The organism is Nonomuraea sp. NPDC046570, from assembly GCF_040645915.1.
Classification (GTDB): Bacteria; Actinomycetota; Actinomycetes; order Streptosporangiales; family Streptosporangiaceae; genus Nonomuraea.
Map to the genome: position 1 here is coordinate 55,314 of NZ_JBEYZF010000016.1, position 109,485 is coordinate 164,798.

Sequence of the window (109,485 nt, forward strand, 5' to 3'; positions counted from 1 at the left end):
GAAGGTATGGTCTCTGGCCAGATCTGCCCGGAGCGTCTTGATCGCGACGATGCGGTCCAGCCGGATGTCTCGGGCGCGATACACCTCGGCCATGCCGCCGCGCCCGACGACACCGTCGAGCTCGTAACGACCTCCGAGTAGCCGAGGCTGAGTCATTTCCTGCACTGTCCCTTACCGTTCATCTTGGGTACCGGTCGGCTCTTGGGCCGACGGTGTCCATCATCAACCCCGCGACGCATCACGTCTCCTCCTTCGGCGGGTTCGTGTCACCCGGGTCCGGTGAGGTGCTCGGTGTCGGAGTGGGCGTCGGGGTGGTGGGGGTGGGGGTTGGTGTCGGAGTCGGAGTCGGAGTGGTCGGGGTCGGTTCTGGCGTCGGCTCCTGCTTGGTGGGCGTGGCCGATGTGCTTACCGTAGCCGAACGCGAGGGTACCGGCCGCGCCGTCCTGGTCTGAACCGAGGGGGTGGGCCGCCGTGGCGGCTTCTTGGTCCGCGTGGGCTTGTGCGACGACGGCGCTGGCGTGAGCGTCTCGGTGGGCTCGGCCACCTGGGGCCGCTGCGGCCGATCCAGCCCGCTGACCGCGAACGTCCCGAGGCCGACCGCCGCCACACACCCCGCGGTCGCGACGAGCACGGTGGTGCGCCGCCGCCTCCTGCGTGGCGCGGACGCCTCCTGGAACGCGGTGGGTTCGGGCGCCACCACCCCGCTGTCGGTGGTTCGGTCCGCCATGCCGTACGGCCCGCTGGGCTCGCCTGGCTGGTAGGCCTCACGCACCCGGAAGCCCGACGGGTCGGTCAGCATGCTGAGATCGGTGCCCGAGTCGGCCGCGGCCAGCGACTCGCGCAGCACGTAGGCCCGGTCGGCCAGCGCCAGCGCGCCCGCGGGACGCCGCTCGGCGTCCTTCGACAGCAGCGCAATCACCAGCCCGCGCACGGACGCCGGAATGTGCTCCGGCAGCGGCGGCGGCGGCTCGTTGAGGTGCTGCAGCGCGATCGCCACCTGGGTGTCGGCCCGGAAGGGCGTGTGCCCGGTCAGGCACTCGTAGGCGACGACGCCGAGGGAGTACAGGTCGGTGGCGGGGGTCAGCGGGGAGCCCTGGGCCTGCTCGGGGCTGACGTACTGGGCGGTGCCGAGCACGGTGCCGGTCTGGGTGACCGGCGCGGCCTCCAGGGCGCGGGCGATGCCGAAGTCGGTCACCTTGATCGTGCCCTCGCGGGTGACCAGCAGGTTGCCCGGCTTGATGTCGCGGTGGATCACCCCGGCGGAGTGGGCCGCGTGCAGCGCCTTGGCGGTCTGGTGCATCACGTCGAGCGCGACTTCGGGCCCGAGCGCGCCGTTGCGGCCCAGGATCGCCGACAGCGGCTCGCCGTGGACCAGTTCCATCACCAGGTAGGCCAGGTCGTTCTGCTCGCCGTAGTCGAAGACCTGGGCGATGCCGGGGTCGGCCAGGCCGGCGGTGATGCGCGCCTCGTTGCGGAAGCGGCTGCGGAAGGTCGGGTCGGCGGCCACATGGCTGCGCAGCAGCTTGACCGCGACCTCGCGGCCGAGCAGCTCGTCGCGCGCCCGCCAGACCTCGCCCATGCCGCCGGTCGCGATGCGGGCCAGCAGTTGGTAGCGGTTGCCGAGCATGGCGTGGGGGGAGGTCATGAGACCTCCTGCGCCGTGCGGGGCTGTTCGCTCACTACCGCAGCACCGCTTCCATGACCTTCTGGGCGATGGGCGCGGCGGTGCCGCCGCCGGTCGCCTCGTCGCCGACCCTGGCGCTGCCGGACTCCACGATGACCGCGATCGCGATCTTCGGGTCCTTGGCGGGGGCGAAGGAGATGAACCAGGCGTGCGGCGCCTGGCCTTGAACGGTCTCGGCGGTGCCGGTCTTTCCGGCCACCTCGACGCCGGGCACCTGCGCTTTGTTGGCGGTGCCGTTCGCGACGACGCTGACCATCATGTCGCGCATCTTGGCGGCCGCGTCGGGGCTGATCGCCTCGGTCAGCTCGTCCGGGTCCGCCTCCTTGATCACGTCGTTCTTGGAGTCGGTGACCTTCTTGACGAGGTACGGCTTCATCACCGTGCCCTCGTTGGCGATGCCTGCCGCGATCATGGCCATCTGCAGCGGCGTCATCTGGTTGCTGCGCTGGCCGATGGAGGCCTGGGCGACCGCCGCCTGGTCCTCCTGCGGGCCGAAGTCGCTCTTGGCCACCGCCATCGGGATCGACAGCGGCTCACCCATGCCGAACTTCTCGGTCGCCTCGCGCATCTTGTCGTAGCCCAGCTCCATACCGATCTTGCCGAACGGCGTGTTGCAGGACTTCTCCAGCGCGAACACCAGCGGCACCTGGCCCGCGCCACATGCCGCGCCGCCGTAGTTGGGCAGGCCCGCGGTCGTGTTGGGCAGGTCGAGCACCTGGGGCGCGGCCACCACGGTCTGGCCGTCGCGCGAGTCGTCGTCCTCCAGGAACGCCGCCGCCGTCACCACCTTGAACGTCGAGCCCGGCGGGTAGGTGCGGTCGATGTTGCGGTTCAGCAGCGGCTGCGACTTGTCCGCCGCCAGCTTGTCGTAGGCCGCGAAGACCTTGCCCTTGTCCGTGCCGGACAGCACGGCCGGGTCGTAGGTCGGCAGCGAGACCATGGCCAGGATCGCGCCGGTCTTCGGCTCGATGGCGACCAGCGCGCCGCGCTTGCCGCTCTGCCGCAGCGCTTCGTAGGCGGCCTTCTGCGCCTTGGGCAGGATCGTCAGGTCGACGTTCGCACCCTTGGACGGCTCGCCGGTGAACAGGTCGATGCCGCGCCTGATCAGCAGGTCGGAGCTGGTGCCGTCGAGCAGGCTGTTCTCCGAGCGCTCGATCTGCGACTCGCTCTCGGGCGAGAAGAAACCGGTGACGTGCGCGTACAGCTCTCCCTGTGGGTACTCCCTGAGGTACTTGAAGTTGCCGCTTTTGCTCTCGACCGACTGGGCGAGGATCTCATTGCCCGCGGTGATCCGCCCGCGCTGCACCGCATAGCGCTCGAAGTAGTTGCGCTGGTTGCGCGCGTCTTCCCGAAGCTCGTCGGCGCGGACGGCCTGGAGGTAGTTCACGTTCAGCATGAGCAGCCCGAACATCACCAGACAGGCGACCGCCGCGCGCTTGAGTGGGCCGTTCATCGCTGGAACACCTGCGTCAGTCCTTCGTCCTGGATCGCCTGGGGCGGGGGGCGTCGGGCGGCATCAGACATGCGTACCAGCAACGCGATAAGAATCCAGTTAGCCAGCAGCGCCGAACCGCCCTGCGACATGAACGGGGTCACCAGGCCGGTCAGCGGGATGAGGTTGGTCACGCCGCCCACGATGATGAACAGCTGCCAGGCCAGGATGAACGACAGGCCGCCCGCCAGCAGCTTGGAGAACGGGTCACGGGCGGCGATCGCGGTGCGCAGGCCGCGCTCCACGATCAGCGCGTAGATCAGCAGCAGCGCCATCAGGCCGGTCAGGCCGAGTTCCTCGCCGGCGGCGGCGAAGATGAAGTCGGAGAACGACAGCGGGATCTTCTCGGGGTGGCCCTGGCCCAGGCCGGTGCCGAGGATGCCGCCCGAGCCGAACCCGAACAGCCCCTGCATGAGCTGGAAGCTGCCGCCGAACTCGCGCTCGTAGAAGACGGGGTTCTCGGGGTCCAGCCAGATCTCGAACCGGTCGCCGACGTGGCTGAAGATCTGCCCGGCGATGAAGGCGCCGCCGACGAAGAGCAGGATGCCGATCAGCACCCACGAGGTGCGCTGGGTCGCCACGTAGAGCATCACGATGAAGGTGCCGAACAGCAGCAGCGACGAGCCGAGGTCCTTCTGCAGGATCAGCACGCCCAGACTGACCGCCCAGGTGATGAGCACCGGGCCGAGGTCACGGGCCCGCGGCAGGTCGATGAAGAGCAGCCGCCGTCCCGCCAGCGCCAGCACGTCCCGCTTGGCCACCAGGTACCCGGCGAAGAAGACCACCAGGGCGATCTTGGTGAACTCGGCGGGCTGGATGGTGGCGGGGCCGAAGCCGATCCAGATCCGCGCGCCGCCCAGTTCCTTGCCCAGGCCGGGGACCAGCGGCGAGATGAGCAGCGCCAGTCCGGCGAAGCCCGCGGTGTAGGTGAGGCGCTGCAGGGCACGATGGTCGCGCAGCACGATCAGCGTCACGGTGAACAGCACCACGCCGATGCCCGTCATGATCAACTGGTTGGTGGCGGAGGCGAGCTCCTCGCCCGCCAGCTCGATCCGGTAGATCAGCACCAGGCCCAGCCCGTTGACCAGCGTCACGAGCGGCAGGATCAGCGGGTCCGCCCACGGGGCGAACTTGGCCAGGACCAGGTAGGCGGCCAGCATGAGGCCGCCGAGGCTCAGGCCGTACGTCAGCATGCCCGCGGGGATCTCACCGTTGAGGGCCAGGCCGACGTTGGCGTAGGCGCCCATGACGATCAGCACCGCGGCCGCGAGCATGAACAGCTGAGCCCCTCGCCGCTTCGCGGGCAAGGGGACGGGGGTCGCGACCACTTCGCTCACCTACTGCGACTTCGTCACTGTGGGGGTCGGCGACGCCTTGGACTCCGGCGTCTTCTGCTCCGTCGTGAACTTCAACGTGTTTATCTTCTGGATGCCCTCGGTCAGGCTGGTGACCTCGATGCCGTCCTCGACCAGCGCGCGGTCGGGGGCCGAGAGTCCGGACAGGGACTTGCCGGTGGCGCCGATCACCTCGAAGAACTGGATCGGTCCCACCGTCTGCTGGATCCCTCGGTAGACGACCACCTCGTCGCCCCTGGCGCCGACGAAGTACTGGCCCTGGACCCACTGCCAGCCGAAATAGCCGCCGACGCCGGCGGCGACGGCGGCGACTCCGAGCACGGAGACCAGCACGGGCCACACCCGGCGACGCCGGCCTCGACGCCCCGGCGCTGTCGCGACCGGGTCATCGGGGTCGTCGTCGTCGGAGATCACCGGCTGGGGTGCGGTCACCGCGCCGCCTCGCCCCGCCGAGGAGTCCGGAGGGTGCGCGCGCAGCCTGGTCATGCCCGCCGCCCCGACCACGGCGGCCTCGCCGGGCAGTGGCTGGGCGTCGCCGACGTCGAGCACGTCGGCCAGCACGCAGGTGATGTTGTCGGGACCACCGCCCCGGTTGGCCAGGTCGATGAGCTGCCGGACGACCTCGTCGGGGTCGTCGATGTTGGTCAGCGTGGCGTGCAGCGTCTCCGCGCTCACCACCCCGGACAGCCCGTCGGAGCACAGCAGGTACCGGTCGCCGACCTGGGCCTCACGCAGGGTGAGATCCGGATCGACCTCGCCGCTGCCGTCGAGCGCCCGCAGCAGGATCGACCGCTGCGGATGCGTCGCGGCCTCCTCCGCCGTGATCCGGCCGTCGTCGACCAGCTGCTGAACCAGCGTGTGGTCGTGGGTGATCTGGTACAGCTCCCCGCGCCTGAGCAGGTAGGCGCGCGAGTCGCCGACGTGCACCAGGGCGACCTGGGTGCCGTTCCAGAGCATGGCGGTGAGGGTGGTGCCCATCCCCTTGAGGCTGGGATCCCGCCCGACCATCTCGTGCAGCTTGCGATTGGCGTCGCGGACTGCGGCCTCGATGGCGTTGAGCAGGTCACCCCCCTGTTGGCTCTCTTCGAGAGAGGCCATTGCGGCGATGGCGACGGAGCTCGCCACCTCGCCGTGTGCGTGCCCGCCCATGCCGTCGGCGACGGCGAGCAGGCGGCCGCTGGCGTACGCCGAGTCCTCGTTTCCTTCACGGAGGAGGCCGACGTCCGACCGGGCTGCGTAGCGGAGTGCGATGGTCATTTGCGCAATTCAATGACTGTCTTGCCGACGCGGATCGGAACACCGAGCGGCACCGGGGTCGGGCGGGTGACTTTTGAGCGGTCGAGATACGTGCCGTTGGTGGAGCCGAGATCTTCCACGATCCACTGACCGTCCTGAGGAAAGAGCCGGGCGTGCCGGCTGGAAGCGTAGTCGTCGCTGACAACCAGCGTGGCGTCATTCGCCCGGCCGATGGTGATGGGCGTCTCCGTGAGGTTGATGGTGGTGCCTTGCAGGGGACCACCGGTCACGATCAGCTGGCGCGGCTCCCCCTTCTTGCTCTTGGGTTTGGCCACCGGTTTCGCCGGTTTGCCGCCCTTACGTGGGGCCGCGGGAGTCGTACGGGACCCGAACAAGTCTGTCCGGATCACGCCGACTGCGGCAATGACGAAGAACCACAGCAACGCCAGAAAGGCGAGCCGGATCAGCAGCAGCGTGAGCTCGGACATGGACCGTTTGTCTACCCCTAATCGCGCCGGAACACCAGAGTCGTGCGCCCCAGGGTGACACGAGTGCCGTTCTGAAGCTCGATTCTGCGGACCGGCTGGCCGTTGACGAAGGTGCCGTTCGTGGATCCCAGGTCCACCAGCATGACCTGCTGACCCTCGACCCGCAGCTCCGCGTGGTGACGCGAGACCCCCGGGTCGACAAGACGAAGATCGCAGTCGGTGCCCCTTCCTAGCAAGGTCACCGGAGTGGTGAGCTCGTAGGAGCGGTCGCCCTGCGGGTCGTCCTGCGTGGAGACGAGCAACCTGGGCCGCCCGCCGAACGCTCCCGGCCGGGAAGCCGGCAGGTCGCTCTTCGGCTGGCGGATCTCGTCCTGCTCGACGGTGGCGCCACGGATGACGCCCGAGCGGATGCGGAACAGGCCGACCGCCAGGTCAGCGGCCGTCTCGAATCTAACCCGGACCGGTCCCACAAAGGAGTAGCCCTGCTCCTTGGCGTACTCCCTGGCGAGGTTGGCCAGCTCGTGGCTGATGCTGTCGGCGTAGACCTCAAGCCGTTCGCTGTCGGTCGTGGACAGTTCAACCACGAAGTCGTTGGGTACGAGCGTGCGACCCTGAGCGACGATCGCCGCGCGCTCATCCATCTCCCGCTGCACCGCGCTGGCGACCTCGACCGGCTGAAGGTCAGATTTGAACGCCCGCGCAAAGGCCCCCTCAACCATGCCTTCGAGCCTTCGCTCGAAGCGCTGAAGGACTCCCACCGGGTACCTCCCTTCCTCCGTGCATCTGGTCGCGGCCGCTCGGGTGCTGCTCAGCTCCTGCGTCGCTCCGTGGCACCCAGCTTCTCTCCGCGTCTGATGCGATCGTATCCGGGTTCAGTACCAGCGTCTGATCCGTGCTACTGTTTCTCAGCACCCACAAGGGCGGGTGGCGGAACGGCAGACGCGCACGGTTCAGGTCCGTGTGTCCGAAAGGACGTGAGGGTTCAAATCCCTCCTCGCCCACTCAGGTTCGCCGATGAATTCGGCAGACCCACAGTGTCGAACGACAGCCTCGGTTCGCAAGAGCCGGGGCTTTTTCTTTTCATCAATCTCTTCAGTACGGCGCGCGCCCACTCCGAGAACGCTAGTCGCGAGCGCTTGCAGATCACTTTATGGGGGCTTGCGCGCCGCCGTGTGGTTACGCCCAGAGCTGAGAGGATCGTGACCTATCGCACACGGCGGGCGCGGTCCCACCCGGGAACCGCGCCCGCGGGTGCGTCAGGCCGCCCGGGTGTCGAGCAGCTCGCCCAGCAGGTCGCTGAGGCTCACCATGCCGATGACCGACTGGTCGGCGGCGCTGACCAGCCCCAGGTGCGCCCTGGCCTCCTGCAGGGCCGTCACGGCCTCGGGCACCTGCGTGACGCAGGGCAGCCGGGGCAGTGGCCTGGCCAGCTGGCCGGCCGTGCGCTCGGGGCTCAGCAGCGCGTCGCGGGCGTGCAGCACGCCCAGGACGTCGTCCGGCGTGCCGACGAGCAGCCGCAGGTGGCCGCTGGCGGCCGCGGCCGCCTTGATCCGCCTGGAGTCCGCGTCGGCGGGCACCATCACGACCTTGGCGAGCGGGACCATCAGCCGCTCGATGCCCTCGGCCTGCAGCCGCAGCGCCCGGGTGAGCAGGTCGTGCTCCTCGCGGTCGAGCAGGCCCATCCGGCCCGACTCGCCCACCAGCATGGCGAGCTGGCGCGGCGTCCTGGTCGTCGCCAGCTCGTCCCGCGCCTGTACGCCGAAGGCCCGCAGGATCAGGTTCGTCAGCCCGTTGAGCGCCCCCAGCAGCGGCCGCATCAGCCAGGTGAAGCCCCTGAACGGCACCGTCAGCACCATCGCGGCCAGCTCCGGATGGGTCAGCGCCCACGACTTGGGCGCCATCTCACCGACGACCATGTGCAGGAACGTCACCAGCGCGAGCGCGATGGCCAGCGAGATCGGCACCTGCAGCGAGTCCGGCACGCCCAAGGCACCGAAGAGCGGCGCCAGCGAGTGCTCGATCGCGGGTTCCGTCACCATGCCCAGGCCGAGCGTGCACAGCGTGATGCCGAGCTGCGCGCCGGCCAGCATCAGGGAGAGCTGCCGGCTGCCGCCGACGGCCGACTTGACCACGAACCTGGTCAGCCTGCCGCCGCCGGTCGCGAGCTCTTCGAGTCGGTGCCGTTTGGCCGAGACGAAGGCGAACTCCGCGGCCACGAACAGCGCGTTGAAGCCCAGCAGCGCGAGGCTGAGGGCGAGCAGGGCCATCGGGCTCATCGGGACGCTCCCACGGTCTGGGCGGCCGGGGCGAGCCGTACCCACTCGGGGACGCGGCGGTGCAGGGACAGGACCGTGAGCACCGCCTGGCGCTCCTGCTCGTCGTCGGCGAAGGGGTTGGCGTCGGGGGTCAGCTCCACGGTGACCGTGTCGCCCGGTTCCGGCATCCGGCCCAGCCTGGCCAGGACCAGCCCGGCCAGCGTGTCGTAGTCGTCGCTCTCCGGGAGGGAGATGCCGGTGGCCCGCTCGACCTCGTCGAGCCTGAGCGCGCCGGGGACGTCCCAGACGCCGTCGGGGTGCCTCAGCGGGCCGTCGGGCTCGGGGTCGTTCTCGTCGATGAGCTCGCCGACCAGTTCCTCAGCCAGGTCCTCGACGGTGATCACACCGGCTAGCCCGCCGTACTCGTCGATCACGCAGACGATGTCGTCCTTGGTCGCCCGCATCCGCTCCAGCACCAGCGGCAGCGGCAGCGAGTCGGGGACGAGCAGCGCAGGTCGGGTGATCGGGCCGATCGAGCCGTCGTCGACACCGGCGGTGAGCAGCTCGCGCACCCCGGTCACGCCCACGACGTCGCCGTCCGCGGCCAGCACGGGGTAGCGGGAGTGGCCGCACGCGCGAATCGTCTCGATGAGGGCGGACACCGGCTGGTCCTCGCGGAGCGCGACCACGCGCGGTCGCGGTACCATGATCTCCTCCGCGTTGCGGTCGCCGAACTCCAGCGCCCGCTCCAGCAATTCTGACAGTCGTGGCGGCAGTTCGCCCGCCTCGGTCGACTCGGCGATGATCCGGGAGAGTTCCTCGGGGGTGGCGCCGTGCTCGACCTCCTCGACGGGCTCGACGCCGATCTTGCGCAGCAGGCCGGTGGCGGCCGCGTCGAACAGCCTGATGACGGGCCCGGCGACGGCCAGGTACACCAGCGTCGAGCGGGCCAGGAATTTGGCCACCACCTCGGGCCTGGCGATGCCGAGGTTCTTGGGGGCCAGTTCGCCGAAGACCATCTGGATGACGGTCGCGACGATCACTCCGATGGCGATGGACACACCGGTGATGAGCCCGCCGGACAATCCGGCGGCTTCGAGCCAGGGACGCACAAGGGTCGCGATCGCCGGTTCGGCGATGAAGCCGACGAGCAGTGCCGTGACAGTGATGCCGAGCTGGGCCCCGGAGAGCATGAACGAGAGCCTGGAGGTGACTTGCAATGCCTTCTCGGCTGCCATGTCGCCGGCGGCGGCCTGCTCGCGCAGAATTCCCCGGTCGACGGCGACGAAAGCGAACTCCTGGGCGACGAAGTATCCCGTCGCCACGGTGAGGAGTATGAGGGCCAGGAGGCCGAGATAAGCGCTCACCGCGATGTGCTCCCGCGGCGGTCAGAGATACCCGTGCGCACGCACGGGCGGCTACTCCATGGGTCCGGAGTGGACACTGTCGTCCCTTCTATCGAAAGTGGTTCCTAGAACCGTAACGACCCAGGTGGCATCAGATGTTTCCGAAGAGCCTGGGAACCCGCTGTGAGTACTTTTCCGTGGGAATTCCTTGATGAGTTGTCTGCACTGATGAGGGGTTGGACGTAGCGTCTATGGCAACCGAGGGGGACAGGAACAGTGTCTGAGGACGAACGCACCAGGGCCATGCGCTCGCCTGGCGACGGGCGTCCGCTGCCCGGGAGACCGGACGACGGGCCGCGCTCGGGCGGCGCGCCCGCCCACCAGATCCCCGGCACGGCCAAGTACGAACAGCCGCGCCCACCCCAGGAACCCCAGGCCAGATCCAAGGTGTACGGCAAGGCCAGGTCAGGCAAGAGCCCGGTCCGGCCGCTGGGCGGAGGCGGACCGCCCGCCCAGGGAGGCGAGCGCCGCCCGCGATTCGGCGGCGGCGGCCCGCGCAAGCGGCCCTCGTGGCGCACCATCCTCAAGATCGTCGCCGGGCTGCTGATCGCCCTGCTCGTCCTCAGCGTGGCCGGGTTCTTCTGGATCGACTCGCGCATCCAGGGCATCGACGGCGTCCTCGACGACTACGAGGGCAGGCCCGACGACACCCCCGGCACCAACTGGCTGCTCGTCGGCTCCGACAGCCGCAAGGGCCTGTCCGCGGCCCAGCGCCGCAAGCTCGCCACCGGCAAGGCCGTCGGCCAGCGCACCGACTCGATGATGCTGCTGCACATCCCCTCCGGCGGCGACAGGCCGACGCTGGTCAGCCTGCCCCGCGACTCCGCCGTCACCATCCCCGGCCAGGGCCGCAACAAGCTCAACGCCGCGTACGCCATCGGTGGCCCCAGGCTGCTGGCCCGTACCGTCGAGAACGTCACCGGCATCCGCGTCGACAACTACATGGAGATCGGGTTCGCCGGGTTCGTCGACATCGTGGACGCGGTCGGCGGGGTCGAGATCAACGTCTCGCAGAACATCAACGACCCCAAGGCCGGGCTCAAGCTCAAGAAGGGGCGCCAGATCCTCACCGGCGGGCAGGCACTCGGCTATGTGCGTACCCGCAAGGGCGGCGCGCTGCCCGACTTCGAGCGCACCAAGCGGCAGCGGCAGTTCCTCGGCGCGGTCGTGAAAAAGGCGGCCAGTCCCGGGGTGCTGATCAACCCGTTCACGTCGATCCCGCTGGCGATGAGCGCCACCGACTCGGTCACCACCGACACCTCGACCGGCGCGTTCGACCTGCTCTCGCTCGGCCTGGCGATGGGCGGCAGCCCGGTCACCACGGTCGTGCCGTTCGGCGGGAACGAGATCGCGGGCGGCGGGACGGCGGTCAAGTGGGACACCGCGAAGGCGACCCGGCTGTTCAACGCGCTCAAGGAGGACAAGCCGGTGCCCCAGGACGTGCTGGACAAGGGTTAGCTGGATCCGGCGACGGCTCCGCTGATCGCCGCGGTGGTGGCGGCGGTCATGATGACGGCGTTGATCGAGGCGATGGTCTTGGCCACCGCCTCGCCCGCCCAGGCGCCCTCGGTGATCTCCTTGACGCGTTCCTTGCTCGCGCCGGGAAAGGCCTTGCGGTCGAGCTTGGCGGCGTGCAGGACGGCGATGAGCACCGCCGTGCGCTCGTCGGGGTCGGCGCCGCCGAGCGCGCTCGCCACTCGCTCGCGCACCTCGGCCTCCACCTGGCCGTCGGCCTCCGGCCAGCGGTTGACGGGGAAGATGCCCATGACCTTGCCGCGCTCGTGGGTGAGCACCCCGCTCTCGGCGAGTCTGGTGAGCAGGCGGTCGCGCAGCTTGCTCGAGTGGAGTTTGTAGACCCACCATTCGGGCTTGCGGTCCCTGCCCTGGTCGGCGATGCGGGCGAGGGTCGCGTCCAGCTCCGGGTCGCCGAGCGGGGCCGGGTCGGTGACGACGACCTTCTTCGCGGACAGTTCGAGCCTGCCGCTCAGCGCCAGTTCGGCGAGGACGGCGCCGCCGAGCGCCGCGTTCAGCTCGTTGGAGCCGATGAGCTGCTTGCCTTCGTCCTCGCTGTGCGCGAGCAGGAGTACCTCTTCGGCGATCGTCACGGTCATGCCCCGACCCTACGTCGTCAAGGCTTCGTCAGCACGCCTCCCTGAAGTAGGTGCCCGACACTCTCCCTGGCCTGGGAGAATGGAGGCATGACGGTTCCTGAGATCGAGGCCCACGACGTCCCCGCCGACGGCTACCTGCTCGACGTGCGCGAGCAGGACGAATGGGTGGCGGGCCACGCCCCCGAGGCCGTGCACATCCCGCTGGGCCAGCTCCAGGCGCGAGTCGACGAGGTTCCGGCCGAGCAGACCGTCTACGTGGTCTGCCGGGTCGGCGGCCGGTCCGCGCAGGCGGCCGCCTGGCTCAACCACATCGGCCGCACCGCGGTGAACGTCGGCGGCGGCATGCAGTCCTGGCAGTTCGCCCAGCGGCCCATGGTGAGCGAGTCCGGGCAGCCCCCGTTCGTGGCCTGAGCCCTATTTGAGCAGTTTGGACAGGCGGCGGTCGGCCAGCGGTTTGCCGCCGGTCTGACAGGTCGGGCAGTACTGCAGGGAGGAATCGGCGAACGACACCTCCCTGATCGTGTCCCCGCACACGTCGCACGGCTGCCCCGCGCGGTTGTGCACCCGAAGGCCCGACTTCTTCTCCGACTTCAGATCCTTGGCCGCCACCCCGCGGGCCCGCTCGACCGCGTCCCGCAGCGTGCCGACGATCGCCTCGTGCAGGTCGGCGACCTGCGCGTCGGTCAACGAGGAAGCGATCTTGAACGGCGACATCCGCGCCGCGTGCAGCACCTCGTCCGAGTAGGCGTTCCCGATCCCGGCGATGACCTTCTGGTCCCGCAGCAGCCCCTTGATCTGGCTACGGCTCCCGCCCACGATCGCCTTCAGCGCGTCCACGGTGAAGGAGTCGGCGAGCGGGTCGGGCCCGAGGGCGGCGATGCCCGGGAGCTGGGCGGGATCCCGGGTGACGTAGACGGCCAGGCGCTTCTGGGTGCCCGCCTCGGTCAGCTCGAAGCCCGGGGCCAGGCCGTCGTCGTCGGGCGCCAGCCGTACCCGGACTGCGAGGGGGCCCTTGCCGGGGCGGACCGGTTTGGCGGTGGACAGGTCGTCGCGCCAGCGCAGCCAGCCCGCCCTGGCGAGGTGGGTGACGAAGTGCAGGCCGTCGCAGTCGAGGTCGAGGAACTTGCCGTGCCTCGACACGGCGGTCACGGTCAGCCCGGCGAGGGCGGTGGCGGGCGGGTCGAACGTCTTCAGCGCCTGGAAGGCGACCACGTCGACGCCCGCGATCGTACGGCCCACCGCCCGCTCACGCAGGAACTCGGCGAGCGACTCCACTTCGGGAAGCTCCGGCATGCCACCAGCGTACGGTCACAAAAGTTGTCCACAGGCTGTGGACAACTTTCAGGGGACGTCCCAGAACGCGAGCTCGTGTGCCATCCCCTCGGTGAACAGCGCCTTGGCCCGGTCCGGGTCGGGTGCCGCCTCGTCGATCATCTCGGCGATCCGTTCGGTGAGCGCGGCGAATCCGGGATCGGCGTAGGTGTCGACCCAGGCCCGGTACCTCGGCTCGGCGGGCGGGTCGGCGGCCAGCATCGCGCCCAGCCTGGAGTAGCCCCACATGCAGGGGTACAACGCCGCGAGCCCCTCGGCGTACGAGGCCGCCGAGGAGAGCAGGAACCCGGTGTACGCCTCGCAGGCCGGCCCCTTCTTCGCCCCCTCCAGGTCCGCCCCGAACTCGGCGGACAGGGTCCGGTGCAGGTCCAGTTCGTCGTGGAAGGTCGTGTGGGCCAGATCGACGAGGTCGCCCAGATGCTTCGCCGGCGCCTGCCACGCCAACCTGGCGAAGACTCGCACGTAGTCGTGCAGGAACAGGTAGTCCTGCTCCAGCCACGACCTGAACACCGGCTCGGCCAGGTCCCCCCTGCCGATCCCCGCCACCGTGGGGTGGGCGAGCTGCGCCTCCACCAGAGGCAGCCCGATCGCATGCAGTTCCGCAGATATCGCCATGACACCCAACCCTGGCATCTCACCCCTGTGGGTTGCGGACGGGGGGCTTGATGACATAATCCGGGACGAAAACTACACAACCCGCGGGAGCTCGGGCGAAGACCGGGCTGAGAGGGCGGATCCACGCCGAGGGAGACCTCGAACGCGCCGCCGACCGCATGAACCTGTCCGGGTAATGCCGGCGTAGGGAGCGTGTGATGACGCCTGTCGTCGATGAGACCAAACGTGCGGAAGCCCCCCTCACCCTTGACGAGCCGGCGCCCAGAACGCTGGGCGTCCTCGACCAGGGGGCCTTCTGGGCCAACCTCGCGGTCAGCCTGCTCGGTTTCTCCTTCGCGCTGTTTCTGATCAACCCCCTTCTCGACGACGACCCGCTGTCCATGACCGCCGCTGTCACCGCCACGGTCGTCGGCAGCCTCATCGGCACCGCCATGGTCGGCCTGGCCGCCATCCCCGGCGCCCAGACGGGGCAGCCCGCGATGGTGCTGCTGCGCGGCCTGTTCGGGGCGAAACTGTCGTACGTCCCGACCGTGCTGAACATCATCCAGATGGTCGGCTGGGGCGCGTTCGAGCTCTGGGTGATCGCCAGTGGCGCCCAGGCCATCTTCGGCACGGCGGTGCCGTACGCGGTCTGGGTGATCGTCGCGGGGGTGATCACCATGGCGTTCACGATCTACCCGCTCGGGGCGATCCGGCTGATCCGCAGGGTCGTCACGGTCGGTGTGATCATCTCCACGATCTGGTTCGCGGTGGTGCTCCTGCGGGAGGCGCCCGCGCAGACGGGCGGGACCTGGCACGCCTTCGCGCCCGCCGTCGACTTCGTGATCGCCCTGTCGGTGTCGTGGGTGCCGATGGCCGCCGACTTCGCCAGGCACTCGCGCTCCAGCAAGGCGGCCTTCGCCGGCGTCGTCGGCGGGTACACGATCGCCCAGGTGGCCTGCCTGGCGATCGGCGTGTACGCGGTGGCCATCGCCGGTCACCAGGCGGTGCTGGCGGACCCGACCGCGGTCTTCGCGCCGTTCGTGGCGGCGCCGCTCGGCGCGCTGTTCTTCGGCATCCTGGTGCTCAGGGAGACCGACCAGTCGTTCGCGAACGTGTACTCGGTCACCATGTCCCTGCAGAACCTGATGCCCCGGGTGGACCGGCGGATCTTCTCGGTCGCCATCAGCGTGCTCATCACGGCCGTCGCGCTGGTCGTGGACGTCAACTCCTACAGCGCCTTCCTCAGCATCATCGGCGCGGTGTTCGTCCCGATGCTGGGCGTCCTGGCCGTGGACTACTTCCTGCTCGGCCGGGGCGCGAACTGGAACACCGCGCGCGACGCCCCCTCCCGCTGGCTGATGACCGTGCCGTGGGCGCTGGGCTTCGTCACCTGGTGGCTGCTGGCCGCACCCTCGACGGTGTCGTGGTGGGCCGCGATCTGGAACGGCGTGCGCGAGGCCGTCGGCTTCACCCCGCAGCCGTGGATGAGCGCCGCGCTGGGCGCCTTCCTGGTTTCGGGCCTGCTCACCCTGGCCATCGGCACCCTCAAGCGCCGCACCGCGTAGCGGAGGGTCAGCGAGCGCCCTCGACGCGCAGCAGGCGTTCCTTGGCGGCCGCGCCACCCGCGTAGCCGCCGAGGCCGCCGTCCTCCTGCGCGATGCGGTGACAGGGCACGAACACGCAGACGGGGTTCTCGCTCAGCGCGTTGCCCACGGCACGCAACGCCTGCGGCCGGCCGATGCGCTCGGCGAGCTCGCGGTAGGTGGTGGCCTGGCCGTACGGCACGGCCATCATCATCTGCAGCACTGTGCGCCCGAACGATGTGGTGAGCTGCAGGTCGACCGGCGTGGTGAAGGCGCGCAGGCGGCGCGAGAAGTAGGCGTCGAGCTCCCGGCGGACCGGGTCGAGCCGCCGCGAGTCGGGGCCGATGGAGCTGCCCACCCGCTCGGCGATCCGCTCGAACACGGTGTGCTCGTCGTCGAAGCTGCAGGCCAGCACACCTCGGCCGGTGACCGCGAGGACGAGCGTGCCGAGGGCTCCCTCGTAGGTGCCGAAGGCGATGTCGGGCGGCCCCTCACCCCGGTAATGGGGTGACGTCACCCGCAGCAGGGCATCGAGGTCGCCGGTTGACATAACCTCACCCTTTTCGCGTACGGGGATCCCTGTGTTCGCAGCGTATCGGACGGATCGGCCTGCGGAGGGAGCACACCACCGGCACTATGGAGGTGTGGGTGACGAGAGGGCCGGCATGGACGACGGGATGGCCCGTGCCGTGCTGGACAGCTCACCCAACGCCGTCATCGCCCTCGACCGGGACCAGACGGTGCTCGTCTGGAACCCGGCGGCCGAGCGCCTGTTCGGCTGGACCGCCGCCGAGCTCGTGGGCCGCCGGGCGCCGATCGTGCCGGGCGAGCTGACCGCCGAGCACAACGCGGTGCTGGAGCGGGTGCGCACCGGCGGGCAGGTCTCGCTGAACACCAAACGGTTCCGCCGGGACGGCACGGTCCTCGACGTCAGGGTGGACACCAGCGCGCTGATCCAGGGCTCGTCGGTGACCGGGTACGTCCAGGTGCACCACCTCATCCAGGACGACCAGGCGGCCAGGGATCGGGGGGCGCGCCGGGCGCGTCTGGTGCGGCGGCTCACCGACGTGGTCGGCGACATCAACGCCGAGTTGGAGCTGCACACGGTGCTGGACCGCATCGCGGCCAGTCTCACCGAGCTGACCGGCGCCGACGCGGGCGGGTTCGTGCTCATCGAGGGCGAGCGGCTGCGGCTGGTCGGCGCGCACCAGCTACCGGAGTCCCTGCGCGAGGCGACCGCCGACCTGCGGACCAGCCTGGTGGGCAAGCTGCTGCGGACGGGCAAGACGGTGATGCTGGAGTCGCACGGGCTCGGCGACCTGATCTGGGCCGAACTGCCGGGGTTGCACACGATCGCGCTGGGCCTGGCGGCGGTGGGCGGCCGGCCGTACGGCGCGCTCTACGCGCTGTTCGCCAAGCGCAAGCCCGGACATGTCGAGCTGGAGCTGCTGGAGCTGCTGGCGGGGCATGCGGGGATCGCGGCCGGGAACGCCGTGGCGTACCAGGACGTGCTGCGTCAGCGGACGCACGAGCGGGCGGTGTTCGACGCCAGCGCGGACGGCATCGCGGTGCTCGACGGGCCCGGCAGGGTCATCCAGTGGAACCCGGCGGCGGGCGAGCTCACCGGGTTCGGCGCCGACGACGTGATCGGCCGGCCGCCGCCGTTCCCGCTGCCGCCGCCGGGCGAGAAGCTCACCTTCCAACTGGAGACGGGCCGGTGGCTCGACGTGGTCAGCGCCGAGATCAGGCAGACCGGCGAGGTGGTCGTCGACTTCCGCGACGTCACCACGGCCAAGGAGCTGGAGGAGGCCAAGGATCTCTTCCTGGCCACCACCAGCCACGAGCTGCGCACCCCGATCACGGTGGTGCGCGGGTTCGCCAGCACGCTGGACGCCCGCTGGGACAGCCTGGCCGACGACGAGCGGCGCTCCGCGGTGCACACGATCGCCGAGCGGGCCAGGTCGCTGGGCCTGCTGATGGATCACCTGTTACTCGGCGCACGGGCGGGAGCGGACGAGCTGGCCGTGCGGATCGAGTCGTTCGACCTGGCCGACCGCGTCCGCGCCGCGACGCTCGGCCTGCCGGAGCTGTCCGACAGGCACCAGGTCGAGGTGGTGATCCCCAAGGGCCTCCCGCACGTGCTGGGTGACGCGCTGGCCACCGACATCGTGCTCGGCCAGCTTCTGGAGAACGCGTTCAAGTACTCGCCCGACGGTGGCCTGATCAGTGTCGAGGCGTGGGCCGAGGAGAACAAGGTGGTCGTGGTGGTCGACGACGAGGGGCTGGGCATCGCCCCCTCCGACCGTGATCGTGTCTTCGAGCGGTTCGTCCAGGTGGACAGCGGCGACCGCCGCAGATTCGGCGGTGTGGGGCTCGGTCTCTACATCGTCCGCAGCCTCGCGAGGGCCCAGGGCGGCGAGGTGAGCGCGCATCCGAGGCCCGGTGGCGGGACCCGGATGAGGCTCGCGCTGGAAGCTGTCTCCACTATCGAATCCGACACACCGACGCGGTAACGAGGGAGTCACGGATGAGCTGATCTATCGTCCAATGTGTACAAGCTGTGATCGTGCCCCGGTTTCTGGGACTGAGTAACGGGGCATTTCGGTCGTACCGGGGTGTGTTCCCTCGGGGGGAACTGGGAGCGGGGAGGTGGGTGTGTCGAGCGTGGTGCTGTTGCCGTACGCACCGTCCAGCGTCGCCGTCGCACGCCAGCGTCTCTGCACTGACCTGCAGAAGTCGGGGGTCTACGACGGCGCGATCGACGATGCTGTCCTGGTGGTGAGCGAGCTGTTGAGCAACGCCTTGCGACACGCCCATCCGCTGCCGTCCGGCATGGTCAGGGTCGCCTGGATGTGGAGCGACGACCATGTGGAGGTGGCGGTGAGTGACGGCGGAGCGGCTACCGAGCCGCGCGCCGGGCGTCCCACCCTGTCCTCGCTCGGCGGGCGTGGGCTCGGCATCGTCGAGTACGTCGCGGAGAGCTGGGGAGTCCGGCACGACGGGGAGCAGACCACGGTGTGGGCTGTGCTCCCCGCCCCGCACGGATCAGTCAATGGCCAAGTTGCGGCCCTCAGAGAGGCTGGATAGCGACGGGCCGAAACAACAGGGCCCGTTCGACCAGGGTCCAGGTCGTCGATACCAGCAGGTAGAGTCCGGCCGCCAACGGCAGCACCAAGGCGGCCGCGACCGCCCCGAACGACATCAGCGGAAGGATCTTCCGCATCAGCTCCGGCTGTTCGGCCGGCATCGTCTTCCTGGTCCGGTGCCACGACAGCAGCGCGACGACCGCGATCGCCGCGACGAGCACCACGAACACCAGCATCGGACCGCTGATCAGCCCATACTTGGCGATCATGCCCGCCATCTGCTGCCCGAGCGGCGCGCCGAACAGATCATGGCCCACCAGCGCGGTCGGATGCGTGGCCACCTGGTACATCAGCCACATGAACGGCACCTGCGCCAACCCCGGCAGGACGCCCGCGAACTGCGAACTGCCCTCCTTGGCGTACAGCGCGCCGACCTCCTTGTGCAGCCGCTGCGGATCGCGCTTGTGCCGCTTCTGCAACTGGCGCACCTTCGGCGCGAGCCGCTCGCGCACCTTCGCGCTGCGCGCCTGCCGCAACACGAACGGCAGCAGCAGCGTGCGTACCGCGAGCGTGAACAGGACGATGGCCACCGCGGTCCCCCCGCTGCCCAGCGGGTCGGCCAGACCGGTGATGAACGTCACCAGAGAATCGATCATTGAGCCCTTCAATCGAGACGACGGGATCAGGGCTCGCCTCGACGAGCCCCGCCTAACCGGAGGCGGGGCTCAGGGATGGGGCACGTGGACGCGGCCTCCCGGCGGCGTCCGGATCACGCTGGCGCTGGAAGGCCGTCCTGCGCGCGTAGACCAGCGGGTACCGCGGCGCCTCGCCCTCGACGGCGAGACTCAACCGGCAGGCCCAGGCGGCGAGCAGCAGCACGCCGAGCCCGGTCATGGCGGTCACCGCGACGACCCCCGCGGGGTTGGCCAGCATGGCCAGCGCGAACTCGAACATCAGTGGGAGGACGTCTTACCCACCACGGTGACCACGACGAAGACCACCACGGCGATGACGCCGATGAGCAGCGCCAGCTTCAGCAGCCCGAACACCATCGGGATGATGAACGTGAACAGCACGAAGAGCGCCAGCAAGGCACCCGCGACGAGCATCACCATACGACCCATAGGGCCCACGCTACGTCCTGCGGGCGCCCGCCGCGATGTTTCCGGGCGAATCGGTCTTACGAAGCGATGACGCGGGGTGCCGGATCACCGGGGCCGCGCCGTACCGTGAGCGAATGAGCACCCGCATCCTGGTGGTCGAGGACGATCCGACCGTCGCCGAGGTCGTGGCGCGCTATCTGGAGCGCGACGGGCACCAGGTCGAGTGCGTCGGCGACGGCGCCGAGGCGCTGCGCAGGGCGCTGGCGAACCCGCCCGACCTGATGATCCTCGACCTGATGCTGCCCAAGATCGACGGGCTGCAGGTGTGCCGGAAGCTGCGCGAGCGCTGGCCGGTCCCGGTGATCATGCTGACCGCGCTCGGCGAGGAGATCGACCGGGTCGTCGGGCTGGAGACCGGCGCCGACGACTACGTGACCAAGCCGTTCAGCCCCAGGGAACTGGCCCTGCGGGTGCGGTCCGTGCTGCGCCGGGCCGGCGGCGCGTCCGTCGTCGCGGGCACCGGCGTGCTGCGCGACGGCGACCTGGTGGTGGACGTCGGCGCGCACGAGGTACGGCGGCGCGGCGAGGAGATCATGCTCACCGCGCGCGAGTTCGACCTGCTCGCCTACCTCATGCGCAACCCCCGGCAGGCCTTCAGCCGCACCGCGCTGCTCGACCAGGTCTGGGGCTGGTCCTTCGGCGACTCCTCGACCGTCACCGTGCACGTACGGCGGCTGCGCGAGAAGGTCGAACCCGACCCGACCGAGCCGCGCAGGATCGTCACCGTCTGGGGTGTCGGCTACCGCTACGAGCCGCTGGCGTGAACCTGCTCAAGATCATCGCTGTCACGGCCGGGCTCGGCACCCTGGTCGCGGCGGCGGGCCTCGCGATCATGTGGCGGCTGCGCGGCAGGTCCATCGGCGTGATGATGGCCGTCGTGGCGGCCGTCGCGGTGGTGGCCACGCTGGCCGGGGTCGTCGCGATCACCCTCCGCATGCTCATCGAGGGCGAGGCCAGGGACCTCGTGCTCAGCGTCGTCGCGGTGGGCGGGCTGGTCGGCCTCGGGGTCGCGTTCATCCTCGGCCGCCGGGTCGTGGCCGCGAGCAGGCGCCTGGTCGACGCGGTACGCACGCCAGGGGATTTCACCGCGCCCCAGGGACTGCCCGCCGAGCTCCAGACCATCGCCAACACCCTGGAGGAGTCGTTCGCCAGGGAACGGGCGCTGGAGGGCGCGCGGCGCGAACTCGTCGCCTGGGTGAGCCACGACCTGCGCACCCCGCTGGCCGGCATGCGGGCCATGGCCGAGGCGCTGGAGGACGGCGTGGTCACCGACCGCGAGACCGTGCTGCGCTATCACACCCAGATCCGGCTGGAGGTCGAACGCCTGTCCGGCCTGGTCGACGACCTCTTCGAGCTGTCCCGCATCCACGCGGGCGCGCTCCGGCTGTCGCGCTCCAGGATCGGCCTGGCCGACCTGGTCGCCGACACCATGGCCGGAGCCGAAGCACTGGCCAGAGCCAAAGGGGTACGGCTGAGCGCCGAGGCGGGCGAGGTCGTGCCCGTCGAAGCCGACGCGGGCGCGCTCGGCAGGGCGTTGCGCAACCTCGTGGTCAACGCCATCAGGCACACGCCAACCGATGGCACGGTGCTGCTGCGCGCCGCCGTACACGTAGGCATGGCCTGTCTGTCGGTCGCCGACTGCTGCGGCGGCATACCGGAGGCGGACCTGCCACGGGTCTTCGAGGTGGCGTTCACCGGTGAGTCGGCGCGCACCCCGACCGGGGAAGGGGGAGCCGGACTCGGGCTGGCCATCGCGCAGGGCATCGTCGAAGCGCACCAGGGCCTGATCGGCGTGGTCAACGAAGGCCCCGGCTGCCGCTTCGAGATCCGGCTCCCGCTGTCCTAACCCGTCATGTCACGCACCATGTGCAGCGGCGGCTCCGCCCGGCCCATGCCGAACGAGTCCGTCATCGCCCGGAACGTGGGACACGGCCAGCGCCACATGCAGCTCCGGCAGCGCAGGATCGGATGCGCGGTGTCGCTCGTGATCCCTCCCGCGTCGCGCGGCTGGTGCAGATCGAGCAGCCTCAGCCCGAGCTCGGTGAAGGTGAGCAACTGGTCGCGAGCGCCCTCCAGGAAGTCGAGGTCCTCGCCCGCGAGCCTGGTACGCACGGGGACATAACCCTCGTGGTTCATCAGGCCGCGCAGGCGGCCCGCCTCGTCCTGCCATGAGGCCGCCTTCTGGGTGCGGATCAGCATGGCTTCCAGCCGCTCGCGCAACTGTTGCCGCTGAGGGTCGTCATGTTCCTTGGTCATCTTTGCTCGGGCCCGATGGTCTCGCCGCCCGCCCTCCGTTCACGAAGTGGGGACCGGACGAGGAGCTGTCGGGCCACCGCCGGTGTCACACTGTCAAGCTTCGCGTACTCTGCGTTTTCATGGAGCCCAAACGGGGGACAAAAACCTGACCTTCGCCTATCGGCGTGAGAACGTGACCCGGAGGCTTCGCGACGCTAGCCTGCCCTCTGTGGAGCTCAAGGTCTCGACTCGATCACATGCCGGCCACGCCCTTGTGGAAATCGCCGGTGAAATCGACCTATATACGGCGCCCCGCCTGCAAGCCGAGTTCACTCGGCTGCTGCAGGACGGGCCTAACCGCGTGGTCATCGACATGTCCGCCGTGGAGTTCTGCGACTCCACGGGGATGAACGTGCTGCTGTCGGCGCTCAAGCGGGTCAAAGAGCAGGGAGGCGCGCTCGATGTGGCCGCGCCGCGGCCTGCCGTACGCAAGATCCTGCAGGTCACCGGACTCGACTCGGTCTTCACCGTGCATGAGGAAGTGCCGGAGGAGTTCCTGATCTCCGAGGGTTCGTGACCGCCGACACCGCCGTCGTCATCCCCGCCAAGAACGAGGGAGAACGCATCGGCGCGACCGTGACGACCGCCTTAACGTTGCCCGGCGTCGACCTCGTCGTGGTCGTCGACGACGGGTCGGGCGACCAGACCGGGCGGGTGGCCCGGGCGGCAGGAGCGCGCGTGGTGCGGCACAGCCGCAACCGGGGCAAGGCGGCGGCCATGGAGAGCGGGGCGGAAGCCGTCCGCCTGCTCGACGGCGACGTGCCCCGGCACCTGCTGTTCCTCGACGCGGACCTGGGGCAGACGGCCGCGGCGGCCGAACGGCTCATCACTCCCGTGCGGTCCGGGGAGGCGGACATGAGCATCGCGGTGTTCGCCACCCGGGTGAAGCTCGGCGGGCACGGGCTGGTGGTCCGGGTGGCCCGCGACGGCATCCGGCGCGCCACCGGCTTCGTGGCCGCCCAGCCCTTGAACGGGCAGCGGTGCCTCACCCGGGACGCCTTCGAGGCCGCCCGGCCGTTGGCGCACGGGTTCGGGGTGGAGACCGGGCTGACCATCGATCTGCTGCGCAAGGGGTACCGCGTGGTGGAGGTGCCGGTGGAGATGACCCACCGGGCCACGGGCACGGACTGGCACGCCCAACTGCACCGCGCCAAACAACTCCGCGACGTCGCCCGCGCCCTGGCCACCCGCGAACCACTCATCCACGACAACCTGCCCAAATTCCGCCGCTAACCTCGGCTCTCGCCTGCCAGGGCCCCGGCCTGCGGCGTAGCGTGTGAGGTCTCTGTGGCGTGCCGAACGGGTGTTGGCGCGCCGTGCGTATGAGGTCTCTGCGGTGTGCCAACGCGTGTTGGCGCGCCGCCTCGCGTCGGCCCGTGCTTTCGGCTACCGCGCGCCGCCCTCGCGCCGGCCTGTGCCTTCGGCTACGGCACGCCAACGAGACCGCCTCCGCAGGCGCGTGGTCCTCTCCGTCCAAGGGACGCTCCTCGGGAGCGTCTGGCGGGCCGCCGCAACGGCGCCTGTGGATAACTAGTGGAGGTTATCCATAGAGGCCTTGGGGCTCGGCCTGACTGCTGTGGATGATGTGCTGGAATTTGCGGGTGACTTCGGAGACGTCCACCAGGACTGACCACCGGCACCACCTCCTGGCCAAGGGGGCCGTGGCGGCGATCGTTCTGTCCGTGCTTCTCACGATCGCCATCGGTCTCATGGGCCCGTCGGCGATGGTCCCCGCCCTTGACGGCCCATCGTGGCAACCCCCCTATTCGCTGGCCCTCCATCCGGCCCCTCACCTGGTCATCGCCCTGGCGGCGGCAGCCATTGTGTTCGGCGGCCTGGGGCTCCTCGGCGGTCTGCTCGCCTGGCACACGACCTGGTCGTCCACAGCGTCTTCAGGAACCGCACCGAGTCGGGGCGAGACCCAGGCGGCGGGCGTTTCGGTGTCCTCGCTGGCGAGGGTTCTCGTGCTGGTGGGGTGTGTCGCGGCCGGGGTGCTGGCGTTCCTGCCACCGTCAGGGTCGGCCGACCACCTCAACTACGCCGCATACGGCCGCATGGTCATGCTCGACGTCGACCCGTACGCGCATGGCGCCGTCGACCTCCCCGGCGATCCCGTCGCGGATGCAGTCGAGGTTCCGTGGCGGGAGGAGCCGAGCGTCTACGGTCCGGTCGCGACGGCCGTGCAGGCGCTGGCCGCCTGGATCGGCGGCGACTCCGTCCGCCTGACGATCTTCGTGCTGGCGTTGGTCAACTCCGCCGCCTTCATCCTCACCGCCCTATTGCTCGATCGGCTCACCCGGGACAGTCCCGCTCTGCGCCTCCGCGCCGCGCTGCTGTGGACGGCCAACCCGCTGCTGCTCTACCAACTGGTCGCCGGCATGCACGTGGACACGCTGGCGATCGCCTGCATGGTCGCCGCCCTGCTGGCCCGTGGACGCCCGGCCGGGTCCGGGCTCCTGCTCGGGCTCGGCGTCGCGATCAAAGTCAACGCGGGCCTGGTGGCCCTCGGCCACGCCTGGGAACTACGCCGCAAGCCTGCCCGCCTCGCCGTCACGGCGGGGGTCGCGCTGGCCGTCGTGGCTGTGGGGTACGTCCTGGCCGGGCCCAACGTCTTCGACCAAGTGAGCCGCGCCAGCAAGTCGATCTCGTTCGCCTCGTTCTGGAAGCTCGTGCAGGGGTGGTTCCAGTCGATCATCGGCTCGGGAGCCTACCGGGGTGAGATCCAGATCGGCGCCCTGCTGGTGATCGTGCTCCTGGCCTGGGGGTTGTTCCGCCTCGCGTCGAGAACGGCTTGGGCCCAGCGGAGACCCGGGAAGGGGGATCAGGTTTTCGATCCCGAGGTGGGGGCGTCCGGGTTGGGGGCGCCTGGGGTGAAGGTGTCCGGGTTGGGGGCGCCTGAGGTAGGGGCCGTGGTCGTGGTCGCTTATCTGTTCGCTACGCCGTACATCCTGCCTTGGTATGACGGGCTGGCCTTCGCGTTGCTGGCGATGGTTGCGGCCAGCGGTGTTGATCTCTTCCTGGCTGGGCATCTGATCGTGTTGTCGCTGGCCTACCTGCCCGCCAGGGTCGCCGATCAGCCCGAGGATCTCGGCTGGATGCTGGACGTGGTCAGGAAGCAGGTGGCTCCGTGGGCGTTGCTGCTGCTGACTGCGGCTCTGTGGTGGTGGGCCTGGAGAGCTGGAGGGCGCGGACGCACGCGGCCAGGGTGAGCGGTACGGCGACGGTGAGCGCCATGGCGGGGATGGCGATGCCGGAGTCGTTCACGAGGAACCCGACGAAGGCGCACGTCAGCGCGCCGAACAGGCCTGCGCGCAGGGGAGGGGCGAAGGTGTAGGCGCGGCCGAGTGCCGAGGCTCCCCACCGTGACGGGCGGTCCAGCACCAGGAACAGGAAGGCCAGGGCGACCAGGGAGAGCAGGGTGAGTTGCCAGTTCCCCACGGTGATGCCGATCATGGAGCTGAACTTGCGGCCGATCACGGTCCACGCCTGGCCGTCGATGATCTGCTGGACGAACGTGCCGAGATGGGTGCGCTGTGCTGCCGGGCGCAGCCAGTCGAACACGGCGATGGCGCCGATGAGGGCCGCACCTGCCAGGCCGACCAGGAGGAGCTTGACCACCGAGACCTTGCGGCCCGACAGCAGGATGAGGAACACCGCCAGGCCGATCACGAACGCGGGGACGCCACCGAAGTCGGCTCCCCAGGCGGGCCAGCCGTCGGCGAAGACCGCGAACCCGCCGTACACCGCGCACGCCGCCACCGCCACGATTCGCGGCGTACCCCGGCCGAGCAACCAGTGGGCGACTCCGGCCAGGGCCAGGATGGTGCCCGTGGCGTACACGGCGAAGGCGATGTTGCTGAAGCCGTAGAAGCGGCCGCCGGTGACGGGCTCGTAGCCGGTGACCGCGTTCACCTGCAGGGTCGAGCCGGTCATCACGTCGATGAGCAGCGCGACCGAGGTGACGCCCGCGACGACGGTGAGTGGTCCGAGCACGTGCGCGCGCCACGGCCCCGCGAACGCGAGCCCCGTGATCAGTCCGGCGAAGCCGACGATGGTGCCGATCAGCGCGAACATCGGCGCGGGCAGGCTCCACCAGGGCACGAGCTGCGCCAGGAAGGTGGACACGGCGATCGCCCCACTGAGCACGGCCACGGCCTGCACCGCCATGAGCACCCGCGACGTCGCCGCGTCGCTTCCCGCCTCCCCGCGACCATGCCGCCGACCTACGGCCGACGTGGCGTCTGCGATGGTGGTGTCTTTCTTGAGTCCTGTGCCGTCGTCAGCGGGTGCTGGGTGCCGTGAGGCGTCTGTGGTCGCGGCGTCGCTCTTGAGCTTTGTGCCGTCGTCTGAGGGTGAGGTCTGCCCTGCGGCTGAGGTGTTGTCGCCGAGCGCGGGGGTGCCTGGGACGTTCATCTCGTCTGTGGGGGAGGTGGTGCCGGAGACGGTGGGGGAGCGGCGGCGGCGGCGGAGGGCTAGGGCGGCTAGGGCGTAGAAGAGGACCTGGACTGCGACGAACACGGCGAAGAAGGGGCCGCGGACCTCGCGTAGGACCTGGCTGGCGAGGTCCTCGTCGGCGAGTTCGTTCACCAGGTCCGTGGTGGAGGGAGGGGCCTGGCCGCCGCTTTGCCAGGGGCGGCCGACTACGCCGTTGGGGGCGTCCAGGCCGAGGAGGCTGATCGCTGTGGCGGTGAGGTCGGTGATGGTGACCAGGGCGTCCTGGCGGGTGGAGGTCGCGGTGAGAAAGCCGTGCCGGTACGGCTCGCCGGTGGTGGAGGGGCCGTCGGCGATCGCCACGTGGAGGTGGGCGGCGATGCTGGTGTCCGACACGCCTCCGAGCAGGACGGTCGTGTCAGCGGGGAGGCGGTTCAGCAAGGCGCCGATGCGCTGGTCGGCCTGGGTGACGGCGGTCTGCCGGGCCTCGGTCGTGAGGGGGATCGGGAACCCGTCGCCGGAGAGGGGCGCACTGGTCCAGGCGGTCGCCAACTGGTCGGCTTCGAGGACGATGAGGTGGTACGAGGCCAGGTCGGCTACAGACTCCGGCGCGTCTGCGTATGTGGTGATATTTCCGGACTTGTTGGCCGCGGCGAGGGCTGCTCCAGGGCCGATCGCCGCTACCTTTCCGCCTGCGTCGGTGACGAGCTGGCCCAGGGTGCCGATTTGCGCGCCGTACCCGGTGGTGGTTTGGAAGGTCACGAGGTCGGACCAGCCGGGGACGGTGGCGCCCGTGCCGGAGGTCTGCGGGGCCGGGGGGAGGGCGCAGCCCGTGCCCGCGGTGCCGGCGCGTTGGCCGGCCGAGACGGTGAGCCAGCCGGCGATCGGGCAGGTGATCCCGCGGTCCGGGGGCGGCACCGCTCGGGTGGACAGCGACGCGGACGCGCCTCGGCCGACGAGTTTCCACAGGTTGGGGGTGCGGGCCTGGTCGAGGTCGCTCCACTCCAGACCGGGAACTCCGATGATTGCCACCCGCTGGGCCGGCCGCGTCGCAGGGAGGTCACCGCTTCGCCGCCCGGCCTTGTATGACGCGAGGCGCGGATCTAGGACGCCCGCGTGCGCGGCAGGGACGTCGGCTTGTGGGGAGAGTGCCCGGGGGGCGGCAGGGGTGAGGCTGGCTTGCGGCGGGCGTACCTGGGAGGTGGCTGTGGCTGTGCCGGTGAGGGTGGTTAGGAGGGTGGTGAGGGTGAGGAGGGCTGTGGTGCGGATGCGGTGGTGTGGGGGCTTTCGTGCAGGGGGCATGGGTGTGGTGTGCGGCATAGTGGAACCCCCGGTGTCAGCGCCCTCGAACGACTGGAGCCACGGTAACGTGCCTCACCGTGACAGGTGGTGAGGTGTCCTCGATCAGGCGTCATTGGTGGGTGTGGCCGGTTGCGGTGCTGGTCGTGGTGGTGGCGGCGGTCCCGCTGGTGCGGTACTGGCTGACGAATCCCGACGATCAGCGGCTCGTCGACCTCGACGTCTACCGCACCGGCGGGCGGATGGTGCTCGACGGCGCTCCGGTCTACGACTTCTTCACCCCGGCCCCCCAACTGCTCCCCTTCACCTACCCGCCGATCGCGGCGCTGCTGGCCGTACCTCTGGCGTGGTTGTCGTGGGAGGGGGCGCAGTGGGTGTGGACGGTGGGGATCTTCGCGGCGCTCGCGGTCACCGTCGGGTACTCGTTCCGTGCGGCGCTGGGGCGGGCGGGGCAGTGGATGCCGCTGGTGTTCGCGGTCGCCATGGTGGCGTGTACGTACCTGATGCCGATTCGCGACCAGGTGAGGTTCGGTCAGGTCGACATCCTGCTGGTCGCGCTCTGCCTGGCCGACTGCGTGGCGAAGAAGCCGTGGTGGCCGCGCGGTTTCCTGATCGGCCTGGCCACGGCGGTCAAGCTCACGCCGGGCGTCTTCCTCATCTACCTGCTGATCACCGCTCGTGACGACGTACGGCAGCGCAAGGCGCTGTTCATGGCGGTGTTCACGGCCACCCTGCTGACGCTGCTCCCGTTCGGGGTCATCCCACGGGACGCGGCCGACTTCTGGTTCTCGGCCCTGCTGGACCCGGAACGCCTGGGCAGAAACGCCGCCACCACGAACCAGTCGTTGCGCGGCATGCTGATCAGGCTGTACCTCCCCGACACGCTCACGTCGCTGATCTGGATCGCGCTGGTCGCGGTGGTGGCCTGGTACGGCTTCCGCTGGGCCCGGCAGGCGTTCAGGGCACAGGATCCGATCACCGCCACCGCCCTGGTCGGCCTGATGGCCGTGCTGCTCTCGCCGGTGGCCTGGATCCACCACCTGGCCTGGGTGGTGGTCGTGCTGGGCGCGCTCGTCGGCGACGGGCGGGACCGGGTGAGGCTGTGGGTCGCGGGCGGCGTCTGGCTCTACTACGTGGTGCCGATCCCCTGGTGGGGCGTGACGATCAAGGCGGCCGAGATACCGGTGATCAGCCCGGTGGTGGGAAAGATCGTGCAGAACGGATACGGCCTGGGCGCACTGGTCCTGGTCTGGCTGCTGGGCGTCTGGCTGCCGCGGCGGCGGGAGAAACCCGTCCCGATCTCCTGACGGAGCGATTACCCTCGGTGTCGTGCTGGTTACTTTATGGGTGGTCGTCGGAGCCGTGGCCGGGGTCAGCGGTGTCGTGATCGGGTACCTGGCGCTCCGGCAGGCCAGGGCGGCCGTCGACGAGTGCCGGCAGATGCTGGCCAGGCAGGTCGGCAACGCGGGCGATCTGCGGGCGATCAGGGACGTGGCGGTGTGCCGGTACGACGCGCTGGAGGAGATGACGGGGCGGCTGTCGTTCTCGGTCGCGATGATCAACGGGCTGGGTGACGGCATCGTGCTGACCTCGATCAACGGGCGGTCGGAGACGCGCACCTATATCCGCCCGGTGGTCGGGGGCAGGGGCGGGCAGCCGCTCGCGCCGGAGGAGGAGCAGGCCGTACGCGCCGCGCGGCTGGGGCTCGGCCCCGAGATCGCGCCGCAGCCGGCGAGACGGTAAGAAATCACACTCTGCACGACAACCTGCGGATACTCTGGAGTCATGCCCAGACTCGCCTATCTCGGACCGGAGGGCACCTTCACCGAAGAGGCCCTGCGAATCCTGGAGCCCGACGCCGAGCGCCTGCCGTGCGCCAACGTGCCGGCCGCGCTCAACGCCGTCAGGAACGGCGAGGCCGACCGCGCCGTGGTCCCGCTGGAAAACTCCCTGGAAGGCGGGATCGCCTCCACGCTGGACGAGTTCGCCTGGGGCGACCCGCTGCTGATCACCGCCGAGCTGCTGCTGCCGGTCCGGTTCTCGCTGCTGGCCAGGCCGGACACCGAGCTCGTGCACATCAAGCGGGTCTTCACCCACCCGGCGGCCATCACGCAGTGCCGCGCGTTCATCGCCCGTGAGCTGCCCGACGCGGTGGTGGTCTCGGCGCCGTCCACGGCCGCCGCGGCGCAGGAGGTGGCGCTGCCGGGCTCGCCGTACGACGCGGCCATCGCCGCGCGCATCGCGGGCGAGCACTACGGGCTGATCGAGGTCGCCTCGAACATCGGCGACAGGTCCGACACGATGACCAGGTTCGTGAAGGTGAGCCGTCCCGGCGCGCTACCCGAGCCGACCGGTTCGGACCGCACCACGCTCGTCGTTTTCCTGGCCGACGACCACCCGGGCGCGCTGCTGGAGATGCTGACGGAGTTCTCGGTGCGCGGCGTCAACCTGACCCGCATCGAGTCGCGCCCCACCGGCGACGGCATCGGCCGCTACTTCTTCCACTTCGACTTCGAGGGCCACGTCGCCGACGCGCGCGTCGGCGAGGCCATCTCGGGCCTGCACCGCATCTGCGGCGAGGTGCGCTTCCTCGGCAGCTACCGCCGCCACGACGGCGTGGCACCGCAGATCAAGAGGGGTACGGCGGACGCCGAGTTCGCCGAGGCCGACGGCTGGCTGACCCGAATCAGGGCCGGGCAGGTTTAATCCGCGCGCGGGCGGGAGTCCAGCGCCGGTAGCCTCTTCCTTGTGATTGACCTGCGTACCCTTCGTGAGGATCCCGACCGGCTACGGGCGTCGCAGCGTGCCCGCGGTGCGGACGACTCTGTCGTCGACACGCTGCTCGACCTCGATGAGCGTCGCCGAAGTGCGCTGACCTCGTTCGAGTCGCTGCGGGCCGAGCAGAAGTCCCTGGGCAAGACGGTGTCCAGGGCGCAGGGCGAGGAGAAGGCGGCGCTGCTGCAGCGCGCCAAGGAGCTCTCCACCCAGGTCAAGACCGCCGAGGTCGAGGCCGAGAAGCTGGCCGCCGAGCTCGAAGCGGTGCTGGAGGCCGTGCCCAACCTGGTCGACGAGGACGCCCCGCACGGCGGCGAGGACGACTATGTCGTCCTGGAGGAGGTCGGCGAGAAGCGGGTCTTCGATTTCGAGCCGAAGGACCACCTGGAGCTGGGCGAGCTGCTGGGCGCCATCGACATGGAGCGCGGCGCCAAGGTCTCCGGTTCGCGTTTCTTCTTCCTGCGCGGCGTCGGCGCCAGGCTGCAGCTCGGGCTGCTCAACATGGCCATGCAGCAGGCGATCGAGGCGGGCTTCATCCCGATGATCACGCCGGTGCTGGTGAAGCCGGAGACGATGCAGGGCACCGGCTTCCACGTGGCCCACGACAAGGAGATCTACCACCTGCCCGAGGACGACCTCTACCTGGTCGGCACCTCGGAGGTGTCGCTGGCCGGGTACCACGCCGACGAGATCCTGGACGGCGCCTCGCTGCCGATCCGGTACGCCGGCTGGTCGTCGTGCTTCCGCCGCGAGGCCGGCTCGTACGGCAAGGACACCAGGGGCATCATCCGCGTCCACCAGTTCGACAAGGTGGAGATGTTCTCCTACTGCCGTCCGGAGGAGGCGCGCGAGGAGCACCAGCGCCTGCTCGCCTGGGAGAAGGAGATGCTGGCCAAGATCGAGGTGCCGTACCGCATCATCGACACGGCGGCGGGCGATCTGGGCACCTCGGCGGCGCGCAAGTTCGACTGCGAGGCGTGGATTCCCACCCAGGGCCGCTATCGCGAGCTCAGCTCGACCTCCAACTGCACCGAGTTCCAGGCTCGCAGGCTCGCGGTCCGCTACCGGGACAAGGACGGCAAGCCGCAGCACCTCGCGACGCTGAACGGCACGCTGGCCACCACCCGGTGGATCGTCGCCATCCTGGAGAACCACCAGCAGGCCGATGGCTCGGTCGTGGTGCCGCAGGCACTGCGCCCCTATGTCGGGCTCGACGTGCTGGAGCCGGTCAAGTAGGGGTCTCGTGCGGGTCTCCTCACCGCTCTATGGACGGCGAGGAGTCCTGGCATGCCCAGACCGAGGTGATCCTGGGCGGTGACGCCGCGAGCGTCCACAGCTCTGCAGGGGGCCAGGGAACGAATGCGGGCATCCCAGGTGCGGTTGAGCTAGGTGAGGCGCTGGGGGCGGCTCTCAGGGCCGGGAAACGGGGATTCGCCGGGCGCCTACGCGGACTGGCGGCGGGCGAGCAGGTGGTGTGCTTCGCGAGCCGGTTGGTTTCTCATGAACCCGCTCCTGCGGGCTGGTCTACCGAGGAGGGCCTGGACGTACGAGAGGGCGGAACCCGCTGGAAGCGAGCCCCGCCCTGTCTCGTTACTACAGGTCAGATGGCACGGACCTGTGAGGCCTGCGGCCCCTTCTGGCCCTGCGTGATCTCGAACTCGACCCGCTGGCCGTCTTCAAGGCTGCGGTAGCCGTTGCCGACGATCTCGGAGAAGTGCACGAACACGTCCGGCGCACCGCCGTCCGGGGCGATGAAGCCGAAGCCCTTCTCAGCGTTGAACCACTTGACGGTTCCCTGAGCCATAAAAGCTCTCCCTCAGGATGTGAATCTATGGGACCCGCACCTCGCGAATCCCGGTGTGTCGTACAGCGGTTACCCCAGGGAAGCTCAGACAAAGTCATGCTGGTTTTCACTACGGGATCAGCTAATACAACGCCATCACATCTAACACCATTCTGCCGCGTTGGTGTTCCCTCGGTAGGAAGATTTCTGCCAAGCGGCATCAGCGTGCAAACTGGAACGTGTTATGCACAAGCACCACGCGCCCCGTCTGGTAGCCACCGACCTTGATGGAACCGCGCTCCACTCCGACGGAACGGTTTCCACCCGTACAGCCGCGGCTTTCGCCCGGATCGAGGAAGCCGGAGCCACGCTCGTGTTCGTCACCGGCCGCCCGCCGCGGTGGATGAGCGACGTCGCGGGCGCCGTACGACACCGTGGCCTGGCCATATGCGCCAATGGCGCGTTGCTCTACGACCTGCGCACCGAACAGATAGTGGAGTCTCACCTCATCGACCCCGAAGTCCTGGCCGAAGTCGTCGCTCAGCTTCGAGCGAACGTGCCCGAACTCGCATTCTCTGTGGAGTATGTGGGCGGTTTTGCGCATGAGTCCGATTTGGGCGCGGCGATGCTGACCTCCCGGCCTTGCGCGAAACTGCTCGCGCGGCATCCGCGGATGGATCCCGACCAGTTCCACGCGTGTGTGCACGAGGTGGTGGGGCACCTGGTGACCGCCACGCACTCCAGCGGCACGGCGCTCGTCGAGATGAGCGCCCAAGGGGTCACCAAGGCCACGGCCCTGGCCACGCTCGCCGGACGGCTGCGCGTCGAACCGTTCGAGACGATCGCGTTCGGTGACATGCCGAACGACCTGCCCATGCTGAGCTGGGCAGGTACGTCCTACGCGGTCGCCAACGCGCACCCTGCCGTGTTGGCCGCCGTCGACCATGTGACCGCGGCCAACGACGACGACGGGGTGGCTCAGGTGATCGAGGAGCGTTACAGGTAGGGGCCCGCGCCGCCGGGTCTGTTGCCCTCGTGCGAGCCGCCCGGCAGCGCCTTGCGCATCTGCTCCAGTTGGGCGCGTGCCGCCATCTGCTGGGCGAACAGCGTCGTCTGGATGCCGTGGAACAATCCTTCGAGCCAACCCACCAGCTGAGCGTGCGCGATGCGCAGCTCGGCGTCGCTGGGCGGGTTGCCGTTGTCGTCGGTGAACGGCAGCGACAGCCGCTCCAGCTCGTCGACCAGCTCCGGCGCCAGGCCGTCCTCCAGCTCCTTGATGGAGGACTCGTGTATCTCCTTCAGGCGCTTGCGGCTGGCGTCGTCAAGGGGGGCGGCCCGCACCTCCTCCAGCAACTGGCGGATCATGCTGCCGATGCGCATCACCTTGGCCGGCTGCTCGACGAGGTTGGTGATCGACCGCTCGTCCTGGTGCTCACCGCTATCGCCCTGGGTGCTGAAACCCTCGGGGCCCACCACCACGACGTGGGGGGTGTTCTCCTCAGCATTCATACTCATCACCGTACTAGCAGGATCTTCCCGACGTGTTCCCCCGAGTCAAGCATCCGGTGAGCTTCCGCGGCTTCGGTCATCGGCACCTCCGCGTGCACCACGGGCCGCACCACTCCCGCGCTGACCAGCGGCCACACATTCTCCACCACCCCGCGAACGATGACGCCCTTCTCCGCCGTGGGTCGCGAGCGCAGCGTGGTGCCGTGCACGGCGGCCCGCTTGTTCAGCAGCGCCCGCAGGTCCAGCTCGCCCTTCACGCCGCCCTGCAGGCCGATGATGACGAGCCGGCCGCCGGTGCGCAGCGCGCGGACGTTACCCGGCAGATACTTGGCGCCCATGATGTCGAGAATCACATCGGCCTCGACCCGCTCGGCGAAGTCCTCCTCGCGGTAGTTGACCAGCTCGTCGGCGCCCAGCTCCCGGCACCGCTCCAGCTTCTCCGCCGATCCCGCCGTCACCGCCACCCGCGAGCCGAACGCCTTGGCGAGCTGGATCGCCATCGTGCCGATCCCGCTCGCGCCGCCATGCACGAGCAGCGTCTCGCCGCGCCTGAGCCGGGCCGTCATGAACACGTTGGACCAGACCGTGCACGCCACCTCGGGCAGCCCCGCCGCCTCGACCGCCGACACGTTCTCCGGCAGGGGCAGCACCTGCTCCCACGGCACCGCCACCCGCTCGGCGTACCCGCCGCCGCCGAGCAGCGCGCACACCTCGTCGCCGACCTTGAACCCCGGCACATCCGAGCCGACCTCGACGATCACCCCCGAGCACTCCAGCCCGGGGTACGGCGGGGACCCGGGCGGCGGCTCGTAGCGCCCCAGTCGCTGCATCACGTCGGCCCGGTTGACCGCGGAGGCGATCACCTCGATGAGCACTTCGCCCCGCTCAGGACGCGGTTCGGGCACCTCGCGCCACTCCAGAACCTCGGGTCCCCCAGGCTCGGTGATGACAATCGCTCGCATGTGGTCCACCGTAGTGGGGTGGGGAAGTTGTGGGTTGCCCGCGTTCAACGGAACACGGGGCGTTAATCTGCATGGTGTTTGCTGCCCCTTTACGTCCACCCCGAGGGGGAACACGGTGGCAAGACACGATCGAGAAGAATCTCTCGAGGAACAGCTTGCCTGGCTCGACGCCATCAAGGAGACGGACGAAGCCCCCGTGACGGTGAGTGCCACCGTCAGCGCGGCCGACGAGTCCGTCTCTTCGCCGTACCCGAAAGACCCGTGGCTGTCCGTGCCCGCCGAGCACGACACCCCGACGCCGCCGCTGTTCCGCGCCGCGGTCGATTCGGTGTACGGCGAAGCCGCCGCCCAGGAGCCGCCCGCCGAGGAGGCGGAGCCGGAGGAGTGGCGCGAACCTCCCGCCGAGGTGGACCAGCCGACGGCCTTCGTCGTACCGCCGGCGAGTCTGGGCAAGGAGAACGACGCCTTCCTCGCGCCGCTGAAGCCGCTGCCCAGGCCGGATGACACCGACTACTCGATGGGCGCCTTCGGCGCGGCCGAGAAGGCGCCGGAGAGCAAGCCCGAGCGCAGCCTGTTCGACCCGCCGCCGCCCAGGGAGGTCGCGGAGGCCGACCGGACCGATCCCGCCTGGGCGATCCCGCCCGCGTGGTCGCCGCCCTCCGAGGACCCTCAGGAGGAGCCGGAGCCCGCCGAGGACGAGGTGGAGACCAGGTTCAACCTGGAGTGGCCCCGGCCGCCGGTGCGGCTCACCCCGGAGCCCGAGGCCGGGCCGCAGGTTCAGCCACAGGTCGAGCCGCGGGTGGAGGTCGTGCAGAGCGCCGAGATCGTGCGGCGCGCGGAGGTGCGCGAGGCGGAGCCGTACCAGCCGAGGCGGAGGCAGCAGGCGCCGGTGCCGGTGTTCAACGCGCCGCCGCGCCCGGCCGTCGGCGCCAAGCCCACCGCCGAGAGCCTCGATCCCGAGTCGCTGCTGCGCGGGCGGCGCAACGCGCCGTCGAAGGGCTGGCGCCGGATCGTGTACAAGGCGTCGGCCGGCTGGATCAAGCCGGGCGAGCCCGCCGACCTGCGCCGCCGCCGCGAGCTGATGGCGCGGGCGCGCACGCCCGTGGCCACGGGGCACCACCGGGTGGCCGTGCTCAGCCTCAAGGGCGGGGTCGGCAAGACCACGACGACGGTCGGGCTCGGTGCGACGCTCGCGCAGGTGCGTGGTGACCGGGTGATCGCGGTGGACGCCAACCCCGATCGTGGAACGCTCTCGGACAAGCTGGAGCTGGAGACCTCGGCGACCGTGCGCGACCTCCTCAACGAGCGCGACCAGGTCAAGCGGTACGTCGACATCAGGGCCTTCACCTCGCAGGCGGCCTCGCGCCTCGAGGTGCTGGCCTCCGACCGGGATCCGTCGGTGTCCGAGGCGTTCAGCGCGTCGGACTACCAGTCGGTCGCGCAGACGCTGGAGAACTTCTACTCCATCTGCATCACCGACTGCGGTACCGGGCTGCTGCACTCGGCGATGTCCGGCGTGCTCGGCCTGGCCGACCAGATCGTGCTGGTCAGCTCGCCCTCGGTGGACGGGGCGCGGGCGGCCTCGGCGACGCTCGACTGGCTGGAGGCGCACCACTACGGCGACCTGGTCAGGGAGGCGACCGTGGTGCTGTGCAGCGTGCGGCCCCGGTCGAAGTCGGCGGTGGACATCAGGAAGCTGGAGGCGCACTTCGCGGCCAGGTGCCGGGCGGTGATCCGGGTGCCGTACGACCCGCATCTGGAGGAGGGGGCGGAGATCGACCTGGACCGGTTGCAGGAGGCGACCAGGGAGTCGTATCTCCAGTTGGCCGCCTGTGTCGGCGACGGCTTCGCGGGCAACCCGCTCTAGGCGGAGGGTGTGGGATTCGAACCCACGAGGCCATCGCTGACCTGGCCGCTTTCAAGGCGGCTGCACTCGTCCACTATGCGAACCCTCCCGGTGCGGACACCACGATAGCGGTTGGCGGCGAATCCCGCCGATCGCGGCGGAGGTGTACCTTCGGTGGAAGGCTGCTAGGGCGGGAGGCGTACCCCGTTGTCGGATCTCAGCGTCGAGGTTGAGCGCGCCGCGGGCACCGCGGTGGTGCGGCTGAACGGTGACCTGGACAAGATCACCGCGCCCTTGCTGAAACAGCGGCTGATCGACCTGGCGAACGACGGGTGCGACACCGTGGTCGTGGATACGAAGCGGCTGGCCTTCTGCGATTCCAGCGGGCTGTGGGTGCTGCTGGAGCACCAGCGGCTGGTCCGGGAGCGTGGCGGTGCGCTGCGGCTGAGCGGGGTGCACGGCGTGCTGCGCCGGGTGCTCGACGTCACCGGGTTGATCGCCGCCTTCCCCATCGACTCACAGCTGGTCGAGTAGCCACCTCGGCCCGCTCACGGCCGCGCCCAGCCCGGTCACCCGTTCGCGCAGCCCCCGGTCGGCGGTGATGACCAGGACGGTCTCCCACGGCTTCGCCTGCCGTACCACCTCCACGATCGTGTCGTCGCCGCTGTGTACGGCCTGCGCCACGGTGACCCTGTCGGGTGCGGTGGCCGTCCTGGCCGCGCCCTCGACGACGGCGACCACCTTCGGGTGCCACCGGGCCAGGATCGGGTGCCTGAAGCTCCGGCCCGCGACCTCGCGCAGCAGCTTCGCGTTGGCCCCGGCGCGGTCCTTCCACCAGCCGTGCTCGGCCCTGGCGCCGACGATGTTGGCCATGTCGAGGACCAGCGTGGCCGGGCTGAGCGCGAGCTGGACCTCGCCCCAGGTCTCGGCGAAGCCCGGGTGCAGCTTCAGCTCGGGGATCTCGTCGAGGGTCAGCCAGCGCAGGTCGGAGCTCTCGGCGTTGGCCGGGACCACGTCGAGCAGCTCGGCCGCCTCGGCGATCACGGTCTCGAACGTCCAGCCGCCGTGGTCGTCGAGGTACACGCCGGTGACGTCGAGCTTCGCGCCGTCGACCGTGGCCTCCTCGTGGGCCTCCCTGAGCGCGCCGGCGACGGCGTCCTCGTGACTGTCGCGCGCCCCGCCCGGCAGGCCCCAGGTGCCGCCGTGGTGACTCCACACCGCGCGCTCCTGCATCAGCACGCGGGCGGTGCCCCGCTCGTCATGGTGTACGGCGAGCAGTCCCGATGCCCCGTGCACGCCCCAGTGCCGGTGTCCGCGCGCGCACTCGGCCCATCCGTCGCCATCCTTAGCCGCCATGCCGTCAATCCTCGCGCATCCCGGAGGGGCCTGCTACGGCGCTAATTGCCCGATAAATACGAGCCTCTGGCTGTTTCGAGTTGAGGCTATATGTGCATGCAATGAAATAAAGTTCGCTTGCGATGTTCTTGGTGTCGCACAGAGCGACCTTGCTAGGCCATACATGCAGGTCAGACTCTGTTTTGGATGTGGGGTCGAGAATTTGTCGTCAGTTTATCTGCATGCGACAGGTGATCTCCGAAAACGGCATTTGTCAAGACATCTTCAATAAGCTCGACAATTAGTGCTTTGTGCTTGTTTCGGTGCTAGCGTCCTGATTGGTAGCAGAGCTCGTAGTAAGTACGGGCTCAGAAGGGAGAGACATGAATCTCACTCAGCTCTACCCGGCACACCCTGCTGGCTGTTGGTGGAGACGTCGTCGTGGCTGTGGCTGCGGCGGGGGCGGCGGCTTCTGGCGGCGTCGGCGGTGGTGGTGGTAAAAAGAGTCGGTGAGAGCCGACGGGATCTTGCATCCCATCGGCTCTCATTCACCGCTCGGGGTGGACGCTCGGCGCTTGCGCCGAGCGTTCCCCTCCGTAAGACCTTCAGAGAGTTCTGGCCGTACACGCGTGGCCTGCGCAAGCTGTTCGTCGCCGGCGTCGTGCTCGCCATCATCGCCGCTCTTTGCGAGGTCGCCGGCATCGCGCTGTTCGGACATATCACCGACGAGGTGCTCAGCCAGCAGGACCTGGGGGCGTTCTGGACGCCCGCATTCGCCTGGCTCGCCCTCGCCGTGGTCGCCGGCGCGGTCACCTTCGCGAGCTCCTACATCACAGCCTACGGCGGCGAACGTTTCCTGCTGAGGCTGCGCGACCGGGTGTACGAACAGGTCCAGAGGCTCACACCTGACTTCTTCGAGAACCGCAAGCTGGGCGACCTGATGGCCCGGCTGACCGACGACATCCAGGCCATCGAGGAGCTGGTCGGCTCCGGCCTGGTCAAGGCGTTCACGACCGTCGCCAGCGTGGTCTTCTTCGCGGGCGCGGCCTTCTATATTCGCTGGGACCTGGCGCTGATCACGATGGCGCTGGTGCCCGTCTTCCTGCTGGCCTCCAAGCTGTTCGCCACGAGGTTCAGGGTCGCCTCCGCGCGCGAGCGCAACACCAACGGCTCCATGAACAGCGTCATCGAGGAGAGCCTGTCCAACCAGGCGCTGGTGCAGGCCTACAACCGGCAGGAGACCGAGGCCGGCCACCTGCACAGGGAAGGGCGCAACTGGCTGAAGGCCAACCTGACACAGGCTTGGCTGTCCTCCATGTACGGTCCCGTCGTCCAGGTCCTGGAGACCATCTGCCTGATCATCATCATCGGCTTCGGCGCCTGGGAGATCGCCGCCGGGCGGCTCACCATCGGTGGCCTGCTCGCCTTCGCGGTCTACCTCGCCTACCTCTACCCGAACGTACGGAGCCTCGGCGAGATCGCGCTCACCGTCTCCGAGGCGGCCGCCGGAGCCGACCGAGTCATGGAGATCCTCGACACCAAGCCCGGCGTCACCGACCGCCCCGACGCCGTTCCGCTCGCCGGACGCAGCGCGGGCCGGCTGGAGTTCTCACACGTCAGCTTCAGCTACCCGAAGCGGCGGCGGCCGACGTTGCAGAACCTGTCGTTCGCCGTCGAACCCGGCGAACTCGTGGTCTGCACCGGGCCGAGTGGCGCGGGAAAGTCCACACTGGCCAAGCTTCTGCTGCGGTTCTACGACCCGAGCAACGGGGCCGTTCTGCTCGACGGCACCGACATCCGGGAACTGACGCGCGAGTCGCTGCGCGAGAACATCACCCTGCTGCACCAGGAGAGCCTGCTGTTCTCCGGGACCGTCAGGGAGAACATCGCCTACGGGCGGCCGGACGCGTCACTCGACGACGTGGTGCGGGCAGCCGTACTGGCGGACGTGCACGAGTTCATCAACTCGCTGCCGCAGCGCTACGAGACGCCGCTCGGGCAGCGGGGGCGGCTGGTGTCCGGCGGGCAGCGGCAGCGGATCGCCATCGCCCGCGCGATCCTGCGCGACGCGCCCGTCCTGGTCCTCGACGAGCCGATGACCGGTCTGGACGAGGAGACGGCCGCCCGCATCATGGAGCCGTTGCAGCGCCTGATGGCCGGACGCACCACGATCCTCATCACCCACGACCTACGCCACGTGCCCAGCGACGCCCGCCACATCGTCCTGGAACCGGTACGCCCCGCGGCCCGGCTCAGGCTCCGGCACATGAAACGCATGCCCAGCACGACGCAGTGATCTTCATGAGGAGAGGCCCCGCCCCGCGGCGGGGCCTCTCTCTTTCACTGCTTGATGTCGTAGCTGTGGCCGACGGCCGTCTTGTGGGTGGAGGGGCAGTAGGCGTTGGACACGTTGTTCACCGGGTCGCCGCCCACGACCCACTTCCACGGGCCGGTCACCTTCGTCTTGGCTGATCCGTTGGAGCACGTCGCGAAGGCTCGCACATACCCGGCGCCACCCGTGCACCGGGCCCAGGCGTACCTGGCGCCGTAGCCGATGCCACTCTTGCAGCTGGTGGGCCAGGGTTCCGCGCTGGCGGTTACAGGGGTGATCACGATCGTCATGGCGGCCACCGCTGACGCCGCCGCAGCAAAGATCATCTTCTTCATGGGCGGGAGTTTAGCGAGAGGTCATCCGGATTTGTAATGATTTTGGACTATGGGCGGTAAATGCCCGCCTGGCGAACATCGGAACCCTAGGATGCCGTTCCATGCGTTCCGCGATCTTAGGTGGCCTCGCCGCCGCCGTCTTGCTGGGCTCCGCCGTACCCGCCGCGGCCGCCGCCCCCGTCAAACCCCTCACTCCGGCCCAGCTACGCGAGGCCCTCCTCGCCCCCGAGGACCTTGGTGAGGGTTATGTCCCCAACACGAAGCGCAACCGCGAATCGCTGGACGCCGAGTCGGCCCACACCAAGAAGTGCGCGAAAGCCATCAAGGCGCTGAAACCCCTCCTCAGAAGCAAGGCGGCGGTCTTCATCGACGAGGAAGGGAAGCCGTCGGGCGTCAGGCAGTTCGCCGTCAGCGGCACGCTCGCCGAGCTGGCCCGCTGGCAGACGGTGGGCAAGGTCATGGTGCGCGACTGCGCCGGGGTGGACGCCAGTACCGATGAGACCGAGGAGACCATCAAGAAGCTCTCCGTCGGCAAGATCGGGAACTGGGCGTACGGCATCAGGTACAGCAAGACGCTCCCCGAGGCGAACCCCGAGCCGATCCACGCGGTGGACGTCGTGCTCATCAGAGCCAAGAACACCGTCACCCTGCTGTTGAGTAGCGGATTCTTCGCGACATTCGATCCCGGCCTGAGCAGGAAGGCGGCACGCCTGGCAGTACCGAAACTTCACACCGCCCAGCAAACGGCTTCGGAGTAAGAACGACCGAGGCCACATCAAAAAGGGGGACGGAATGACTTATGGTGTGCTGGGTATTGTGGTTTGGCTTGTGATCGCGCTGATTCGCACGGACGGGCATAAAGGGGCAAGAACGATGTTGCCCAACCCGTGGAGGCCGGAATGGCAGGCGAGGCGAGCCGTAGGCCGTCGAGAGCAGCCTCGGCCGGAAAGTCGTACCCACCGGCGCTATCGGGTGACAGATAGCCACTACCCGGACGCTACGACCTCGCCGGCAGTGACCTGAGGAGGGTTCGGAAGCAGGGAGGCAAGATTCTCCCTCACGAAGTCCGCAGCCCTTTTGGTGGATTCTTCGGCCCCAGCTTGATCTTCAAAGACGCTGGTGGAAACCATCACCCCATCCCCAGCGTCGACCCAGTAGTAAGCCACGAACCCGGGGACCTGGCGGATGAGCGGCACGAACCCCTCACTCACTTGGCGTCCCGCCTCGGCGGGATCGGATACCCCCTCGTATCGCCGTACCATTGCGTACATAGCTGATCTCCTCCCCGGGCCCAAGATTGCCCCATGGGGAACGGCATACCCCACCCTGCGTCCTCAGAAGCCAAGGGTCTGTAAATGAATAACACGCGCAGTATTACGGGGCTGTAGGCGTGATGGTGGAGTGCTCTTTTGCCTCTCATCACTTCTCAACGTTTCGGGCCGTCTCACAGCCTCATATGCCCTCGTTGTGCCCTGGGCGAGCACTTCATTAGGTCAGGCGCGATTCCGCAATGGCGGTCCAGTTCTCAGCCGCCGCCCTTGCTGAAGTGCTGGTAGTCCTTGGTGCCGGTCCAGTAGCCGCCCCATTCCCAGCCCACGTTGGCGAATGCCTTCACCACCCGGTCGCCGGGGTTGATCACGCCTGGCTTGTGCAGGGGGCGGGTCGTGTACGCGCGGGCGTTCTTGTGGGCGGTGCCTCCGCCGGCTGTCACGTACGGGTTCTGGAGGGGGTTGAGGTCGATGGCCTCGCCGTAGGCGTGGTTCGACCAGTTGCTGGAGCCGGTGGCCGGGCGGCAGTTGAACGCCGAGGTGTTGTTCGCGTCGATCGAGTCGTAGTCGTCGCCCTTGAAGACGTCGACCAGCTCCATCCGCTTGATCGGGAACCGCCAGTCGTACAGCTTCTCGAACACGGTGACCACGTCGTCGGTCACCGTCTTGCGCACCACCATCTCCCCGGTGTGCGCCTTCTTGTCGAACCCCCAGAACGTCATCGTGATCAACCGCAGGTCCTGGTACGGCACCGGGCAGCCGGGCCGCCACGAGTACGGCAGGCGGTCCCGCCCGACCTTGGACACCTTGGCGGTGAACTTCGGCGGCCCTGCCGGAGACGGTGTGGCCGTGGGCTCGGGCGTTGCGGTGGGAGGGGCGGCGGATGGGCTTGAAGTGGACGTCGCCGCAGGTCCGCTGCATGCGGTGAGGGCGACGGCCAGGAATCCTAGGACGGCGACTCGCTTCATTCGCACACAATACGCGACGACGGGTGACGCACCGTCGCTTCCAGCCAGCCGTACGCCTCGGCGGGTTCCCGGGGGAGCGGCGTGTCGTTGATGATCGCGACGAGCTCCCAGTGGCGGCTCGCCCTTGGGTCGTGCTCCTCGAAGGCCCGTAGCAGTTCGGCCCGGCTCTGCCCGGTCAGGGCCAGCACGCGGTCGAGTACCCGGGAGGCTTCGGGCGTGCCAGGGGCGATGCCGGAGCGGGAGGCGTCCAGCGCCAGGCGCATCACCTCAGGCTGCCCTTTCCGCCACGCGTCGTGGTCGGCGTCCTGCCAGAAGTCCTCGCTCTGTGAGCGCAGCCGCTCGCGGTAGTCCTCGTCGGCGAGCAGTTCGGTGAGCTCCAGCCACGCGTCGAGCTGCGCGATCGTGGGTTCGGCCGGCAGCGAGGGCACCAGGCAGGCCCGCAACGAGCGCAGCCATTCCAGGCGGGCGGGGATGTCGCCGCCGACCTCGTCCACGAACGAGTTGAGCAGTTTCTCCATCTCGGCCGCGCCGAGCCTGCCCAGGGCGTGCAGCCTGCCCAGGTCCTCTTCGGCGGGCCCGTCCTTCTCCAGGGTGGCCCGCAGTACCGCTCGGGTACGGCCGAGCGCCGCGATCTGCGTCTCGACCGCTTGGAGGTGCAGGTCGAGCACCTCTTTGAGCGGGCGCCGGCCGAGTGAGCGGATCGTGGCCAGGTCGACGCCGATCTCCCGCAGGGTGCGCACCAGCTCCAGGTGGACGCGGTGCTCGTCGCCGTACACGCGATAGCCCGCAGCCGTGCGCGCGGGCTCGGGCAGCACGCCGGCGTCGGAGTAGAAGCGGATCGTCTTCACCGGCAGCCCGGTGAGCTTGGCGAGTCGGCCGATCGAATAATCCACTTGAGTCTCCAGTTACGGGAGACTTTAGCGTACCCGCCATGGCGAAGAACAAGACAGTCACTCTGCATCTCCGGGCGGGCGAAGCTGGCCCGGCGGACGTCGGCAAGGAGCTGGGGCCGCTCGGCGTCAACCTCATGGAGTTCTGCAGGCGGTACAACGCGCTGACCCAGGACAGGCGCGGCTTCGTGGTCCCCGCCGTCCTCACCCTGTTCGAGGACCGCTCCTTCGAGGTCGTCACCAAGCAGCCCACCACCGCCTCGCTGATCCGCCACGTCACCGGCCTGTCCGGCGGCAGCCCCCGCCCCGGTCACGAGAACGGCGGTTGGATCACCAAGGAGCAGCTCCGCGAGGTCGCCCTGGCCAAACTCCCCGACCTGAACACCACCGACCTGGACCAGGCAGAGAAGATCATCGCCGGTACGGCCCGCTCGATGGGCCTGTCCGTACGGGACTAGGCGTTCTCCTGGAGTACCGACAGGATGTTCCCCGCGGGATCCTTGAACCAGGCGATGGCGGGACCCTGCCCCCGGGCGATCCCCCTGTCGTCGGTGACGGGGTAGCTCTCGAAGGCGACCCCGCGCGAGGCCAGCTCGTCCACGGCGGCGTCGATGTCGTCGACCGGGAAGTTCAGGATCGTGAACGTCGCCGGCGTGTGGTCGTTCTTCGGATACACCAGCGTCGGCCGGTCGCCGGCGAGATGCAGCGTCAGCATGCCGTACTCCTCGGTCACCTTCAGCCCGAGCGTCTCGCCGTAGAACCGCCTCGCCTTCGGGATGTCGTCCACGGAGAACCCGCTGAACGCCTTCACGTGCTCGAACATGATGCTCCCCTTTTGCGTGGGCCTATCTTTTTGGAGACGCAGCAGCCGGGAAACTGAGTCTCGACACTGCGGAGGCACCGATGAAGTACCTGATCATGGTCTACAGCAACCCGACGTCCCGTGAGGTCTGGGACGGGCTGCCCTCCGACCAGCGTGCCCAGGGCGTACGCGAGCACACCTTGCTGTCGGAGGACCTCGCGGCCTCCGGCGAACTGATCGTCGCGGAGGCCCTGGTCGATCCGTCCCAGGCCAAACGGATCCTGGTACGCGACGGGCAGACCGTCTCGGCCGACGGGCCGTACCCCGACGCCAAGGAAGTGCTGGCCGGGTTCTACCTGCTGGACTGCGAGAGCGAGGAACGGGCGATCGAACACGCCTCGCGGATACCGGAGTCCGCGCTCGGCCTGGTCGAGGTCCGGGCGATCCTGGACCTGGGGATATGACGGATCTTCAACGGCTCACGGCTGCTCGTCCGGCTGTTGTTGCCGGGCCGGTGCGCAGGTGCGGTCGCAGCCGCCGAAGCGGGCCTCGTCGACCGGTGTGAACCGCTCGGCTGGCAGGCCGCGCAGTGCGGCCGTCATGGTGTCCTTCCAGATCGGGCCGGGCAGAGAGGCGCCCTGCACGGAGCCGAAGTACCGCCCGCCGATGGTGACGCCGGTGAGCTTGTACCGCTGGGAGCCGCGCGGGTCGCCGATGCTGACCGCCCCGGCCAGGTTCGGGGTGAAGCCGGCGAACCAGGCGCTGGCGTACCCGTCGGTGGTGCCGGTCTTGCCCGCGGCCGGGCGGCCGATACCGCCGACGCTGCGCATGGTGCCCTTGGTGAACACGCCGGACAGGATGTGGGCGGTGGCGTCGGCGATCTCCGGTTCCAGTACCGGCCTGCACGCGGGCTTGAGCGCGGTGCTCTTGCCGTACCGGTCGGTGATCTTCGTGATGGCCATCGGCGCGCAGTACGTGCCCCGGGCCGCGATCGCGGCGTAGGCGCTCGCGAGGGTGACCGGGTCCATCTCGTTGATGCCGAGGGTGAAGGTCTCGAACTCCCTCAGCTTCGCGCCGTCGGCCCGCTTGATGCCCAGTGACTTCGCGGTCTCGACGGTCTCGCACAGGCCCACGCGCTCCTGCAGGACCATGAAGAAGGTGTTCACCGATCCCCAGGTGCCGGTGGCCAGCGTCTTGAAGCCGGGAGAGCCCTCGTCGTTGGTGACCGTCCAGGACGGGTCGCCCACGCTGCCACCCGCGCAGGTCTTGAAGCTGGCCGGGCCGGGCGCGGTGTAGCCGGCGCCCGCGGTGATGCCGTCGTCGATCCTCATGCCCTGCTTGAGCGCGGTGATCAGGGTGAACGTCTTGATCGTCGAGCCGGGCTGGAAGCCGGTCAGCCCGCCGTGCGCCTTGTCGGCGACCGCGTTGTAGGAGATCTCGTTCCTGGCGGCCGAGCGGCCGTAGGCGCGACTTGCCGCCATCGCCTTGATCGCGCCGGTGCCCGGTTCGACCAGCGCTTCGGAGGCCAGCGCGTGGTCGGAGGCGTAGACGTGCTTCCTGATGGCCTTCTCCGCGGCCTCCTGCGCCTTCGGATCGAGCGTCGTATAGATCTTGAAGCCGCCCTGCTTGAACGCCTGACTCCGGAGCCGCTGCGTCTTCCCGAAGACCGGGTTGGCGAGCAGCTCATACCGAACATACTCACAGAAGTACGGATATTTGCTGTCTTGGCAGCCGTTGGGTTGCTTGACGCCCTTGTAGCCAAGCTTGCGCGCCTTGGCGGCAGACGCCTCCTGCGGGGTGATCCTGCCCAACTCGGCCATCCGGTCGAGCACGACATTGCGCCGCTGCAGCAGCAGCCCGCGAGCCTTCGCGCCGAGGTTGGGGTCCGTCCTGTTGGGATCCTGTACGGCACCGGCGAGGGTGGCGGCCTGGGCCAGGTCGAGCCGGGCGGCCGACACCCCGAAGAAGCGCCTGGCCGCCGCCTCCACGCCGTTCGCGCCCGCACCGAAGTAGGCGATGTTCAGATATTTCTCCAGAACCTCGTCCTTGGAGTACTTCGCCTCGACCGCCATCGCATGGCGCAGTTCCCTGAGCTTGCGCGTGTAGCTGGCCTCCAGGGCGGCGTTCTGCTCCTTCTCCGTGCTGGCCGAGTTGAGCAGCACCTGCTTGACGTACTGCTGGGTGATGCTGGAGCCGCCCTGGCTGACCCGGCCCGAGGTGAGGTTCTTGGCCAGGGCCCGGGCGGTGCCCTCAAGGTCGATCACGCCGTGCTCATAGAAGCGCGAGTCCTCGATGGCGACGATCGCCGTCCGCATCACCGGCGCGATTCGGCCGAGCGGTACCGCTTTGCGGTACTCGGCGTAGAACTGGGCGATACGGTCGCCTTCGGCGTCGTACGCGGCGGACGCCTCCGCCAGGGGCGGCTCCACCAGTTCCTCGGGTGCGAGATTCAGCTCCTCGGTGGCGGAGACGATCGCCGTGCCGGTGCCGCCCACGGCGGGCAGCCCGATGGCCGCGACCACCAGCCCGGCGGCCGTGGACGCGGTAACCAGGCGCACGATACTGGACAGTCGGGTACGAGAGGTCGAGTCGGCCATAGCTGGACATATCAGCACAGGGCGATCTCTACTGTCCAAGACTGATATGCATCGTCTGGCGATATCGAAAACGCTATGAGTAGAGGACAGCCCAGCTCACCAGGTCTTGCCGGGCTGCTCCCGGAGTGTCCTGGATCCGGGTGGCAGCTTCGGTCAGCGCGAGCGCTGCAGTCCTCTGACCGGTATCGAGCCGACCAGCGATGGCGATCATCACACCCTCAGGAGCGTTGGCCTGGCTTGTCGACGATGGCGGTCTTGAGCAGGCTGTCCCAACCGATGATCTGGCCCTTCTTCACGGGGAACGAGTTGCCCCCCGATGACTGCGGACGGCGAGGGTGCGGTATCCCATGTACGCGTAGGTCTTGGGGTTGATGAAGATCTCGTCGCGCAGGTAACCGGCATGAAGGCGGTAGAGGGTGACTCCTGAGCGCTTGGCGAGGTCCGTGGAGCGGGGCTCGTAGCGGACGCCGGGGATCTTCGCCATGGCGCCGTACATGGCGGCGCGAAGCTTGAGGGGCAACACGGCGTCCCGCATGCCCTGCGCGATGTACTGGAACGCGAACGTGTTCCGCTCTTCGGCGGTCAGGCGAGGTGTCGCGGCCTCGGCCTCCCGCCTTGCGTCCTCAGCCGACTTCCCTCGCTTCTTGGCCATCTCCTCCTGGCGCCGCATCGTGTCGGCGTTCCTGCTGGCCTCCTCCGCGTCGATCTGCTTGTAGACGCGGGCGAGCAACTCGGTGGGTTCGGTCGGCAGGGAGAGGAGGTACGGGTAGGTCACCTCGAACTCCGAGCCGTCGACCACCTTCAATTCTCCGTTTTCGATGTAGGCGAACTACTTTTCGTCCGCTCGGCGCCACATCTCCCGGGTATGCGTCACCTTCGGCGTACCGAACAGTCCGCTGCCGCCGTCCACCTGGGGCTGGACGACTTTGGACTTCATGTACGCCCACTGGGTGGGCCTGGGGGTGCTGTCGGGTTCCTCTGCGGCCAGCACCGCCGCGTTGTTGGCCAGGTCCTCGGCGTTCGCGACCTGGCGCAGGTGGAGGCTTGGGGCGGACGGCTGGACAGGGGGGAGGACTCGATCCGCTTCGGGAGCGCCTGCCATGCTCGCCACGACCAGCGCGAGCGCGGTCGCCCCGGCCAGACCGAGCCCCCAAATGGGCCGGACGCGGCGGGCGGCCGAAAGCCAGGGACTCTTCCCGGCCGTGGGGTGGCGCATATGGGCGGCCAGGCGGGCACGGGCGTCGGTGATGCTCCCAGGTAACTGAGCTGGGCGCAGGCGACGAGCAGCAACGCGTCACGGTCGCCCTTGGAAAGCTCGGCCAGGCCCCGCGCCAGCACGGGGTTCAGCTGCTCACGGTCACCTGGTCCGCCACCCGGTCGGCGTGGTTGCCGCTGTCGTCCCGGGTCACGGAACGGCTGAGCGCACGGTAGAGCCGGATCTCGCTCCGGCGGTGCCTGCCGATCAGGTTGGTGACGATCCCGTAGAGCCAGGCCCGAGCCTGGCCGCCGCGTAGCGGTGGATCGAGATGAAGTACCGATCGAAGATCATCGAGAACCACTCGGGCTCGTGGCATGACTTCTCGATGATCGACGCGTCGGTCGCCCCCTCGGCGTTCGTATGGGAGGGGTATGGGTCGGGGTCATGCATCCGGCGCCTTTCTCGAGAAGCGATCCGCCCTGATTGCCCGAACCCACGAATCTTCTTCACGGCGTAGCCAGAAGGCCCTCGTCCTGAGGGCCATTGCTGCGGCACGCACCCTCTTGCACTGCGCGGATGGCATGCTGGGATGCCGGCGATCATAAGGAGATCAGTGATGACCCACCCTCTCGGCACGCCGCCCGCGCCCCGGCGTACCCCTCTCAGCGCGGAGGAGAGGATCCGGAGCGAGGCGAACTTCGCTCCCCTCGTCGCCGAGCACCTCATCGCCAACGGGCGCTTCAGGGTGAGCGCCGACACGCCGGAGATGTCGGAGTTGTTCCAGGCGGTCGCCCGCCGGGTGGGCGAGATGCTCCAGCGGCCTGTGGTCAGCTACTCCAACGGCAGGTACATCGTGATCACCTTCGGCGAGGAGGAGACCCCGACCTCACCCACTCAGCCCAGAAGCGACCGCCAGGTGTCGTCCAGGTAGTCGAGCGCCGGCCCTGGGCTGGGTTGTGGGTCCAGGCGTCAGTCACGATCGGGGTTGCTGTGCCACGTCTCGAATTGGCGAGCGGGCGCATGCATGAGTTCTCGGTACTGCTTCGCCTTGTTCACGCAGTCGGGGCAGATGGGGACCTCAACCGACCTGGCCGTCGCTTCCTGCGTCGGCTCGCGGGAGGTACCCAACACCGTCATGCCCGGAGGAAGACCGGTCTCGGGGTCGATCGTGACTGTCGTGACGCTCGCAGGGACAATTCTGAAAGCGCGCTTGCATCCGTGGCATCTGCCGATTGTCGTAATCTGCTCGTCTGCCATATGGCGTCTGCCCTCCTCCCCAGCACCGTACATCCTGGTCGATCTCCTCAACGGGCCGGTTCCTTTGCCTGGAGTAGCGTTGCCCGCCGTGACCGACTTCATCTCTCTTCCCTTCTATGACCTACTCCAGGAAGACGGCCACGTGCCGGGGGTTCGTGCGAAACTTCCCTCGCTTCTGGCTGGGGTACGGCGGAGCATCCCGGAGATCGGTGCGGGAACCGGCCTGATAACCACGGCGCTGGCCGAATGGACACCCGCCGAGATCTTCGCGCTGGAGCCCTCGACCGGAATGCGCGGGGTGCTACTGTCCCGGCTGAGCGGGAGCACGGAGTTGCTGAAGCGCGTAACCGTACTTCCCTGTGACGCGCTGAGCGTCGATCTGGATGAGCCGGTTGAAGCCATAGTGATGATCAACGTGATGTACGCCATGGAGCCGGACTACCGCAAGCGGCTCTGGCCGGTCCTGGCGGCCCAGCTCGAACCTGGCGGCCTGCTGGTTCTCACCTGGCGCGAGGGCGGCGCGCCGTCACCGCGTCCGCTCCAGGCGTCCGGCTCTCGTCAGGTGGGCCGTCACACCTATACGGCCCTGTCAGAGATTCTCGAGTCAAGCGAAGAGGCGTGTACGGCCCGCTACCTCTATCGGATCACCGAGGGCGACGGTGATCAGCGAGGAGGAGATCGTCGGCCCCGCCTACCGTCCTGTGTGGGAGACGATCGAAGGGGAGCTGGTCAAGGCAGGTTTCGTCCAGACTGACGCGCCCGAGGGTTTCCTCGCCTGGCGGCTCGCCTGAGGTCAGGGCAGCGGCAGGCCCGGCCTTCCCCGGCATCGACCTGGCCGAGCAGAGCGCCCAGACCATCGCGACCTGCCCGCTCCCACTGCTACTGGCTCAGTCGATTGAGCCCTTCAGCACCGACGACCGGATGCACAGCACTGCCCTGGCCGAGACCCTCGGCGTCGACCAGGCCGACCTCGGCGCACTCCTGGGCGCGCTCGGCGTCCGCCCCCTACGCCGCGCCTTCATGCGCGGCGGCCAGGAACTGCGCGGCTACGAACTGAGAGGCAGCCGCCGCGGCGATCAGCCGCGGCGACCTGGAAGTCCCGCCGGAGGTCGCCGACTGGACGGCCGCATGACCCTGGACCCCGCCGGATGGTCTCGGAGACCCCCGGACGTCAGGGTCCGACGTCCGGCCCGGACAGCCCCCGGACACCCCCGGACGTCCCACCCAGATGGCCCTCTAGCAGGGAAAACCCCTCGGCTGTCCGGGTGTCTGGGAGGACACTCACCCCCTGATACCGGGGTTTGGAGCCCTCCAGACCCACCTCACGCGGCGGTGAGGTCTTTCTGGCCTGAGGGGGACTGCGGGTGTCAGGCCGGGATCGGATTGACTACCGCCTGTCACTTTCCGCATTGATCTGACTGCAGAGTGTCTCTGATTTGTAGTCGATGCAAAGGAGTTCGCTCATGCGTCTCACCGCCCCCCTCGCCGCCCTGGCCGCCGCTGGCGCCTTCACTCTCACCTGCCTCACCCCGCCCCCCGCCGCAGCCACCCCCGCCTCGGCCACGGCATCCACCCGGACAGCGGCGCACCAAAGCGTGCTGGCCAGCACATGCGACCGGGACACCTTCTACTCCCACGACCAGTGGTCGAAGGGCAACACACAGCTGTGCGTGGACGTGGCAGCGCGCCGACGGCACCAAGGCCCTCCAGGCCAGCTTCTACGGTGACTTCTATTACTACTGGGGAGCGGCCTGGTACGCCGACGGCGACTGCATATTCGGCTGCCACCTGACGGGCAACTTCACCCTGCGCAGGGGCGGCGGCGCCCCCACCTTCGGCGGCATCAGCGCGACCCTGAGCGGTAACAGCGGCTGGGCCGGGCACACCTTCGACGTGGACAGCGGGCACTACCAACTGGCCGTCGGCGTACGCAAGGAAGGCGGCTACTGGCGCAACCAGGGCTACCCCAGCAGCTCCACTATCCAGATGAACACCCTGAAAGTCGACGTCAACGTCCCCTAAACGACAACCAGCGCTCAACACACCAAGAGCGGCAACCCCTAGTAGGGACCGGACGTGCGACCGGTAGGCATACGGAGTACCTCCTGGACGCCACGGCCGCGAGCAGTGCCACGTGAATCTCCCCTTGTCCGCCCCCGAGATGTAGCCGTACGGTCACGCTAAGCAGCTATCAAGGCGAGGGAGATCACTATGGGAAAGCACAAGGGCCCACCGTCCGACCGCCCCTTCGACCCGAAGAAGGAGGGACAGAAACCCGCCTCTGACGGAGCACCGCCCCTGTCCCCGCGTGAGGGGGACAAGAAGGACGGCGACCGGTAGTGGCCGACCTCGACGACCGTCTCGACCGGCTCATCGCCGACACCGGCCATATGACACCGGCCGTCGCGAAGGCGTTCCGCGCGGTGCCGCGTCACCTGTTCGTTCCGCCCGTGGCCGTGGCCTGCCCGCAGAACAGGTACGGCACGGCGTACGGCGTCGACCGGGATGCCGACCCCGGCGAGTGGTGGGACGCCGTCTACAGCGACACCGGCCTCGTCACCCAGCTTGACGATGGAGCCACCGCCATTTCGGACGTGGTCGGCCCCGACGGCGAGGTGGACCTGGCGAAGGTGGGCGGCTACACCTCCTCCAGCTCCGCTCCCACGGTTGTGGCCTACTTCCTGCGTCACCTCGACGCCGCGCCGGGTCACCGGACGTTGGAGATCGGTACCGGCACCGGGTGGACCGCCGCCCTGCTCGCCCACCTGGTCGGCGACCAGAACGTCACCTCCGTCGAGGTCGACGCCGCCATCGCCGCCCAGGCGGCGAAGCATCTGGGCGAGGCGGGCGTGCAGCCGCACCTGGTCGTGGGCGACGGCGCGGACGGATGCCCCGAGCGGGCGCCCTACGACCGCGTCCATGTCACCTGCGGGATCCGCGCCGTCCCGTACGCGTGGGTCGAGCAGTCCAGGCCCGGAGCGGTGATCGCGCTGCCGTACCAGCCCGGCTTCGGCGTCGGCTACGCGCTGCGGCTCACCGTCGCCCCGGACGGCAACGCCTACGGCCGTATCGGACGGGAGGTCGACTACATGCTCATGCGAGCCCAGCGCCCGCCCGAGCTGCAACCAGCCGACCCGGCGCAGGCGCGCGACTTCACCACCCGCATCGACCCGCGCCTCATCGCCCGTGTCCCGGGCGGGGCCGATCTGGTGATCTCAGCGCTGACCGGTCTGCGCTGCTACTCCCACCAGGGCGAGGACTACCAGCGCGTGTGGGTGATCAACGACTCAGGTGAGGGCGTCTCCTGGGCGGCGGCGACCTGGGAGGCCGACCAGGAGGAGTACGAGGGCTACCAGATCGGCGACCGGCCGGTGTGGGAGGAGGTCGTCGACGCCTACTTCCGGTGGGTGTCTTGGGGCGAGCCGGGCCAGGACCGGTTCGGGATGACGGTCACGCCCGAAGGCCAGCAACTGTGGCTGGACTCGCCGGAGCACGTCATCGGGTGACGTTCCTGGAGCATGACAACGGCGCCCCGCCTCTTCGGGGCGGGGCGCACGCGTGTCCAGAGCCCCTCGCATGGGCCCGCTTCTAGAGCCTCCACTCGGGTTACCGCGACCGGGTAGGTGAGCCCCGCCCTTTGTGTTCCCGGTGCGGTTGTCGGTCAGGTCAGGGTGTCTTCGACCTCGATCATGCCGTTGTCGATCACGAACTTCTGGTTCATGTTGGTGTTCGCGCATTGCCACAGGTGCACCCGGGTGCCGTTGGTGCGGGCGCCAGTGGCGTCCAGGCACATCGGGGTGCCGGAGGCGAGGGTGTCCTTGATGATGATCTCTCCTCTCCTGATGAACCAGATCTGGTTGGTGTTGGTGTTCGAGCACTCCCACAGGTGCACCGGGGTGCCGTTGGTGCGAGCGCCGGCGGCGTCCAGGCACATCGGGGTGCCGGAGTGGAGGGTGTCCTTGACCTTGATCAGGCCGTCGTCGATCACGAACTTCTGGTTGGTGTTGGTGTTCGCGCATTGCCACAGGTGCACCCGGGTGCCGTTGGTGCGGGCACCGGTGGCGTCCAGGCACATGGGAGGGCCGGCGAGAGCGGTGCGGGAAGCGGGCTGTTGGGCGGCAGCCGCGGCGGGCAGGACGATGGCCGAGCTCACGGCGGCGGCGGCGACGGCGCCAGCCAGCAGATGGCGACGAGCAAGCAGCATGGTGCCTCCTGGGCAAGGTTTGATCAGAACTCAAACAGCATCTCGTAACTAAGTGCTTTCGATCAATCGCTCACAGTTACAATCTGGCGGTCGGCGCGACTGTTCGTCATGTTGCGGCCTGTTTCGGCCGGGAATCTGCGGCCGCATTGTTCAACGGCCATCGCACAGAGTTACTTTGGCCCTGGCGGCGGCGACCCGATTGAGGGAAGCGCGAGCGCTTGGTCGCGGGCGAGCGGTGGGTGGGCACGGAGTTGATCTTCACGAGCGTTGACGGGCGTGCACTGCGGGAGGAGTACGTCTCGGAGAGGTTCGCGGCGATCGTGGCCGCGGCTGAAGACCTGGCGCATCCTGCGCAAACTCCGCTGCTGCCTGCTCCTGACTGGGCACTCGTCCTTCAGCTCCGCGAATCGAGATGAAAAACGTTCAGTCGTCGGCCGTCCGTTCAGGTCCTCAATCTCGTCGGCGACTTCGGCCAGGAATCCGTCAGCGGTTACCGGATGCGGCTGGCGTGATTGCCACTTGGATACCTCTGTTGCTTGTTCCGGGGCATCTGGGTTTCTGACCGAGACCTTGCCAGAGGCAAGCATCTTCCTCAGACCTGATAGGTCCGTCCATCCGTCGCACTTGATGGCCCCGTCAGCGAACACCGCGAGGTCGACTATGTAGTACTCGTGCCACGTCCGGAGCCAGACGTGGTACCACGCCCCGTCGATTCGCTCATCATCCACGATTCGGTAGGTCGGTCGGCTCCATATCACGGTCGTACATTACAGACAAGATCGACTGTATTCCGGCGCCCATTGCTGCGCTTGACGGTCGGGCTCGCTCGCAAGAGGTTCGGCCACGGGGCAATGGTGCCGTAAATGATCTGGCGGATGTGGCTAGCGGACCGAGCTGACGGCGGCCGGGACCGGCCCCCAGGCCGCATGCCCGGCCGCCGAGCGGCGCAGGGCCGCGAGGCGGCGCGAAGTGCCGCCCTTGATACCTATGAGAACAATTCGGCAGTGATCCAGATGAGCGCTCGGGCGCTTGGTAGGTGTGGGTGGTAGAACGCTGGGTGTGGAGGATCGGCGGGATCGCCTGCGGGCGCTGGATGAGTAGCGCGGCGGCTGCGTAAGGATGCCGGGCTGATCGGTAAGGATCTGGCGTTGCGGGCTGGGTGGCTCAGCCGACGATCACACGGGTCACCACGACCGAGCGATACACCCACGTATCCACACCGCTCATGCGGGGCGCGGGGGAGCGGCTGGCTTCCGCGCTCTGGGGAAGGTCTCGACCCGTTGCAACTACGACGCCCCTAACGATCAAAGGCCCTCGTCCCAGGATCTGGGAGAGGGCCTTTGAAGTGCGGAGGATGGGAGATTTGAACTCCCGATGGTGTTGCCACCAAACCGCATTAGCAGTGCGGCGCCATAGACCTGACTAGGCGAATCCTCCCGGTAGCCGTGTGGCTTAGGACAGAGTACCGGCCTTCTGGCGAGGCGGCAAAGCGGTTGTGCTGCGCGCCGCCCCCGAAGTTATCCACTGCCTGTGGGTAACACGGTCCAAGCCTGTGGATAACGAACGACCGCAGCCCGCTCCACCAGCGGAACGGGCTGTGGACAAGTATGTGTCAGGCGGGGTTGGCCTCGCCCTCGATCTCCACCTTGATCTTCTTGCCGACCAGCACGCCGCCGGTCTCCAGGGCCTGGTTCCAGGTCAGCCCGAAGTCGTCGCGGTCGAACTCGGTGTTGATGGAGAAGCCCCAGAGCGCCTGGCCCCAGGGGTTGGTGCCGGCGCCGCCGTACTCGACCTTGAGCTCGACCTCCTTGGTGACGCCGCGGATGGTGAGGTCGCCGGCGACGGTGAAGTCGTCGCCCGAGTGGTCTACGACGCGGGTGCTGCGGAAGGTGATCTCCGGGTACTGCTCGACGGACAGGAAGTCGTCGCTGCGCAGGTGGCCGTCGCGGTCGGGCGCGTTGGTGTTGATGCTCGCGGTCTCGATGGTGACCTCGGCGGACGACTCGAGCGGGTTCTCGGCGATCGTCACGGAGCCGGTGAACTTGCCGAACGAGCCGCGGACCTTGGACACCATCATGTGCTTGACGACGAAGCCGATGGTCGTGTGGTTGACGTCCAGGTTGTAGGTGCCGGCGGCGGGGATGGTCAGGCCTTCCCAGGTACGCGTGCTCATGGTCTATGTCTCCCTCGGGGTGTGCAGATGCTTGCTCCAACAGATATCTACAGGAGGAATATTCCTCTCGTCAACTATCGTCCTCTAGGATGTGAACGTGATCCCCTTTGACGACCCCCGGCTGACGGCGATCGGCCTCCTGTCCGAGGTCAACGCCGGTCTCGCGGAGCGGATGAACCCCGTCTTCGCGCAGGCCGGGCTTTCCGTGATCGAGTTCGAGACGCTCATCAGGCTGGCCCGCTCTCCCCAACGAAGCCTGCGAATGGGCGACCTCGCCGCGCAGACCGGTCTGTCGACCAGCGGGGTGACCCGGGTTGTGGACCGGTTGGAGCGTGACAGCCTGGTGGTCAGGCAGCCGTGCGCCAGCGACCGGCGCGCCTCCTACGCCGCCCTCACGGAGTCGGGGGCGGAAAGGCTCGAAGCCGTACTACCCCGCCATCTTGAGGATATCGACGCCTGTCTCACGGGATTGCTCGACAAAGAGCAACTGAACACGTTTCTCGCCACTCTGCGGATCATCAGGGACGTGGTGCGTCCCGGTGCTACGGCGGGGGTGGCTGAGTCGGAACGTGCAGGTCGGCCCTGAGCTTGGCCATCGCGCGCGAGACCGTGCTCTTGACCGTGCCCAGGCTGATGCCGAGCGCCCTGGCGATCTCCGGCTCGGACAGGTCGTCGTAGTACCGCAGGATGATCGCCGCGCGCATGCGGTCCGGCAGCCGGGCGAGCGCCGCGTCGAGCAACTCGTCCAGTTCGCCGGAGCCGGCACCCTCGACGGGCGGTTCGGGGAGTTCCTCGGCGGGGTACTCCTCCAGCCTCCGCCTGCGCCACTGCGAGATGTTGAGATTGACCATGGCCCGTCTGACATAGCCGTCCAGGGCCGTTCTGTCCTGGATGTGGTCCCAGGCGAGGTAGGTCTTGGCGAGCGCGCTCTGGAGCAGGTCCTCGGCGTCGCACGGGTGACCGGTGAGTTGGTGGGCGGCGCGCAGCAAAGCGGGACCGCGGGCCTGGACGTAGGCGCGGAACTCCTCATGTGCCCGTGTTGACTGCATCGTGGCCAGAATCGCAGCCGTAGCCCCTATTCCGGCTGAACTGGAATGCAGGATTTGTACTGCCAGGCTTAAAGGTCGGTCAAGGTGGGTGGCAGGTTTCCCCTCCATTGGCGTCAACCCATTCCATGAGGGATGCGTATTTTGCTCTCTTCCGGGGTGAACGGGATGAGACGCGACGTGACTCGTGTGAGGCTATGACGGTGGCGCAATCCAACGTCGAACGCCGCCGGGTGCTGGCGGCCGCGGCACTGGGGCGCGAGCCCGGACATCCCGGGCCCGATCCGGCCGGTGGCGACCCCGTACACGCCGTGACAGGGACGATTCTCGATGTCAGCCCCCATCTGATCATCGTGGAGACGGCCCAGGGGGTGGAGGAGCGACTGGTCATCGCGCCCTGGGCGACGGCGTGGCGGGACGGGAAGGTCGCTCCCGCCGACCTGGCGGCCGGAAGCTCGGTGATCATCCGCGCGCTGCGCGAGGGCAAGGTCGTGGAGCGGATCTGGGCCGACCTCACCCGGATGACGGGGACGATCGTGTCGATCGAGGGCCGCCGCGACCTGACGGTCGAACTCGACTGCGGGCCGCATCGGGGGCATCGGAACATCGTGATCCCATACCGGACCTCGGGGCGGTTACGGGTACGGCATCCGCAGTTCGAGCCCGGGTTCCTGTTCGACGCGATCGGTGTCAGGGCGGGCGGGGCGAGCCTGGCCCTGTTGCCGGCCACTTCGCAGCCCGCCTATCGGGCGCGTGCCGTACCGGGGCCGCCGCCTGCCTATGGTGGGGTGCAGTCGCGGATCTCTGGGACGGCCACCTGGTCGGACGCTTTCGACGAGGATGAGCGGGGGGCCGCGTACCCGATGGTGGAGCGTTCCGACGTGGGGTGCGCGGAGGCGGAGGTCTCGTGTACGGGACTGCCGTACCTGGCGCTCGGGTCGCTGCTGGATGTGCGCAATGTGTGTGAGGGGCGGTCGGCGCGGGTGCCGATCGTGGCGTGTGGATGCGTGGCCGGGAGATTCTGCGACCGGTGTGTCGAGTGCGGCACTTCTCCGCGGGGGCGGATCGTGGAACTGTCGCCCTCGGCTTTCGTCGAACTGGGTGGGGAACTGACCAAGGGGTGTTTCAACGCCCGGGTCGGATTGGGGTGACGCGCGTGCTCGAATCTCAGCTTCCGGTTCTTGTCTTCCTGCTGACGCTGGGCGGGGTCGCCAAGCTGGTGACGGTCCGGTCCGAGGCGACCCCCGGCGGGCTGGCCCGGCTGGGGCCCGCGGTTCTGATGTCCGACCGGCTGCGGGCGCCCGCGATGATCTGCTGTGCGGGGGTCGAGTTCGTCCTGGCCGCTGGACTGCTGTTCACCACGTACCCGATCGTCCGGTGGGCGGCGGTGGTGTTCTTCGCGCTGTCCGCGTATGTGCTGTGGGAGCTGCGCCGGCGGCGGCCCGACGCTGGATGCGGCTGCTTCGGCGAGGTGAGCGCGGCGCCGGTCGGCCTGCGCTCACTCGGCAGGACGGCCGTGCTGACCGCGATGGCGCTGCTCTCGGTCAGGGCCGGCGTGTACGGCTGGGCGGCCGTCACCCAGCCCTCGTGGTGGACGCTCGGCGGCCTGATCGTGATCGCCGTTCTCTCGCCGGAATTGGAGGAGGCGTTCGACCGGCTCCGCTACCGGGCGCCCTGCGAGCAGCGGCGGGCACCCGAAGGGGTCGCGCTCGGCCGGCTCAAGGCGAGCGCGCCGTGGCGGGCGCACCGGGAGCGGCTGGCCGCGGCGGAGCCGTACGACAGTTGGCGTGAGCTGTGCTGGCGGTTCTACGTGTTCGAGGGACGGGACGAGGCGGATGTCGTATTCGCCGTCTATCTGAGCGGGTGGCGTCCGGCTGTGCGCGTGGCGGTGGTCGGCGCGGACGACAGTGGCTCGATGCCACAGTATTCGGCTCTATCGGCCTGACGCTAGACAGCCCTATAGAACCTGAGAATGTGACTCTCTAAGCGTGTCTAGCTTCCCCACTAGACACGCTTAGAGAGGACTAGGGGTGCCGGGTCAGACCGGTTGTGCACGCAGGAACCTCCCGAAATGCGGCACGGTGAACGCGATCAGGCCGCGCTCCGCCGAGTAGATGAGGCCCTTCTTGATCAGGCTGTCGCGGGCCGGTGACAGGCTCGACGGCTTGCGGCCGAGCACCTCGGCCACCTCGGCGGTGGAGACGGGCTCGTCGCCGATCGAGGCCATCGCGTGCATGTAGTCGCGCTCGGCGGGGGTGGCGCGCTCGTAGCGGCTGCCGAAGAAGCCCACCGCGAGCTCCTCCTCCGCCTCAGGCGCCGAGATCTTCACGTCGTCGCCGGTGATCGGGCTGTGCAGCGCCAGGTCCCAGGCCACCTTGCCGTAGGCCTGGACGAAGTAGGGGTAGCCGTCGGCCGCCTCGTAGAGCGCGTCGAGGGCCTCTTGGGTGAATTCGACGCCCTCCTCCTGCGCGGGGACGAGGAGCGCCAGATCGGCGGCCTCGCGGTCGAGCCGGTCGATGCGGGCGTAGCGGAAGAGCCGCTCGGAGTAGCTCTTGCTGGCCGACAGCACGCTCGGCAGGTGCGGCAGGCCCGCGCCGACCACGATCAGCGGGCCGCCGGTCTGCGAGAGCTCGTGGCAGGCGGCGCAGAGCGCCGAGACGTCGGCGGCCTGCACGTCCTGCATCTCGTCGATGAACAGCGCGATGCCGACGCCGAGGTCGGTCGCCACGCTCGCCGCGTCGACGAACAGCTCGGTGAGGTCGATCTCGAGGTCGCCGGAGTCGGCGCGGCCCCTGCTGGCGGGCACGTCGATGCCCGGGGACCAGTGAGAGGTGCCCTTGGCGGCGGCCGGGTCGCGCATCGCGAACGCCTTGAGCACGCCGAGGAACTCCTCGATGCGCTCGGGCGCGCGGTGCCGCGGGCTCAGCTCGCGGACGGCCATGTGCAGGGCGGCGGCGACGGGACGGCGGATCGACTGGTCGGGCCTGGCCTCGATCTTGCCGGTGCCCCACAGGCGCTGCATCGCCATGGACTTGAAGGTGTTGAGCAGGACGGTCTTGCCGACGCCGCGCAGTCCGGTGACGACCATGCTGCGCTCGGGCCGGCCGCGGGCCACCCGCTCCAGCACGACCTCGAACTGCCGTAGCTCGCGATCACGCCCGGCGAGCTCCGGCGGGCGCTGCCCGGCTCCGGGGGCGTAGGGATTGCGCACGGGATCCACGCTCTCGGACTCTATTGCCCCATATAGCGGCCGTCTTAGATTTGGGAAGAAAGTGCTACGGCGTGTCTGTCGGGGGACATGCGCCATGGGCGGAGCCAGCAGCACCATTGGACACACCCCCTCCCACCTGGCCGAACCCTTGTTCGAGTCGCTGCCTAGAACTGTAGCGCGGGATCGAACAGGCATGCGAGAGATTCGGGTAAAGATCTTTGCAACGGAACCGGGAACCCGTGCGTCCCTGGGGTGTGGAGTTCGAGGAATTCGTCCAAGCCAGGGGAGCGGCCCTGCTGAGGTACGGCTACGTGCTGACCGGCAACGCCGACGACGCCGCCGATCTCGTGCAGGAGGCCCTCCTCAAACTTGGCGACACCTGGCAACGCGTGCGCAACAAGGACAACCCCGAGGGGTACGTCCGCACGATCATGGCGCGCCAGCACGTGAGCTGGTGGCGCAGGCGGCGCAGAGAGCAGGTCACCGGGGAGGTCCCTGAAGGCTCCTACACCGACGGCCACTCCTCTGAAGAGCTGTGGCACGAACTGCGCGCGCTGCCGCGGAAACAGCGTGCGGTGATCGTCCTGCGCTACTACGAGGACCTGTCCGACAAGGAGATCGCCGAGATCCTCGGCATCTCGCGGGGCACCGTGCGCAGCCAGGCCTCGCGGGCGCTGGACAAGCTCCGCGTCAGGCCGAGCGTGCTGGAGATGGGGAGAGCGTGATGAGGACCGAGGACGAATTGGCCGGCGCGCTGCGCAGGGCCGCGGAGCTCGCGCCCGAGCCGGACCTGCTGGCGGGGCTGGCCGTACGGCGGCGGCGCCGTACCCGAAAGCGGGCCCAGGCGGCGCTCGCGGTGGTCGCGGTGATCGGCGTCGCGGGAGCCGGTACGGCTCTCGCCAGAGGCGGCCTCGGCGGTCCTTCCGCGAACACGGGTGAGACGTCGGTCCACAGCGGCCCGACCCCGAGCAGTGAGGCGCCGGTGAGCAGCGGCCCGATCGAGGAGGTGTGGCCGCAGGCCGTGTTCACCATGAAGGCCACGAACGCTGACAACTGGCGCTATCGGCCGATCACCGGCACGAGTGCGACCACGCTGCTGCTGAACGCCGAGTCGTCGTTCGAGAAGGCCGGGGCGATCGAGCTGTACGAGAGTGCCACCGGCGAGAGCCGCGTCATCACCAAGGTGCCGGTCACCAAGGGCCTGAAGCGCTACTTTCCGCAGGCCACGGCGGCCGACCAGTCGAACGTCGCCTGGTACGTCACGGCCACGAAGGACGGCGAACCGGTCACGGAGTTCTGGACGGCGCCGCTGGCCGGTGGCGAGGCGCGGCAGATCGCCTCCTTCGCCGAAGGGGACCTGGGCGTCGAGTCCATCGCGCTGGCGGGCGAGCATGTGGTCTGGTCGGTGAAGGAAGGCGGCGTCTTCCGCCTCCCGCTCTCCGGCGGCGCCCCCGAGCAACTGCCTGGCTCCGGCGGGCTGCACCTGATCCAGTGGCCGTGGGCGGGCGACGTGGCGGCGGGGCGAGAGGACATGGACGCGAACCAGAGCAAGGTGGTCAATCTGGAGACCGGTGAGGTCCGGCCGATCCTCGTGCCCGACGAGGTGCGGGGGCTGCGCTGCGGTCCCGTCTGGTGTCACGGCTGGCGCGCCGCGGGCATCGGCTTCGCCCAGCGCGTCGACGGCACGCGCCCCCGCGTGATCCCCGGACTCCCCATGTCGCGAGGGCTGTCGCGGTACCCGATCCTCGACCGATTCCTGCTCGGCAACGACAAGATCCACGATCTTGAGACCGGTACGATCGTCACGTACACGTCCACGGGCAGCTGGAACGGTGTGGGCACCTCGTTCGAGCCCAGCACGATCGTCTACTGGGGCACGACGAAGGGCGACAGACCCGCCGAATACGGGGTGGTCAACTTGGCGGCGGTTCCTCCCGCGCAATAGCGTTCGCCCCATGCGGACCTTTGCGAACGTGCAGGAACTGAAGGCGGCCGTCGGCGAGAAGTTCGGCCCGACCGAGTGGCGCACCGTCACCCAGGAGCAGGTCAATCTCTTCGCCGACGCCACCGACGACCACCAGTGGATCCACGTGGACGTGGAGAAGGCCAAGGCGGGCCCCTTCGGCGGCACCATCGCGCACGGCTACCTGAGCCTGTCGCTGCTGCCGGCGTTCATGTCCGAGCTGGTACGGGTCGACGGGCTGGCCATGGGCATCAACTACGGCCTGAACAAGGTCCGCTTCCCCAAGCCCGTCCCCGTCGGGGCGCGGATCAGGGCCACGGCCGAGCTGATGGACGTCAAGGGCACGCCCGCCGGATACCTGTCCAACCTCAAGGTCACCATCGAGGTTGAGGGCGAGAGGCGGCCGTGCGCGGTCGCCGAGACCCTCTCGCTCTACGTCCCCGCCGAATAACCCCCCCGGCTGCCGCCTCCCGCGGCAGCCCCTCTCATCCACCCTCCGTGTAGTAGATCGCGGCCTGCACCCTGCTCTTCAAGCCCAGCTTGCCGAGCACCCGGCTGACGTGCGTCTTCGTCGTCGCCTCCGCCATGTCCAGCTCCTTGGCGATCTGGGAGTTGGACAGGCCGCGCGCCACACAGGCGAGCACCTCCCGCTCGCGCGGGGTCAGCGCGTCCAGCTCGTCCGGCTCGCGCCTCGGCGGGCGCTCGGCGAACGCCGTGATCAACCGCCGCGTCACCGACGGAGAGATCAGCCCGTCGCCTCTGGCCACCAGCCGCACCGCCTCGACGAGCGACTCCGCGTCGGTGTTCTTCAACAGGAACCCGGCCGCGCCCGCCCGCAGCGCGCCGAAGACATACTCGTCGATGTCGAACGTCGTCAGGATCAGCACGTCGGCGATCCCCGCCAGCTCCCGGGTAGCCGAGATGCCGTCCAGGCGGGGCATGCGCACATCCATCAGCACCACGTCGGGACGCTCCTGCCGGGCCATGGCAACCGCCTGCTCGCCGTCGCCCGCCTCGCCGACCACCTCGATGTCCCCGGCGCCGCCGAGGATCAGCACGATCCCGGCCCTGACCGCCGCATGATCGTCGGCGACCAGCACGCGGATGGTCATGACGCCTCCTCCCGCGTAGGCAGCGTGGCATGCACGCGCCAGCCGTTCTCGTACGGGCCCGCCTCGAAGGCGCCGCCCACCAGGTTCGCGCGCTCGCGCATGCCGATCAGGCCCGCCCCCGACCCCGGCAGCCCCGCCCTGCGCCCATTGACCGGGTTGTCCACAGTGAGCCGGACATGGTGTGGCTCGTAGCCGACCATGACCTCGACCGGGGCGGTGCCGTGTTTGAGTGCATTGGTCAGCGCCTCCTGGACGATCCGGTAACCGGCCAGGTCGACCGAGATGGGCAAGGTCCGCGGCTCGCCCTCGATCGTGATCCGTGATGCGAGCCCGGCCCGCGACGACCGCTCCACCAGGACCTTCGCGTCGGCCAGACGGGGGCGCGTGGACTCGGCCACGGCGTCGCTCTCGGCCCCCTCCGCGCGCAGCAGCCCGATCATCGTGCGCATCTCGGCCATGCCCTGCACGCTGTTCTCCCTGACGGACTCCATGATCCGGCGGACGGCCTCCGCGTCGAGATCCTTGCGCGACAGCACCGCCGTGGACTGGATCGCGATGGCGCTGAAGTGGTTGGCGATCATGTCGTGCAGTTCGCGGGCCATGCGGGCGCGCTCGGCGGTGATCGCGGCGTCGCGGTCCAGCTCGGCCAGCCGCACCACCTGCTCCGCCCTGGCCCGCTCGGCGGCGGCCTGGTCGCGGTGCTGGCGCAGGATGATGGCCGTGGAGACCGGGGTGACCAGCACCAGGCCGGTTTGCACGCCGATCAGGAGGATCCGGCGCCAGTCGCCACCGACGAAGCCGATGGCGGCCGCCGTGGCGATCGCGAGCACCGTGGTGACGCCCAGGAGCCAGCGGGAGAGTTTGGCCGGGCCGTACAGAGCGGCCGCGTAGAGGTTGTCGGTGTAGATCAGGACGGTGGGGAGCGAGGGGCCCGAGTAGACGAGGTCGGCGACGATGCCCACGGTGCCGACCGCGAGCGCGGCCAACGGCGCGCGCCTGCGGAGCGCCACGCCCACGCAGACCAGTGCGAGGGGGATCACGAGCACCCACAGGGGGATGCCCTCCCGGCGCTCGTAGACGGCGCCGGCCACGATCAGACAGAGGCCCACGACGAAGGCGCCCACGGCCGTCAGGGCGTCTCGTCTCATGCCTCCATCACATCACCTCACCCACGTGCTCCGGCTCATCCTCACGCCGCCTGTGGATACATCGAAGGTTGTACACAGGCTCGGAGTTGAGAGAGACACGGATAACTGGTTCGAGGCATCGGCCAAGACCCGCTATGCTTGCTTACGCAGCGAGCGGCCGTAGCTCAATGGATAGAGCATCTGACTACGGATCAGAAGGTTGGGGTTTCGAGTACCTCCGGCCGCGCACCATGTCAAAGGCCCTTCGGGATGATCCCGGAGGGCCTTTTTGGTGCTTGTACAGCAGCAAAGTGCAGCTACAGCGTCTGATCCGGGACTGTACGGTTTTCGGTGTAACTCCTGATCAAGGAGAACGCACCTGATGCCAGGTGATTGCGGCGCTAGTGGCCCCGGTCAGGAGGCCGCGCAGTGCTGCGGCGGCCAACTACAGACGTTCGGCGCGGGTGAGATCGCTGGTGTCTTTCATGAGAGCCTCCGTGATCGTGCGAGATGGACAAGCCGGCCGACTGATGTTCAGCGTGCTGGATGTCAGAGGGGCATCGATGAGATGCGACGGTTGCTCTTGATAGGTGACGGTTGGGTCTCTTTGGACTGCGCGGATGCGATTCATGGCGGAAGGGCCGGATGGTGATGTCGCCGTAGCGGAGGCCGGGAGCGCATTGAGCTACTGGTTCAGCCGGTCCTGGGCGGTGTCGACGGAGGTTCGGTGGCGGTCATCGGTTCCCGTGCGCTCGATGCGGGAGTTGAGGTGGCAGTCGGCGGCGTCGAAGGTATGCAGGAGGGCGTACCAGCGCTTATGTGAGAGCCAGTCGTCGGTGTGGGTGTAGTCCATGGGGAAGGCGGCGACGACAAAACTAAGGAATTGGCCGTCATTCCAGTGGCCGATCGTGTCGGTGTGGTGATCGGGTTCGTATCCGATGGGGATGATCTCGGGGACTGCCATGCGGAGGAAGGTAACCCCTGCGTACGACAACGCCACAGCAGTGCGCGAGCTGCCGCGCATCTAGCGAACTCGTTCGCCGGACGAGCGAAGAGCCGTGCGGCCAGCACTGCGACCGGACCACATGGACGCGAACGCCGTGACCACTCGAGCGCCGCGAATTGTTGCGGCTAATTCTTTACTTGCTCAGCCTGCTGAAGAACGCCGTGGACGGCCACGTTTGCCGGAGGCGTCCGCGAGCATATTGGCGTTGAGAGACAAGGTCCTGGATGGCGGGAAGCGATCGGCGAGCGGGTGCGGGCTTGTTCGGGGGGAACCGCGATGACCCGCTCTTCGAGGACCTGATCTCGTACACCTACAACTCGACTCCCGGGCGAGCACCGCACGCCATGGGTCTTCCGGAAGAGACCGTTCAGCTCACGTCCCGGGCGTCTGGACGCAGTCGGCGTACCACGTCGAATGGAGGAAACTCATGCCGCTCATCAATGTGAAGGTCATCGAAGGGGTATTCACCGAGGCGCAGAAGGCCGAGATCGTGCAGAAGCTGACCGACGCGATGGTCGGGATCGAGGGCGAGAACATGCGCTCTCTGACCTTGGTCATCCTGGAGGAGGTCAAGAGCGGCGACTGGGGAATCGGCGAGGCCGGTGACGACCGCGGACGTGAAGGCCGTGGCCGCTGGCACGCCACCCGGCTGACGGGATTCAAACTCGCCCACCCATAGATCTTGCTAACGCTGGTGCTAACAACAGCCCTGGACGACCATGGACTCCGCTGGAATCTCTCGGCCGCGCTTCAGGTCAAAGGCCCTCCGCGATCATCTCGGAGGGCTGGATGAATCCGGTAGGGCGGCCCCGTTATGTGGTGGTGCGGGGGACGATCTGGGAGATGCGCTGGTGGGACAGGCCCACCACGCTGCCGATGTCGCGGCTGGTCCAGCCCTTGTCGATGAGAGTGCGGGCGGCGTTGCGGACGGCGTCGCGCTCGGCCTGTTCGGCGTGGACGCGTGCGGTGCGGGCCTCGACGACGGTTTTTAGCGCGGCTGCTGCTTCCGGGTCGGCGGGGGTGAAGTGGAAGTCGACGGTGTCGGGGGCTGGGCGGAGCAGGTCGAGCACGCACTCCATGGTGTTGTCCGCGGTCTCTCTCCAGGTCGCGCCCTGGGCCTGGATGATGTGACCGTTCGGAAGGTTATGGACGGTGGCGGTCCAGCGTTTGCCGGTGCGGGTGAGGGTGGCGCGGTAGGTGGTGGTGATTTCTACTTCGGCCTGGTCGGAGTCTTCGGGGATGTCTGACTGGTCGAAGATCGCTTCGCGCCACGTGCTCATGGAAGAACCGTAGGCGGCTATGAGCTGGCTTGTCTAGCAAGATAGCCATGGTTTGGCTAGCTCATTTGCCAATGGAGGAACCTGCCAATAGCGGGCCCATGTGGCGTTGCCAGCAGCCGGTGGCCTGAATGCGTGCGACCTTTGGATCGCAAAATCGTTGGACAACGCGTACACCCGTGACCATCGTTGGCGGCATGCAGGAGGAGATCTGGGATGGAGAGACCGCCCAGCGCTATGACACGCCGGGCACCGGGATGTTCGCGCCCGAGGTCTTGGAGCCGACCGTGGACCGCCTCGCCGAGCTCGCGGGCGATGGGCAGGCGCTCGAGTTCGCCATCGGAACCGGCCGTGTGGCTGTGCCGCTCTCTGCGCGAGGGGTGCCCGTAACCGGCATCGAGTTGTCTCCTCCGATGGTCGACCAACTGCGGACGAAGGTGGACGAAGCGACGATCCCGGTGATCGTCGGCGACATGGCGACTGCCGTCGCGCTGGGGAAGTACGCGCTGGTCTACCTCGTCTTCAACACGATCTCGAACCTGCTCACTCAGGCCGAGCAGGTCGCGTGCTTCCACAATGCCGCCCGCCACCTCACACCGGGCGGCCGGTTCGTGATCGAGCTCTGGGTGCCTGAGTTGCGCAAGCTTCCACCGGGTCAGCAGGCCACGGTCTTCCAATGCGAGCCCGGCTACATCGGCTTGGACACCTACGATGTGCTGCGCCAGCACGTCGTCTCGCACCACTTCAGGTTCGATGAGAGCAGGCAGGCTCGGCTGTTCCGTAGCCCGCACCGCTACATCTGGCCGGCCGAGCTCGACCTCATGGCCCAGTTGGCTGGGTTCGAGTTGGAGACCCGACATGCCGACTGGGCCGGAGCCGACTTCACCGCCGAGTCGCGTTCCCACGTGTCCGTCTACCGCATCCCGCCGGACCATTAGCTTCGCCGGCGGTCCGATCACGCGGTCGCGGTACGGCGCCGCGTGACGAACCGGGCGATCACCAGTCCGGCGCCGAGCAGGGCGCCTGCCCAGACGAGAGCCTGAGCCCACAGCATCGCCGAAATCGCCGCCTGGGTCGGGGTGGGCGGCAGGACGACCATCTGCGCGGCGGCGCCAACGGGTACGGTCAGCCCCGCGAGCAGCCCGATCACCCCCGGGCGGCGGATTGAGGCGCCCACCATGCCCAGCAACGAGCCGAAGACCACGCTGGCGCCCCACCACAGCAGCACCTCCGGCCAGAACCAGGACAGCGGCTCATCCCGGAGGAGGGCGTCCATGGCGTAGTAGGCGGCGGTGGCCGCCATCAGAGCCGCCACTCCGGCCACGCCCGCCCGGACGAGTCCGCCGACCAGCCAGCCCACGCCGACCGCGAGCGCCGCCCAGGCCCAGCCGCTGTCCACGAGCAGGCTGAGCACCTTGGCCGCGCCGCCCCAGAGTGTGCCGTCGAGCGGCGCGCCCAGCGGGGAGTACGGCGAGGACAACGCGTTGACCAGTGAGGTGCCTGTACCGAAGGCGACGCCGAGCAAGGCCGCACCCAGAGTCCGGTTCATGTAGGGAGGCTAGCGTTTGAGGCATGGTCGCGATGCGACTCAGCGCGAGCAGCGGCCCGCGTGATGAGTCGCGTCCGGGTCCACCGCGCCATGACGCCGCGGCGTTCCAGTTCCAGGACGGCGAGGAGGGCAAGGACGGGCACGAAGCTGCTGACGGCCGCACCCCCGGCGAGGGCGAGGTACGGGGCGGCGGATCGTGCCAGTCGCCGGAGTACAGGCGCGGGCCGCCCGGCCGTCGCGTGGCGGAGTGCGAGGTGTACGGCCGCCCGGCCCGGCGTGGCGCCGTCCTTGCGCGCCGCCGGGATGAGTACGAAGATGACCAGCCCGGTCATCGCGTACGACAGGCCGGGCAGGAGGTCCCTCAGGAGGGCGTCGGTGGGCATTGGGCCGCCCGTGACGAGCCGGTAGCCCTGGGCGGAGAGCAACCCGAACAGTGGCGAGGCGAAGAACCACACCACGCCGTCGAGCAGCAGGGCGAGCGTCAGCCGACCGGCGGTGGGTGAGGTGAGGTCCGGGTGGGGCGCCGGCCACGGATCCGGTAGCAGCCGGGCGGCTGGGCCCGCCAGCGCCCAGCCGAGTCCGGCGCCGGCGGTATTGATGATCAGGTCGTCCAGGTCGAACAGCCGGTACGCGCAGGGGTAGAGGCCCCACAGGCCGGTGAGCTGGGTCAGCTCGATCGCCAGCGAACCGGCGAGGGAGATCATCAGGGTGCGGGTGACGCCGAGCCTCTGCCGGTAGCGCAAGAAGAAGCCGAGCGGCACGAACAGGGCGACATTGAACACGATCTGCAGCACCGACCTGCTGTACATAGTGGCCGGCAGCCCCCGTCCGGCGTTCTCTCTGATCACATCCTGGATGCTCGACAGTGGCTGCCAGCGTGGGGTGGCGAGGCTCTGCCGGATCGCGCAGAAGTCCGGCGTCACCTCGGGGAGCGGGAACAGCGTGAAGGCCACCACGCCGCAGGCGTACAGGACGAGTACCGCCGTGACGACCCCCGACCATCGCCCGATGCGCCCGAAACGGCCGTACTGGCGGGACACGAAGGGCAGCAACAGCAGCGCGATGGCCAGCGGGGCGAGAAGCAGGGCGATTTTCGCCTGCGTCAGGTAGATCTCCACAAGCCGCGAAGTCTAGCCAAAGAGGACGTATCGCCATAAATCCCCCATCTGGCTGCCTCGTCGATTCTTCCCGAGAGGGGATTTCAGCTCTGCGGCAGGGCACGGGCAACGACCTGGCGCGCGGTGGACGGTCTGCCACGTGGCCTGGCGCCTTCTGGCTCCCACTACCTGAGAGTCGCTGCGGCGAGGCCCGTCATGCGAATCGCATATCCGTCATATGCGACGTCGCGTCGGGTGCCGCCGTTCGCCTGCTGGCGTACGGCTTCTCAAGGGCTGTGAGTAACCTGGTTGGGAAGGTGAGGAACCGTGATGACCGAACGCCATCAGGACGCCGCGCTTTCTCCCTCGGAGCAGGCGATCATGCGAGAACTGCTCGACGCCGACTGTCAGGAGACCATGGCCCGCGTCGCCATGCTGGGCCGTGACCGGGACGAGATCGTCGAATCGTCGGCGCTGTCGGCTCCCGACGACGAGCACGACCCTGAGGGGACGTCCACTGCCTTTGAACGGGCTCACGTCCAGGCACTTCTCGACCAGGCCATGGTGCACCTCGACGATCTGGACCTCGCTTTCGAGCGGCTGCGCGATGGCACCTACGGGATCTGCGTGAAGTGCGGGCAGCGCATCGCCATCGAGCGCCTGATGGCCCTTCCGGCGACCAAGACCTGCGTCGTCTGCGCCTCCCGTCGCCGCTGATCCGCGCCGATGTCGGGAGTCATCCGTGAAGCCGTCAACGCCAAGGCGCGCGGTGGTACACGGATCGGCCTGGCAGAAAGTGTCCGAAAAGTCCTTAAGGGGCATATTCGGTGGTGTGAGACTTCGTCGTGGAGCACGGAGGCGGCCGATGAAGAGTAAGCACGTCGGTATCCGACGGATCTGTGTGATCCCAGAGTGGCGGGTTCTCGTCCCGCCGTTCAGCATGGCGGGCGTCTGGTCACACGCCTCTAGTTCGTTGATCAGGCGCTGATCGCGGCGCGGGCGGCGGGGCGCCATATAGAAACGCTTATTCAGGCGAAGTCATAAGGGTCAATCGGCATACATGACTTTTGGTTAAGAAATGCTATGTGATTTCGCATCGTGTTGAGTGGTCGCCTGTACGGCAAGTCGGCGGGAATGCCTTTCTGTGATTGGCTGACCGCAAGTTTATGTGAGGCGTGCTCGTACTCGCCGCTTCATAAAAGTTCCCGCTTTAGGTGTCTCCTGCCGTTCGACAACGGACTTCTGGCCTGTGCGTGCCCCCGGTAATTCCGCAGGAGAGCGCCTTCCGGAAGAAAATCTTCGGTCGCTACCCAACGCAACCATTCACTCACACATAATCGACCACTTACTTTTGGTCTTTGTTGTCATGATAAATCATCTTGAAAGATGATGACGGCGAATTAATATGACGGAAATCGCACGATTCGCCCCCAGATATGGAGGAATGCTCCGCGATTCTCTGTGATCAACGCATCTAGTGACGACCCCTCACGAAAGGTCATCTATGCGTTCTCGCCGTACTCGAATCCGTCTCGCCCGAATAACTGGCGCTGCAGTGGTCGCGCTCGCTCTGGTCACCGTTCCCGGCTCCGTACAGGCGCAGAGCCCGACATGTCCCGGCACCGGGACCGACGGCGCGGTGAACAGCCCCATCGAGATCGATACCTCGATCGCCTGCCCGGCCACGACGCCGACACTCGCCGTCCACTACCTCCCGAGCGTCGACGGCGTGGTCAGCCTCGACGACAAGTCCCCTACGGGTGGAGCGCCCAGCGATCACGACGACCTCCGGTTCACCCCCGGCGGCGGTACGTCGTACGTCATGTACGGCGGCAGCCGCTACAACCTGCTGAACGTGCACTACCAAGGCGACGCCGAGCACAAGTTCGCCGGTTAGCCGTTAGCCCCCGTCGAGGCCCACCTGGTCCACGAGTTGGACGGCGCCGCCAAGGGCTATGTGGTCCTGTCGGTCCTGGTGGACAGCAGCAACCTCGGGTGGACGCATCATGACGAACTCCTGCTGGACCCGCCGACCACCGTCGGCACCTCCAAGAACGTCTACGCCATCGACCTCCAGGACCTGCTCCCGGTGAACCGCACGTACTACCGGTACACCGGTTCGCTTACCACGCCGGACGCCAGCCACGTCTACTACAAGCCGGTGAACTGGATCGTGTTCAACGAACACAGCACCGCCAACCCGGACAATGTCAACAACTTCCGGGCACTTTGGGGCAGCGGCGGCGGGAATGTTCCCGACGCAGGGACAGACGCCAACGTCTACATCAAGATCTACGGAACCGAGGGCTCGGTCGGTCCGGCCGACCTCGACAACGACGCGGACAACTTCGAGCGTGACTCCGTCGACCACTTCACCCTGGAGCTGTCCTCGGTCGGGGAAGTGGAGAGCATCGACATCGGCCACGACAACTCCGGAGACTGCCCCGGCTGGTTCCTGGACAGGGTTCTCATCCATGTCGACGGCCAGGAGGCGGAGTTCCCCGCCTATCGCTGGCTCGCCAAGGACGAGGACGACCACAGGATCGAGGTCAACCTCACCAGGCAGGAGGAACTGCAGCCCACGGAGAGCGGCAGCCTCCTTTCCTAGACGTTCCACACCGACGGCCCTCCGGGATCATCCCGGAGGGCCGTCAGCGTAGCCGCCCACACGGTCAACCGAAGGAAGCGTGAAGGACGTCTCGGTACGCAGATCGCCGACGACCTCGCCGCCGAGACCTTTCCTTGGCGTACGAGAAGATCGGCTGGACGGATGAGCAGCCGGGCTGACAGCAAGCGACTGGGAGATCAAGGAAAGCCCTGGTCAAGTCCTGGATGTGCGGGGTGAAGGGCTACGCTGGCAGGGTTGAGATGAGTGTGTTAGGAGACCATGGGCTTGTCTGAGAACCGCGATTCCAGCCTGAGGGCCGACTGTGCGAGCTGTTTCGGCCTGTGCTGCGTCGTGCCCGCGTTCACCGCTTCGGCGGACTTCGCGATCGACAAGCCCGCCGGGACGTCCTGCCCCAACCTGCGGCAGGACTTCAAGTGCGGGATCCACACGAGTCTCAGGCAGCGGGGCTTTCCGGGCTGCACCGTGTACGACTGCTTCGGGGCGGGGCAGAAGGTCTCCCAGGTCACCTACGGCGGGCGGGACTGGCGGGAGGCGCCGGGGACCGCGAAGCAGATGTACGAGGTGTTCCCGGTGATGCGGCAGCTTCACGAGCTGCTCTGGTACCTGGGGGAGGCGCTGACACTGGAGCCCGCCCGTCAGCTTCACGGTGAGCTCGGGCGGCTGCGGGACGAGATCGCGGAGCTGACCGGCGGTACCCCTGAGGCGCTCCTGAAGGTGGACGCCGGGACGTACTGGCAGGCGGCGAATGCCCTGCTGCTGCGGGCGAGCGAGCTCGCGCGGTCCAGTGTGCGGGGGAAGAGGCCGGACCGCAGGGGGGCCGACCTCATGGGCGCCAAGCTCAAGGGCGCCGACCTGCGCGGGGCCAGCCTCAGAGGGGCCTATCTGATCGGCGCCGACCTCAGGGGCGCCGACCTGCGGATGGCCGACGTCATCGGCGCCGACTTCAGGGGCGCGAACCTCGGTGGCGCCGACCTGACCGGAACCATCTTCCTCCTGCAGTCGCAGCTGGACGCGGCCAAGGGTGACGCCGACACGAAGCTGTCGCCGCCGCTCACTCACTCGGGGCACTGGACCGCGTAAGCAGAAGCCTTGCCTTGACGGCAGACCGTGGGAGTACAGTGCTAGCTAGTTCAGTCAGGGCTGAAATAGCTAGCAAGGATGGACATGACGCGCACAGAGCAGATCACCTTCACCAGCGTCGCCCCCGATGCGCAGCCGACGCGGGTGCGGGCATGAAGGCGGTCGAGGTCACGGGGTTGCGCAAGTCGTTCGGGCGTACCCGGGCGCTCGACGGGCTGGACCTGTCCGTGCGGGTGGGGGAGGTGCACGGGTTTCTCGGCCCCAACGGCGCGGGGAAGTCCACCGCCATCCGCGTCCTGCTCGGTCTGGTCCGCGCGGACGGCGGCACCGCCCGGCTGCTCGGCGGCGATCCGTGGCGGGAGGCGGCCGAGTTACACCGCAGGGTCGCCTATGTCCCCGGCGATGTCACTCTCTGGCCGTCACTGACCGGGGGCGAGGTGATCGACCTGCTGGGTCGGTTGCGCGGCGGGATCGGTGCCGCCCGCCGTACCGAGCTGCTCGAACGCTTCGCGCTGGATCCGCGCAAGCGGTGCGGGACCTACTCCCGGGGGAACCGGCAGAAGGTCGCCCTGGTGGCGGCCTTCGCGTCGGACACCGAGCTGCTCATCCTGGACGAGCCCACGGCGGGCCTCGATCCGCTGATGGAGGCCGTCTTCCAGCAGACCGTCGAGGAGGAGCGGGGGCGGGGCAGGACCGTGCTGCTGTCCAGCCACATCCTGTCGGAGGTGGAACGGCTCTGCGACCGGGTGAGCATCATCCGCGACGGACGCCTGGCCGAGTCGGGCACGCTGAGCGAGCTGCGCCACCTGACCCGCACGACCGTCACCGCCGAGCTCGACGGCCCGGTGCCCGACCTCCCCGGCGTCCACGACGTGCGGATCGACGGGCGCCACCTGGTCTGCACGGTCGACTCCGCCGCGCTGAACTCGGTGCTGTCCCGCCTGACCGCCGTCGGCGTGCTCGCCCTCACCAGCAGCCCGCCCACGCTGGAGGACCTGTTCATGCGCCACTACCAGAGCGCGCGATGAAGGGCACGGGCACGCTGGTACGGCTGGCGCTGCGCCGCGAACGGCTGGTCGCGCCCGCCTGGATCCTGGTCGTCGTGATGCTGGCGACCGGCCTGATCTCCTACATCACGACCTACTTCCCCACTCAGCAGGAGCTCGCCGTCTACGCCGAGACGATCGGCCGCAACCCGATCTTCCTGGCCATCGGCGGTCCCGTGCCGGAGCCGAGCCTCGGCGCGATGGCCGCCCAGCGCAGCGGCGGCCTGCTGTACCTGCTGGCCGGGCTGGCGGCCCTGCTGAGCGTGGTCCGGCACACCAGGGCCGAGGAGGAGAACGGACGCCTGGAACTGCTCGCCGCGGGCGCGATCGGCCGCCGCGCCCCGGTGGCCGCGGCTCTGCTGGTGGCCGGCCTGACGAGCCTGGTCGCCGGTGCCCTGACCACGGCCGCGCTGGTGGCCCGGGGCATCGAGCCCACGGGGTCGATCGCGTACGGCGCCTCGATCACCGCGGCCGGCTGGGTGTTCGCCGCCATCGCGGCGGTCGCCGCCCAGCTCGTCCGCAGAGGCCGTACGGTCACCACGATCTCCCTGTCGGCCCTGGGCGTCGCCTACGCGCTGCGCTACCTAGGCGACGCCACCGGACTGCCCTGGCTCACGTACCTCTCCCCGCTGGGCTGGAGCCACCTCGTCCGCGCCTACGCCGAGGAGCGGTGGTGGATGCTCGCCGTGCCGGTGATCGCCGCCGCCGTGCTGGCGGCCGTCGCCTGCGCCCTGGTCGCGCGCCGGGACCTGGGCGGCGGACTGCTGCCCGAACGCGCGGGCCCCGCCGGCGCGCCGAGCCTGCGCGGCCCGATCAGCCTCGCCTGGCGGCTGAACCGGGGCCTGCTGGCGAAGTGGACGGCGGGGGTGACCATGGCGGCCCTCGTCTTCGCGGGGGTGAGCAACCTGACGCCGCAGCTCGCCGACCAGCCCGGCCACATACTCCAAGGGTTCCTGCACAGGTACGGTGGCCCGTCCGGCAGCCCGGTCGACGCCTACCTGTGGCTCATCCTGCTGCTGTTCGCCTACACGGTCGCCCTCTTCCCGGTGCTGATGGTGCAGCGGCTGCGCGCGGAGGAGAGCTCGGGGCGGGCGGAAGCCGTACTCGCGGCGGGGGTGAGCAGGATCGGGTGGGCCGGGGGGCATGTGGTGGTGGCGGCGCTCGGGACCGCTGGGCTGCTGGTGGTGGGCGGGGGCGTCACCGGGGTGGTGTACTCGCTGGTCATGGGGGATCTGGGGACTGATCTGCCGCGGATCGTCGGGGCCGCCGCCGGGCATGTGCCCGCCGCCTGGCTGGTCGGGGCCGTCGCGGTGCTCGCCTACGGGATGGTGCCACGGGCGGCGGTGGCGATCTCGTGGGCGGTGTGGGCGGTGGTCTTCGTCTGCGGGGATCTGCTCGGGCCGTTGGTCGGGCTGTGGGGGTGGAGCCGGGTGGAGCCGTTCCACTATGTGCCGAACACGGTGTCGGGTGAGCCGTACACGATGGCGCCGGTGGTGCTGGGCGTGCTGAGTGCGCTGCTGCTCGGGTTGGGGCTGGTGGGGCTGCGGAGGCGTGACTTGCAGTGATCTACTCACCAGGCGCACCGAGCGGGAGCGGGAGGAGATCCTGCGAGCCCGGTGTCGTCGACCGACATGCGCGACGTCAAGATCCGCCGCCGCTAGGTCAGCGGCCGGGCCCCACCGCCGCACGGCACGGCCCGCACATCGGGATGCCGCCCCCGGCGACGGCCTCGTTCGTGCAGATGTCCGGCTGGTCGAGATGCCGGAAGCACAGGCACTGGCACGCCGTCTCGGTTACCGGCGCCGCCTCCAACTCCAGCGGCTGCTCGGGAGCGCTGCCCAGTTCGACCAGCCGCTGGCCGACCGGGCTGTCCAGGAAGTCCGACACCGGGCGGATGACCGCCTCGCCGAGTGGTCGCAGCACCTGCAGGACCGAGGCGGCGAGTGGGCCGAAGGTCTTGGTCATCTCGTCCAGGAAGTCGGGCGTGCCGTCGTGTTCCGGGGGAGCCCAGCGCATCGCATCGGCGCTCAGGCTCTCCCAGTCCTCCACGGCGCCGTCGATCGCGTCGAGGACGTGGTCAGGGTCGCTTCGCATGGCCGCGCTCCAAAACCGAACGGAAGGAATACCTCCACGGTAACCCGGGACCTCAGGCGAAGGTGAGGGCCGGGTGGGCGAACAGCATCACCATGCCGAATCCCAGCTTGAGCAGGGCGTCGATGACGCCGCCCCGGATCAGCGGACAGGGGTGCTCCAAGGCGGCCAGCGCGATCGACATTTCGGTCCTAACCGGTCGTTATCGGAGTAGGACCGAAAGTATGGCCGCTCAGCCGGGAATGGATACGCCGATGCCGCCGAGGGTCTCGGCGCCGTACCGCTCCTTGTCGGCGGCCAGGTCGAGCGGGAGCACGCGGGCGCGCCGCCGCAGCACCTCCTCGGTCAGCAGGGCGGCGGGGACCAGCCAGGAGACCTCGAACTCCAGGCCGTCGGGGTCCTTGGCGTACAGCGCCTTGGTGGTGGAGTGGTCGCTGGCGCCGACCATGGCGCCGAGATCGCCCAGCTTGATGGCGACGCGCTCCAGTTCGGCGAGCGTGTCCACCTCCCAGGCCAGGTGGTACAGGCCGACGGTCGAGCGGCCCGCCGGGGACGCGCCGGCCTGGGCGCCGATCTCGAACAGGCCGAGGTCGTGGTCGTTGGTCGAGCCCGAGGCCTGCAGGAAGGCGGCTCCGGGCATGCTCATGACCACCTTGAAGCCGAGGGCCTCGCGGTAGAAGTCGACGCTGCGCTCGACGTTCCTGACGTAGAGGACGGCGTGGTTGAGGCGCTGGACGGGCATGGCGAACTCCTTTGAACTCTCAACTAACAATATACATGAGAGTTCAAATAAGCTAGGGCGCATGACGCGATGGCTGGACGACGACGAGCAGCGCACCTGGCGCAACTTCCTGGCCGCCACCCAACTCGTGCAGGAGGCGCTGGACCGGCAGCTCCAGCGCGAGGCCGGCATGCCGCATACCTATTACATGATCTTGGTAGGGCTCTCGGAGTCCCCCGGCCGCTCGATGCGCATGAACGAGCTCGCCCGCCGGACGCAGTGCTCGCAGAGCCGCCTCTCGCACGCGGTCGCGCGGCTGGAGGAGCGAGGCTGGGTCAGCCGCTCCAGGCACACCGCCGACCGGCGCGGCAACATCGCCACACTGACCGACGCGGGCTTCCACGCGCTGGCCGAAGCCGCCCCCGGCCACGTCGACGAGGTACGGCGCAGCCTCTTCGACCCCCTCACCCCCGACCAGGTCCGCCAACTCGACGAGATCTGTACGGCGGTGCGGAAAACCCACGAGTCGTAGCGCGAAAGTGTCGGTGGGAGGTCGTACCGTACCCCCGGAGAATGACGAACGACGGGGGCGGAGAGATGGCCGATCTGACGCAGAGGAGCGACGGAGCGCTGTTCACGACGGTGCACGAGATCGCCCAGGGGTTCGCGGGGCGGCCGGTGGAGGAGGTCGCCGAGGTGCTGCAGCGCCGCCTGCCGAGCGCGCCCGGCATCCAGCAGGAGGAGATCCGCAAGATTGCCGAGGAGATCAGCGTGGGGCGGGATCCCTCGGGGTTGTAAGTGTGATCAGAGCGGCGGGGTCGGCGATCACGCGCTGGAGCACCTGGCCCGCCGCGCCCAGCACCGCCGCGTCGGGTCCGGCGGTGGAGATCGTCAGGGGTGGCGGGCCGCCGGTGAGACCGCCCAGGCGTTCCTGGAGTGCGGTCTCGACGGGGGCGTGGATCCAGGGGAAGAGCGGGGTGAAGATCCCGCCGAGGACGATCGCGCCGGGATCCACCAGGTGCACGGCCGACGCGAGCGCCACCCCCAGCGCGGTGCCTGCTTCCTCGACACGGCTCACGTCGTCGAGCGGCTTTGCTGAGCCATCCGTTTCGCCGGAAGCCCCATCGTTCGCCGGATCTGCCAAGCGGGCAATCAGTTCGGGGACGGTTCTCGCGTCGCCGAGCAGGGCTTCCGCGCCTGTGTAGCGTTCGAGGCAGCCGCGTCCGCCGCAGCGGCACAGCGGCCCGTCCGGGCGCACCACCATGTGGCCCAGTTCGCCCGCGAACCCCCGCGCCCCCCTGAACAGTTCCCCGTTCACCACCAGCCCCGCCCCGATCCCGACCTCCCCGGAGACGAACAGGAAGTCCCGCACGCCGGACCCGAACCACAGCTCGCCCAGCGCCGCCAGGTTCGCCTCGTTGTCCACGCTCACCGGGAAGGGCAGGCCGAGCAGTTCGACCGGCTGGACCTCGTGCCACCCCAGGTTCGGCGCGCTGCGCACCAGCCCGTCGGCGGGCACGGCGGGTCCCGGCACGGCCAGCACCCCTCCGGCGATCGTCAGGCCGGTCCGCTCGACCGCCTCGACGGCCATGGCGCGCAGCCGGGTCATCACCTCGGCCGGGTCGGAGCCCCGGTTGTCGCCGGGCAGCGTACGGCGGTGCCGTACGGTCCGGGCCAGGTCCACCACGCACACGGACAGGTGGTCGACGTTGATCTCCAGGCCGAGCGCGGCGTGCCGGTGGCCGCTGACGGCGACCGGTACTCCCGGCCGGCCGCGCTCGCCGTAGCGGGCCTCGCTCTCGACCGCGATACCCGCCGAGATCAGGTCGCCGACCAGGCGGGAGACCGTGGTCTTGGTCAGGCCCGTGCGCCCGGCCAGCTCGGCGCGGGTGGCTTGCCCGTTCCGGCTCACCTCGCCGAGCACCAGCGCCATGTTCCTGGCGCGCATCGCGTCGTGCCGGACGGCTCGCGTCACCCTTGACCCTTTCCACGGCCGGAGGGATATTTAGTCCACAATCTAGACTAAGTCGGGAGATCGCCATGTACGAGCCCACCCCCGATGACCGCTTCACCTTCGGCCTGTGGACGGTCGGCTGGCAGGCGCGCGACCCGTTCGGCGACGCGTCCAGGGCACCGCTCGACCCGGTGGAGAGCGTGCACCGGCTGGCCGAGCTGGGCGCGTACGGTGTGACCTTCCACGACGACGACCTGCTGGCCACCGACCCCGACCGGGACCGGGCGATCGCCTCGTTCCGCAAGGCGCTGGAGGAGACCGGGCTCAAGGTGCCGATGGCGACCACGAACCTGTTCACCCACCCGGTGTTCAAGGACGGCGCGTTCACCAGCAACGATCGGGATGTGCGCCGCCACGCCGTACGCAAGGTGGTCAGGAATCTGGATCTGGCGGCGTCGCTGGGCGCGACCACGTATGTGTGCTGGGGTGGGCGGGAGGGGGCCGAGTCGGACGCGGCCAAGGATGTCAGGGCCGCGCTGGACAGGTACAAGGAGGCCATGGACCTGCTCTGCGACTACGTCCTGGCGCAGGGCTACGACCTCCGCTTCGCCATCGAGCCCAAGCCGAACGAGCCGCGCGGCGACATCCTGCTGCCCACCATCGGCCACGCGCTGGCCTTCGTCAACGAGCTCGAACACCCCGAGATGGTCGGGCTCAACCCCGAGGTCGGGCACGAGCAGATGGCCGGGCTCAACTTCGTGCACGGCGTCGCGCAGGCGCTGTGGCACGGCAAGCTCTTCCACCTCGACCTCAACGGCCAGCACGGCCCCCGGTACGACCAGGACCTGGTCTTCGGTCACGGCGATGTGAAGAGCGCCTTCTTCCTGGTCGACCTGCTGGAGCACGGCGGATACGACGGTCCCCGGCACTTCGACTACAAGCCGCCGCGCACCGAGGACGCGGCCGACGTGTGGGTGTCGGCGGCGGCCAACATGCGCACGTACCTCATCCTGCGGGAGAAGGCCAGGGCGTTCCGGGCCGATCCCGAGGTCGTCGAGGCGCTGGCCGACTCCAGGGTCGGCGAACTGGCCCGGCCCACCCTGGCCCCCGGCGAGAGCCTGGCCGACCTGGTGGACGAGGAGTTCGACGCCGACGCGGCCGCCGCCCGCGGCTACCACTTCACCCGGCTCAACCAGCTCGCGCTGGAACACCTGCTGGGCGTGCGCGGGTGACGCGTGCCTACCTGCTGATCGGCGGCGCCCGCTCTTAAGGCTGTCCGTCCTGAATCAGGAGGACAGCAGCTCGCTCAGCGGTGTCTCGGTGCCGGTGGCCAGGGCGGCGGCGAAGGTCTCGGGGCCGAGGCGTTCGCGCAGGGCCGCCCCCAGGTCCGCATCGGGGACGAGGCCCTCGCGGTGCTCGGGGTCGAGGCGTTCGGCGGCGCCGAGCAGGGCGGCGGCCCGCTCGGCGCGACCGGCCGCGAGATTGGCCCCGGCGAGCAGGTGCAGGCCGGTCAGGGTGGCGCGGAGATCGCCGACGGCGACGGCGAGATCGGTGCCCTCGGTGAGGCGGAGCACGGCCCGGAAGTGGTCGCCGCCGTACGTCGCGGCACGGCCGAGGCCGATCAGGCAGCGGGCCGTGCAGCGGTGGTCCCCGATCCGGCGGAACTCGACGAGGAGCCCGACGAACCGCGCCTCGGCGGTGGTGTGGTCGCCCAGTTGCTGATCCAGGGCGGCCCGGTGCACCTCGGCGTGCAGCCGCTCGTGGTGGTTGCCGCTGGCGCGGGCCAGGCGCGCGGCCTCGGCCAGCCAGAGAGCCGCCTCGTCCAGGCGGGTACGGGCCTCGATCGCGCGGCTGGCCATCGCGTTGAAGCAGTTGGCGCGCTTGACCTGGTCGTGGAGGCGGCCGAAAAGGTCGGCGGCGTGGGCCAGCCGGGTCACGGCGGTGTCGGTGTCGGAACCGGCCGAGGCGAGGCCGGACAGCGCCAGGGCGCGGTGCCAGTCGTCGCCCAGCCGCTCGAAGCGGGTGGCCGCCTCCTCCAGGTGCCCGATCGCGGCCGGGCGGTGCTCGCCGTACATCATCGCCCAGCCGAGGGCCAGGTGGAGGAGGGCCTTGTCGGTGTCGCTGCCGTGGTCGACGTGGGTCTGTTCGGCGAACGCCTGGGCCCGCGCGGTGTCCTGGTAGGCGAGCAGGATCGAGCAGGCGACCGCGGCCTTGGCGCGCAGGGAACCCTGCGGCAGTGGGCGTTCGAGGAGCCGTTCGAGCCAGTCGTACAGCTCGCCGCGGGAGCCGAGGATCTCCCAGGCGCTGCCCACGCCCGCGACGAACTCCCAGGCGGGAGTGGGGTCGGCCCGATCGAGCGCCCAGTGCATCGCGATACGCAGGTCCGCGCAGTGGCGGTCGAACCAGTGCAGCGCCCCGGCCTGGTCCCGGCCGCGCAGGTCGGGCAGGGCGGCCAGGGCGTACCCCAGATGGTGGCGGGCGTGCTGTTCGTGGGCGGTTCCGGCGGCGCCGCGGGCGGCGAGCTGCCGGGCGGCGAACTGCCGGACGCTGTCCAGCAGGCGGTATTCGGTGGTCTGGTCGCGCAGGCGGCGGGAGACCAGGGAGCGGTCCAGCAGGCGCGGGAAGAGCCTGACCAGGTCGGCTGAGTCCAGCGGGGGATAGGCGAGGACCTGGACGGCGGTGTCGTAGTCGAACTCGCCGGGAAACACCGAGCATCGCTCGAACAGCAGCCGCTCCTCGTCGCTCAGCAGCTCGTAGCTCCAGCGCAGGGCCTCCTCCAGCGTGCGATGCCGGTTGGGGGCGCCCTGCACGCCGCCGGTGAGGAGCGCGAAGCGGTTGTCCAGGCGGGCCAGCAGCTCGGCCGGTGAGAAGAAGCGGATCCGGGCGGCCGCGAGTTCGATGGCCAGCGGCAGGCCGTCCAGGCGGCGGCAGATCGTCGCGACGTCCCGGGCGTTGGCCGCGGTGATCTCGAAGCCGGTCGAGACGGCGGCGGCGCGGTCGGCGAACAGCCGTCCGGCGGCGGCGCCCAGCACGGCCGGGGGATCGTCGAGCTCCTCGGGCAGCGGCAGTGGCGGGATCTCGTAGACGACCTCCCCGGCGACGCCCAGCGGCCCGTGGCTGGTGGCCAGCACATGGAGGTGTTCCGTGGTGGCCAGCAGGTCGGCGAGCAGCTCCGCCGCCCCGGCGGTCACGTGTTCGCAGTTGTCCACCACGAGCCAGTGCTTGCCCTCGGCCAGCGACCCGCGGATCAGGCCGCGTAATCGGCGCCCGTCTCCGGAGACGCCGAGAGCGACCCCGAACGCCCGCTCCACGAGGTCGGCGAACGGCACGGCCGCGAGATCGACGAGTACAGCGGGCGGCAGCGAGGTCACCGAGTGGGCCAGGTGCAGCGCCAGCCGCGTCTTGCCGGTTCCGGCGGGACCGGTGAGGGTGAGCAGCCGGTGGACGCCGACCAGCCGGTGCAGATCCTCGATCTCCCGGGTGCGCCCCACGAACGACGACAGCGGCCTGGGCAGCACGCTGCCGGGATCCCGGCGGGCCCGCAGCCGCGTCGCCGCGTCGACCAGGGCCAGGCGGTTCGACCCGCCGAGCTTGCGCAGCAGGGACGACACGTGGCTCTCCACGGTCCGCTCCGACAGGCGCAGGCTGTCGGCGATCTCCCGATTCTGCAGGCGGTCCCCGACGAGCCAGAAGACTTCGAGTTCGCGGGCTGTCACTCCGGCGGCCCGCAGCGCATCGGCACCCATGAGGCGAGTATCCGCCACCGACCGCGATTCCGTACCGAGCACGGATGCGCGATCTGCCCGGTGGGGGTCGAATGGCCGGTATCACTCGGAAACAGAGGGGGAGAAGACGATGAGCGACTCCGTCAAGCACCTGGTGGCGCACGCCAGGGAAGAGGTCCGCAACATGTCGGTGACCGAGGTCGCCGAGGCGCTCGAATCCGGCAAGGTCACCCTGGTCGACCTGCGCGAGGCCGACGAGGTACGGCGCGACGGCGCGATCCCGCTCGCGGTGCAGGCGCCCCGGGGGATGCTGGAGTTCTGGGCCGACCCGTCCAGCCCCTACCACCGCGCCGAGTTCGACCCTTCGGCGCCGACCATCCTGTACTGCGCCTCCGGCGGCCGGTCCGCGCTGGGCGCGCAGACCCTGCAGCGGCTCGGGTACACCGACGTCGCGCACCTCGACGGCGGGCTGGGGGCGTGGAAGGAGCACGGCCGCCCGGTGACCTTCCAGGCCGGGGACCGTACGGACTCGTGAAAGCGACGCTGGGGGAACGGTTCGCGCGGGCCCTGGCCGTCAAGGACGGGGCCGCGCTGCGGGCGCTGCTCGCCGACCGGGTCGACTTCCGGGCACTGACCCCCGGCGCCCACTGGGACGCGACGATCCCGGAGCAGATCGTGGACGGCATCGTCCTCGGTCACTGGTTCGACTCCGGAGACCACATCGAGCGGCTGTGCTCGATCCGGACGGGCCGGGTGGGCGACCGCGAGCACGTCTCCTACCGTTTCCGCGTCCGCAGCGGAGCGGACCGCTTCGTGGTGGAGCAGCAGGCGTACTACGCGGCCGAAGACGATCGCATCACCTGGATGCGCGTCCTGTGCTCCGGGTTCCGCCCGGAGATCAGGGGTGGGTCAGGGGTGGGGTAGGGGATTCGCCGGATGTCCGTTTCGGGTGGGTGGCGCAAGCTGGTCACATGACCTCGGTGAAAAGGCTCTATCCGCTGATCGCGTTCGCTGCGATCGCGTTCTCGGTGGTGGCGGTGGTGATCGGGCAGATCGTCCCCGACCCCTACCTCGACCCGATGAACGTGACCATCAGCGAGTACGCCGTGGCCGACCGCGGGGGCGTCACGGAAGTGGCGATGGCGGTGCTGGGCCTGGGGTCGCTGGTGTTGATGGCAGGGCTGAGGGCGGCGGGGGCGCCGGTCCGGGGGCTGCCCGAGTGGCTGATGGGGGTGTGGAGCGCGGCGCTGCTGGTGGCCGCGGTCATCCCGACCACGCCACTGGGCGAGGACATGACGCTGACGGCGCAGATCCACCGGTACGTGTCGGTGGCGGCGTTCCTGGCCCTGCCCGCCGCAGGCGCCCTGCTGGTGCCGCGCTTCGCGGCCGACGAGCGGTGGAAGGCGATCGCGCGGCCGGTGGAGTGGCTGGCGCTGGCGGGCGGGTTCGGCCTGCTGGCGATCACCTATGTGGCGCTGCCCGGCGACCGGGTGCTGATCGGTCTGGTGGAGCGGGTCCTGCTCGGGGCCGAGGTGGCACTGCTGGGGATGCTGGCGCTACGCCTGGTGCAGTTGACCTGGGTTCGGACAAGATCCCTACGATACGCGTCAATTTCCTGACATGTCACAAATGAGACAAGATATTCACGTTAGCCAGTGCTATTCTCTCCCGCGATCTTCTATGCGGGAGCGGGTGTCATGGCATCGGGCCGATCCATTCGATTCAAGATCGCGACTTTGCTGGTGGTCCCGCTGGTATCCCTCGTCGCCCTCTGGGGATACGCGGCGAGCACGACCACCGGGGCCGCGCTGAACCTGCTGAAAGTCGACACGTTCTGGACAGGCGTGATCAACCAGGCGGACGACCTGGTCGACGAGCTGCAACTGGAACGTCTCGCCTCGGCCGAGCGGCTGGACGGCGTCACCAACGCGCCCGCCGCCCTGGCGCGGCAGCGCTCGCAGACCGACAAGGCCAGGAAGCGGCTCATCGACGCCGTAGAGTCAGACGACACCCAGGCGGCACTGACGCACGACATGAAGATCCAGCTCGCCGGTGTCTTCGCTCAGGTGGACCGGCTGGGCGAGATCAGGCGAGGGGTGGACGACGGGGTGCTGACCCCGACCAGGCTGGTCGGCGACTACGCCGCGATCTCCGACTCGGTCTACCGCCTCTACGGCACGATCGCCCTCTCCACCGACGTCGAGCTCTACCGGCAGGCCAACGGCGTGATCGCCGGCGAGCAGGCGCAGGAGATCCTGCACCGCGAGCACACGCTGATCGTGGCCGCCGGAGCGACGCTCGACGCGGCCGACCGCGACCTGCTGGCCAGACTCGACGGCAACCGGGTCCTGCTCTTCGACAAGGCGCGGACCGACCTCGACGGCGAACTGCGCGCCTCGTTCGACCGGCTGGCCGGCTCACCCGGCTACATCAGCCTGATGGGCTCCATCGCCGCCTTCAACTCGGCGTCCCCGCCCGCCCTCGACACCTGGCGGCGGCAGGCCGAGCCGGTCCTGAAGACGTTCAACGCGGGCACCGGGGAGGCCGGAGACCTGCTGCTGTCCCGGATGAAGCCGGCGGGCTTCTCGATCCTGCTGAGCGCGGGAATCGCCGGCGTGATCGGCCTGATCGCGGTCGGCTTCTCCATCGTCGTCTCCGTCCGCGTCGGCCAGGTCATCACCAAGGAACTGGCCAGACTGCGCGGCACCGCGATCGAACTCGCCGAGGTACGGCTCCCGCGCGTGGTGGCCCGCCTGCGCCGCGGCGAACGCGTCGACGTCCCCCGGGAAGCCCCGCCGATCGTCATCGGGCCCAACGCCACCAGCGAGGTCAGGGACCTGGCCACCGCCTTCGACACCGTGCAGAGCACCGCCGTCGAGGCGGCGATCGAACAGGCGCGGCTGCGCGAGGGCGTCTCCGAGGCGCTGCGGAACCTGGCCCGCCGCAGCCAGTCGCTGCTGCAGCGCCAGCTCAAGCTGCTCGACCACATGCAGAGCCACGCCGAGGACCCCGAGGCGCTGGAGAACCTGTTCAAGCTCGACCACCTCACCACCCGCATGCGCCGCCACGCCGAGGGCCTGGTGCTGCTGTCCGGCGGCGTCGCGGGCCGCCGGTGGCGCGGCACCATCCCGATCGAGGACGTGCTCAGCGGCGCCGCCGGGCAGGTGGAGGACTACACCAGGATCCGCGTCTACCCGATGCCCGAGTGCGGCGTGTCCGGCTCCTGCGTCGCCGACCTGATGCACCTGTTCGCCGAGCTCATGGAGAACGCGACCTCCTTCTCCTCACCCGGCAACGAGGTCTCCGTCCGAGGCGAGCCGGTCGGCAGAGGCTACGTCGTGGAGATCGAGGACCGCGGGCTCGGCATGCTCGACAAGGACCGTGAGGCGATCAACGCCCGGCTGGCCAGCCCGCCCGAGTTCGACCCGTCCCTGACCGAGCGTCTCGGCTTCGCGGTGGTCGGCCTGCTGGCCGCCCGGCACGGCATCGCCGTCACGCTGAAGCCCTCGCCGTACGGCGGGACCACGGCGGTGGTGCTGGTGCCCACCGCCCTGCTGGAACAGCTCCCGCTGCCGGTCGAGCTGCCCGAGCTGGTCCACCTGCCGACGGCGGCGATCGAAAGGGAGGCGAGCGGTGGCCTGCCGCGCAGGACGCGCACCACCACCAAGCGGGACACCGAGCCGGCCGCGCTCACCGCGGCACCGGCCACCGGGCAGGACCTGCCCCGCAGGGTACGGCAGGTCAACCTGCCCCCGAAACTGAAAGAACCGGCACCGCCACCCGCGGAGGAGCGCTCTCCCGAGGAGGCCAGAGCGCTGCTGTCCTCCCTCCAGTCGGGTTGGCAGCGCGGCCGCCAGGACAGTGAGCAGGAGGGGGGCTCAGAGCGGTGAGTGACATGGAATGGCTCGACGAGGAGGCCGGACCGGTCGTCCGGCCGTACGCGATGACCAGGGGGCGGACGAGGCCCTCGTCGGCGGCGCTCGACCTGCTGGCCATGGTGGCGGCCACCGGCGTACCGGTGCCCGCGCAGGCCGAGCTGAGCGTGCAGCACCGGCGGCTGCTCGGTCATGTGACGCGCAGCCGTACCCGCCCGATCGTCGAGCTCTCCTCGGAGCTGGGACTGCCGGTCGGCGTGGTCCGGGTGCTGCTCGGAGATCTGCTCGACCACGGGCTGATCCTCGTGCGGCCGCCGCTGGCGGCGGCCGCGTCGCCGACCGAGCGCCTGCTGCGCGAGGTGATCAACGGGCTGCGGGCGCTCTAGCCCGCGGTGGTGAGCGTCCTCAGCGAGTGTTCCACCAGCGCGATCATGACCTGCTTGGCGGAGGTCCTCCGCCGCACGTCGCACAGCAGCACGGGGACGTCGTCGTCCAGGTCGAGCGCGCCCCGCACGTCCTCGATGCTGTGCCTGGCCGCGCCGTCGAAGCAGTTCACCGCGACGACGAAGGGCGTGCCCCGTTGCTCGAAGTAGTCGATGGAGGGGAAGCAGTCGGTCAGCCGCCGGGTGTCGGCGATGACGACCGCGCCGAGCGCGCCGTAGGACAGCTCGTCCCACATGAACCAGAAGCGTTCCTGGCCGGGCGTGCCGAACAGGTAGACGACCAGGCCGTCGCGGATGGTGATCCGGCCGAAGTCCATGGCGACCGTGGTCGTGGTCTTGCCCTCGACGCCGTCGAGGTCGTCCACGCCGATGCCGCGGTCGGAGAGCACTTCCTCCGTCTTCAGCGGCTTGATCTCGCTGATAGCGCCGACCAGGGTGGTCTTCCCGACGCCGAACCCGCCGGCGACCAGGATCTTCAGCGCTACGGGTTCCTCAGAGAGCCCGGAGTCCATTGATCACTTCCTTGAGAATGCGCTCATTCGGGCGCGGCCCCGCCGCGGAGGGGGACGACACCGAGATGAGGCCGTTGTCACGCAGGTCGCCGAGTAAGACCCGGACGACGCCGACCGGCAGGTCGAGCTCGACGGCCACGTCGGCCACCGAGATGGGGGTGTGGGCAGCTTTCAGGATCAGTTCCTGCTCGGGACCGAGGTCCCCGGGCGACTCGCCCGTCGTGCTCACCGTCGCGATGAGGTCGAGGACCGCGCCGGAGGACCTGGTGCGGCCTCTGGTCAGCGCGTAAGGCCGGACGAATGGTCCGGCCTCCTCGTCCATCCACTGCGGGGTGTTCATGACGATGCTGCTCGCGGATTCGTCGAGATGTGCTGACCCACCCGCTTGACCAGCATCGCCATCTCATAGGCGATGTGGCCGACGTCGGCGTCGGAGTTGGCGAGCACGGCCAGGCAGGTGCCCTGCCCAGCGGCCGTGACGAACAGGAACGCCGACTCCATCTCCACGATGGTCTGGCGGACGTCACCGCCGCCGAAGTGACGGCCGGCGCCGCGGGCTAGGCTCTGGAACCCGGACGCGACCGCGGACAGGTGCTCGGCGTCCTCGCGCGACAGCCCGCGCGAGAAGCCGATCGCCAGGCCGTCGGTGGACAGGATCACGGCCTGCCGTACCGCGCCCACCCGGGTGGTGAGGTCGTCGAGGAGCCAGTTCAGCTCACCGGTGTTGGTGGTAGGTGTTGTCACGTATCCCCCTCCATGGTCTCTTCCGCTCGGGCACGCTGGGTACCCCGCTGGAACGCGGAGAACAGGTCGCGTACCTCGTCGGGAGAGCGTTCTGTCTTCTGCTCGGGCTGTGGGTCCTCCGGCTGCGCCTTGAGCTGGGGCGCGAGGTTGGTCTGGCGTACCCGGCGGGGCAGGCCGGCGTGGGTGCCGTCCTGCCTCGACTCGCGACCGCCACCGCCGACGATCGCCAGCGGCTTCCGCCGGCGGTGCGGAAGTGCGGGCTCCTCGTCGGTGGGCGGCAGCGAGTCCTTGTCGACGAGCAGCGTACGGGGTACCAGGATGATGGCCGTGGTGCCGCCGAACGGCGACGCGCGCAGGAGCACCTTCGCCTCGTGCCGCTGGGCCAGCCTGGCCACCACGAAAAGCCCGAGCCTGTCACTGTCGGCCAGGTCGAACTCCGGCGGGTTGACCAGGAGATCGTTGAACCTGGCGTACTCCTCGGGCGTGAGCCCGAGTCCTCTGTCCTCCACTTCGATCACGTAACCGTTGCTCACCGCGTCACCCCGGACCTGCACCGTGGTATTCGGCGGGGAGTAGATCGTGGCGTTCTCGATCAGCTCGGCGACCAGGTGGGTGAGGTCGGCCGCGGCGGCGCCGTCGAGGGCCGCGGCGGGCATCGACTGGACGCTCACCCTGACATAGTCCTCGACTTCGGCGATCGCCGCCCGGACCACGTCGAGCACGGCGACGGGCTTGCGCCAGGCCCGGCCGGGCGGCGCGCCCGACAGGATGATCAGGCCCTCGGCGTGCCGCCGCATGCGGGTGGTCAGGTGGTCGAGCCGGAACAGGTCGTCCAGGCTGTCCGGATCCTCGGTACGGCGCTGCATGCCGTCCAGCAGGGCGAGCTGGCGGTGCAGCAGGCCCTGCTTGCGCCTGGCCAGGTTGAGGAACACCTGGCCCACACCGCGCCGCAGGGCGGCCTGACCGACGGCGGCGGCCACCGCGGTGCGCTGCACCGAGGCGAACGCGTGCGCCACGTCGCGGATCTCCGCCGAGCCGCTCACCTTGATGGACGGGGCCTCGGCCCGCACGTCCACCTCCTCGCCGCGGCGCAGGCGCTCGACGAGCTGCGGGAGCCGTACTTCGGCCAGTTCCAGGGCGGCCGAGCGGAGTCGGCCGAGCTCGGCGGAGAGGCGGCGGCCGAAGCGGACCGAGATGATGATCGAGGAGACGACCGCGAGCAGGCCCACGCCGCCGGCGACGGCGATCCTGACCGTGATGGTCGTCGCGACCGACGCGGAGCGCTCGGCGATGACCTTCGAGGAGGAGACGCCGAGCCGGTCGAGCTGGACCGACAGATCGTCGAGCGTGGCGCCCCAGCGCGCGGCGTCGGCCGGCGGCGCGCCGCTCGCGATGATCCGCGCCTCGGCCTGCGCGAACTCGGCGAAGGTGTCCCCGTCGAACGCCTTCTGGTACGGCACCCGCAACGCGGCGTCCAGCGCGGACACCCCTCTGGAGTGCAGGAACTTGCGGGTGGCGACGTACTCGGTGAAGGCGGCGACCTCGGCCTCGGTCATCTTGCGGTCCATCAGGACGGCGCTGATGAGGGCGTGCTCCCTGGCGACGATCTCGCGGGCGTTGCCCATCGTCTGCATCGCCGAGGCCTGCTGGAAGATCGGCAGGTCGGGCACGGCGACGAGCTGGTCGTACAGGCGGAAGAGAGTGTCGAGGATGCGGTTGTACTCGTTGAGGCCGGACAGGCGGGTGCTGTTGCCGCTGTCGATCGCCGTGCGGACGCTGTCGAGCCGGCGCAGCTCGGTGTCCAGGATGTCGATGGGGGCGCGCAGTTCCCCGCCGATGTCGTCGTCGGCCTGGACGAGCGCCTTGCGGTAGTCGTCCACGGCCTCGTCCGTGCGGGTGCGCTGGGCGCCGAGGTCCTGGGTGAGCTTGCGCGAGGTGATCGCCACCAGGGAGCGGGCACGCTCTGCCTGAAGCTGTACCCCCAGCTCCGTCGACGTGACCCCGATCGACTGGTACAGCGCGTCGGCCCGTAGGAGGGCCTGGCCGTCGCCCACGGTCAGGTTGAGGACAAAGCCCCAGAGCGCGCTCAGGGACAGGAGGGGTAGAAGCAGCAACAAAAAGATCTTGAACCGAATCGACCGGTTTCTCGAGCCCATGTCCCAACCTCGGAGTGCCGAGGCGCATTTCCACACTCTGTGTGTAAATACACCTCCGGAAGATCGCACAGGAGACTAGCACCTATGAAGGGGGTGGCGCAGTGGAGGAAGGTGACGATTAGTGTGAATACCGGGTCGAGTGCCTGTTTCGCCGGCAGCGCCCCGGGGTCACCCGCCGAGCCCAGCCCCACCCCGTCGACCTCTCACGCTGGGTGAGTTGACAGACACGTTGGGGTACTGTTTACTTGGAATCAATCACCCCACGGGACAAGCGCCCAGTGGGTGCAGGCCCCGTCCAGTGGACGGGGCCTTGCGTTTTTCCCTACCATTCCTGCGGCCGCCGGATCTCTCCGTCCCCGTCCTGGAGCTTCTCCGGGAACTGGCAGGCGCGTAGGACGGCGGGCCGGATCTGCTTGAAGAAGGTCGGCTGGGCAGCCGCGAGGCCCAGGCTGCGCTTGTGGGCGGCGTGAGGATTGACAATGCCCACAGGGTGCTTCAGCTCGTGGCACAGCAGCCTGATCGGCTCCGCGAGGTCGGCGTCGTTGGTGATGACCACCGAGGTCTGGCAGTCCTCGCGGAAGGCGTCCGCGAGCAGGTAGGTGGCGATGTTCACGTCCGATCCCTTCTCCTCCACCTTGATCACCTGCGCGGAGGCCGGGCCGCCGCTCACCGGGTTGGCCAAGCGCATGCGCACCGTATGGACCTGGAAGCGGCCTAGGTGCACCGTGAGATTCGGGATCGTGGCCAGCGCTCTCAGGTAGAAGTCCTGCCGGTTCAGCAGGTCTGGATCATCCGGGCGTGAGATCACCCTGGCGGTGAAGTAGCGGATGCGGTGGATGTGGTCTCCCGGGAGGAGGCGGCGGGTCAGGGCGTCGAGGTCGAGCCACCTGTGGGGCGTGCCCTTGAGGCAGCCGTAGTAGAGATTGAAGCCGTCAACGTAGACGTTCGTCAGCACAGAGTAAGGATATAGTCACAGAGAGTTTGATAGGACGGATGTGCCGGGTTACTCCGGGAGGACTGCGGGATACCGGTGGCTGAGTGAGCGGTCCTCATGCCCGTAGTTCTGCGACGGCTCGGTAGGCGGCGGTGATCGCGGCGTCGGCGTAGGCGGCGGGTACGGAGTCGGAGTTGGCGATGGCGATCCGGCCGAACTGCTTACGGGCGGTCTCCGCGGGGGTGGGGCCGTCCGGGTAGAAGGTGTTCCAGGGGCGGCAGTACTCGGGCGCGTAGCCGTGGCCCCAGCGGTTGACGGTGATCGCCTGGATGTCCTTGGCGGGGTCGAAGCCGGCGTCGCCGAGCAGGCGGGTGAGCTGGTCGCGGATGCTGTACTCCAGCCACGAGTACTCCGTCTTGATGAGGGTGTGCCGCCCGGCGACGGCCCCGAAGCTGGGCGCCATGCCGGGCGCGCACGGTGCGGCGATCATGTGGACGTTGATCGGCTCACCGGGCTCCTTCGGGCACTCGTAGCCGGGCATGCTGACCGGGTAGTCGAGCTCGGAGACGCACCAGTAGGCGCCGGTCCAGCGGGTGTGGTGGACGCCGGTCTTCTTCCACGCCTGCCAGTCGCGCAGCTGCACCATCGCGTACAGCAGTGGGATCTTGACCGCCTCGTGCAGCGCCTGGCGCTGGGGTGGCGGCAGGTCCGGGGTCAGGTACGGGATCACCATGTTCCAGCAGGCCAGGATCACCGAGTCGGCCCGGACCGTCTTGATCGCGTGGCCGTCGTAGTAGCCGACGGTCGCGGTCTTGGCGCTGCCGGGATCGCCGTCGTTGGCGGCGCTCACCACGGGGCTGGACAGCCGGAAGCGCACCCGGTTCCCGGGGAGGTCGAGCCTGCTGTAGTCGTAGGCGGCGGTGGTCACGCCGTTCATGTCGGTGGCGCCGGCGAAGCCGGGGATCATCCGCCCCACCATCATCCGCACCAGCGCCTGGTTGCCTTCGGGGAAGTGGTAGATGTACGGGTCTTCGGCGTCCCACTCCTTCTTCATGCTCGGCGAGTTGTACTTCGAGGGTTTGTCGCTGTTGAGCTTGAGCCCTTGGAAGCCGGGATAGAGCCACTCCTCGGCGCTGCCCCAGGCGTCGATGGCGCCGAAGGCGTCGGTGCCGTAGGCCCACTCGTCGCTGGACATGGTCCGGCAGAACCGCTCCACGTCGGGGTGCGCCTTGCAGACATCGGTGAGGAACTTCGAGTACGTCAGGGCGGCCAGCCGCTCCTCCTTCTGGGCCTGGCTCAGGTGGGGGAACCAGTCGGGCGGGTTGGTGTAGAGCCTGATCAGGTCCCGCTTGGCCTGGTCGGCGATGGGGAGCTGGGCGACCCACTGCTCGGCCTTGACGCCCGGCGTGTAGCGGATCAGCCTCTCGGTGGTGAAGGTCTCGCGGTCGCACATCACGCTGTCGTGCATGCCGAGGTTCGTGTAGAGCTTCTGGTCGAAGTACGTCTCGAACTTCTTGACGTCGATGCCGAGGCGCTTCAGCAGGTCCTTGCCCTCGGGCGTCCACACCGAGGGGGCTTCGAGGGACTGCGAGCCGCCGTACCCGATGAGCGGTCCTTTGCGGGCGGGTGGGTGGAACTCGTTGCGCCGGGCGTGGCCGCCGATCTCGTCGTGGTTCTCCAGGATCAGGATCCGGGCGTCGGGGTCGTGGCGCAGCCACTCGAAGGCCGCGCTCACCCCACTGATGCCGCCGCCGACCACTACCAGGTCGTAGTTCTCGCCGGTCGGCTGGGGAGTGCCCGCGTACTGCCAGAAGCGGCCGTCCCGCATCGCGTGCGGCACGCTCAGCGCCTGGGGGGTGTTGCCCTGCAGCCCGGTCAGGTTCGGCGGGAACCGTACGTTGGCGGGGACCTCCAGTCTTTCGGTGCCGATCACCTCAGGGCCCTCGCCTGCGGTCACGCCGCAGCCGGTCAGTGCGCCGAGCGCGGCCACTCCGGCGGTCATGGCGACGCCGTCGAAGAAGTCGCGGCGCGTGATGGGACGTCCCATGCCGAGATCACGAGCCCGCCGAGGATTGATCTCCTGATGATCGGTCATGGCGAGATCATCATCAGCGGGCGCGAATGCGCCGGGGTGGCACGCAGCCCTTCGGCAAACATTTAACGCGCTATTCGCGAATGGGAACGTTCTGCTGACCTTTGCCTATGCCGTGTTCTGGTGCTCTAGCGTGCTTGATGAATGCGGTCATCGGCGAAATGGGGAAAGCGTGATTAAGGGAATTGTCGGTATATGTGCCGCCATATTGATGGTCGGTGGATGCGCCGGTGAAGAGGCGGCGGCGCCCGCCCCGGCGGCGCGGCCCGACGCGAAGGCGCCAGGGCTCGCGGCCGCGCTGCTGTCCGCGCCGCCCGGCATGAAGGTCGCCTACGGGCCCGAGGCGGGGCCGTTCGGCTCGCTCAAGGCGACCAAGACCGGGCTCGAAGCCATGCGGCAGGCGCAGGTGGAGCAGCCGGGCTGCGCCGGAGCGGGCCAGCTCGACGCCAGTGCGCCCGCCGTGCGCGACGCGCCCGCCGCGGTCGTCGCCTTCGCCTCCGAGCAGGGCTCGATCACCGAGGCGCTCATCGCGCTGCCCGAGGCGTTCCCCAAGCCGCCGGCCAAGAAGTGCGCCTCCTACACCGCCACGGTGCGCGGTACGAAAGTGCTCTACAAGACCACGGAACTGCGTCTGCCGCGGCTCGGCGACGAATCCCGCGCCTACCTCACGACCGTTTCGAGCACCGGGGGAAAGATTCAGATCGGCTCGGTCGCCGTACGGCACGGGAACACCGTCATGAGCCTGCTCGCCGTCGGAACAAAGGTGAAGGCCACCGGATTGCGCGACCAAAGCCGCCTGGCCTACGAGAAGCTGGTGAACGCGATGAAGTAATCAGATGAGGACGTGGTCGGCCGGGTGGCCGACGAAGGAGAACTGGGCGTTCCTGGTCAGTTTGATGTGGTCGGCCTGCCAGGTGTGCATGGCCGCGTCCGCGCTGCGCCAATAGACGAAGTTGAACCGGTCCGCCGAGTAGATCTTGACCTGGTCCTCCTTCAGCCTGCGCACCAGGTGGGTGTCCTCGCCTCGGGTGATGTCGGCGAAGGGGTAGGTCCGGAACAGGTCCGCCTTGCCGAGGAAGGTGCCGCCCTGGACCAGCCACGAGTAGCGGTGCTCCAGGCCGGGCAGGCGGAGCATGGTGGTGTTGGAGCCCTCGAAGTAGGCGTAGTGGGCGCCCTTGCCGGTCAGTTCGGCGTCGGAGAAGTCGAAGGAGCGGACCAGGTCCGACAGGTAGTGCTCGCCGTACAGGTTGTCGTCGTCCATCTTGGCGATCAGTTCGCCGTCGGCGGCCTCGATGCCCAGGTTCATGCAGGCGCCCAGCGACATCTCGGCCGAGGCGGGCAGCACCACGACGTCGGTGATCCCGGCCATCCTGGCCTTGTCGGCGACCACGACGGGGTCGATGTCCAGGCCGTGCAGGACCATGACGAGCTGCAGCGGCCGGTGGAACTGCTTGGCGACCGAGGAGATGGCGTGCTCGATCTGGGCGGCGCGGTTGGTGGGCAGCACCACGGAGATCGACCGCGGGCGGGCCGTCGACTGGTGGCCGAGCACGCCCATGATCTGGTCCACCCGGTGCGCGAACAGGTGCTTGTCGAACACCTCGCGCATGGCCAGGTGGCCCTGCCGGGCGCGCAGCTCGGGGCTGTTGATCAGGTGCAGCACCTGGTTGTAGGACTCGACCGGCTCGCGGGCGATGGGGATCAGGTCGCCGAAGGTCTCCTCGATCGCCCGTGACCAGCCGGACACCACCGGGGTGGAGCAGGCCGACAGCTCGAACACCCGGCGTGCGCACATGGTGGGCGAGTCGAGCACGGAGTTGACGTTCAGGAAGACCTTGTACATCCGGTAGGCGGCCAGCATCTGGTCGTAGGGCAGCTCGCCGACGATGTGCGGGCGGTACTCCGCGGGCCAGGCGTACTTCTCGTCCACCTCGCCGTTGCGGGCGAAGATGTGCAGGCCCAGCTCGCGGATCGGGTCGAGGACGGTCTCCATCTGCTCGCGCCGCTCGGGGTGCTTGTCGCGGAAGTACATCCCGGCGAAGACCACGTCGTGCAGGCGGCCCTGGCGCTGCTGGATCGGGTTGTGCACGCGCGGCTGGGCGGCGAACTGCAGCACGTCCACCCGGTCGTGGCCGAGCACCTCGCGGTACTTCGGCACCATGTCGCCGTCGCAGGTGAAGACGTGGTCGAACAGCTTGGCCGTGTCGATGAAGAAGTCGAAGTTGGGCGGGTCCTCCTTGTTCCAGAAGACCGTCGGGATGCCCTCGCTGCGGCACCAGGCGACCAGGTCGCGCAGCTCCTGCTTGGGCGCGTTCGAGCCGGTCATCTGGTAGCGCCAGCGGCCCTGGTTGCCGTGCCAGGCCGACTCGCAGAACAGCAGGTCGGGCCGCTTCTCGGCGAAGATCTCCGGCCAGTCGCGCAGCCCGAACTCGATCTGGTCCCACTCGTAGCGGAAGGCCATCCGGGAGAAGTCGTCGAGGATCACCGCGACCTTGAGGTCGGGCCGGTTGACCGGTCCGAGCGGCCACTTCACCGCGGGCACCTCGACCAGCGGCGGCCGGTGGTTCGCGGTCTCGATGACCTCGGTCACCGGCACCGGGGGCTTGGGGGCCTTCTCCCGCGACCGCACCGCCTCGACGATCCGCCCCGGCGACTTCGAGCCGAGCGCCTCACCGAGTTTGAAGGTCCGCTTGGCCTGGGCGGCCTGCAGCTTCCAGGTCGCGTACTCCGCCTTGGCCTCGGCGATCTCCAGCCTCCGCCGCAGCTCCCTGACGTCCGCCTCGTAGCGCTCGATCAGCTTGCGCTCCTCGGGCAGCCAGTTGATGGGCCCGAGCCGCTGGAAGGTCGGCTCTTCGGGGGTTTCGGCCATGGTGCATGCCCTTATCGCTAGCGGAGGTCTGTCATGGTACGGCTGTTGCCGTACGTAATAGGGCTTTTTACTCGGATCGGACACCCTGGGAGGCAGGGGAGAGATTGTCCCCCGCCAGCCACGACGCGATCACCCGGGCGATGCGTGGCCCGGCGGCGCCGTCCCACATGACCGGCAGGTCGCCCGAAGGGGTCACCGCGCCGTCGGCCAGCGCCTTGGAGGCGGCGGCGGGCAGCAGCGCGGGCGTGACCAGCCGGTTGGTGCCGTGCGTGATGGTGATCGGCCGCTCAGTGTTCGGCCGGACGGTCAGGCACGGGACGCCCAGCATGGTCGTCTCCTCCTGCACGCCGCCCGAGTCGGTGACCACGAGCGCGGAGCCGCGCACCAGCGACAGGAAGTCGACGTAGCCCAGCGGGTCCACCACCCGCACCGACGGGCCGTCGACCAGCCCGGCCTCGGCCAGCCGGGTACGGCCGCGCGGGTGGATCGGCACCACCAGCGGGATCTGCTCGGCCACCGACAGCACGGCCTCGACCAGCTCGCGGGCGGTCTCGGGGCGGTCCACGTTGGCCGGCCGGTGCAGGGTGGCCACGGCGTAGCGGGCGGGCAGGCCCAGGCGCTCGACGACGGGCGCGGGGTCCAGCGAGGGCAGTGCGGCGAACAGGCTGTCGATCATCGGGTTGCCCACCAGGTGCACCTTGGCGGCGGGCACGCCCTCGGCAGCGAGGTACGACAGCGCCTCAGGGGAGGTGGCGAACAGCAGGTCGGACAGCGCGTCGGTGACGATCCGGTTGACCTCCTCCGGCATGCCGCGGTCGAAGGAGCGCAGGCCCGCCTCGACGTGCGCGGTGGGCACCCCCAGCTTCGCGCAGACCAGGATCGCCGCCAGCGTGGAGTTGACGTCGCCGTAGACGACGACCAGGTCCGGGTTCTGCCCGAGGACGACCTCCTCCAGGCCGACGAGCAGGGCCGCGGTCTGCTTGGCGTGCGAGCCGGAGCCGACTCCCAGGTTCGCCACGGGCTCGGGCAGGCCGAGGTCGGCGAAGAAGACGTCCGACATCAGCGCGTCGTAGTGCTGACCGGTGTGGATGATGCCCTGCCGCACCCCCAGCTCGGCCAGTCCGCGCACCACCGGGGCCGCCTTCACGAAATTGGGCCGGGCGCCCAGAACGTGCAGGACCAGGGGGTTCTCCCGCATTGACCTCGCCTTTCATAGCGGATGGGGGCAAACGCAGCCTATGGTACGGTCACCGCGTGGTACCCGACGCCAGTCCTCCACAGTCCCCGAAGGTTTCCGCCAAGTCGGCGCGCGCCGGCGTCGGAGGGCTTCTCCGAGGCTTCCTTCAGCACCCGGTCATCGTCTCCCGCGTCGTCGCGGCGAAGGTGAAATCCGACCCGGTCCGCGTCGCGCAGGCGGCCGCCGACGCGCTCCCGCCGCGGCTGCGCCCCGTCGTGGGCAAGGTCGCCTGGCCGGCCGCCCGCAAGGTCAGGCACGTGGCGCGCAAGCTCGGCATGCGCGTGGTGAAGGCCCCCTGGAACGAGGCCAAGGAGCACTGGGACCAGGGCCGGGTCAGCCTGGCCGCGGAGGTGCTGCAGCCGCACACGAAGTACCCCTTCGTCAAGCGGCGGGCCGCCTACTACGAGGGCGAGCTGGCCGCGATCAGCCCCGACCCGATCCCGCCGCAGCCCAAGATCGCGATCGGCGAGCGGGTTCAGGGGCGGGTGCTGCACTGCGTCACCAACGCGCTGCCGTACACGCAGGCCGGGTACACCGTGCGCACGCACCGGATCGTCACCTCGCAGAAGGCCGCCGGGCTGGACCCGCACGTGGTGACGAGCTGGGGCTGGCCGATGCTGCAGGGGCACGCCGATGTCGAGCCGTTCGAGGAGCTCGACGGCATCCCGTACTACCGGCTGCTGCCCGACGGGCGGGAGATGCCCTTCGAGACGCGCGGGCGCATCATCCGCGGCGCCGAGGGCGTCACCAACCTGGTCGAGCGGCTCCGGCCGCAGGTGCTGCACGCCGCCACCGACCACCGCAACGGCTCGATCGCGCACGCCGTACGGGCGCGCACCGGCACGCCGTTCGTGTACGAGGTCCGCGGCTTCCTGGAGGAGACCTGGGCCTCGCGCGACCCGCAGCGGATCGGCAGCCAGCGCCACCTGCTGCAGCGCGACCGCGAGGCGTTCCTGATGCGCGAGGCGGACGCGGTCGTCACGCTGGCCGAGACGATGGCGGTGGAGATCGTCGAGCGCGGGGTGCCCCGCGACAAGATCTATCTGGCCCCCAACGCGGTCGACGACTCGCTGCTCACCGCCTCCTACGACGGGGCCGCCTTCCGCAGGTCGATGGGCATCGGCGACGGCGAGATCGTGGTCGGCTCGGTGTCCAGCATCGTGGCCTACGAGGGCTTCGCGACGCTGCTCAGGGCCGCCGCGCTGATGCGCGACCAGGGCACGCCGGTGCGGGTGCTCATCGTCGGCGACGGCACCGAGCGGGAGAACCTGCTGGAGCTGGTGGACGAGCTGCGCCTGACGGACGCGATCCTGCCGGGCCGGGTGGGCCCCGACGAGGCGCTGCAGGCGCAGGAGGCCATCGACATCTTCGTCTGCCCGCGCGAGGACCTGCGGGTCTGCCGCCTGGTCACGCCGCTGAAGCCGGTCGAGGCGATGGCGCTCGGCAAGCCGGTCGTGCTCAGCGACCTGCCCGCGCTCTCCGAGTTGGTCGGCTCCGACGGGGCCGGTCTGCTGGTGCCGCCGGGCGACCCGGCCGAGCTCGCCAAGGCGCTGGCCGGTCTGCGGGAGGATCCGGCCAGGCGGCAGGCCATGGGCGAGGCGGGCAAGGCCGAGGTCGCGGCCAAGCGGACCTGGGGTCGCGTGGCCGAGACCTACCGCGAGATCTACCGATCGCTCACCCCCTGATGACCTTCGAGATAGCTGCCGGTTCGGACTGGTTCCAGCGCATTAGGCGTGGGCTGTGCCGACTTGAGATAACCTTTGCGACCATGAAGTGTTGTTTCCGGCTCTCCAGGGCACTGCTGTGACCGGGTTTGACCTGGCCGTTATCGGCTTGGGCTACGTCGGCATGCCGCTGGCCAAGGAGGCCGTAGCGGCCGGCCTGCGGGTCGTCGGCGTTGACGTCGACCTCCGCAAGATCGACGCGCTCAACGCCGGACGTTCCTATATCGACGACCTGACCGACGCGGACCTCGAGCACATGCTGGCCAGCGGGTTCAGCGCCACCGCCGACGAGTCCGTTCTCGCCGCGAGCAACACCATCGTCATCTGCGTGCCCACCCCGCTGGACGAGGACCACCGTCCCGACCTGTCCGCGGTCGAGGGCGCCACCAAGTCGGTGGCCCGCAACCTCAGCAAGGGCACGCTCGTCGTGCTCGAGTCCACCACCTGGCCCGGCACCACCGACGAGGTGGCCCGCCCGCTGCTGGAGGCCTCCGGCCTGGTCGCCGGCGAGGACTTCCAGCTCGCCTTCTCGCCCGAGCGCATCGACCCGGGCAACCCCAAGTACGGCATGCGCAACACGCCCAAGGTCGTCGGCGGCTACACCGCGACCTGCCGGGACCGCGCCGCCGCCTTCTACTCCAAGTTCGTCGAGCAGGTGGTGCCGGTCAGCGGCACCCGCGAGGCCGAGATGGCCAAACTGCTGGAGAACACCTACCGGCACGTCAACATCGCCCTCGTCAACGAGATGGCGATCTTCTGCGACGAGCTCGGCATCGACCTGTGGGAATCGATCGAGGCCGCGGCCACCAAGCCGTTCGGCTTCCAGAAGTTCCTGCCGGGACCCGGCGTCGGCGGGCACTGCATCCCCGTCGACCCGTCGTACCTGTCGTACACGGTCAGGAAGCTCGGCTACCCGTTCCGGTTCGTCGAGCTGGCCCAGGAGATCAACGAGCGGATGCCGTCGTACGTGGTCGCCCGCGTGCAGCGTCTGCTCAACCGCCACAAGAAGCCCGTCAACGGCTCGAAGGTCGTCATGCTCGGCGTCACCTACAAGCCGGATATCGCCGACGAGCGGGAGACACCCGCCCTGCCCGTGGCGCGCGCGCTGCTGGAACTGGGCGCGGAACTCACCTTTGTGGACCCCTATGTGAAGCAGTGGTCGGTCGACGGCACTAGTGTGCCGCGTGAGGAGGATCTGGCCGAGGCCGTGCACAACGCGGACGTGACGCTGCTCATGCAGCAACACGCCCTGTTCGACCTCGCGATGGTCGAAGAGAAGGCCAGGCTCGTGCTCGACACCCGCGGCGTGCTCGCCGAGGGTGAACGCGTCGAGCGGTTGTAGCGACGGAGGGCTGCGCCAAGTGCACGTGCTCGTCATGACGGTGGTGCATAACCCCGAGGACGCGAGGATCCTGCATCGGCAGATTCGCGCACTCGTGGATGCCGGTCATGAGGTCACGTACGCCGCTTCGTTCACCGCCCACGGGGTGGTCCCGAGGCCGTGGGTGACCGGCGTCGACCTGCCGCGCGCCGCGCAGCGCAAACGGCTGTCGGCGGTGTGGGCCGCGCGCCGGCTGTTCAAGCGCATGCGCGGCAAGGTCGACCTCGTCCTGGTACACGACCCCGAGTTGCTGTTCGCGATCTGGGGCGTGCGCAAGCGCCCGCCGGTGGTCTGGGACGTCCACGAGGACACCCCCGCCACCCTGTCGCTCAAGCCGTGGCTGCCGTCCCTGCTCCGGCCACCGGCGCGCTTCCTCGCCCGCCTGCTGGAGGGTACGGCCGAGCGCCACCTGCACCTGCTGCTGGCCGAGACCGCCTACGCGGGCCGGTTCAAGCACGCCCACCTGATCGTGCCCAACGAGACCTGGGTGCCCGACTCGGTCACGCCGCCCGGCGACGACCGCGTGGTGTACCTGGGCTGGCTGTCACGTGCCAGAGGCGTGTTCGAGGCGGTCGAGGTGGCCAAGCTGCTGCAGCCGCACCGGGTGGCGGTCGAGCTGATCGGCTACGCGGACCCGCAGAGCCGGCCGGTGCTCAACCAGGCCGTGTCCGAGGGGCTGCTCGAATGGCGTGACTTCATGCCGAACGACGAGGCGCTCAAGCGGCTCGACGGCGCGCTCGCCGGGCTGTCCCTGCTGCACGACGAGCCGAACTACCGGCACTCCATGCCCACGAAGATCGTGGAGTACATGGCCCATGGCATTCCGGTCATCACCACCCCCTCACCGCGGGCGGTCGAGCTGGTCGAGCGGTACGACAGCGGCGTCGTGGTGCCCTGGGAGGATCCCAAGGCGGTGGCGCAGGCCGTACTGACGCTCAGGGACGACCTGCAGGAGCGGCGCGGACAGGGGGCCCGCGGTTACGCGGCGGCCCGCGCGAACCATCACTGGCCCAACTCGGCCCGCAGGTTCGTGACCCAGCTCGAAGCATGGGCCGGGGTCAAGAGCTAGGGCTTTATTTCCGGCTGATCACTAGGGCGGTAGGTTCCTGAACGTGCGCTGGCTCATCGTGCTCCTGGGAGTCGCGATCCTGGCCGTCGTCGCGGCGGTGGTCGTGGTGCTTCCCGGCGACCCGCCGGAGAAGGTCAGCGGGAAGGCGGCAGGCGCCCCGTCGAAGACGGCCACGCCCACCCCTTCGGCGAGCGCCTTCACCGACCCGTGCGGCACGTTCGACAACGTCACGCGGGCGCCGTACGCGATCACCGGCTACTGGATCACCCCTTCCACCAACCACTGCACCTGGCGCAAGCAGATGCAGCAGGTGCACGCCGTGGGCGGGGACACGGTCATCCGCATCGGGTACGGCCTGCAGCCCCGCCAGACCGACGGCTACGGCAAGATCCTCAAGGAGGGCGAGCTCGACCCCCGCTACGAGCCCTGCGAGGAGGACGGTGTCCCCTGCGTCAAGGCGGCCGAGAACGACCTGAAGAAGCTCAACCCGGACAGCCGCATCGCCGAGACCTACGTCTACCGGACCGACGAGTCCTACGGCGACGACGTGTTCAGGTGCGAGCAGATGGAGCGCCGGATCAGGGTCGGCAAGCAGGTCTTCTTCCGGCTGATCGCCCCCGCCGACGGCTCCGACTCGGCCAGTTGCGACTTCGCCGAGCAGGACCGGGACTACCACCTCATCCTCATCTCGGCCGCGCCCGACGACAGCCTCACCGAGCTGCTCGGCCTCGGCGACCAGTTCCAGGTGAAGGTCTTCCCCGCGCTGCCGCTGGCGCCGCGCGACCGGGACAACTCGACCAGGGCCGATCCCAAGCACATCGGCACGCTCACCACGCTGACCCGCCGCATCCTGCAGGACTACGGCGTGCGCTTCGCCGGGCGGGAGTCGCTCGGCGGCGTCTACCAGCCGTTCGAGGTGCAGATGGGCCGGACCCTCGCCAAGAACCCGACGCTGGGCGTCTACGCCGGCCAGCACGACATCGTCGAGCAGGAGCTGCCCGACAAGCCCATCCTGATCAGCCCCTACCTGGACGCGCGCAAGCGGGTCGGCTTCGGCCAGACCCCCAAGGACGTCGCCGAGGCGTTCAAGGCGCTGGCCAAGACGGGCGTCGGCATCATCGCGCCGCAGGACAGCAGGGGCACGGGCAAGGTCGGCCTGTTCTGGCCGGACGAGCGCGACCAGGAGGTGGACGAGCGGCTCCGCCCGATCGTCGGCGAGGCGACGTACGGCACCGCCTACCACGGCTCCACCCGCGACTACTACCGCGAGATGGCCGCCGCCCGCGAGCAGATGATCGACGCCGACTACGACGTGGAGCTGTGGGCGAACGTCGAGGCGTTCGAGCCGTCGGGCACCGAGCCGTGCCAGCCACAGGGCACCCGCGGCAAGACCGACAAGAAGCGCCTGGACGCCGCGGTCGCGATGACCGGCCGGTACGTTTCCAAGATCGTTTCCTATATGTGGAGCGACTACATGACCTGCGGCTCGCCCTCCCTGGAGGACGAGATCACCAAGGACTACGCGCGGCCGATCGCGGTGGACGCCATCCGCAGGGGCCGCGACATCCAGGACGGCATCGAGGTGCGCGGTTTCAACCTCGAACACGGCACCGTGACGCTGACCTGGGAGGGCGGCTCCAAGGAGCTGTCCGTGGACGCCACCGGCTGGTACGACGACGACCCGCTGGACCTGCCCGACCGGATGAAGACCGCCTGGGTGCCCTTCGACTGGACCCAGGCCGCGGGGGGATGGGTCAAGGTGGGAGTGCGCTCACCGGACGGGCTGCTGACCCATGAACCTTTGCACGTGCGCATCCCGACGTAACGTGTAACGTGCCAGGCATGGTCCCCAGCGTTCCCGTCAGCGTGGACCTCGTCGTCCTCACCGTGCGTTGCCAGGCCCTCTGCGCGCTCGTCTGGCGCCGCGACAACCCGCCCTTCCTCCGGCGCTGGTCGCTGTCCGGCGGCTTCATCCAGCTCGACGAGGACCTGCCGGCCGCCGCCCACCGGGTGCTGGCCGAGCGGGCGGGCCTGCCGGGCGCGCCCGTGCACCTGGAGCAGCTGCAGACCTACGGCTACCCGGACCGTGACCCCCGCCAGCGGGTGCTCAGCGTCGCCTACCTGGGGCTCGCCCCCGACCTGCCCGCCTCCGAGAAGGCGCACATGGCCTGGGTGCCTGCGGACGAGCTCACCGTGATGGCCTTCGACCACCGGCGGATCATGCTGGACGGGATCGAGCGGGCCAGGGCCAAGCTGGAGTACACCTCGCTCGGGGCGGCGTTCTGCCCGCCCGAGTTCACCGTGGCCGACCTGCGCCGCGTCTACGAGATCGTCTGGGGCCGGACGCTCGACCCGCGCAACTTCCACCGCAAGGTGACCAAGACCGAGGGTTTCCTGGTGGAGGTGGGCGGCACCACGACCAGGGACGGCGGGCGTCCGGCCAAGCTGTACCGCCGGGGCCCCGCCGAACTGCTCCATCCACCGATGCTGCGCTCGCTGAAGGTCTGACCGGCCTCGCTAGAGTGAGGCCATGCCTCGTTTCCGCGCGATTTTGGACACAATGCCGCCCTACAAGGCCGGCAAGGCCGTGGTGAGCCCCGACGGCAGGTCGTACAAGCTCTCCTCCAACGAGTCTCCCTATGATCCGCTGCCTTCGGTGATCGAGGCGATCGCCGAGGGGGCGCGGCAGATCAACCGCTATCCGGATCCGGCGGCGGTCAAGCTGACGGAGGCGATCGCGGAGCGTTTCGGTGTGCCGGCCGGCCACGTGGCGCTCGGCGCCGGCTCGGTGACGGTGGCCCAGCAGCTCTTCGAGACCGTGGGTGAGCCCGGCGCCGAGGTGATCTACGCCTGGCGGTCCTTCGAGGCCTACCCGCTGCTCGCCGACCTGGCCGGGGTCACCTCGGTCAGGGTGCCGCTGAAGGACGAGGAGCACGACCTCGACGCCATGGCCGCGGCGATCACCGACCGGACCCGCATGATCTTCGTGTGCAACCCCAACAACCCGACCGGGACCTCGATCCGGCGGGCCGAGCTGGAGGCGTTCCTCGACCGGGTGCCGGAGAACGTGCTGGTGGTGCTGGACGAGGCGTACCGCGAGTACGTCCGGGACGCGGACGTGCCCGACGGGCTGGCGCTCTACCGGGACCGGCCGAACGTCTGCGTGCTGCGCACCTTCTCCAAGGCCTACGGCCTGGCCGGGCTGCGGGTGGGATACCTGATCGGGCATGAGCCGGTGGCCGCCGCGGTCCGCAAGACGATCGTGCCGTTCGCGGTCAACCACCTCGCGCAGATCGCCGCGGTCGCCTCGCTGCGGGCCGAGGAGGAGCTGCTGGAGCGGGTCGACACGGTGGTCAAGGAGCGCACCAGGGTACGCGAGGCGCTCATCGCCCAGGGCTGGACGGTGCCGCCGACGGAGGCGAACTTCGTCTGGCTGCGGCTCGGCGACCGCACCATGGACTTCGCCGCCGCGTGCGCGGTCGAGGGCGTGGCGGTACGGCCGTTCGAGGGCGAGGGCGCGCGGGTGTCGATCGGCGACCCGGAGGCGAACGACGCGTTCCTGACCGCGGCGGCGGCCTTCCCCAGGTGACGGAAGGGCCCGGCGTCCGGCCGGGCCCTTCGTCATTGGTGGATCGGGTGTCAGGCGTCGCCGAGTCTGACTCGGGGGCCGTAGGTCTCCAGGAGGTGGTCGTTGTGTTCGTCGCCGCCCGGGGTGTTGGCCGAGCGGAAGACCGGCGGAGGCTGCCCCGCGGCCAGGTAGTGGCCGGTCACCTCGGCGACCAGGAGCTGGGCGATCAGTACGCCGGTGAGGTTGGAGACCGGGCAGACGGCGCCGCCTTCGGGGAGGTCCAGGGCGGCGTCGCCGTACGGGGCTCCGTTGTCGATGACCACGTCGGCCAGGTCGGCGAGGCGGGGGCGGGCGGTCACCCGGGCGGTGTGGGCGAGTGAGGTGACGGCGACGAGCGGGTGGCCGCCGTCGGCCGCGAGGCGGGCCATCTCCACGATCGCGCCATTGCCGCCCGAGTTGGAGATGATCACGAAGGGGTCGCCGGGGCGGATGTCGGCCAGCTCCCAGATGCGCCTGGCCAGGGCGGGGTCGCGTTCGAGCTTGGGGTCGAGGAGGTCGGACGGGGAGGTGTCGCCGTAGTAGGCGAGGTCGCGGATGCCGAGCTGGTTGGCGGGGACCAGCCCGCCCGCCCGGCCGACGAACTCCAGCGCCACCGCCCTGGAGTGGCCCGTGCCGTACGCCTGCAGCACCCCGCCGTCCCGCAGCGCCTGGTAGATCGTCTCACCGGCGCGGGCGATGTTGTCGTGCTCGCGGACGAGCAGGCGGTCCACCGCGTCCCTTGCCACCCGGGCGTACGCCTTCTGGTCGATCATGAATTCTCCTCGGTGTCGAGCGTGTGCAGCAGGTGGCGGGCGGTCGCGGCCAGCTTCTCCGCGCCGCCCCTGGCGACCTGTGTGGCCAGCACCTCGTACTCGGTGCGGTCGTAGGCGTCGGCGGTCGGCAGGTATCCCGGGTAGCCGTTGGCGTAGCCCAGGACGACGGTCGGGCCCCGCCGGGCGGTCCTGACGGCCTCGCCGACGGCGAGGAACGGCTCACCTGGGAGGGCTGCCAGGGCCAGCTCGCCCAGCCGTACCACGGCCACCCGGGCACTGATCGGCCCGCCCTGGGCGTCCTGGCCGGTGAGCAGTCTGGCCCCGTCCAACCGGCTGCGCGCCATCCCGGCCGCCACCGCGTCCCCCGCCGCCCGAGCCCGCTCGTACTCCACTCGCAGAGCACCGGCCAGCGCCTCGGGATCGCCCACCGCACGCATCCTGTCGAGCGCGACAGTCGCCTCGGTCCAGCCGACCCGCGAACCATCGGACCAGGCGAGTGCCGCAGGGGTCTCTTCGGAGAGCAGGGTGGTACAGCGGGTGGCGACCAGGGCGCCGAGCCGGGCCAGTTCGGCGGCGTCCTGGCCCTGGCGGGTGTGCCTGGTGCTGATGTCGCCCGCCGCGCCGGTGGCGACCACCACCCAGACGCCGGGCCCCAGCCGCTCGCTCAGGGCTTCGCGCACCGCCCCGGTCAGGTCGGCGCTCACCTTGACGTTGGCCGGGGGCAGGACCGTGGGGTGGACGGGCAGCACCGCCAGGACGCCGGTGAGGTGGCCGTGGGCGTCGTGTACGGCCAGCAGGTCGAGAGGGACCACGGGCTCGGCGGACGGGCGGCTGCGGTCGGCCCCGACCCCGCGCAGCATCCCGCGATGGACGGTCCCGGTGGTCGCGGGCGTCTCGGCGGCGATCGCCCGCTCGACGGCGTTCCTGACCGCCTCCACGATCAGCTCGCCCCACGGGGGCGGTGTGGCGGCGCCGCCGGGCACGCAGCCGGTCTCGGGGCCCGCGTGGGTGTGCGTGGCGGTCAGCCACAGCTCGCACAGCGGCGCCAGCGCCTGCCGGGCCCACTCGGCGAGGTCGTCGTTGACGCAGATCACGTCGGCGACCGCGAGCGCGAACCGCCGCCGCCCGTCGTACCAGGTGATCGCGCTCACCCGCAGCCCGTCCAGCACCCCCGCGGCTGGCCCTGGCCGGTCGATGTAGCCGCCCATCGGCGTGCCCTCGGGTACGGCCAGCGCGGCCGTTCCGCAGCCCACTCTCATCGTTCCTCCACCCTGACCAGTGCGCGGTAGAGGCCGAACTCGGGCTCGGCGGCCAGGAAGGCGGCCCCGGCCAGCCCGTCGCCCTCGGGCTCCCTGACCTCGGCCTGCGGAAGAAGCTCCGCCAGCGACGCCTCGAAGCCCGCCCTCAGCGCGGGATCAAGCAGCAGCCGCCCGGTCCAGGACACCGGCACCGGCCCGCTGAGGTCGCGGGCGGCGGCGGTGACCGTGGCGGCGAGTTCGCGGCCCGCTGTCGTGACGATGCGCGCCGCGTGGTCGTCGTGGTGGGCCAGTTCGAGGACGTGCACGGCGAAGCGCGCGACCCGCGCCACCGCGTCGCCGGCCAGGTACAGCCGCTCGGGTAACGACCCCAGGTCGCCGAACACCTCGGTGGCCCTGGTGGTGAGCGCTCCGGCGGGCAGGCGGCCGTCGAAGCCCCGGACGGCGGCGTCGAGGCCGTGCCGCCCGATCCAGAGGCCGCCCCCGGCGTCGCCGTACAGGTGGCCCCAGCCGTCCACCTGCCGGGTGACGCCCTGGGGGGTGACGCCGAGGGCGATCGCGCCGGTCCCGGCGGCGAGCACGACGCCGGGACGCCCGCCGAGCGCTCCGGCGTGCGCGGTCACCACGTCGGAGGCGATGAGTACCCGCCCGGCCCCTGTCCCGGCGAACAGCCGCGAGGCCAGTTCGCGGTCCGCGGCGGGCCCGCCGAGCAGCGTGGTGAGCCCCAGGGAGACCGTGTCGGCCCGGACGCCCGGGGGTGCGAGAGCCCGCCACGCGGACAGCACGCGCGAGACGACGCCCTCGACGGGGGACCCGTCCGCGTAGGCGAGTCCGGGTTCCTCGTGGGCCGCCCCGGCGCGCCCGTTCTCGGCCAAGGCGACCCGGAGGCCGGTCTGGCCGCCGTCGACGGTGACTGTCAGCATGCGGACCAACCTAATTCCGGTCTATACCAAAATTCAAGACACCAGGCTCCGCCGGTATTCGCTCGGCGAGCACCCCACGTACGGCCTGAACGCCTTGGCGCTTCAGGTACCCCGTGGAACGACCTGGAGCCCCTGACCGCCCTGATGGCCGCCCACGAGGGCCAGATCGCCGCTGTGATCACCGAACCGGCCCTCTGCGACACCGGGGCCATCCAGCCCGATCCTGGCTACCTGGAGGCCGTCAGGGAGCTCTGCGACCGGCACGGCGCTACTCGGCCGCGGGATGTGGTTCCTTTCCGCCGCGCACACCGACGACGACATCGCCGCGACCGTCGACGCCCTGCGCGGCCTCTGGCCGGGGCCTGCGCCGCTCGGTCGAGATGACCAGCACGACGCCGACCACGATGACCAGCCCGCCCACCAGCACCTGGATCGTCACGGGCTCGCTGAGGACCAGCGCGCCCAGCAGCACCGCGACGGCCGGGTTCACGTACGCGTACGTCGACACCAGCGAGATCGGCGCGTTGTTCAGCAGCCACGCGTAGGAGGTGAACCCGATCAGCGAGCCGACCAGGACCAGGTAGATCAGCGCCCCCCAGGACCTGGTGGTGATCTCCGCCAGGTCCAGCCGCTCGCCCACCATGGTGCCGATCACCGCGAGCCCGGCCCCGCCCACGACCATCTCCACCGTGCTGGCCACGAAGGGGTCGGACGGCATCGGGATGCGGCTGGACAGGAACGAGCCCAGGGCCCACGACACCGACCCGGCCAGGATGGTCACGATGCCGGTGGTGTGCCCGGCCGTACCGCCGCCGTTGAGCGACAGCATCGCGACGCCGGCGAACCCGACGAGCACCCCGGCGAGCGTGAGCACCTTCGGCCGGTCCCGCACCAGCAGCCGGAGCACCACCAGCCACAGCGGCACCGAGGCGACGAGCAGGGCGGCCAGCCCGGTGGAGATGTACTGCTCGGCCACCGCGACCATGCCGTTGCCCCCGGTCAGCAGGAGCAGCCCGACCAGCGCGGCCCCGCCGAACTGCCGCCGGGTCATGGAGAACGCCTTGGGCCCCTTGCGCACCAGCAGGAACCCGCCGAGCAGCAGCGCGGCGGTGATGAACCGGATCACGCCGCTGAGCATGGGCGGCACCGACTCGACCGCGATCCCGATGCCGAGGTAGGTGGACCCCCACACGACATAGACGAGTCCCA

General features: G+C 69.3%; 117 protein-coding genes, 4 tRNA genes and 1 riboswitch (2 of these 122 running past the window's edge). Of the genes, 60 read left to right on the top strand and 61 right to left on the bottom strand.

The annotated features are described in order from the left end of the window. The 7 genes from pknB to ABZ911_RS24490 form a co-directional block, all read right to left on the bottom strand. On the bottom strand, positions 1-156 hold the beginning of the coding sequence (gene pknB / locus ABZ911_RS24460) for a Stk1 family PASTA domain-containing Ser/Thr kinase (protein WP_358060048.1). The gene continues 1,695 nt to the left of window position 1, outside the view; only the first 156 of its 1,851 coding nucleotides appear in the window; the start codon lies at positions 154-156; its stop codon lies off the left edge, out of view. Positions 157-238: 82 nt separating this feature from the next. Beyond that, positions 239-1,645, bottom strand: a complete 1,407-nt coding sequence (locus ABZ911_RS24465) for a serine/threonine-protein kinase (protein ID WP_358060051.1) — start codon at positions 1,643-1,645, stop codon at positions 239-241. Between the two features lie 34 nt (positions 1,646-1,679). Continuing rightward, on the bottom strand, positions 1,680-3,137 hold the full coding sequence (locus ABZ911_RS24470; RefSeq protein WP_358060054.1) for a penicillin-binding transpeptidase domain-containing protein: 1,458 nt from the start codon (positions 3,135-3,137) through the stop codon (positions 1,680-1,682). After that, positions 3,134-4,450 (bottom strand): FtsW/RodA/SpoVE family cell cycle protein, encoded by a 1,317-nt coding sequence (locus ABZ911_RS24475; protein ID WP_358060402.1) that lies wholly within the window; start codon positions 4,448-4,450, stop codon positions 3,134-3,136. The genes ABZ911_RS24470 and ABZ911_RS24475 overlap by 4 nt, the downstream gene beginning before the upstream one ends. A gap of 63 nt (positions 4,451-4,513) precedes the next feature. Then, positions 4,514-5,788 (bottom strand): Stp1/IreP family PP2C-type Ser/Thr phosphatase, encoded by a 1,275-nt coding sequence (locus ABZ911_RS24480; RefSeq protein WP_358060057.1) that lies wholly within the window; start codon positions 5,786-5,788, stop codon positions 4,514-4,516. Next, positions 5,785-6,255, bottom strand: coding sequence for an FHA domain-containing protein (locus tag ABZ911_RS24485; protein ID WP_358060060.1), 471 nt, complete (start codon positions 6,253-6,255; stop codon positions 5,785-5,787). The genes ABZ911_RS24480 and ABZ911_RS24485 overlap by 4 nt, the downstream gene beginning before the upstream one ends. A gap of 17 nt (positions 6,256-6,272) precedes the next feature. Further along, entirely contained in the window at positions 6,273-7,013 is a 741-nt protein-coding gene (locus ABZ911_RS24490) for a DUF3662 and FHA domain-containing protein (RefSeq protein ID WP_358060063.1), read from the bottom strand. Positions 7,014-7,173: 160 nt separating this feature from the next. Here ABZ911_RS24490 and ABZ911_RS24495 point away from each other — a divergent pair. Continuing rightward, positions 7,174-7,256, top strand: a tRNA-Leu gene (locus ABZ911_RS24495). Between the two features lie 255 nt (positions 7,257-7,511). On the opposite strand, the gene ABZ911_RS24500 is transcribed toward ABZ911_RS24495, so the two are convergent. Together ABZ911_RS24500 and ABZ911_RS24505 are read right to left on the bottom strand one after the other, a co-directional pair. Beyond that, positions 7,512-8,531, bottom strand: coding sequence for a hemolysin family protein (locus ABZ911_RS24500; RefSeq protein ID WP_358060066.1), 1,020 nt, complete (start codon positions 8,529-8,531; stop codon positions 7,512-7,514). Beyond that, the gene (locus tag ABZ911_RS24505) at positions 8,528-9,877 is read right to left on the bottom strand and encodes a hemolysin family protein (RefSeq protein WP_358060069.1); all 1,350 of its coding nucleotides are present in this window, start codon (positions 9,875-9,877) and stop codon (positions 8,528-8,530) included. The genes ABZ911_RS24500 and ABZ911_RS24505 overlap by 4 nt, the downstream gene beginning before the upstream one ends. A 255-nt stretch (positions 9,878-10,132) precedes the next feature. Here ABZ911_RS24505 and ABZ911_RS24510 point away from each other — a divergent pair, with 255 nt between their 5' ends. Continuing rightward, entirely contained in the window at positions 10,133-11,374 is a 1,242-nt protein-coding gene (locus tag ABZ911_RS24510; RefSeq protein WP_358060072.1) for an LCP family protein, read from the top strand. Here the strand turns inward: ABZ911_RS24510 and ABZ911_RS24515 are convergent. Then, a complete protein-coding gene (locus tag ABZ911_RS24515; RefSeq protein ID WP_358060075.1) occupies positions 11,371-12,027 on the bottom strand; it encodes a GPP34 family phosphoprotein in 657 nt (218 codons plus the stop codon). The two genes, ABZ911_RS24510 and ABZ911_RS24515, sit on opposite strands and share 4 nt — an antisense overlap. A gap of 87 nt (positions 12,028-12,114) precedes the next feature. Here ABZ911_RS24515 and ABZ911_RS24520 point away from each other — a divergent pair, with 87 nt between their 5' ends. Then, on the top strand, positions 12,115-12,438 hold the full coding sequence (locus ABZ911_RS24520) for a rhodanese-like domain-containing protein (RefSeq protein WP_358060078.1): 324 nt from the start codon (positions 12,115-12,117) through the stop codon (positions 12,436-12,438). A gap of 3 nt (positions 12,439-12,441) precedes the next feature. Here the strand turns inward: ABZ911_RS24520 and ABZ911_RS24525 are convergent, their stop codons facing one another. Together ABZ911_RS24525 and ABZ911_RS24530 are read right to left on the bottom strand one after the other, a co-directional pair. Next, complete coding sequence (locus ABZ911_RS24525; protein WP_358060081.1) at positions 12,442-13,320, bottom strand: DNA-formamidopyrimidine glycosylase family protein; 879 nt, start codon at positions 13,318-13,320, stop codon at positions 12,442-12,444. 48 nt (positions 13,321-13,368) lie between these two features. Then, positions 13,369-13,974, bottom strand: coding sequence for a transcriptional regulator (locus tag ABZ911_RS24530; protein WP_358060084.1), 606 nt, complete (start codon positions 13,972-13,974; stop codon positions 13,369-13,371). A gap of 73 nt (positions 13,975-14,047) precedes the next feature. Beyond that, a riboswitch (TPP riboswitch) is annotated at positions 14,048-14,181 on the top strand. Between ABZ911_RS24530 and ABZ911_RS24535 the strand changes: the two genes are divergently transcribed. After that, the gene (locus ABZ911_RS24535) at positions 14,172-15,521 is read left to right on the top strand and encodes a cytosine permease (protein ID WP_358060087.1); all 1,350 of its coding nucleotides are present in this window, start codon (positions 14,172-14,174) and stop codon (positions 15,519-15,521) included. It overlaps the preceding riboswitch by 10 nt. Positions 15,522-15,528: 7 nt before the next feature. Here the strand turns inward: ABZ911_RS24535 and ABZ911_RS24540 are convergent, their stop codons facing one another. Next, positions 15,529-16,089: a methylated-DNA--[protein]-cysteine S-methyltransferase gene (locus tag ABZ911_RS24540; RefSeq protein WP_358060090.1), complete on the bottom strand. Its 561-nt coding sequence runs from the start codon at positions 16,087-16,089 to the stop codon at positions 15,529-15,531. 115 nt (positions 16,090-16,204) lie between these two features. On the opposite strand from ABZ911_RS24540, the gene ABZ911_RS24545 reads away from it, so the two are divergent. Together ABZ911_RS24545 and ABZ911_RS24550 are read left to right on the top strand one after the other, a co-directional pair. After that, complete coding sequence (locus ABZ911_RS24545) at positions 16,205-18,052, top strand: PAS domain S-box protein (protein ID WP_358060405.1); 1,848 nt, start codon at positions 16,205-16,207, stop codon at positions 18,050-18,052. Positions 18,053-18,194: 142 nt separating this feature from the next. Beyond that, entirely contained in the window at positions 18,195-18,626 is a 432-nt protein-coding gene (locus ABZ911_RS24550; protein ID WP_358060093.1) for an ATP-binding protein, read from the top strand. Here ABZ911_RS24550 and yidC read toward each other — a convergent pair. The 3 genes from yidC to ABZ911_RS24565 all read right to left on the bottom strand — a co-directional run bounded on the left by yidC (position 18,610) and on the right by ABZ911_RS24565 (position 19,749). Further along, entirely contained in the window at positions 18,610-19,266 is a 657-nt protein-coding gene (gene yidC, locus ABZ911_RS24555; protein ID WP_358060096.1) for a membrane protein insertase YidC, read from the bottom strand. The two genes, ABZ911_RS24550 and yidC, sit on opposite strands and share 17 nt — an antisense overlap. A 67-nt stretch (positions 19,267-19,333) precedes the next feature. Then, entirely contained in the window at positions 19,334-19,579 is a 246-nt protein-coding gene (locus ABZ911_RS24560) for a DUF6412 domain-containing protein (protein WP_358060099.1), read from the bottom strand. Next, entirely contained in the window at positions 19,579-19,749 is a 171-nt protein-coding gene (locus ABZ911_RS24565; RefSeq protein ID WP_358060102.1) for a hypothetical protein, read from the bottom strand. Before ABZ911_RS24565 ends, ABZ911_RS24560 begins: the two co-directional genes overlap by 1 nt. 113 nt (positions 19,750-19,862) lie before the next feature. Here ABZ911_RS24565 and ABZ911_RS24570 point away from each other — a divergent pair, with 113 nt between their 5' ends. Further along, on the top strand, positions 19,863-20,552 hold the full coding sequence (locus ABZ911_RS24570; RefSeq protein ID WP_358060105.1) for a response regulator transcription factor: 690 nt from the start codon (positions 19,863-19,865) through the stop codon (positions 20,550-20,552). Next, complete coding sequence (locus ABZ911_RS24575; protein ID WP_358060108.1) at positions 20,549-21,634, top strand: HAMP domain-containing sensor histidine kinase; 1,086 nt, start codon at positions 20,549-20,551, stop codon at positions 21,632-21,634. The genes ABZ911_RS24570 and ABZ911_RS24575 overlap by 4 nt, the downstream gene beginning before the upstream one ends. On the opposite strand, the gene ABZ911_RS24580 is transcribed toward ABZ911_RS24575, so the two are convergent. Then, the gene (locus ABZ911_RS24580; RefSeq protein ID WP_358060111.1) at positions 21,631-22,044 is read right to left on the bottom strand and encodes a hypothetical protein; all 414 of its coding nucleotides are present in this window, start codon (positions 22,042-22,044) and stop codon (positions 21,631-21,633) included. The two genes, ABZ911_RS24575 and ABZ911_RS24580, sit on opposite strands and share 4 nt — an antisense overlap. Positions 22,045-22,252: 208 nt before the next feature. Here ABZ911_RS24580 and ABZ911_RS24585 point away from each other — a divergent pair, with 208 nt between their 5' ends. The 3 genes from ABZ911_RS24585 to mptB all read left to right on the top strand — a co-directional run bounded on the left by ABZ911_RS24585 (position 22,253) and on the right by mptB (position 25,292). Continuing rightward, entirely contained in the window at positions 22,253-22,600 is a 348-nt protein-coding gene (locus ABZ911_RS24585; RefSeq protein ID WP_358060114.1) for an STAS domain-containing protein, read from the top strand. Beyond that, positions 22,597-23,316, top strand: coding sequence for a glycosyltransferase (locus ABZ911_RS24590; protein WP_358060117.1), 720 nt, complete (start codon positions 22,597-22,599; stop codon positions 23,314-23,316). Before ABZ911_RS24585 ends, ABZ911_RS24590 begins: the two co-directional genes overlap by 4 nt. A 368-nt stretch (positions 23,317-23,684) precedes the next feature. After that, positions 23,685-25,292, top strand: coding sequence for a polyprenol phosphomannose-dependent alpha 1,6 mannosyltransferase MptB (gene mptB / locus ABZ911_RS24595; RefSeq protein ID WP_358060120.1), 1,608 nt, complete (start codon positions 23,685-23,687; stop codon positions 25,290-25,292). On the opposite strand, the gene ABZ911_RS24600 is transcribed toward mptB, so the two are convergent. Further along, positions 25,192-27,546, bottom strand: coding sequence for a hypothetical protein (locus tag ABZ911_RS24600; protein WP_358060123.1), 2,355 nt, complete (start codon positions 27,544-27,546; stop codon positions 25,192-25,194). The genes mptB and ABZ911_RS24600 overlap by 101 nt on opposite strands. 389 nt (positions 27,547-27,935) lie before the next feature. Between ABZ911_RS24600 and ABZ911_RS24605 the strand changes: the two genes are divergently transcribed. From ABZ911_RS24605 to ABZ911_RS24625, 5 genes are read left to right on the top strand one after another with little or no spacing between them, the layout of a single operon-like run. After that, positions 27,936-29,120 carry a glycosyltransferase 87 family protein gene (locus tag ABZ911_RS24605; RefSeq protein WP_358060126.1) on the top strand — a complete coding sequence of 395 codons (1,185 nt, stop codon included), beginning with the start codon at positions 27,936-27,938 and terminating at the stop codon, positions 29,118-29,120. Between the two features lie 22 nt (positions 29,121-29,142). Next, positions 29,143-29,556: a DUF4446 family protein gene (locus ABZ911_RS24610; protein WP_358060129.1), complete on the top strand. Its 414-nt coding sequence runs from the start codon at positions 29,143-29,145 to the stop codon at positions 29,554-29,556. Positions 29,557-29,598: 42 nt separating this feature from the next. Beyond that, on the top strand, positions 29,599-30,519 hold the full coding sequence (pheA, locus tag ABZ911_RS24615) for a prephenate dehydratase (protein WP_358060132.1): 921 nt from the start codon (positions 29,599-29,601) through the stop codon (positions 30,517-30,519). A gap of 42 nt (positions 30,520-30,561) precedes the next feature. Next, on the top strand, positions 30,562-31,824 hold the full coding sequence (gene serS / locus ABZ911_RS24620; protein ID WP_358060135.1) for a serine--tRNA ligase: 1,263 nt from the start codon (positions 30,562-30,564) through the stop codon (positions 31,822-31,824). Positions 31,825-31,853: 29 nt separating this feature from the next. Then, a complete protein-coding gene (locus tag ABZ911_RS24625; protein WP_358060138.1) occupies positions 31,854-32,279 on the top strand; it encodes an FAD-dependent monooxygenase in 426 nt (141 codons plus the stop codon). Here ABZ911_RS24625 and ABZ911_RS24630 read toward each other — a convergent pair. Further along, positions 32,189-32,392, bottom strand: a complete 204-nt coding sequence (locus ABZ911_RS24630; RefSeq protein WP_043619750.1) for a cold-shock protein — start codon at positions 32,390-32,392, stop codon at positions 32,189-32,191. The genes ABZ911_RS24625 and ABZ911_RS24630 overlap by 91 nt on opposite strands. A 223-nt stretch (positions 32,393-32,615) precedes the next feature. On the opposite strand from ABZ911_RS24630, the gene ABZ911_RS24635 reads away from it, so the two are divergent. Continuing rightward, positions 32,616-33,377: an HAD family hydrolase gene (locus tag ABZ911_RS24635; RefSeq protein ID WP_358060141.1), complete on the top strand. Its 762-nt coding sequence runs from the start codon at positions 32,616-32,618 to the stop codon at positions 33,375-33,377. Here the strand turns inward: ABZ911_RS24635 and ABZ911_RS24640 are convergent. After that, positions 33,368-33,880: a bacterial proteasome activator family protein gene (locus ABZ911_RS24640; RefSeq protein WP_358060144.1), complete on the bottom strand. Its 513-nt coding sequence runs from the start codon at positions 33,878-33,880 to the stop codon at positions 33,368-33,370. The genes ABZ911_RS24635 and ABZ911_RS24640 overlap by 10 nt on opposite strands. 5 nt (positions 33,881-33,885) lie before the next feature. Next, positions 33,886-34,842 (bottom strand): NAD(P)H-quinone oxidoreductase, encoded by a 957-nt coding sequence (locus ABZ911_RS24645; protein WP_358060147.1) that lies wholly within the window; start codon positions 34,840-34,842, stop codon positions 33,886-33,888. Between the two features lie 115 nt (positions 34,843-34,957). Here ABZ911_RS24645 and ABZ911_RS24650 point away from each other — a divergent pair, with 115 nt between their 5' ends. After that, positions 34,958-36,709, top strand: coding sequence for an AAA family ATPase (locus ABZ911_RS24650; RefSeq protein ID WP_358060150.1), 1,752 nt, complete (start codon positions 34,958-34,960; stop codon positions 36,707-36,709). A 1-nt stretch (position 36,710) separates the two neighbouring features. On the opposite strand, the gene ABZ911_RS24655 is transcribed toward ABZ911_RS24650, so the two are convergent. After that, a tRNA-Ser gene (locus tag ABZ911_RS24655) sits at positions 36,711-36,797 on the bottom strand. A gap of 98 nt (positions 36,798-36,895) precedes the next feature. Here ABZ911_RS24655 and ABZ911_RS24660 point away from each other — a divergent pair. After that, the gene (locus ABZ911_RS24660; protein ID WP_358060153.1) at positions 36,896-37,222 is read left to right on the top strand and encodes an STAS domain-containing protein; all 327 of its coding nucleotides are present in this window, start codon (positions 36,896-36,898) and stop codon (positions 37,220-37,222) included. Here ABZ911_RS24660 and ABZ911_RS24665 read toward each other — a convergent pair. Continuing rightward, a complete protein-coding gene (locus ABZ911_RS24665; RefSeq protein ID WP_358060155.1) occupies positions 37,205-38,044 on the bottom strand; it encodes an NUDIX hydrolase in 840 nt (279 codons plus the stop codon). The two genes, ABZ911_RS24660 and ABZ911_RS24665, sit on opposite strands and share 18 nt — an antisense overlap. A 640-nt stretch (positions 38,045-38,684) precedes the next feature. On the opposite strand from ABZ911_RS24665, the gene ABZ911_RS24670 reads away from it, so the two are divergent. Further along, on the top strand, positions 38,685-40,319 hold the full coding sequence (locus ABZ911_RS24670) for an ABC transporter ATP-binding protein (protein WP_358060158.1): 1,635 nt from the start codon (positions 38,685-38,687) through the stop codon (positions 40,317-40,319). 44 nt (positions 40,320-40,363) lie between these two features. On the opposite strand, the gene ABZ911_RS24675 is transcribed toward ABZ911_RS24670, so the two are convergent. Continuing rightward, a complete protein-coding gene (locus ABZ911_RS24675; RefSeq protein ID WP_358060161.1) occupies positions 40,364-40,690 on the bottom strand; it encodes a hypothetical protein in 327 nt (108 codons plus the stop codon). Positions 40,691-40,791: 101 nt separating this feature from the next. Here ABZ911_RS24675 and ABZ911_RS24680 point away from each other — a divergent pair, with 101 nt between their 5' ends. Further along, entirely contained in the window at positions 40,792-41,448 is a 657-nt protein-coding gene (locus ABZ911_RS24680) for a hypothetical protein (protein WP_358060164.1), read from the top strand. Between the two features lie 228 nt (positions 41,449-41,676). On the opposite strand, the gene ABZ911_RS24685 is transcribed toward ABZ911_RS24680, so the two are convergent. The 3 genes from ABZ911_RS24685 to ABZ911_RS24695 form a co-directional block, all read right to left on the bottom strand. After that, positions 41,677-41,961: a hypothetical protein gene (locus ABZ911_RS24685; RefSeq protein ID WP_358060167.1), complete on the bottom strand. Its 285-nt coding sequence runs from the start codon at positions 41,959-41,961 to the stop codon at positions 41,677-41,679. 254 nt (positions 41,962-42,215) lie between these two features. Beyond that, positions 42,216-42,926: a M15 family metallopeptidase gene (locus ABZ911_RS24690; protein ID WP_358060170.1), complete on the bottom strand. Its 711-nt coding sequence runs from the start codon at positions 42,924-42,926 to the stop codon at positions 42,216-42,218. After that, positions 42,923-43,819, bottom strand: a complete 897-nt coding sequence (locus ABZ911_RS24695) for a MerR family transcriptional regulator (protein ID WP_358060173.1) — start codon at positions 43,817-43,819, stop codon at positions 42,923-42,925. The genes ABZ911_RS24690 and ABZ911_RS24695 overlap by 4 nt, the downstream gene beginning before the upstream one ends. Before the next feature lie 38 nt (positions 43,820-43,857). Here ABZ911_RS24695 and rplK point away from each other — a divergent pair, with 38 nt between their 5' ends. After that, the gene (rplK, locus tag ABZ911_RS24700; RefSeq protein WP_358060176.1) at positions 43,858-44,274 is read left to right on the top strand and encodes a 50S ribosomal protein L11; all 417 of its coding nucleotides are present in this window, start codon (positions 43,858-43,860) and stop codon (positions 44,272-44,274) included. On the opposite strand, the gene ABZ911_RS24705 is transcribed toward rplK, so the two are convergent. Next, on the bottom strand, positions 44,271-44,639 hold the full coding sequence (locus ABZ911_RS24705) for a VOC family protein (protein WP_358060179.1): 369 nt from the start codon (positions 44,637-44,639) through the stop codon (positions 44,271-44,273). The two genes, rplK and ABZ911_RS24705, sit on opposite strands and share 4 nt — an antisense overlap. Positions 44,640-44,719: 80 nt before the next feature. On the opposite strand from ABZ911_RS24705, the gene ABZ911_RS24710 reads away from it, so the two are divergent. Beyond that, complete coding sequence (locus ABZ911_RS24710; protein WP_358060182.1) at positions 44,720-45,082, top strand: YciI family protein; 363 nt, start codon at positions 44,720-44,722, stop codon at positions 45,080-45,082. Positions 45,083-45,097: 15 nt separating this feature from the next. On the opposite strand, the gene ABZ911_RS24715 is transcribed toward ABZ911_RS24710, so the two are convergent. From ABZ911_RS24715 to ABZ911_RS24730, 4 genes are all read right to left on the bottom strand, one after another. Beyond that, positions 45,098-47,176, bottom strand: a complete 2,079-nt coding sequence (locus tag ABZ911_RS24715) for a transglycosylase domain-containing protein (protein ID WP_358060185.1) — start codon at positions 47,174-47,176, stop codon at positions 45,098-45,100. Positions 47,177-47,507: 331 nt separating this feature from the next. Continuing rightward, the gene (locus ABZ911_RS24720; protein ID WP_358060187.1) at positions 47,508-48,020 is read right to left on the bottom strand and encodes a hypothetical protein; all 513 of its coding nucleotides are present in this window, start codon (positions 48,018-48,020) and stop codon (positions 47,508-47,510) included. Between the two features lie 24 nt (positions 48,021-48,044). After that, the gene (locus tag ABZ911_RS24725) at positions 48,045-48,431 is read right to left on the bottom strand and encodes a hypothetical protein (protein ID WP_358060190.1); all 387 of its coding nucleotides are present in this window, start codon (positions 48,429-48,431) and stop codon (positions 48,045-48,047) included. Between the two features lie 127 nt (positions 48,432-48,558). Next, on the bottom strand, positions 48,559-48,789 hold the full coding sequence (locus ABZ911_RS24730; RefSeq protein ID WP_358060193.1) for a hypothetical protein: 231 nt from the start codon (positions 48,787-48,789) through the stop codon (positions 48,559-48,561). 240 nt (positions 48,790-49,029) lie between these two features. On the opposite strand from ABZ911_RS24730, the gene ABZ911_RS24735 reads away from it, so the two are divergent. From ABZ911_RS24735 to ABZ911_RS24760, 6 genes are all read left to right on the top strand, one after another. Continuing rightward, positions 49,030-49,344 carry a hypothetical protein gene (locus ABZ911_RS24735; protein WP_358060196.1) on the top strand — a complete coding sequence of 105 codons (315 nt, stop codon included), beginning with the start codon at positions 49,030-49,032 and terminating at the stop codon, positions 49,342-49,344. Between the two features lie 414 nt (positions 49,345-49,758). After that, complete coding sequence (locus tag ABZ911_RS24740) at positions 49,759-50,424, top strand: class I SAM-dependent methyltransferase (RefSeq protein WP_358060199.1); 666 nt, start codon at positions 49,759-49,761, stop codon at positions 50,422-50,424. 709 nt (positions 50,425-51,133) lie between these two features. Then, positions 51,134-51,397 carry a hypothetical protein gene (locus tag ABZ911_RS24745; RefSeq protein WP_358060202.1) on the top strand — a complete coding sequence of 88 codons (264 nt, stop codon included), beginning with the start codon at positions 51,134-51,136 and terminating at the stop codon, positions 51,395-51,397. 166 nt (positions 51,398-51,563) lie between these two features. Continuing rightward, the gene (locus ABZ911_RS24750; protein WP_358060205.1) at positions 51,564-51,692 is read left to right on the top strand and encodes a hypothetical protein; all 129 of its coding nucleotides are present in this window, start codon (positions 51,564-51,566) and stop codon (positions 51,690-51,692) included. Positions 51,693-51,881: 189 nt separating this feature from the next. Next, positions 51,882-52,010 (top strand): hypothetical protein, encoded by a 129-nt coding sequence (locus ABZ911_RS24755; RefSeq protein WP_358060208.1) that lies wholly within the window; start codon positions 51,882-51,884, stop codon positions 52,008-52,010. Beyond that, on the top strand, positions 52,010-53,176 hold the full coding sequence (locus tag ABZ911_RS24760) for a methyltransferase domain-containing protein (protein WP_358060211.1): 1,167 nt from the start codon (positions 52,010-52,012) through the stop codon (positions 53,174-53,176). The genes ABZ911_RS24755 and ABZ911_RS24760 overlap by 1 nt, the downstream gene beginning before the upstream one ends. 155 nt (positions 53,177-53,331) lie before the next feature. On the opposite strand, the gene ABZ911_RS24765 is transcribed toward ABZ911_RS24760, so the two are convergent. The 4 genes from ABZ911_RS24765 to ABZ911_RS24780 all read right to left on the bottom strand — a co-directional run bounded on the left by ABZ911_RS24765 (position 53,332) and on the right by ABZ911_RS24780 (position 56,047). Further along, positions 53,332-53,874: an RICIN domain-containing protein gene (locus ABZ911_RS24765; protein ID WP_358060214.1), complete on the bottom strand. Its 543-nt coding sequence runs from the start codon at positions 53,872-53,874 to the stop codon at positions 53,332-53,334. Positions 53,875-54,044: 170 nt separating this feature from the next. Next, positions 54,045-54,602 (bottom strand): hypothetical protein, encoded by a 558-nt coding sequence (locus ABZ911_RS24770; protein WP_358060216.1) that lies wholly within the window; start codon positions 54,600-54,602, stop codon positions 54,045-54,047. A gap of 620 nt (positions 54,603-55,222) precedes the next feature. After that, a tRNA-Ser gene (locus ABZ911_RS24775) sits at positions 55,223-55,311 on the bottom strand. A gap of 175 nt (positions 55,312-55,486) precedes the next feature. After that, the gene (locus ABZ911_RS24780; protein ID WP_358060218.1) at positions 55,487-56,047 is read right to left on the bottom strand and encodes a YceI family protein; all 561 of its coding nucleotides are present in this window, start codon (positions 56,045-56,047) and stop codon (positions 55,487-55,489) included. 91 nt (positions 56,048-56,138) lie between these two features. On the opposite strand from ABZ911_RS24780, the gene ABZ911_RS24785 reads away from it, so the two are divergent. Further along, positions 56,139-56,633 carry a MarR family transcriptional regulator gene (locus tag ABZ911_RS24785; RefSeq protein ID WP_358060221.1) on the top strand — a complete coding sequence of 165 codons (495 nt, stop codon included), beginning with the start codon at positions 56,139-56,141 and terminating at the stop codon, positions 56,631-56,633. On the opposite strand, the gene ABZ911_RS24790 is transcribed toward ABZ911_RS24785, so the two are convergent. Continuing rightward, positions 56,590-57,096: a SigE family RNA polymerase sigma factor gene (locus ABZ911_RS24790; protein ID WP_358060224.1), complete on the bottom strand. Its 507-nt coding sequence runs from the start codon at positions 57,094-57,096 to the stop codon at positions 56,590-56,592. The two genes, ABZ911_RS24785 and ABZ911_RS24790, sit on opposite strands and share 44 nt — an antisense overlap. Positions 57,097-57,290: 194 nt before the next feature. On the opposite strand from ABZ911_RS24790, the gene ABZ911_RS24795 reads away from it, so the two are divergent. Together ABZ911_RS24795 and ABZ911_RS24800 are read left to right on the top strand one after the other, a co-directional pair. Further along, a complete protein-coding gene (locus tag ABZ911_RS24795; protein ID WP_358060227.1) occupies positions 57,291-58,244 on the top strand; it encodes a hypothetical protein in 954 nt (317 codons plus the stop codon). A 5-nt stretch (positions 58,245-58,249) separates the two neighbouring features. After that, on the top strand, positions 58,250-59,038 hold the full coding sequence (locus ABZ911_RS24800) for a MauE/DoxX family redox-associated membrane protein (protein WP_358060230.1): 789 nt from the start codon (positions 58,250-58,252) through the stop codon (positions 59,036-59,038). 93 nt (positions 59,039-59,131) lie between these two features. On the opposite strand, the gene ABZ911_RS24805 is transcribed toward ABZ911_RS24800, so the two are convergent. Then, on the bottom strand, positions 59,132-60,313 hold the full coding sequence (locus tag ABZ911_RS24805; protein WP_358060233.1) for an ATP-binding protein: 1,182 nt from the start codon (positions 60,311-60,313) through the stop codon (positions 59,132-59,134). A 230-nt stretch (positions 60,314-60,543) separates the two neighbouring features. Between ABZ911_RS24805 and ABZ911_RS24810 the strand changes: the two genes are divergently transcribed. The 3 genes from ABZ911_RS24810 to ABZ911_RS24820 are packed head-to-tail and all read left to right on the top strand — an operon-like array spanning position 60,544 to position 62,718. Beyond that, positions 60,544-61,029, top strand: coding sequence for a SigE family RNA polymerase sigma factor (locus tag ABZ911_RS24810; RefSeq protein WP_358060236.1), 486 nt, complete (start codon positions 60,544-60,546; stop codon positions 61,027-61,029). After that, positions 61,029-62,249 (top strand): hypothetical protein, encoded by a 1,221-nt coding sequence (locus ABZ911_RS24815; RefSeq protein WP_358060239.1) that lies wholly within the window; start codon positions 61,029-61,031, stop codon positions 62,247-62,249. Before ABZ911_RS24810 ends, ABZ911_RS24815 begins: the two co-directional genes overlap by 1 nt. A 10-nt stretch (positions 62,250-62,259) precedes the next feature. Continuing rightward, positions 62,260-62,718 (top strand): MaoC family dehydratase, encoded by a 459-nt coding sequence (locus tag ABZ911_RS24820; RefSeq protein WP_358060242.1) that lies wholly within the window; start codon positions 62,260-62,262, stop codon positions 62,716-62,718. A gap of 34 nt (positions 62,719-62,752) precedes the next feature. Here ABZ911_RS24820 and ABZ911_RS24825 read toward each other — a convergent pair whose 3' ends face one another. Both ABZ911_RS24825 and ABZ911_RS24830 read right to left on the bottom strand, forming a co-directional pair. Further along, positions 62,753-63,379, bottom strand: a complete 627-nt coding sequence (locus ABZ911_RS24825; RefSeq protein ID WP_358060245.1) for a response regulator transcription factor — start codon at positions 63,377-63,379, stop codon at positions 62,753-62,755. Further along, complete coding sequence (locus tag ABZ911_RS24830; RefSeq protein ID WP_358060248.1) at positions 63,376-64,527, bottom strand: histidine kinase; 1,152 nt, start codon at positions 64,525-64,527, stop codon at positions 63,376-63,378. Before ABZ911_RS24830 ends, ABZ911_RS24825 begins: the two co-directional genes overlap by 4 nt. Before the next feature lie 153 nt (positions 64,528-64,680). On the opposite strand from ABZ911_RS24830, the gene ABZ911_RS24835 reads away from it, so the two are divergent. Continuing rightward, positions 64,681-64,753 (top strand) — tRNA-Arg (locus tag ABZ911_RS24835). A 438-nt stretch (positions 64,754-65,191) separates the two neighbouring features. Here the strand turns inward: ABZ911_RS24835 and ABZ911_RS24840 are convergent. Further along, positions 65,192-65,470, bottom strand: coding sequence for a hypothetical protein (locus ABZ911_RS24840; protein WP_358060251.1), 279 nt, complete (start codon positions 65,468-65,470; stop codon positions 65,192-65,194). A 469-nt stretch (positions 65,471-65,939) separates the two neighbouring features. Here ABZ911_RS24840 and ABZ911_RS24845 point away from each other — a divergent pair, with 469 nt between their 5' ends. After that, positions 65,940-66,191 (top strand): 4-oxalocrotonate tautomerase family protein, encoded by a 252-nt coding sequence (locus tag ABZ911_RS24845; protein WP_358060254.1) that lies wholly within the window; start codon positions 65,940-65,942, stop codon positions 66,189-66,191. A 133-nt stretch (positions 66,192-66,324) separates the two neighbouring features. Here the strand turns inward: ABZ911_RS24845 and ABZ911_RS24850 are convergent, their stop codons facing one another. Beyond that, positions 66,325-66,792, bottom strand: a complete 468-nt coding sequence (locus ABZ911_RS24850; protein WP_358060257.1) for a hypothetical protein — start codon at positions 66,790-66,792, stop codon at positions 66,325-66,327. A 128-nt stretch (positions 66,793-66,920) separates the two neighbouring features. On the opposite strand from ABZ911_RS24850, the gene ABZ911_RS24855 reads away from it, so the two are divergent. After that, on the top strand, positions 66,921-67,727 hold the full coding sequence (locus ABZ911_RS24855) for a class I SAM-dependent methyltransferase (protein ID WP_358060259.1): 807 nt from the start codon (positions 66,921-66,923) through the stop codon (positions 67,725-67,727). 17 nt (positions 67,728-67,744) lie between these two features. Here the strand turns inward: ABZ911_RS24855 and ABZ911_RS24860 are convergent, their stop codons facing one another. Then, positions 67,745-68,338: a hypothetical protein gene (locus tag ABZ911_RS24860; protein WP_358060262.1), complete on the bottom strand. Its 594-nt coding sequence runs from the start codon at positions 68,336-68,338 to the stop codon at positions 67,745-67,747. Continuing rightward, positions 68,335-69,456, bottom strand: coding sequence for a VanZ family protein (locus tag ABZ911_RS24865; protein WP_358060265.1), 1,122 nt, complete (start codon positions 69,454-69,456; stop codon positions 68,335-68,337). The genes ABZ911_RS24860 and ABZ911_RS24865 overlap by 4 nt, the downstream gene beginning before the upstream one ends. Positions 69,457-69,765: 309 nt before the next feature. On the opposite strand from ABZ911_RS24865, the gene ABZ911_RS24870 reads away from it, so the two are divergent. The 6 genes from ABZ911_RS24870 (at position 69,766) to ABZ911_RS24895 (ending at position 75,755) form a co-directional block, all read left to right on the top strand. Next, positions 69,766-70,152 carry a TraR/DksA C4-type zinc finger protein gene (locus ABZ911_RS24870; RefSeq protein WP_358060408.1) on the top strand — a complete coding sequence of 129 codons (387 nt, stop codon included), beginning with the start codon at positions 69,766-69,768 and terminating at the stop codon, positions 70,150-70,152. An 838-nt stretch (positions 70,153-70,990) separates the two neighbouring features. Next, positions 70,991-71,332, top strand: coding sequence for a hypothetical protein (locus ABZ911_RS24875; RefSeq protein WP_358060268.1), 342 nt, complete (start codon positions 70,991-70,993; stop codon positions 71,330-71,332). Between the two features lie 36 nt (positions 71,333-71,368). Then, positions 71,369-72,043, top strand: a complete 675-nt coding sequence (locus ABZ911_RS24880) for a PLAT/LH2 domain-containing protein (protein ID WP_358060271.1) — start codon at positions 71,369-71,371, stop codon at positions 72,041-72,043. Positions 72,044-72,322: 279 nt separating this feature from the next. Beyond that, positions 72,323-73,144, top strand: a complete 822-nt coding sequence (locus tag ABZ911_RS24885; protein ID WP_358060274.1) for a pentapeptide repeat-containing protein — start codon at positions 72,323-72,325, stop codon at positions 73,142-73,144. Between the two features lie 152 nt (positions 73,145-73,296). Then, entirely contained in the window at positions 73,297-74,172 is an 876-nt protein-coding gene (locus ABZ911_RS24890) for an ABC transporter ATP-binding protein (RefSeq protein WP_358060277.1), read from the top strand. Beyond that, positions 74,169-75,755 carry a polyketide antibiotic transporter gene (locus ABZ911_RS24895; protein ID WP_358060280.1) on the top strand — a complete coding sequence of 529 codons (1,587 nt, stop codon included), beginning with the start codon at positions 74,169-74,171 and terminating at the stop codon, positions 75,753-75,755. Before ABZ911_RS24890 ends, ABZ911_RS24895 begins: the two co-directional genes overlap by 4 nt. 97 nt (positions 75,756-75,852) lie before the next feature. Here the strand turns inward: ABZ911_RS24895 and ABZ911_RS24900 are convergent, their stop codons facing one another. From ABZ911_RS24900 to ABZ911_RS24910, 3 genes are read right to left on the bottom strand one after another with little or no spacing between them, the layout of a single operon-like run. Continuing rightward, positions 75,853-76,284 (bottom strand): hypothetical protein, encoded by a 432-nt coding sequence (locus ABZ911_RS24900; RefSeq protein ID WP_358060283.1) that lies wholly within the window; start codon positions 76,282-76,284, stop codon positions 75,853-75,855. 52 nt (positions 76,285-76,336) lie between these two features. Continuing rightward, the gene (locus ABZ911_RS24905) at positions 76,337-76,465 is read right to left on the bottom strand and encodes a hypothetical protein (RefSeq protein WP_358060286.1); all 129 of its coding nucleotides are present in this window, start codon (positions 76,463-76,465) and stop codon (positions 76,337-76,339) included. Between the two features lie 48 nt (positions 76,466-76,513). After that, complete coding sequence (locus ABZ911_RS24910) at positions 76,514-77,023, bottom strand: VOC family protein (RefSeq protein WP_358060289.1); 510 nt, start codon at positions 77,021-77,023, stop codon at positions 76,514-76,516. 61 nt (positions 77,024-77,084) lie between these two features. On the opposite strand from ABZ911_RS24910, the gene ABZ911_RS24915 reads away from it, so the two are divergent. Both ABZ911_RS24915 and ABZ911_RS24920 read left to right on the top strand, forming a co-directional pair. Next, a complete protein-coding gene (locus tag ABZ911_RS24915; RefSeq protein WP_358060292.1) occupies positions 77,085-77,534 on the top strand; it encodes a MarR family transcriptional regulator in 450 nt (149 codons plus the stop codon). Positions 77,535-77,575: 41 nt separating this feature from the next. Next, on the top strand, positions 77,576-77,800 hold the full coding sequence (locus tag ABZ911_RS24920) for a hypothetical protein (RefSeq protein ID WP_358060295.1): 225 nt from the start codon (positions 77,576-77,578) through the stop codon (positions 77,798-77,800). On the opposite strand, the gene ABZ911_RS24925 is transcribed toward ABZ911_RS24920, so the two are convergent. Next, positions 77,769-78,977 carry an ROK family transcriptional regulator gene (locus ABZ911_RS24925; RefSeq protein WP_358060298.1) on the bottom strand — a complete coding sequence of 403 codons (1,209 nt, stop codon included), beginning with the start codon at positions 78,975-78,977 and terminating at the stop codon, positions 77,769-77,771. The two genes, ABZ911_RS24920 and ABZ911_RS24925, sit on opposite strands and share 32 nt — an antisense overlap. Positions 78,978-79,036: 59 nt before the next feature. Here ABZ911_RS24925 and xylA point away from each other — a divergent pair, with 59 nt between their 5' ends. Beyond that, positions 79,037-80,188, top strand: coding sequence for a xylose isomerase (gene xylA, locus ABZ911_RS24930; RefSeq protein WP_358060411.1), 1,152 nt, complete (start codon positions 79,037-79,039; stop codon positions 80,186-80,188). 54 nt (positions 80,189-80,242) lie between these two features. On the opposite strand, the gene ABZ911_RS24935 is transcribed toward xylA, so the two are convergent. Next, positions 80,243-82,702, bottom strand: coding sequence for a LuxR C-terminal-related transcriptional regulator (locus ABZ911_RS24935; RefSeq protein ID WP_358060301.1), 2,460 nt, complete (start codon positions 82,700-82,702; stop codon positions 80,243-80,245). A 109-nt stretch (positions 82,703-82,811) separates the two neighbouring features. On the opposite strand from ABZ911_RS24935, the gene ABZ911_RS24940 reads away from it, so the two are divergent. The 5 genes from ABZ911_RS24940 to ABZ911_RS24960 all read left to right on the top strand — a co-directional run bounded on the left by ABZ911_RS24940 (position 82,812) and on the right by ABZ911_RS24960 (position 86,942). Further along, positions 82,812-83,216 (top strand): rhodanese-like domain-containing protein, encoded by a 405-nt coding sequence (locus ABZ911_RS24940; protein WP_358060304.1) that lies wholly within the window; start codon positions 82,812-82,814, stop codon positions 83,214-83,216. Further along, a complete protein-coding gene (locus ABZ911_RS24945; protein ID WP_358060307.1) occupies positions 83,213-83,605 on the top strand; it encodes a hypothetical protein in 393 nt (130 codons plus the stop codon). The genes ABZ911_RS24940 and ABZ911_RS24945 overlap by 4 nt, the downstream gene beginning before the upstream one ends. Positions 83,606-83,652: 47 nt before the next feature. Next, positions 83,653-84,300 carry a DUF998 domain-containing protein gene (locus tag ABZ911_RS24950; RefSeq protein WP_358060310.1) on the top strand — a complete coding sequence of 216 codons (648 nt, stop codon included), beginning with the start codon at positions 83,653-83,655 and terminating at the stop codon, positions 84,298-84,300. 123 nt (positions 84,301-84,423) lie between these two features. Further along, complete coding sequence (locus ABZ911_RS24955) at positions 84,424-86,571, top strand: nitrate- and nitrite sensing domain-containing protein (RefSeq protein WP_358060414.1); 2,148 nt, start codon at positions 84,424-84,426, stop codon at positions 86,569-86,571. 5 nt (positions 86,572-86,576) lie between these two features. Then, on the top strand, positions 86,577-86,942 hold the full coding sequence (locus ABZ911_RS24960) for a DUF742 domain-containing protein (RefSeq protein WP_358060417.1): 366 nt from the start codon (positions 86,577-86,579) through the stop codon (positions 86,940-86,942). On the opposite strand, the gene ABZ911_RS24965 is transcribed toward ABZ911_RS24960, so the two are convergent. From ABZ911_RS24965 to ABZ911_RS24990, 6 genes are all read right to left on the bottom strand, one after another. After that, the gene (locus ABZ911_RS24965; protein ID WP_358060313.1) at positions 86,939-87,511 is read right to left on the bottom strand and encodes an ATP/GTP-binding protein; all 573 of its coding nucleotides are present in this window, start codon (positions 87,509-87,511) and stop codon (positions 86,939-86,941) included. The genes ABZ911_RS24960 and ABZ911_RS24965 overlap by 4 nt on opposite strands. Further along, positions 87,492-87,851, bottom strand: a complete 360-nt coding sequence (locus tag ABZ911_RS24970; RefSeq protein ID WP_358060316.1) for a DUF742 domain-containing protein — start codon at positions 87,849-87,851, stop codon at positions 87,492-87,494. Before ABZ911_RS24970 ends, ABZ911_RS24965 begins: the two co-directional genes overlap by 20 nt. Continuing rightward, on the bottom strand, positions 87,848-88,255 hold the full coding sequence (locus ABZ911_RS24975; protein ID WP_358060319.1) for a roadblock/LC7 domain-containing protein: 408 nt from the start codon (positions 88,253-88,255) through the stop codon (positions 87,848-87,850). Before ABZ911_RS24975 ends, ABZ911_RS24970 begins: the two co-directional genes overlap by 4 nt. Beyond that, positions 88,252-90,369, bottom strand: coding sequence for a nitrate- and nitrite sensing domain-containing protein (locus ABZ911_RS24980; protein WP_358060322.1), 2,118 nt, complete (start codon positions 90,367-90,369; stop codon positions 88,252-88,254). The genes ABZ911_RS24975 and ABZ911_RS24980 overlap by 4 nt, the downstream gene beginning before the upstream one ends. A gap of 364 nt (positions 90,370-90,733) precedes the next feature. After that, positions 90,734-91,366, bottom strand: a complete 633-nt coding sequence (locus tag ABZ911_RS24985) for an NYN domain-containing protein (RefSeq protein ID WP_358060325.1) — start codon at positions 91,364-91,366, stop codon at positions 90,734-90,736. 94 nt (positions 91,367-91,460) lie between these two features. Next, positions 91,461-93,440 carry an NAD(P)-binding protein gene (locus ABZ911_RS24990; protein ID WP_358060328.1) on the bottom strand — a complete coding sequence of 660 codons (1,980 nt, stop codon included), beginning with the start codon at positions 93,438-93,440 and terminating at the stop codon, positions 91,461-91,463. A 208-nt stretch (positions 93,441-93,648) separates the two neighbouring features. On the opposite strand from ABZ911_RS24990, the gene ABZ911_RS24995 reads away from it, so the two are divergent. After that, a complete protein-coding gene (locus ABZ911_RS24995; protein ID WP_358060331.1) occupies positions 93,649-94,269 on the top strand; it encodes a hypothetical protein in 621 nt (206 codons plus the stop codon). Here ABZ911_RS24995 and ABZ911_RS25000 read toward each other — a convergent pair whose 3' ends face one another. After that, a complete protein-coding gene (locus ABZ911_RS25000; RefSeq protein WP_358060334.1) occupies positions 94,270-96,306 on the bottom strand; it encodes a glycosyltransferase in 2,037 nt (678 codons plus the stop codon). A 67-nt stretch (positions 96,307-96,373) separates the two neighbouring features. Next, complete coding sequence (gene wecB / locus ABZ911_RS25005; RefSeq protein WP_358060337.1) at positions 96,374-97,504, bottom strand: UDP-N-acetylglucosamine 2-epimerase (non-hydrolyzing); 1,131 nt, start codon at positions 97,502-97,504, stop codon at positions 96,374-96,376. Positions 97,505-97,560: 56 nt separating this feature from the next. Between wecB and ABZ911_RS25010 the strand changes: the two genes are divergently transcribed. The 6 genes from ABZ911_RS25010 to hisC all read left to right on the top strand — a co-directional run bounded on the left by ABZ911_RS25010 (position 97,561) and on the right by hisC (position 105,306). Next, complete coding sequence (locus tag ABZ911_RS25010; RefSeq protein WP_358060339.1) at positions 97,561-99,228, top strand: glycosyltransferase family 4 protein; 1,668 nt, start codon at positions 97,561-97,563, stop codon at positions 99,226-99,228. 118 nt (positions 99,229-99,346) lie between these two features. Further along, positions 99,347-100,609 (top strand): nucleotide sugar dehydrogenase, encoded by a 1,263-nt coding sequence (locus ABZ911_RS25015; protein WP_358060342.1) that lies wholly within the window; start codon positions 99,347-99,349, stop codon positions 100,607-100,609. A gap of 19 nt (positions 100,610-100,628) precedes the next feature. Continuing rightward, a complete protein-coding gene (locus tag ABZ911_RS25020; RefSeq protein ID WP_358060345.1) occupies positions 100,629-101,717 on the top strand; it encodes a glycosyltransferase in 1,089 nt (362 codons plus the stop codon). A 43-nt stretch (positions 101,718-101,760) separates the two neighbouring features. Then, positions 101,761-103,542 carry a DUF4434 domain-containing protein gene (locus ABZ911_RS25025; RefSeq protein WP_358060348.1) on the top strand — a complete coding sequence of 594 codons (1,782 nt, stop codon included), beginning with the start codon at positions 101,761-101,763 and terminating at the stop codon, positions 103,540-103,542. A 17-nt stretch (positions 103,543-103,559) separates the two neighbouring features. Next, positions 103,560-104,225 carry an NUDIX domain-containing protein gene (locus tag ABZ911_RS25030; protein WP_358060351.1) on the top strand — a complete coding sequence of 222 codons (666 nt, stop codon included), beginning with the start codon at positions 103,560-103,562 and terminating at the stop codon, positions 104,223-104,225. Between the two features lie 22 nt (positions 104,226-104,247). Then, positions 104,248-105,306: a histidinol-phosphate transaminase gene (gene hisC, locus ABZ911_RS25035; protein ID WP_358060354.1), complete on the top strand. Its 1,059-nt coding sequence runs from the start codon at positions 104,248-104,250 to the stop codon at positions 105,304-105,306. A gap of 50 nt (positions 105,307-105,356) precedes the next feature. Here the strand turns inward: hisC and ABZ911_RS25040 are convergent, their stop codons facing one another. Genes ABZ911_RS25040 through ABZ911_RS25050 form a run of 3 tightly spaced genes read right to left on the bottom strand, consistent with a single transcriptional unit; the run spans position 105,357 to position 108,276 of the window. Further along, a complete protein-coding gene (locus ABZ911_RS25040; RefSeq protein ID WP_358060357.1) occupies positions 105,357-106,097 on the bottom strand; it encodes an SIS domain-containing protein in 741 nt (246 codons plus the stop codon). Further along, positions 106,094-107,356 (bottom strand): hypothetical protein, encoded by a 1,263-nt coding sequence (locus ABZ911_RS25045; RefSeq protein ID WP_358060360.1) that lies wholly within the window; start codon positions 107,354-107,356, stop codon positions 106,094-106,096. Before ABZ911_RS25045 ends, ABZ911_RS25040 begins: the two co-directional genes overlap by 4 nt. Beyond that, positions 107,353-108,276 (bottom strand): BadF/BadG/BcrA/BcrD ATPase family protein, encoded by a 924-nt coding sequence (locus tag ABZ911_RS25050; protein WP_358060363.1) that lies wholly within the window; start codon positions 108,274-108,276, stop codon positions 107,353-107,355. Before ABZ911_RS25050 ends, ABZ911_RS25045 begins: the two co-directional genes overlap by 4 nt. Here ABZ911_RS25050 and ABZ911_RS25055 point away from each other — a divergent pair. Then, complete coding sequence (locus ABZ911_RS25055; protein ID WP_358060366.1) at positions 108,196-108,660, top strand: aminotransferase class III-fold pyridoxal phosphate-dependent enzyme; 465 nt, start codon at positions 108,196-108,198, stop codon at positions 108,658-108,660. The two genes, ABZ911_RS25050 and ABZ911_RS25055, sit on opposite strands and share 81 nt — an antisense overlap. On the opposite strand, the gene ABZ911_RS25060 is transcribed toward ABZ911_RS25055, so the two are convergent. After that, a protein-coding gene (locus ABZ911_RS25060) for an EamA family transporter (RefSeq protein WP_358060369.1) crosses the window boundary here: on the bottom strand, positions 108,545-109,485 show its 3' portion. Its footprint extends 52 nt past the window's final position; only the last 941 of its 993 coding nucleotides appear in the window; the start codon falls outside the window, past its right edge; the stop codon is at positions 108,545-108,547. The two genes, ABZ911_RS25055 and ABZ911_RS25060, sit on opposite strands and share 116 nt — an antisense overlap.

What these genes read in the sequence shown, in the direction of transcription:
- ABZ911_RS24465 (WP_358060051.1), bottom strand. Translation starts at nt 1,645, where the DNA reads ATGACCTCCCCCCACGCCATGCTCGGCAACCGCTACCAACTGCTGGCC.
- ABZ911_RS24470 (WP_358060054.1), bottom strand. Translation starts at nt 3,137, where the DNA reads ATGAACGGCCCACTCAAGCGCGCGGCGGTCGCCTGTCTGGTGATGTTC.
- ABZ911_RS24475 (WP_358060402.1), bottom strand. Translation starts at nt 4,450, where the DNA reads ATGCTCGCGGCCGCGGTGCTGATCGTCATGGGCGCCTACGCCAACGTC.
- ABZ911_RS24480 (WP_358060057.1), bottom strand. Translation starts at nt 5,788, where the DNA reads ATGACCATCGCACTCCGCTACGCAGCCCGGTCGGACGTCGGCCTCCTC.
- ABZ911_RS24485 (WP_358060060.1), bottom strand. Translation starts at nt 6,255, where the DNA reads ATGTCCGAGCTCACGCTGCTGCTGATCCGGCTCGCCTTTCTGGCGTTG.
- ABZ911_RS24500 (WP_358060066.1), bottom strand. Translation starts at nt 8,531, where the DNA reads ATGAGCCCGATGGCCCTGCTCGCCCTCAGCCTCGCGCTGCTGGGCTTC.
- ABZ911_RS24515 (WP_358060075.1), bottom strand. Translation starts at nt 12,027, where the DNA reads ATGACCGTGACGATCGCCGAAGAGGTACTCCTGCTCGCGCACAGCGAG.
- ABZ911_RS24520 (WP_358060078.1), top strand. Translation starts at nt 12,115, where the DNA reads ATGACGGTTCCTGAGATCGAGGCCCACGACGTCCCCGCCGACGGCTAC.
- ABZ911_RS24525 (WP_358060081.1), bottom strand. Translation starts at nt 13,320, where the DNA reads ATGCCGGAGCTTCCCGAAGTGGAGTCGCTCGCCGAGTTCCTGCGTGAG.
- ABZ911_RS24530 (WP_358060084.1), bottom strand. Translation starts at nt 13,974, where the DNA reads ATGGCGATATCTGCGGAACTGCATGCGATCGGGCTGCCTCTGGTGGAG.
- ABZ911_RS24535 (WP_358060087.1), top strand. Translation starts at nt 14,172, where the DNA reads ATGACGCCTGTCGTCGATGAGACCAAACGTGCGGAAGCCCCCCTCACC.
- ABZ911_RS24540 (WP_358060090.1), bottom strand. Translation starts at nt 16,089, where the DNA reads ATGTCAACCGGCGACCTCGATGCCCTGCTGCGGGTGACGTCACCCCAT.
- ABZ911_RS24545 (WP_358060405.1), top strand. Translation starts at nt 16,205, where the DNA reads ATGGACGACGGGATGGCCCGTGCCGTGCTGGACAGCTCACCCAACGCC.
- ABZ911_RS24560 (WP_358060099.1), bottom strand. Translation starts at nt 19,579, where the DNA reads ATGTTCGAGTTCGCGCTGGCCATGCTGGCCAACCCCGCGGGGGTCGTC.
- ABZ911_RS24565 (WP_358060102.1), bottom strand. Translation starts at nt 19,749, where the DNA reads ATGGGTCGTATGGTGATGCTCGTCGCGGGTGCCTTGCTGGCGCTCTTC.
- ABZ911_RS24570 (WP_358060105.1), top strand. Translation starts at nt 19,863, where the DNA reads ATGAGCACCCGCATCCTGGTGGTCGAGGACGATCCGACCGTCGCCGAG.
- ABZ911_RS24580 (WP_358060111.1), bottom strand. Translation starts at nt 22,044, where the DNA reads ATGACCAAGGAACATGACGACCCTCAGCGGCAACAGTTGCGCGAGCGG.
- pheA (WP_358060132.1), top strand. Translation starts at nt 29,599, where the DNA reads ATGCCCAGACTCGCCTATCTCGGACCGGAGGGCACCTTCACCGAAGAG.
- ABZ911_RS24625 (WP_358060138.1), top strand. Translation starts at nt 31,854, where the DNA reads ATGGACGGCGAGGAGTCCTGGCATGCCCAGACCGAGGTGATCCTGGGC.
- ABZ911_RS24630 (WP_043619750.1), bottom strand. Translation starts at nt 32,392, where the DNA reads ATGGCTCAGGGAACCGTCAAGTGGTTCAACGCTGAGAAGGGCTTCGGC.
- ABZ911_RS24635 (WP_358060141.1), top strand. Translation starts at nt 32,616, where the DNA reads ATGCACAAGCACCACGCGCCCCGTCTGGTAGCCACCGACCTTGATGGA.
- ABZ911_RS24640 (WP_358060144.1), bottom strand. Translation starts at nt 33,880, where the DNA reads ATGAATGCTGAGGAGAACACCCCCCACGTCGTGGTGGTGGGCCCCGAG.
- ABZ911_RS24645 (WP_358060147.1), bottom strand. Translation starts at nt 34,842, where the DNA reads ATGCGAGCGATTGTCATCACCGAGCCTGGGGGACCCGAGGTTCTGGAG.
- ABZ911_RS24665 (WP_358060155.1), bottom strand. Translation starts at nt 38,044, where the DNA reads ATGGCGGCTAAGGATGGCGACGGATGGGCCGAGTGCGCGCGCGGACAC.
- ABZ911_RS24675 (WP_358060161.1), bottom strand. Translation starts at nt 40,690, where the DNA reads ATGAAGAAGATGATCTTTGCTGCGGCGGCGTCAGCGGTGGCCGCCATG.
- ABZ911_RS24680 (WP_358060164.1), top strand. Translation starts at nt 40,792, where the DNA reads ATGCGTTCCGCGATCTTAGGTGGCCTCGCCGCCGCCGTCTTGCTGGGC.
- ABZ911_RS24685 (WP_358060167.1), bottom strand. Translation starts at nt 41,961, where the DNA reads ATGTACGCAATGGTACGGCGATACGAGGGGGTATCCGATCCCGCCGAG.
- ABZ911_RS24690 (WP_358060170.1), bottom strand. Translation starts at nt 42,926, where the DNA reads ATGAAGCGAGTCGCCGTCCTAGGATTCCTGGCCGTCGCCCTCACCGCA.
- rplK (WP_358060176.1), top strand. Translation starts at nt 43,858, where the DNA reads ATGGCGAAGAACAAGACAGTCACTCTGCATCTCCGGGCGGGCGAAGCT.
- ABZ911_RS24705 (WP_358060179.1), bottom strand. Translation starts at nt 44,639, where the DNA reads ATGTTCGAGCACGTGAAGGCGTTCAGCGGGTTCTCCGTGGACGACATC.
- ABZ911_RS24710 (WP_358060182.1), top strand. Translation starts at nt 44,720, where the DNA reads ATGAAGTACCTGATCATGGTCTACAGCAACCCGACGTCCCGTGAGGTC.
- ABZ911_RS24725 (WP_358060190.1), bottom strand. Translation starts at nt 48,431, where the DNA reads ATGCGCCACCCCACGGCCGGGAAGAGTCCCTGGCTTTCGGCCGCCCGC.
- ABZ911_RS24730 (WP_358060193.1), bottom strand. Translation starts at nt 48,789, where the DNA reads ATGCCACGAGCCCGAGTGGTTCTCGATGATCTTCGATCGGTACTTCAT.
- ABZ911_RS24735 (WP_358060196.1), top strand. Translation starts at nt 49,030, where the DNA reads ATGACCCACCCTCTCGGCACGCCGCCCGCGCCCCGGCGTACCCCTCTC.
- ABZ911_RS24745 (WP_358060202.1), top strand. Translation starts at nt 51,134, where the DNA reads ATGCGTCTCACCGCCCCCCTCGCCGCCCTGGCCGCCGCTGGCGCCTTC.
- ABZ911_RS24755 (WP_358060208.1), top strand. Translation starts at nt 51,882, where the DNA reads ATGGGAAAGCACAAGGGCCCACCGTCCGACCGCCCCTTCGACCCGAAG.
- ABZ911_RS24765 (WP_358060214.1), bottom strand. Translation starts at nt 53,874, where the DNA reads ATGCTGCTTGCTCGTCGCCATCTGCTGGCTGGCGCCGTCGCCGCCGCC.
- ABZ911_RS24780 (WP_358060218.1), bottom strand. Translation starts at nt 56,047, where the DNA reads ATGAGCACGCGTACCTGGGAAGGCCTGACCATCCCCGCCGCCGGCACC.
- ABZ911_RS24790 (WP_358060224.1), bottom strand. Translation starts at nt 57,096, where the DNA reads ATGCAGTCAACACGGGCACATGAGGAGTTCCGCGCCTACGTCCAGGCC.
- ABZ911_RS24795 (WP_358060227.1), top strand. Translation starts at nt 57,291, where the DNA reads ATGACGGTGGCGCAATCCAACGTCGAACGCCGCCGGGTGCTGGCGGCC.
- ABZ911_RS24815 (WP_358060239.1), top strand. Translation starts at nt 61,029, where the DNA reads ATGAGGACCGAGGACGAATTGGCCGGCGCGCTGCGCAGGGCCGCGGAG.
- ABZ911_RS24820 (WP_358060242.1), top strand. Translation starts at nt 62,260, where the DNA reads ATGCGGACCTTTGCGAACGTGCAGGAACTGAAGGCGGCCGTCGGCGAG.
- ABZ911_RS24825 (WP_358060245.1), bottom strand. Translation starts at nt 63,379, where the DNA reads ATGACCATCCGCGTGCTGGTCGCCGACGATCATGCGGCGGTCAGGGCC.
- ABZ911_RS24830 (WP_358060248.1), bottom strand. Translation starts at nt 64,527, where the DNA reads ATGAGACGAGACGCCCTGACGGCCGTGGGCGCCTTCGTCGTGGGCCTC.
- ABZ911_RS24840 (WP_358060251.1), bottom strand. Translation starts at nt 65,470, where the DNA reads ATGGCAGTCCCCGAGATCATCCCCATCGGATACGAACCCGATCACCAC.
- ABZ911_RS24845 (WP_358060254.1), top strand. Translation starts at nt 65,940, where the DNA reads ATGCCGCTCATCAATGTGAAGGTCATCGAAGGGGTATTCACCGAGGCG.
- ABZ911_RS24850 (WP_358060257.1), bottom strand. Translation starts at nt 66,792, where the DNA reads ATGAGCACGTGGCGCGAAGCGATCTTCGACCAGTCAGACATCCCCGAA.
- ABZ911_RS24855 (WP_358060259.1), top strand. Translation starts at nt 66,921, where the DNA reads ATGCGTGCGACCTTTGGATCGCAAAATCGTTGGACAACGCGTACACCC.
- ABZ911_RS24860 (WP_358060262.1), bottom strand. Translation starts at nt 68,338, where the DNA reads ATGAACCGGACTCTGGGTGCGGCCTTGCTCGGCGTCGCCTTCGGTACA.
- ABZ911_RS24870 (WP_358060408.1), top strand. Translation starts at nt 69,766, where the DNA reads ATGACCGAACGCCATCAGGACGCCGCGCTTTCTCCCTCGGAGCAGGCG.
- ABZ911_RS24885 (WP_358060274.1), top strand. Translation starts at nt 72,323, where the DNA reads ATGGGCTTGTCTGAGAACCGCGATTCCAGCCTGAGGGCCGACTGTGCG.
- ABZ911_RS24890 (WP_358060277.1), top strand. Translation starts at nt 73,297, where the DNA reads ATGAAGGCGGTCGAGGTCACGGGGTTGCGCAAGTCGTTCGGGCGTACC.
- ABZ911_RS24895 (WP_358060280.1), top strand. Translation starts at nt 74,169, where the DNA reads ATGAAGGGCACGGGCACGCTGGTACGGCTGGCGCTGCGCCGCGAACGG.
- ABZ911_RS24900 (WP_358060283.1), bottom strand. Translation starts at nt 76,284, where the DNA reads ATGCGAAGCGACCCTGACCACGTCCTCGACGCGATCGACGGCGCCGTG.
- ABZ911_RS24905 (WP_358060286.1), bottom strand. Translation starts at nt 76,465, where the DNA reads ATGTCGATCGCGCTGGCCGCCTTGGAGCACCCCTGTCCGCTGATCCGG.
- ABZ911_RS24910 (WP_358060289.1), bottom strand. Translation starts at nt 77,023, where the DNA reads ATGCCCGTCCAGCGCCTCAACCACGCCGTCCTCTACGTCAGGAACGTC.
- ABZ911_RS24915 (WP_358060292.1), top strand. Translation starts at nt 77,085, where the DNA reads ATGACGCGATGGCTGGACGACGACGAGCAGCGCACCTGGCGCAACTTC.
- ABZ911_RS24920 (WP_358060295.1), top strand. Translation starts at nt 77,576, where the DNA reads ATGACGAACGACGGGGGCGGAGAGATGGCCGATCTGACGCAGAGGAGC.
- ABZ911_RS24935 (WP_358060301.1), bottom strand. Translation starts at nt 82,702, where the DNA reads ATGGGTGCCGATGCGCTGCGGGCCGCCGGAGTGACAGCCCGCGAACTC.
- ABZ911_RS24940 (WP_358060304.1), top strand. Translation starts at nt 82,812, where the DNA reads ATGAGCGACTCCGTCAAGCACCTGGTGGCGCACGCCAGGGAAGAGGTC.
- ABZ911_RS24950 (WP_358060310.1), top strand. Translation starts at nt 83,653, where the DNA reads ATGACCTCGGTGAAAAGGCTCTATCCGCTGATCGCGTTCGCTGCGATC.
- ABZ911_RS24960 (WP_358060417.1), top strand. Translation starts at nt 86,577, where the DNA reads ATGGAATGGCTCGACGAGGAGGCCGGACCGGTCGTCCGGCCGTACGCG.
- ABZ911_RS24965 (WP_358060313.1), bottom strand. Translation starts at nt 87,511, where the DNA reads ATGGACTCCGGGCTCTCTGAGGAACCCGTAGCGCTGAAGATCCTGGTC.
- ABZ911_RS24970 (WP_358060316.1), bottom strand. Translation starts at nt 87,851, where the DNA reads ATGAACACCCCGCAGTGGATGGACGAGGAGGCCGGACCATTCGTCCGG.
- ABZ911_RS24990 (WP_358060328.1), bottom strand. Translation starts at nt 93,440, where the DNA reads ATGACCGATCATCAGGAGATCAATCCTCGGCGGGCTCGTGATCTCGGC.
- ABZ911_RS24995 (WP_358060331.1), top strand. Translation starts at nt 93,649, where the DNA reads ATGGTCGGTGGATGCGCCGGTGAAGAGGCGGCGGCGCCCGCCCCGGCG.
- ABZ911_RS25000 (WP_358060334.1), bottom strand. Translation starts at nt 96,306, where the DNA reads ATGGCCGAAACCCCCGAAGAGCCGACCTTCCAGCGGCTCGGGCCCATC.
- wecB (WP_358060337.1), bottom strand. Translation starts at nt 97,504, where the DNA reads ATGCGGGAGAACCCCCTGGTCCTGCACGTTCTGGGCGCCCGGCCCAAT.
- ABZ911_RS25030 (WP_358060351.1), top strand. Translation starts at nt 103,560, where the DNA reads ATGGTCCCCAGCGTTCCCGTCAGCGTGGACCTCGTCGTCCTCACCGTG.
- hisC (WP_358060354.1), top strand. Translation starts at nt 104,248, where the DNA reads ATGCCTCGTTTCCGCGCGATTTTGGACACAATGCCGCCCTACAAGGCC.
- ABZ911_RS25040 (WP_358060357.1), bottom strand. Translation starts at nt 106,097, where the DNA reads ATGATCGACCAGAAGGCGTACGCCCGGGTGGCAAGGGACGCGGTGGAC.
- ABZ911_RS25045 (WP_358060360.1), bottom strand. Translation starts at nt 107,356, where the DNA reads ATGAGAGTGGGCTGCGGAACGGCCGCGCTGGCCGTACCCGAGGGCACG.
- ABZ911_RS25050 (WP_358060363.1), bottom strand. Translation starts at nt 108,276, where the DNA reads ATGCTGACAGTCACCGTCGACGGCGGCCAGACCGGCCTCCGGGTCGCC.